Source organism: Streptomyces sp. NPDC053493 (genome assembly GCF_044544825.1).
GTDB lineage: Bacteria > Actinomycetota > Actinomycetes > Streptomycetales > Streptomycetaceae > Streptomyces.
The window spans coordinates 226,210-338,125 of the sequence record NZ_JBITXS010000005.1; the positions used below are offsets into that span (position 1 = coordinate 226,210).

Here is a 111,916-nt window from a genome sequence, read left to right on the forward strand (position 1 = left end):
CAGGCCGGCCTTGTGCCGCAGCGCGCGGTCGGGCCCGTCGCCGAGGACCGCGTGCTGGTGGCAGTGGGTCTGGCCGGTGACGGGGCCGCGGGATAGGCGGGCGAGGCGGGGCGGGTCCCAGTCGGGCGCCAGTTCGGCCAGGGCCTCGGCGAAGGTGCGTACGGAGCCGGCGAGGCGGGCGGCGCGCGGGTCGTCCGGCAGGAGTTCGGGCAGGTCGGAGCGGAGGGCGGCGGCGCAGGACGGTTCGAGGACGACGACCGGTCCCGTCACGTCCGCCATGACGTCGAGCGTCCGGCGCATCACCCGGCGCGCCGCGCCGAGCCGTCCCGTGGAGACGTAGGTGAGGCCGCAGCAGACCCGGCCGGGCGGGAGGGCGACGCCGAGGCCGGCGGCCTCCAGGACGAGGACGGCGGCGCGGCCGACCTCGGGTGCGAGGTGGTCGGTGAAGGTGTCGGGCCACAGGGTGAGCGCGGGCGGTCGGCTGGAGGCGCGTTCGCCGAACCAGGACACGAAGGACCGCTCGGCCACCTTCGGCAGGGCGCGCTGCGGTGCGACGCCGGCGAGCCGGTGCGCGAACGGCAGCCGCGTCGCGGCGTTCAGGGCCGGGCCGAAGTGGTCGAGCAGCCGGGGCAGTCCGCCCATGGTCCAGTGGGACCGCGGCCGGCGCCAGGCGCGCGTCGGGCCCGCGTAGTAGCCGTCGAGGAACTCGGCCTTGTACGCGGCCATGTCGACGCCCACCGGGCAGTCGCTGCGGCAGCCCTTGCACGACAGGCACAGGTCCAGGGCCTCGTGGACCTCCTCCGCGCGGTGCCCGCCGGTGACGATCTCGCCGAGCGCCATCTCGTGGAGCAGGCGGGCCCGGCCGCGCGTGGAGTGCTTCTCGTCGCCGGTCGCCCGGTAAGACGGGCACATCACGCCCGGGCCCGTACTCGGGCCTTCCACCCGGCACTTGGCGACGCCGACGCAGCGGGCCGCCGCGCGCCCGAGCTCCAGGACGGGCAGGACGGGCAGGTCGGGCAGGCCGGGCAGCGCGGAGCCGGCGGGCGCCTGGAAGCGCAGTCCGCTGTCCAGGGGTTCGGGCCGCACGAGCATGCCCGGGTTCAGGCCGCCGTCCGGGTCCCACAGGTCCTTGACCTCGCCGAACAGGCCGACGAGCTCCGTCCCGTACATCTTCGGCAGCAGTTCGGCCCGCGCCTTGCCGTCGCCGTGTTCGCCGGAGAGCGAGCCGCCGTGGGCGACGACGAGGTCGGCGACGGCCTCCGAGAACCGGCGGAAGTCGCCCACTCCCCTGCCCGTCCACAGGTCGAAGTCGATGCGGACGTGGACGCAGCCGTCGCCAAAGTGGCCGTACGGCGTGCCGCGCAGCCCGAACTCCTTCAGCAGCGAGCGGAATTCCCGCAGGTACGCGCCGAGCCGGCGGGGCGGCACGGCGCAGTCCTCCCAGCCCGGCCAGGCCTCGCCGCCGTCGGGCATCCGGGTCGCCGTGCCGGCCGCGTCCTCCCGGATCCGCCACAGGGCCCGCTGCCCGGCCGGGTTGGTGACCAGCAGGGAGTCCACCGCGTCCGCCGCCCGCACCAGGGCCTCGGCCGCGCCGGCGCCGTCGACCTCGACGAACAGCCAGGCCCCGCCGCGCGGCAGTCCCGCGGCGCCGCGCACCAGGTCGGCGGCCATGCCCTCGACGGTCAACGGGCGGTGCTCGAGGAGTCCGGCGGCCGCGTCGGCCGCCGCGCTCTCGTCGGCGTAGCCGAGGACGGTCAGGATGGGTTCCGCCGGGAGAGGAACCAATTCCACGACGGCCTGCGTGACCACGCCGAGCGTTCCCTCGCTGCCGCAGAAGGAGCGGGCCACGTCCGCGCCCCGCTCCGGCAGCAGCGCGTCGAGGGCGTAGCCGGAGATGCGGCGCGGCAGTCCGGCCGGGTAACCGGTACGGATCGGGGCGAGCCGGCCGGCCACCAGTTCCCGCAGCCCGGCGGGCGCGCCCTGCCAGTCCCGCCCGGGCCGCAGCCGCCGCCCGTCGTAGGTGACGACGTCCAGCTCCCGCACGTTGTCGGCGGTCGTGCCCCAGGCGACGGAGTGCGCGCCGCACGCGTTGTTGCCGATCATGCCGCCGAGGGTGCAGCGGCTGTGCGTGGACGGGTCGGGGCCGAAGGTGAGGCCGTACGGGCGGGCCGCCTCCCGCAGCCGGTCGAGGACGAGCCCGGGCTGGACGACCGCCGTGCGCGCCTCCGGATCGATGGCCACGAGCCCGCGCAGGTGACGTGTGAGGTCGAGCACGACACCCGTTCCGGTGGCCTGTCCGGCGATGGAGGTGCCGCCGCCGCGGGCGACGACCGGCACTCCGTACGTACGGCACACGGCCAGGGCGGCGGCCACGTCGTCGGCGTCGCGCGGGGCGACGACGCCGAGCGGGACGCGCCGGTAGTTGGAGGCGTCCATCGAGGTCAGGGCGCGGGCGGTGGTGGAGAAGTCGACGTCTCCGGCGACGGCGGCGCGCAGGGCGCCCGCCAGTTCCCCGGCAGGCCGGCCGGGCGCGCTCCCGGTCGCGCTCTCGTGTGATCCCACGACTACAGAATGTCTCACTCCGCGTCTCATCGGGCGGACATCCAGAGACCCGGTCTTCCGTGACCCGATACTCTCCGCTTCGTGGCCGATATCCAGATTCCCGCTGACATCAAGCCCGCCGATGGCCGTTTCGGCGCGGGCCCCTCCAAGGTGCGTACGGAGGCGCTGGACGCCCTGGCCGCCACCGGCACCTCTCTCCTCGGTACCTCTCACCGCCAGGCTCCGGTCAAGAACCTGGTCGGCGAGGTGCGTGCCGGCATCCGTGACCTGTTCTCGCTGCCCGAGGGCTACGAGGTGATCCTGGGCAACGGCGGATCGACCGCCTTCTGGGACGTCGCGACCCACGGTCTGATCGAGAACAAGTCGCAGCACCTCACCTTCGGCGAGTTCTCCTCGAAGTTCGCGAAGGCCGCGAAGCTGGCCCCGTGGCTGGCCGAGCCGACCGTGATCTCCGCCGACCCGGGCACCCACCCGGAGCCGGTGGCCGAGGCGGGCGTCGACGTCTACGCCTACACCCACAACGAGACCTCCACCGGTGTCGCCGCCCCGCTCAAGCGGGTCGCGGGCGCCGACGAGGGCGCGCTGGTCCTGGTCGACGCGACCTCGGGCGCCGGCGGTCTGCCGGTCGACATCACCGAGACGGACGTCTACTACTTCGCCCCGCAGAAGTCCTTCGCGGCCGACGGCGGCCTGTGGCTCGCGGCCTTCTCGCCGGCCGCGCTGGAGCGGGCGAAGAAGATCCACGAGTCGGGCCGGCACATCCCGGAGTTCTTCAGCCTGCCGACCGCGATCGACAACTCGCTGAAGAACCAGACGTACAACACCCCGGCGCTCGCCACGCTCTTCCTGCTCAACGAGCAGCTGAAGTGGATCAACGGCCAGGGCGGTCTCGACTGGGCGGTGGCCCGGACGAAGGAGTCGTCGCAGGCGCTGTACGGCTGGGCCGAGGAGTCCAAGTACGCGACGCCTTTCGTCACCGACCCGGCGAAGCGCTCGCAGGTCATCGGCACGATCGACTTCGCCGACGACATCGACGCGGCGGCGGTCGCGAAGGCGCTGCGCGCCAACGGCATCGTGGACACCGAGCCGTACCGCAAGCTGGGCCGCAACCAGCTGCGCATCGCGATGTTCCCGGCGGTCGACCCGGCGGACGTGCGCGCGCTGACGGCCTGCATCGACTACGTGATCGAGAAGCTCTGACCGTTGCCCTCAGGGTTTCTTTCCGCTCCGAAAGAAACTCCTGACACTGCGGACAGCGCGAAGGGCCCGGCCCCGGTCTTCCACCGGAGCCGGGCCCGCTCAGTCCTGGCGGCCGGCTCCTCGCCTCAGCCGACGGGCACCGAGGACGACGGCCGCGACACCCGCGAGGACCAGGGCGCCGAGGGTGGTGCTGCCGCCGCCCTGCGCGGGCTGCGGCGCGGCCGACGGGCTGCTCCCGCGGGGCCGTTCGCTCGGCGTGCCGTCCGACGGCGACCCGGTGTCCTGCCGGTCCACGCGCACCACCCGGCTTTTCTTCCCCTCCGAGCCGAACATGAAGGCCGAGCCGTCCGCCGTGTACGTCACGGATTCCGCCTGCCCCTGGAACGGCGCCCCGGCCGGCGTGCCGTCGTCGGCGAGGCGGCCGTCCTTCCACGCGTACTCCTTGGCCATGAGGTAGCCGCGCAGCACGAGCCGGTCACCGGCCGGCGAGAAGGCGCCGTCGGTGACCCAGGGAACGTCGTCGACGCGCCGGAAGACGTTCGTGCCGGAGGCGGTGAGCCGGGCCGGGCCCTCGTAGAGGCCGCCGCCGCTCTCCCGCTTGCTCGCGATGTAGACCCGGCCGGTCTTCGGATGGACCATCAGCGCCTCGGCGTTGCGCGCGCCGTCGGCGTACTTCACCTCGTACTGCGTGGCCCGGACGGTCTGGTCCTTCAGTTGCCTCGGCTCGGGAAAGCGGTAGATCCAGACGTGGTCCCAGGAGCCGTCGAGGTTGTCGCCGATGTCGCCGACGTAGATGTCGCCGTCCGGGCCGACGGCGATCGCCTCCATGTCGCGCGGTGTGCCGACGCCCTTCATGGTGAGGGTGGCGACCGTCCGGCCGGTGCGGGAGTCGACGCCGTAGACCAGCGGCGCGTCCTGGTCGTTGTGGGTCCAGTAGATCCCGGGATGCGCGCGGCTGGCGGCGAGGCCGCTGGACTCGGTGATCCGCGGGTCCTCGATGGTGAAGTCCCGGTCGGGAGCGCCGTCGTCGGCCCCGGCGGGAGCGGCGCAGGCCAGGACGAGGGCCGTGGCGGCGAGGGCCGTGGCGGCGAGGACACGCGGCGCAGCAGATCGCATGACCTCAAGCCTGCCACGGCCGCCGGTGCGGACCGCTGGTGTCGGGGATCACGTCGCCGCCCCGCTCCGGCGTCGGTGATGATGTCCCCCATGCGTTTTCTGTTCGTCGGCGACAGCATGACCATCGGACGCGCCGGCGACTTCACCTGGCGGTACCGGATGTGGCGGCACCTGGAGGCCGTGCTTCCGGGCGGGTACGAGATCGTCGGCCCGCGCACCGCGCTGTACGAGGCAGCGACGGACGCCGCGACCTCGGACGCGTACGCCGACCCTGCCTTCCCGGCCGCCGCCCGCCGCCATCTGGCCGGCTGGGGCGAGGGCTGGCTGCACATGGCGCCGCTCGTCGGCGGCACGGTGGCCGAGACCCGGGCCGACGTGCTGCTGATCTCGCTCGGCCTGATCGACCTGGGCTTCTACACCAACAGCGACCAGACGACGGAGAACGTCCGCGCCTTCCTGGCCGCCGCGCGCGCCGCGAACCCGCGCGTCCGGGCGGTGCTGCTGCCCGTCATCCCGAACGTGCGGGCCACCTATGACGCGCCGTTCGCCGCCGAGTGCGCCCGCTTCAACGAGCTGCTCGCGAAGACCGTCGCGGACCTGGACACGGCGTCCTCGCCGCTGCTCCTGGGCACGGTCCCGGAGTCGTACGACCTCGACGCGGACACCTACGACGGCACCCACCCGGGACCGACGGGCGAGCACAAGCTGGCGGCGGCCTTCGCGGACGCGATGCACCAGGCCTGGGGCCTCGGCGGCCCGTACGACGTCCGCTGAACCGCCTCCGCCGGGGCGCGGTGCTCTGCGCGACGCCCTACCAGGCGAAGGCCTCCGGTGCCGGGCCCGGGCCCGGGAAGATCTCGTCGAGGCCGGCGAGCAGCTCCTCGCCCAGCTCCAGGTCGAGGGCGCGCAGCGCGCCGGTCAGCTGCTCCGGCGTGCGCGGGCCGATGATCGGGCCCGTCACGCCCGGCCGGGTCAGCAGCCAGGCCAGCGCCGTCTCGCCCGGGTCGACGCCGTGCTTGTCGAGCAGGTCCTCGTACGCCTGGATCCGGGCCCGCTCCTTCGGGTCGGCGAGCCGCTCCGCGGTCCGGCCGCCGGCCCGGCGGCCGCCCTGCACCTCCTTGCGGATCACGCCGCCGAGCAGGCCGCCGCCCAGCGGGGACCACGGGATGACGCCGAGGCCGTACTCCTGGGCCGCCGGGATCACCTCCATCTCGGCGCGCCGCTCGAAGAGGTTGTAGTGGCACTGCTCGCTGACCAGGCCGACCATGCCGCGGCGGGCGGCGGTCTCGTTGGCCTGGGCGATCTTGTAGCCGGGGAAGTTGGACGAGCCGGCGTAGAGGATCTTGCCCTGCTGGATCAGCACGTCGACGGCCTGCCAGATCTCCTCGAACGGAGTCGAGCGGTCGACGTGGTGGAACTGGTAGACGTCGATGCGGTCCGTGCCGAGCCGCTTGAGGCTGCCCTCGACGGCCCGGCGGATGTTCAGCGCGGAGAGCTTGTCGTGGTTGGGCCAGGCCGGCGCGTCCTCGGCCATGTTCCCGTACATCTTGGTGGCCAGGACCACCTTGTCGCGGTGGGACGGGTCCTTGGCGAACCAGGAGCCGATGATCTCCTCGGTCCGGCCCTTGCCCGCGGTCTGGCCGTAGACGTTGGCGGTGTCGAAGAAGTTGAGGCCCGCGTCGAGCGCGGTGTCCATGATGGCGTGGCTGGTGGCCTCGTCCGTCTGCGGCCCGAAGTTCATGGTGCCGAGAACGAGCCGGCCGACCTTGAGTCCGGTGCGTCCGAGCTGTGTGTACTCCATGGGGAACAAGCCAACGCCTTCGAGTGGACTCGAAGCAAGGACCTTTCCGGGGGCCGGAGTTGAAAACCGGACGCGGGGCTGTGGCGGGGCCGGCGGGGCTCCAGGCCGCGAGGGGTCAGCCGGTCGGCCGGTCGAGGGTCAGCTCACCACCGACGCCACCGCGATGATCGCGAACATCAGGACGAGCACACCGGCCATGATCCGGTTACGGGTTTTCGGGTCCACGCTTCGAGGTTAACCCGCCCCGCCGAGCGGCCATGCCGCGACCGTCTCGTAACGCGGCTGCGCTCCCGGCGTCCCGCCGCCGGGCAGGTTGCTCCGTACGAGCGCCAGCTCACCGACCTGCCAGCGGCTGCCCTCGAAGGCGTCGAGCTCCTCGACGAACGGCCGCAGGTCGAGGTCGTGGGCGCGGGAGCGGGCGACGGTGAGGTGGGCCTGGTAGCGGCGGTGCTCGTCCATCGCCACGCCGGCCCGGCGGGCGGCCGCGTCGGCGCGCTCGGCGAGCAGCCGCATCTCGTCCAGGCCGCCCGCCGCGCCCGTCCACAGCACGGCCCGCCCGAAGTGCCCGCCGCCGTGCAGCCGCAGCGGGAACGGCTCGGTGCGGTGGGCGGCCCGGCCGAGCCGGACGCGCAGCTCCGGCAGCAGGCCCTCGTCGACCTCGCCCATGAACGCGAGCGTGAAGTGCCAGCCGGGCCGCGAGGTCCAGCGCAGCCGGCCGGCGCCGGGCAGCCGGGCGAGCCGGTCGACCACCCGGGCGAGCTCGGCGAGCTGCGCGGGCGGCGGGACGACGGCAGCGAAAAGCCTCATGAGTGCGAGTGTGGCAGGCACTAACCTCGGGCGGATGGATACCGGGATCAAGATCAGGCAGGCCGGCGCGGCGGACGTACCCGTCGTCCTCGGAATACTCGACAGCGCGGTCGTCTGGCTCAACGGCAAGGGCATCACCGCGCAGTGGGGCACCGACCCGTTCACGTCACGGCCGAAGACGGTGGAGCTGGTCGAGCAGGTCGTGACCGAGGGCTCGCCGTGGATCGCCGAGATCGACGGCGAGCCGGCCGGCACGCTCACCCTGACGCCGCAGCCGGGCACCTACGTGGCTCCCGCCGCCGAGCCCGAGCGCTACATCCGCTTCCTCGCGACCGACGCCCGCTTCCACGGCCGCGGCGTCGGCGCCGCCCTCCTCGCCCACGCGGCGGAGGAGACCCGCCGCCTGGACATCTCCCTGCTCCGCGTGGACTGCTTCGCGGGCAGCGAGGGCCGCCTGGTGGCCTACTACGAACGCCAGGGCTTCACCCGCACCGAAGCGTTCACGGTCGGCGACTGGCCGGGCCAGGTCCTGGAACGCCGGCTCTGACGCACCCGCCTGCGCGGCGCCCGGCATCAGCCGGGCCCCGGCGACCGAGAAGCCCGGCGGGCCGGCCTCCGAGGCCCCGGCCGCCCGCGCCGGGACGCCCCGTCACCGGACGAGTGAGCCGGGCGGGCCGGACGGGCGTCAGGCCACCGTCGCCAGGCTCGGGCGCGACCGCTCGGCCGGTACGAAGCGGACGCTCGGGTGGCCGTGGTGCCAGCCCAGCGCCACCCGCAGGCCGCCCACGCGCGCCAGGACCAGGCCGATCGCGGCGGCGGCCAGCAGCGAGACCAGGCCGCCCGTGGCGAAGCCGACGCGGGCGCCGAAGGTGTCCGTGACCCAGCCGAGCAGCGGCGCGCCGATCGGCGTGCCGCCGGCGAAGACCATCATGTAGAGGCTCATCACCCGGCCCCGCATGACCGGGTCCGTCGCCATCTGGACGGCCGAGTTGGCGCTGATGTTGACGGTCAGGCCGATCATGCCGATCGGTACGAGCAGCAGCGCGAACAGCCAGAACGACGGCGACAGCGCCGCCGCGATCTCCAGCACGCCGAAGACGCCCGCCGCGACCACCAGCATCCGCAGCCGCGTCGAGCCGCGGCGCGCCGCGAGCAGCGCGCCCACCAGGGAGCCGGCCGCCATCAGCGTGTTGAGCAGGCCGTACGTACCGGCGCCGACGTGGAAGATCTCGTCGGAGAAGGCGGTCAGCCAGATCGGGAAGTTGAACCCGAACGTGCCGATGAAGCCGACGAGCACGATCGGCCAGATCAGGTCCGGCCGCCCGGCGACGTACCGCAGGCCCTCGCGCAGCTGGCCCTTGCCGCGCGGGGCGCGCTCCACCTTGTGGAGCTCGCTCGTGCGCATCAGCAGCAGGCCGGTCAGGGGCGCGAGGAAGGACAGGCCGTTGATCAGGAACGCCCAGCCGCTGCCGATCGACGCGATCATGACGCCGGCGACGGCGGGGCCGACGAGCCGGGCGGACTGGAAGTTCGCCGAGTTCAGCGAGACGGCGTTGCGCAGCCGGTCGGGGCCGACCATCTCGGACACGAAGGACTGCCGGGCCGGGTTGTCGACCACGGTGACCATGCCGAGCAGGAAGGCGACCAGGTAGACGTGCCAGACCTGGACGGCGCCGGTGAGGGTCAGTACGGCGAGGCTCAGTCCGCACAGGCCGAGCGCGGCCTGGCTGACCAGCAGGATGTGCCGCTTCGGGTAGCGGTCGGCGATGACGCCGCCGTACAGGCCGAACAGCAGCATCGGCAGGAACTGGAGCGCCGTCGTGATGCCGACGGCGGCGGCCGAGCCGGTGAGGCTCAGGACCAGCCAGTCCTGGGTGATCCGGGCCATCCACGTACCGGTGTTGGAGACGATCGCTCCGGTGAAGAACAGCCGGTAGTTCCGGATCGCGAGCGAGGAGAAGGTCCCCTTGCCCGGGCGGGTCGTACGCGCCGCGGGCGTGACCGGCGTCGTACGGGAGTAGGTGTCGGGTTTATGGACGGGTGCGGAGTCTGCTCCGGGTCCCGTACTCAAAGTGCGTCGCCTCCTTGGCGCCTCGGGTCATAGGTGCGCGAGCTTCTCCAGGACCGGGGCAGCCGCGCGGAGCTTGGCCCATTCGTCCTCGTCCAGACCTTCGGCGAGGGTGGCGAGCCAGGCGTTCCGCTTGCGGCGGGACTCCTCGAGCATGGATTCGGCCTGCTCGGTCTGCCTCACCACCTTCTGCCGACGGTCGTCGGGATGTGGCTCCAGCCGGACCAGCCCCTTGGCTTCGAGCAGCGCGACGATGCGGGTCATCGACGGCGGCTGGACGTGCTCCTTGCGGGCCAGCTCACCGGGAGTGGCGGAGCCGCAGAGCGACAGGGTGCCCAGCACCGACATCTCGGTCGGGCTCAGCGATTCGTCGACGCGCTGGTGCTTCAGGCGCCGGCTCAGCCGCATGACGGAGCTGCGGAGTGCGTTCACGGCCGCGGCGTCGTCGGCGGTGCCGTGGGACAGGTCAGGCATGTTCTTAGCGTAACTCATTACTCTACCTAAAGACCAATCGAAAACACGCGGCCTGAATCTGTCACCCGAATGAGTGAGATGGCTTCGGAAAGTGACGCACCGGGCCCGCCGGTGGCGCGAACCTGACGGCATGGAATCGACCGTGCTCAGCCTGCGTATCGACGGAGAGCTGCTCGAACGGCTCCGCGGTCACGCCGCCAGAAGAGGAATGAGCGTCCAGGACTATGTCGTCCGGACGCTCATTCGGGAGGATTTCGACGAGCGGTTCAAGACCGCCGTCGACGAGACGGAGAAGTTCTACGGGCTCGACCCCGCCCGTACGACGTGACAGCTCCTCGTCGTACGAGGTGAGGCTGGGGCCAGGTGAGGCCTGGGGCCAGGTGAGGCCTGGGGCCGGCTACGTGAGGCCCAGCGCCGGCATCGCGTAGTAGAAGACGAAGACCGCCGACACCACGTACATGGCCACCGGGACCTCGCGGCCCCGGCCCGCCGCGAGCCGCAGCACGCTGAAGGCGATGAAGCCGATGCCGATGCCGTTGGTGATCGAGTAGGTGAAGGGCATCATCACCATGGCCAGGAAGGCCGGCACGGCGATGGTGAAGTCGCTCCAGTCGATCTCCTTGACCGACCCGGCCAGGATCAGGAAGCCCACCGCGAGCAGGGCGGGAGTCGCCGCCTGCGAGGGCACCATCGTGGCGAGCGGCGTGAGGAACAGCGCGACCGAGAACAGACCGCCGGTCACCACCGAGGCCAGGCCGGTGCGGGCACCCTCGCCGACACCGGCCGTGGACTCCACGAAGCAGGTGGTGGCGGAGGAGGACGTGGCGCCGCCGGAGGCGACGGCGAGGCCGTCGACCAGCAGGACCTTGTTGATGCCCGGGAAGTTGCCGTCCTTGTCCATCAGCTTGGCCTCGTCGCCGACACCGAGGATCGTGCCCATCGCGTCGAAGAAGCAGGACAGCAGCACGGTGAAGACGAACAGGACACCGGTCAGGACGCCGACCTTGTCGAAGCCGCCGAAGAGGCTGACCTTGCCGACCAGGCCGAAGTCGGGCGAGGCGACCGGGTTGCCCGGCCACTCCGGCGTCGTCAGGCCCCAGGACGGGACGGTGGCGACCGCGTTGATCACCATCGCGACGATCGTCATCACGACGATGGAGATGAGGATCGCGCCCGGCACCTTGCGGACGATCAGCGCGAGGGTGAGCAGGGTGCCCAGGATGAAGACGAGCACCGGCCAGCCGGTGAGGTGGCCGTCGCCGCCGAGCTGGAGCGGGACGGTGGTGTGGGCGGCGTCCGGGATGCGGGAGACGAAGCCGGAGTCCACCAGGCCGATGAGCATGATGAACAGGCCGATGCCGATCGCGATGCCCTTGCGCAGGCCGACCGGTACGGCGTTCATCACCCGCTCGCGCAGGCCCGTCGCGACCAGCAGCATCACGACCAGGCCCGCGAGCACGACCATGCCCATGGCGTCCGGCCAGGACATCTTGGGCGCGAGCTGGAGCGCGACGACCGTGTTGACGCCGAGGCCGGCGGCGAGCGCGATGGGCACGTTGCCGATGACGCCCATGAGGAGCGTCGAGAAGGCCGCGGTCAGCACGGTCGCGGTGACGAGCTGGCCGCCGTCGAGCTGGTGCCCGTACATGTCCTTGGCGCTGCCGAGGATGATCGGGTTCAGCACGATGATGTAGGCCATCGCGAAGAAGGTGGCGAAACCGCCGCGGATCTCGCGGGCGACGGTGGAGCCGCGCTCGGAGATCTTGAAGTAGCGGTCGAGGCCGGAGACGGGGCCCTGCGGGGCTTCCGGTTCCGGCGAGGTGGCCCTGGCGGTGGCCGTGGTGCTCATGGGGTTCCTCTGCGGAGGTACGGGGGTACGGAGGAGTACGAGGTACGAGATACGTCCCTTTTTGGCGGTTCATACAAAGGGAACCCGCCGGAGGCAAACCGTTTCAGTATGAACACATGAACGAGTGAGCGTCCATCTCCGCGCGTAGACCGTGCAGGGGCTCGAAAACCGGCCGCCTAGACTGTCGCCATGGCGAAGTGGACACCGAAGCACGAGGCACCCGAGCCCCTGGAGGGGCCCGTCGTCGCCACCATCACGGGCGGCACGATCCTCTGGTTCGTCCTGTTCCTCGTCCAGGTCCCCTTCTACTCCTGGTTCGACGACCGCGACCTGACCTGGTGGGTGTGGACCTGCCTGGCCGGCGCCGGGCTCGGCCTCATCGGCATCTGGTACGTGCGCAAGCGCGACGCGGCGATCAAGCGGCACGAGGCGGCCCGGGCCGCAGGCGCGGGACCGGCGCCGGAGTCCGACCGCACGTAAGCCCGCGGGTCCCTGCGCACCCGGGTCCCTGCGCACGTAGTCCCTGGGTCCCTCCGCACCCGGGGCCCGTCATGCCTGGGGACCATTCCGCTCCTCCCCCGGTCTGATCTTCGGACTTCTCGGCAGGTGAGCGGCCGAATCCCGCCGTAACGTCGAAAACATGACTCAGCGGGCGAAGATCGACACCGGCGGGAGCGAGGCCGGAGGCGGGGCCGGGGCCGGGGCGGGGGCCACCACCCACGGCGCGCCGGCCGTCGTGCACCACGTCGCCGGGCTCACCGCGGCCGAGGTCGCCGAGCGCGTCGCGCGCGGCGAGGTCAACGACGTACCCGTCCGCAGTTCCCGCTCCACCGCCGACATCGTCCGCGGCAACGTCTTCACCCGCTTCAACGCGATCATCGGCGTGCTGTGGCTGATCATGCTCTTCGTCGCGCCGATCCAGGACAGCCTCTTCGGCTTCGTGATCATCGCCAACACCGGCATCGGCATCATCCAGGAACTGCGCGCCAAGAAGACCCTCGACGGCCTCGCCGTCATCGGCGAGGCCAAACCCACCGTCCGGCGCGACGGCGTCACCGCCGAGATCTCCACCTCCGAGATCGTCCTCGGCGACCTGATCGAACTCGGCCCCGGCGACAAGGTCGTCGTCGACGGCGAGGTCGCCGAGGCCGACAGCCTGGAGGTCGACGAGTCGCTGCTCACCGGCGAGGCCGACCCGGTCGTGAAGAAGCCCGGCGACCGGATGATGTCGGGATCCTTCGTCGTCGCCGGCGGCGGCGCCTTCACCGCCACCAAGGTGGGACGCGAGGCCTACGCCGCCCAGCTCGCCGAGGAGGCGTCCCGCTTCACCCTCGTCCACTCCGAACTGCGCACCGGCATCTCCACCATCCTCAAGTACGTGACCTGGATGATGATCCCGACCGCCGTCGGCCTCGTCATCAGCCAGCTCGTCGTCAAGGACAACGACTTCAAGGAGTCCGTCGCCCGCACCGTCGGCGGCATCGTCCCGATGATCCCCGAGGGCCTCGTCCTGCTCACCTCCGTCGCCTTCGCGATCGGCGTCATCCGGCTCGGCCGCAAACAGTGCCTCGTGCAGGAACTCCCCGCCATCGAGGGCCTCGCCCGCGTCGACGTCGTCTGCCTCGACAAGACCGGCACGCTCACCGAGGGCGGCATGGACGTGACCGACCTGCGCCTGCTGAACGGCGCCGACGAGTCGTACGTACGGAAGGTCCTCGGCGCCCTCGGCGAGTCCGACCCGCGCCCCAACGCCTCCCTCCAGGCCGTCATCGACGCCTACCCGGACGCGGTGGACTGGCGCTGCACCGAGTCGCTGCCGTTCTCCTCCGCCCGCAAGTACAGCGGGGCCGCGTTCAGCGAGGGCGACGGCGAGAGCTCCTCCTGGCTGCTCGGCGCGCCCGACGTGCTGCTGCCGGCCGGCGACCCGTCCCTCGCCGAGGTCGACCGGCTCAACGAGCAGGGCCTGCGGGTCCTCCTCCTCGCCCGTACCGCCGACGCCCGCGAACTCGACTCGCCCGACGTGGCGAAGGACGCCCGCGCCACCGCCCTCGTCGTCCTCGAGCAGCGGCTGCGGCCCGACGCCGCCGACACCCTCGCCTACTTCGCCGACCAGAACGTCGCCGCCAAGGTCATCTCCGGCGACAACGCGGTCTCCGTCGGCGCCGTCGCCGGCAAGCTCGGCCTGCCCGGCGCCGAGAACACGCTCGACGCCCGCGCGCTGCCCGCCGAACGGGAGGAGATGGCGAAGGCCCTCGACGAGGGCTCCGTCTTCGGCCGGGTCACCCCGCAGCAGAAGCGCGACATGGTCGCCGCGCTCCAGCACCACGGCCACACCGTCGCCATGACCGGCGACGGCGTCAACGACGTGCTGGCGCTCAAGGACGCCGACATCGGCGTCTCGATGGGCTCCGGCTCCGAGGCCACCCGGGCCGTCGCCCAGATCGTCCTCCTCGACAACTCCTTCGCGACGCTGCCGTCGGTGGTCGCGGAGGGCCGCCGGGTCATCGGCAACATCACCCGCGTGGCGACGCTCTTCCTGACGAAGACGGTCTATTCGGTGCTGCTCGCCGTCCTGGTCGTCTGCACCCAGGTCGAGTACCCGTTCCTGCCGCGCCACCTGACCCTGCTGTCCACCCTCACCATCGGCGTGCCCGCCTTCTTCCTGGCCCTCGCGCCCAACCGCGAGCGCGCCAAGCCCCACTTCGTACGGCGCGTGATGCGGTACGCGATCCCGGCCGGCACCATCGCGGCGGCGGCCACCTTCGCGACCTACCTCCTCGCCCGCCACCACTACACCGGCCCCGGCGCCCTCGACGCCGAGACCAGCGCCGCGACCCTCACCCTCTTCCTCGTCTCCATGTGGGTCCTCGCGATCATCGCCCGCCCCTACACCTGGTGGCGCGTCGCCCTGGTCGCGGCCATGGGCGGCGCCTTCCTCCTGGTCCTGGTCGTGCCCTGGCTCCAGCACTTCTTCGCGCTGAAGCTGGTGGGCGTGACGATGCCCTGGACGGCCGTGGCGATCGCGGCGGCGGGCGCGGCGCTCCTGGAGGTGACCTGGCGCTGGGTGGGCCGCCGCTTCCCGACCTGACCGGTCACCTCGGTCCGTCAGGCCGTCGCCGCCTGTCTGCAGTCCGCGCACAAGGGCGTCGGATCCTCGCTGCGCATACCTCGCTCACACCCCTCGCAGCTCACCACCGGCAGCACCCTCGGTGGCCGGGTGGCGGCGGGCAGCGGCGGCGGGATCATCACGCGGAGCCGGTACGCGAGGAAGCGGGCCGGGTGGTGGATGGGTACGTGGTCGGGCGGAAGCGCTCCGGTGAGGGTCCGTGCGATCTGCTCCGGGCTCGCGTCGAGCGCGAGCCAGGCGTCGACGGCCGGCGCGAGTTCCCGCACGTCCCGCCAGGAGAGCAGGAGACGGGAATCGACGACACGCAGCCGGGCCAAGAGGTCGGCGGCGGGTCCGGAGGGCCGGGCGGGAGGAGGCGGGGGCGGGGGCGATGGCGCGGCCGCGGGTACGGCTGCGGGCTCTGGTGTGCGCGCGGGCCGTGGCTCGGGCTCGGGGTCCGGTTCGGGATCCGGCTCGGTATCCGGCTCGGGCCGGGGTGGCGGCGTGGGCACTCCGCTGCCGCAGCCGGGCATGTCGTAAAAGATCAACCGAGTCGCGAACCGCCCGCCCCCGAGTGACACCCTCCTGCGCTCCAGGTATCCGGCCGCGACGAGCTCGTTCAGCGCCCGCCGGATCGTGATCTCGCCCTCTCGGAAGCGGAGAGTCAGCCGCTTCACGCTGACGTCGGCGCCGTCGGGCAGCGACTGGATGTGCAGGGCGAGCCCCATCGCCACCGCGGACAAGGTCCGGTGCTGGGCGAGGTGATTCCCCACGATCGTGAAATGGTCCCGGTGCCGGTGCCGTACGCGGATCACTCCTGAGCGTGGCGCGTCGGCGGGAATCTCGAACGGAACGGGAGACGCGGACACGGCCGCGTTAGACTGCGGATCAGCCATCGGGAAGGTCTTCTCTTCCTGATCGGTAGGCCCTCGTCAGGATGCCAGTCCTGCCGGGGGCCGAGTTGCATATGCCGTTGTTGCGGCCGACCGTACCGCATTCATCCCCGTACCAAACACTCTGTCACTCGATCGTGTGATCCGCGGAGTTGGGGGACGGAGGGGGTGGGTTTGGCGGGTTCTCTCCCCGAGTCCTTTCCAGGGAGTCGAGCGACACCGGGCGGTGGCCGACCACGCCCCGGCGGCCACGTCGACCGGAGATCAGCTCAGGAAGGTCTTCCGCCATTCCAGCGGGGACATGGTCAACGCGGCCTCGGCCAAGGCCTGGGCGGAGGCGGTCTTGAGGCTGTTCAGGGACGTGTCGATCCAGTCCTGAACCAGGGTGTTGCCCTGGGACCGGTACTCCACGGCCTGAACCAGGCACTCCAGCTTGTCCGCGTCCCTCGCCACGATGGCCTCGGGCGACTCCTTGGCCTCGTACTCCTCGACGACCCGCTGCACGCCGTCCCTCACCGCGGGATGCGCGGCGGAGACCTGATCCGCCGTGACCGTCTGGTTCGCGGCGGCGTCGAGATACCGGCGGCCGATGTGCGGGATGTCTCCGATACGGGTCTCCTGCGTGTCATGGAACAGACACATCAAGGCCACCCTCGCGGGATCCACGCCTTCCATCATGGCGAGTACGGCACCGATGACGCCCACGCGGAACGAGTGCTCGGCGATCGACTCGGGGTTGTTGTTGCCGGTGAACCACCATCCGGTCCGCTTGGCGTTCTTGAGCACGCCCATCTCGAAGATGAACCCGGCCGTGCCTTGGGCGTTCGCCGTCTCGTCTGCCATGTGGTGACCTCCGGTGTCAGGTGCGATGCGAGAAAACGTAGTGCACGGTGCGGAGTTCGCGACGGGACCTTTCCGAGGTGCCGCCTGTGTCCAGCAGCCGCTCCGCACGCTCTGCCAGGGTGCGAGCCAGCACGGGCGATGCCTGGGGCAGCCATGGATGCGCGGTCAGCAGCGCCCACAGCGTGTGGACGTAGAGATCGACGTATCCAGGAGCATGGTGCATCCCGTACGTCAGCCCGCGCAGCAGCGTCACAGGCTCCCAGGCGGCGAGCTCGGGGTCCCGCATGAACTGGTCATCAGCCTGGGGAAGCCGCACGCCGCCGAGCCAGTACGCCCAGTAGTTCAGGTTGGCGGCCTCGGCCGCGTCGTCGTCGGCGAGTGACCGCTCGATGAAGTCCAGAAGCGGCTGCGGATCTCCCAGCCGGGCCAATGCCGTCGCAGTCGACCGGGCTTCCGTCCAGTGTTCCGACCATCCGCGCCGGGCGAGCACTCCCCGGCGGGAGTGCAGGGTGTGTGCCGTCCATGCGGCCGCTTCCGGGCCACGGTCGTACGAGGCGAGGTAGAGCGCCTGCCGGTGCAGGAGCGTGCCACCGCCCGATCTCCTCGCCGCTTCGGCGGTCTCCCTCAGATGCGCGAAGAAGAGCGCTCGGTCCGCCGCTCCCAGCAACGGCGCGGAGGCGACCGGACCGCGCCGGGATACGAGGACACGATCCGTCAGTGCCGGCGGCGTCACTCCGGTCAGGGCCCAGGCCAGCATGTGAGCCGTGTCGCGGGTGTGAACCCACGATGCGAGTGGATGCTGTCCGATGTCGTCCGGCGCCAGAGCGGCACCGATGATCTGGTCGGCATCCATCGCCGAGTCCAGCAACCCCACCACAGCCGGGTCCGCTCCCAGCGCGCCCAGCCTCCGGCGCAGCTGCAGGAGCGCCCCGGCCTTCATGTTCGCCAGCGGCCTGCGCCCTGACTCCCACCCCTGCAGTGTGCCGAGGTCCACGCCCAGGGACTCTGCCATCGACACCTGTGTGCACGGGATGCTCTCCCGCGCCAAGCGCAGTACCAAGCCCGCGACAGCCCCAGTGATCGTGCGTCCACGTGCGGGCGGTTTCGCCGCCATGACCAGCTCCCCGAGAGCGTTCCGTCTCCCAACACGTACTGCCAGTCAGTCCTACCGCGTCTGCGGCGACCGTACGTTCAAGATGCGAAAACGACCGGCTTCCCTCCGGGTTATGGGCCTTGCCCATCCCACGGGAGTGCCCCTTCAGGGAGGAGCAAGCGCATGAGCGCGTCCGATCAGCCGCCAGGCGCGCCGAGCAGAGCTCTTCGGATGCGTGCGGCCGATGGCTGGGAGAGGTTCATGCGCCGCGTGGAAGCACGGGAGGTGCCTCCGGTCGGTCCTGACGGCTACGAAGAGCACCCGTGGCTTCACCAGCGGGTCCGCGACACCGCCAGCAAGGGCGAGGGCGAACTGACGGCCGTCACGCACGAACTGCACACCGACGGGCGTCTGGTGCGCATCGCCCACATCCGTCCTGACAACGGCATCGAGTGGACGGCATCCCTGGACAACATCCGGCCGATTTAGTGAGTTCCTTCGACCTGGGACCGATCGGAGCACCATGCCCCGATCGCCACGGACCCCCGTCGGCGCCGACAGTCCGCGGGCCCGTGGGAAATGCCTCGACACCGGGCGCGGTGATCAGGGACGCTACGCGCGATGACCAGAATCGACGACATGCCGCCCGCGTGGGACGAGCGCACGCAGCTCACCACGTTCCTCGACTACGCACGTGACACCGCCCGCGCCAAGTGCGAGGGCGTCTCCGCGGAGAACGCCCGCAAGGCGCTGCTGCCCGGCTCACCGCTGATGACCATGAGCGGGCTGATCAACCACCTCCGCTGGGTCGAGTACTACTGGTTCCAGGTGGTCTTCCTCGGCGAGGAGGACCAGGGTCCCTGGACCGAGGAGGACCCGGACCGCGAGATGCGGATCGCCGTCGACTTCCCGCTGCCGCGGCTGCTCGACGAGTACGCGGAGCAGAGCGCCCGCTATCGCGAACTGGTCGCCGCCCGCGGACTGGACGAGCGGGCCGAGCGGCCGGTGCGCGACGGACGCCACGTCGACCTGCGCTGGATCCTGCTCCACCTCACCGAGGAGACGGCCCGTCACAACGGCCACCTGGACATCCTCCGCGAGATGCTCGACGGCACGACCGGCGACTAGGGCACGTGCCAGGCGTCGCGAGCCCGGCATGGTCGGCGAGACACCCCCTCTCAGCTCGACAGGAGTGGCGCCAGCGCCAACGCGCCGCCGGCCAGGACCAGAAGCAGTCCGCCTGCACCGCGGGCGTAGATCTTGAACAGCACGCGGCCCCACACCAGATCCGTGGAAGCCCACCCGGGTCTCTGCGGGTCGTAGGTGATCGGGGGCCGCGGTCCGCGGAACGTGCTGCGATGGTGGTGCTCGACGCCGTCGGCGTCGGTGTACTTGTACCAGGCGGCCCCGTCCTTCGCCCTGAAGTCGAGCCTGGCGACCACGGTGATCCCGCGTTTCCTCAGCGGGAGCTGGAGCCGTACGTCGTCCGCCACGAAGAGCAGCATGAGCAAGCCGCTGAACAGCGGGAACGCACCGACGATCACCACTATCACGTCCGACCCGCGCGTAACGCCTGTCCAGATCGCGTACCCGAGATACGTGAGAGCAGGGGCGCCGAGGACCGTCAGCAGCACGTAGTCCGTCAGCCTCCAGCCGTCCCGCGGCTGCTCCAGAGAGGTGACGGTGACCCGGGCACTTCCGCCCGGGTCCCGCTGCTCGGGCAGAGCGGCGGTGAGTGCGGTGACGAACGCGGTGGCGGCGGTCGCGTTGCCGCCGTCCACCCGATGCACAGCCCCGTCGGTCAGCACGATCTCGACCTCCCGCCCACCGGCGGTCCGGGCCTCCTGGACCACCGCGAACGGGATCTCGGTACGGGAGGCGCGGTTGACCGTCCGAATGCCGTCCGCGTCGAGCACCGTCTCGGCGCCGTCGCCGCGAAGTATCTGGGGAGAGACCATCCGTATGCGACCTCCTGGGTGTGACACGGCGTCATCCGCTGTTTTGCTTCCAGGGAAGCTATCGCGAGCGGAAGCTGCCGCGTCAGCCCTCCCGGGCGGCCCCGGACCCGCGGTCCAGGGCAGGCTCCGGGCCGCCACCGCCCTGGGGCTGTCCCCAGGGTGGAGGCGGGGGCAGGCTGTCGTGACGGGGCCGGGGGGCCGTTTCTAGGGTCGAGCGCATGACTCGTCATCACATCGTGGCGCTGACCGTCGCGTTCGCCGCCTGTACGGGATTAGCGGCCGCCGCGCCCGTACAGGCGCAGGCACCGGCCCACGCGCAGCCGAAGCAGCAGCCGAAGCAGACGCAGCCGAAGCCGGTGCGGTGGAAGAGCTGCGTCCTCGGGCCCGGGGACCGGCAGGGCCAGGAGCTGGAGGCCGCCGGGGCCCGGTGCGCCGACGTGGTCGTGCCGCTCGACTACCGGCGGCCCCACGGCCGCACCATCAAGATCGCGATCTCGCGCATCGCGGCCACCGACCGCAGGCACCGCGTCGGCGTGCTGCTGCTCAACGACGGCGGGCCGGGCGGCGCGACGCTCGGAAGCCCGCCGCGCGTGCGGGCGGCCCTGAAGGACGTCGCCGCGCGCTACGACATCATCGGCATGGACCCGCGGTTCGTCGGCCGCAGCAACCCGCTGGACTGCCGCTGGCCGGTCGGCAGCGGCATCCTGTCGGCGGGCACGAGCCGGGCCGCCTTCGACCGGCAGGTCGCCTTCCAGAAGGACCTGGCCGCCAAGTGCCGGACCAACGCCGGCGACCTGCTGCCGCACGCCAGCACCCGTAACACCGCCCGCGACATGGACGTCATCAGGGCCGCGCTCGGCGAGCGGAAGCTCCACTACCTCGGCGTCTCCTACGGCACCTACCTCGGCACCGTCTACACCCAGATGTTCCCCGGCCGCGCCGGCCGCGTCGTCCTCGACGGCGCCCTCGACCCGCGCGTCTACGGCCCCGGCATGCTCCCGCACCTCGTCGACGCCAACGAGCACGCGCTCGCCGACTGGGCGGCCTGGACCGCGGCCCGCCACGACACGTACGGCCTCGGCCGGACCGGCCCCGAGGTGGTCGCCGCCGTCACGGGCGTCGTCGAGGCCGCCGGCCGCGCCCCGCTGACCGTCGGCACCGGCGCGGACACCTTCCGGCTCGACGACACCCAGGTGCCGTTCGTGCTCTTCGGCGGCCTCGCCGACGACACCGACGCCTCACGGGCCGGCCTCGCCTCGGCGGTCGCCGCCCTCAAGGCGGCCGCCGACGGCCGGCCGCCGGCGCCCCTGCCCCCGGACTTCGTCCAGCTGCTCCGCTTCGCCTTCACCGACGCGGACACCGCCGCCGGCAGCGCCCAGATGGCCATCCTGTGCGCGGACGCCGCCGTGCCGCGCGACCCCGAGGTGTACTGGCGGGCCGTCGAGGCCGGCCGCGCCGCCCACCCCGTCCTCGGGCCCGCCCTGAACAACATCAACGCCTGCGCGTTCTGGGACGCGCCGCGCGAGCGGCCCACCCAGGTCCGCCACGACGTCCCCGCCATGATCGTCGCCGCGACCGGCGACCCGCGCACCGTGTACCCGGGCAGCGTCGCCCTGCACGACATGCTCCCCAGCTCCCGGATGGTCACGCTGCGCGGCGCCAACACCCACGGCCTGTACGGCTTCTACGGCAACGCCTGCGTCGACGACGCCGTCACCGCGTACCTCGGCAGCGGCCGCCTGCCGCGGACCGACCTGACCTGTGACAAGCAGCCCGCGGCCGGCCGGCAGGCGGCACGCTAGCCGCTCCGTCCGTCACCCGACGGCGGTCCCCTCCAGCTCCACCAGCTGGCCGGGGACCGCCAGCCGCGTCACCCCGAGCATCGTCGTCGCCGGCGCCACCCCGGCCGCGCCCAACCGCCCCGCCAGGACGCCGTAGTGCCGGAAGAGCAGATCGACGTCGGTCGTGTAGACGTTGAGCCGGACGAGGTTCGCGAGCGACATGCCGGCCTCGCCGAGCACCGCCTCCACGTTGTCGACGCTCAGCGCCAGCTGCGCCGCCATGTCGCCGTCGTGCAGCGGCCTGCCTTCGCCGCTCATCGCGGTCTGCCCCGAGAGGAACAGCGTCCGGGTGTGCCCGGAGACCACCTCGCCCTGGTTGAACCCCAACTCCACCGACCACGTCGACGGGTTGACCGCCGTTCGCCGCACTGTCACATCAGCTCCGTTCCGTTCGCCGGGACCGCTTGCCCCGCCCGCGGACGAGCCTTCCAACGAATCACGACACCCTTCGTCAGGTATTCCGTGGGTCCGTTAGCGTTCTCGCATGCGCGCCGACCGGCTGGTCTCCCTGGTGCTCCTGCTGCGCCGGCACGGCCGGCTGACGGCCGACACGCTGGCCCGTGAGCTGGAGGTGTCCACCCGCACCGTCCTGCGCGACATCGAGGCGCTGTCCGCGGCCGGCGTCCCGGTCTACGCCGAACGCGGCAGACACGGCGGTTTCGCGCTGCTGCCGGGCTTCCGGACCGAGCTCACCGGGCTCAGCCACGACGAGACCCTCGCCCTGCTGACCGCCGGATCAGGCCGCGGCGAGCAGGTGTTCGGCCTCGGCCCGGCCCTCGCCTCGGCCCTGCGCAAGGTCGTCGACGCCCTGCCCGAGACCCACCGGACCTCCGCCGACGACGCGGCCCGGCGGATCCTCGTCGACCCGGAGACCGACCTGCTCTCCCGCCGGCTGGTCGTCGACGAGGTGCCCGACAGCACCATGAGCGTGGTCCGGCGCGCGGTGCTCGCCGGACACAAGCTGCGCATCCGCTACGCGGCCACCGGCCAGGCGCCGGGGTGGCGCACGGTCGACCCGGTCGGCCTGGTCACCGTACGCGACCGGGGCTATCTGCTGGCCACACGAGCCGGCGCGGACCGCACCTACCGGCTGTCCCGGGTGTCGGCCGCCGAGGAACTCCCCGAACCGGCCGAGCGGCCCGGGCGGGTCGACCTGGACCGGATCTGGCGGGAACGCTCCGCGCGGTTCCTCTCCGGCGGCGACCACCTCACCGTGCTCGTACGGCTGGAGCCGGCGCGGCGCGAGGAACTGCTCGACACCGCGCTGGCCGTCCGCGCGGAGGAACCGGACGCGGACGGCCGGCTGCGCCTCGAGGTGACCTTCCAGGACGCGCGGCACGCCGAATGGGCGCTGTGGCAGCTCGGCACGGACGCCGAGGCCCTCGCCCCGCGCTCCCTGCGCACCGCCCTGCGCGACCGCGCCGCCGCCCTGGCCGCCCGCTACACGGACCCGGCTCCCGCCGCGGACCCGTCCCCGTCCTGAGCCCGTACGAAGGACCGCGCGGGCCCGGCTCCCGCCGCGGGCCCACCGCGGGCCCGCCCCGAGCCGGCGCCCGTACGGCGAACCGCACGAGCGCCGTGCCGCCCGCCCGTACGGCGAACCGCGCGAGCGCCGTGCCGTGCCGCGCCGCGCCGCGCCGGGTCAGTCGAACCAGCGGTCGCGGGCGAGTTCCGCCGTCCGTGACGGGTCCTCGAGCAGGGCCGCCACCTCGAAACGGCGCGGCCACTGACCCGCGGCCCAGGCCAGGCCCGCCGCGACGCCCTCCAGAGTGGCGGCGTGGATGACGCCGTCGGGAGTGCGGCGCCAGTCGAGCTCGACGCCGGCCGCCAGGAGTTCCTCGTGCTCGATGTACGTGGCGGGCGTCGCCGGACCGAGCAGCGCGGCCACCGCGGACGGCACCTCGTGCTCCTCGCCCACCGTCGTCACCTCGGCCTCGACCGCCTCGCTCAGGCGGCGCACCTGGAACAGCTCGGCCAGGTCCGCGGCCCGCGACGGTGCGACGGGCAGCAGCGGCAGGTCACCGGCGAGCGGCAGCAGGTCGGGCGCGTCGGCGACCAGCGCGTCGGCCGCGTCGACGACGACCAGCGCGCCGTCGACGACCGCGCGCAGCTCGTCGGGCAGCGTGACCTGCTCCGGGTCGAGATCGGCGAGAGCCGTGTACAGCGCGTGCAGCTGGGCGCCCGACACCTGACGGTCCGGGTCGGCGAGCCGGCCGAGGAGTTCGGCGGCCCCGCCCGGCTCGTCGAGCAGCGCGGCCACCGACGTCCGTACGCCGAGCGCCCGCAGCACCTGCTCGTCCTCGAAGCCGGTCGCGTCGGCGGAGTCGTACAGGCCGATGAGCAGCGGATCCGTGCCGGCCGCGCGCAGTCCGGCGGGGCGGCGGCCGTCCAGGACGGGATGGTCACGCAGCCACCAGGCGGTGTACGGCCGTACGGTCTCGGTCGTGCCGTCCGGCAGCAGCACCCGCACCGGCTGCGTCAGCGCGTCCCGCAGCGGCGGCTGCGCCAGCAGGGCCAGCGCCTGCGGCCAGGCGTCGTCGTCGACCAGGTCCAGGTCCCGTACGGCGACGATCTCGGTCGCCACCGGCGGCACCGGCGTCTCGGGCAGCCGGTCAAGGACGTCCTCGCACCACACGTCGACGGCGTCGAGCAGCCCGGCGTCGTCGGGCTCCGCGAAGTCGCCCTCGCGCGGCTCCAGTTCGTCCGGATCGAGGACCAGGTCGGTGGCCCGCACCAGCTGGAAGTTGGCCAGGACGCCGCAGGCGGCGAGCGGCTGCTCGCCCCAGCGCTCGGCGAACTCGGCGTCGACCAGGGCCAGCTCGCCCTCCCGCATCACCGACGCGAACGCCGAACCGGGCATCACGAGCTCCCCGGCCGGCGCCGGCTCCCCGTCCTCGTCGGGCAGCGCCAGCGCCCCGAGCCAGGGCTCGTCACCGGGAGCGAGCTCCGCGTCCCGTACGAGGGCGAGGACGGTCTCGGCGAGTTCCTCCGCGTCCGGCGTGTCGGCGTCCTCGTCCCAGATCTCGCCGGCGTCGAGCGACGCGGCGACCGCCGCCCGCACCTGCGGCGTGGTCAGTACCGCCCGCGGCGTCGCCGGCACGGCGCCCAGCTTCTCCAGGATCGGGTGGGCGGCGTCCGGGTGGGCGACCTTCAGTCCGAGCCGGGTGAGGTCGACGGGCGTGTGGGCCTGCGGCAGGAGGACCTGGCGCGGGCCGATGGTGGTGCGGACGGGAGCCGCGGGCGGCGCCGCCTCCTCCTCGGCCCCCGGCACCTCGTCCGCCGGCACCTCGTCCGCTCCGGCCATCACGGCGTCGACGGCCGGGGCCTCGGCCTCCGCGGACATCAGCGGCACCGGCAGGCCCGTCAGGCGGTCCGGGTCGACGCCCGCGAGCGAGTCGTACAGCCGCCACCACCACCGCGGCGAACGGTCCACGCCCGCCAGACGGTCGATCGCCTCCGTCAGCGGCAGCCGGCCCACACCGAGCGTCCGCAGCTCGGCCCGGCGCTCCAGGCCCGCCGGCAGCAGCGTCGGAAAGACCTCGGCCAGCACCGACACCGTCCCGGCGCCCGCGCCCTCCACCACCTCCGCCTCGATCGGCCGCAGCGCGGGCAGCTCCTCCGACGCGGTGGCCGGGGCCAGGAACGCGACCCGCGGCAGCCGGTCCAGGACGGCGGCGCGCAGCGCACCGTCGAGGACGCCCTTGCCGAGCGGGCCGGGCACCAGGTCCAGCGTGCCGGTGCTCACCGGCCGCCACTCGCCGAGCAGCTCGGCGTACGCCTCGCCCGCCCGGTCGACCAGGAAGTCCGTGAGCGGCCCGGGCGCCGGATGGCGGCGGGCGGTGTCGAGCGGGAACGACGCGATGAGCAGGGCGGGAATGCCGAGCGGCTCGTCGGTCGGCGTCGGCGCGTGCACGACGGGCGTGGTGCGCGGGTACTGCGGCGCGCCGTCCGCGTCGACCGGTACGGCCCAGGTGACCGACCAGTGCGGGCGCAGGCGCTCCTCGACCGGGCGGTCCTTCAGGAGCGCCGGGTCGAGCGGGCCGCCGTGGCTGACGGTCCGCCAGCGGCGGGCGCCGGGCGCGGGGTCCGCGGAGTCGGCGATGTGGACGTAGCCGTCCGCTTCGGTACGGGTGAGGGTGCGGACGCCCGCCTCGGTCTCCACGACCACCTCGGTCAGGCCGGGCAGCGTGAGGAGCAGCGCGTCGTCGACGGAGTCGAGCAGCCGTTCGGCCAGGTCGACGGCGGCGGAGTCCCGCAACGGCAGCACCACGACCGTGTCGTAGCCCTCGGGCGCGGTGCCCTCGGCGGGCAGCGGGAGCCGCAGCAGCGGTACGTGGCCGTCGCGGCGGCGCAGCTCGTCGCCGAGGCCCGGGCTGTGCCTGGCGGTCTCGGCGGCCAGCTCACGGGCCTCCGCGAGGGACCAGCGGACACCGCCGTGGCGGCCGAGGACGGCCGGCTCGTCGGAGACGGCGAGCACCGCGGCGAAACCGACGCCGAAGCGGCCGACGGCGCCGCCGTCGTGCTCGGTCCGCTTGGCCGAGGCCCGCAGCGTCGACAGGGACTCGACGCCGGCCGCGTCCAGCGGGGCGCCGGTGTTGGCGGCGGCGAGGACGGCCGGGCCGTCGGCGTCCGCCGGGTGCAGCGTGAGCCGGAAACGACCGGTGACGCCGGCGCGGCGGGCGGCGTCGGCGGCGTTCTGGGCGAGTTCGACGACGAGGCGGTCGCGGTAGCCGCCGAGGACCAGGTCCTCCTCGGCGTTGGCGTCCTCCCGGAAGCGGGCGGGACCCGCGCCCCAGGAGTCGAGCACGCCTCTGCGGAGCCGTGCGGTACCGAAGGGGTCGGCGCCGTCGGTCGACGTCCTGACGCTGACGCTCACGTCTGACTCCACTCTGCGGGACGGGGATCTGGCCGGGGCCCGAAGGTACCGCGCCGCGGGCGGCCCCCACCGCCGGGGCACGTCCCGCCACGATCCCGGGCCCCCGCCACCACGTGCGCCGCGCCTGCCGAAACGTCGCCCGCGCCCCGTGCGGGCCGCGCCTGCTTGCGCGGCGCCCCCGGCCCACCCCCGTGCGGGCCGCGCCCGCTTGCGCGGCGCCCCCGGCCCACCTCCGTGTGGGCATTCGTCCCGCTGGGGCGGGACGGGTGGGCACACGGGACGGCGCCCTTGCGGGCGCGTTCCGCACCTGCGCCTGAACCGGCACCCCACGGACGCCGCGCTCCGGGTGCGGGTCAGGGCCCGGAAGCCTAGGCCCGGCAAGGGGGGCCGTCCGTTGTGCCCACCCGTTCCGCCCCAGCGGAACGAATGCCCACAACGGAGGTGGCGACGGGCATGGGGCCGCGGGGGCCTAGGAGTGGCCCAGGTCTTCGGAGGTGGTGTCGGGTTCCGTCGTGGAGCCCGAATCCCTCGCCGGCCGCAGCGGAAACTCGTCCGCCGAGATCGAGTCCAGCACCGGCGGCGCCGGCCGCGGCGGCTTCGGCATGACCGCCGCCTCCGAGTGCCCGCCGCAGCCGTAGGACAGCGAGACGACCCGCCCGTCCGCCGGCGAGAACTCGTTGGCGCACACACCGAACGCCTGCTTCAGGGACCCGGCCAGCGGCACCAGGAACGCGCAGGACACGCAGCTCGCCGGCGCCGCCTGCGCCATCGGCGTCTTCGCCCCGAAGGCCTCGTCCCAGCGGTCCGCGGCCACGTGCAGCCCGTACCGCGACAGGACCCGTGCCCGCCGCATGCCGAGTTCCTCGGCGACCGCGGCGATCGCGCCGCGCGACGGCGTGCGGGAGGTGATCTCGGCGTCCTCGACGTCGAGGTGCTCCTCCATCTCCTCCGAGACGGCCGAGTTCGGCGGCGGCGCGTCCTCGCCGGAGTAGCCGGGCTCCAGGCGCAGGTCGTCCTGCTCGGTCGGCAGCAGGTCGCCCGGGCCCATGTCGCCCGGCCGCAGCCGTTCGCTCCACGGCACCCACTCGGGCGCGAGGAGCGCGTCGGGTCCGGGCAGCAGGACGGTTTCGTCGAGGGTGACGTTCTTGGCGCGGGAGGCCCGGGTGACGGTGACCGCCCACCGCCAGCCGCGGTAGCCGGGCTCCTTGCACTCGAAGAAGTGCGTGACGACCCGGTCGCCCTCGGCGACCGCCTCGACGTGCTCCCCGACGACGCCGGGCGCGGCCGCCTCGTCGGCCGCCTCCCTCGCGAGGTCTACCGCCTCGACGCACAGGCGGTCCGGGGTACGCGTGGCTCGCGGGGTACGCGGGGTACGGCTTCGCGTCGTCGCAGCACTCACAGGTCTCGCTTCTCTCCTACGCCGTCTCACGGGTGCGCCGGCCGAGGAGCGGGAGCGAAGTCCTGGGCGGTGGGCGGAGCGGACCAGAGGGCCGCATCGACGTCCACGCCCGACGGTTCTCGCGTGTCTCGGGCACACCTATCGTCATCCATTCTGCGGGATGCCGAAGAGGCGCGCGGCCGAGAACATCCGCCGGTGGCGCGCTACGCACGCTACCCCGTTCGCAGCGCTCAGCCCACCTGCGCGCCCCAAGTGGCCCGCATCGCGGACCGAGGAAAACCGAGGAACGGGGCCGAGGAACCGTAAACGGGCCCTTGTACGGGACCTTGTACCGGCCCGCGACGCGCCCGGGCACCGGGTCCGTACGGGCCGGGCGCCAGGCCGCGTACGAGCCGCGCCGGGCCCCGCCACCGGTTCGTACGGGGAAGCGTGGGGCACTATGACGGAGTGGCAGCCGCACGGTCTTCCGCACGATCCCACGATCCTGCCGGGCCGCTCAGCCGAGCGGGCCGGAAAGTCGGGCGCGCCCTGCACCTGCCGTTCACCGGCACGGCGCGGGGCATCAGGAAGGCCACGCACGCGCACGGGGCGGGTGAATCGGGGCTCGGGAAGCTGATCGAGCTGCACGCCGTCAACGGCGCCGGCGACGTCATGATCACCGTCGCGCTCGCCTCCACCGTCTTCTTCTCCGTGCCGACGGACGAGGCGCGCGGCCGGGTCGCGCTCTACCTCGCCGTCACCATGGCCCCCTTCGTCCTCCTCGCGCCGGTCATCGGGCCGCTCCTCGACCGGATCCCGCACGGCCGCCGCGCGGCGATGGCGGGCGCGATGCTGACCCGGGCGGTGCTCGCCGTCCTGATGTCCACCGCGGTCGCCACGGGCGGCCTGCAGCTCTATCCGGCGGCGCTCGGCGTCCTGGTGGCCTCGAAGGCGTACGGCGTGGTGCGCAGCGCCGTCGTACCGCGGCTCCTGCCACCGCACTTCTCGCTCGTGAAGGCGAACTCGCGGGTGACGCTCGCGGGCCTCGTCGCCACCGGCATCGCCGCGCCGATCGGCGCCGGGCTGCAGATGGTCGGCCCGGGCTGGCCGCTGTACGGGGCGTGCGCGCTGTTCCTGCTGGGCACGTTCTGGGCGCTGCGGATGCCGCCCAAGGTGGACTCGGCGAAGGGTGAGCGGCGGGCCCATCTGCTGACGCACGGCGAGAAGCGGCCGAGTCTGCGGACGGTGGGCCCGGCCGTGCTGCACGGCCTGCAGGCGAACGCCTCGCAGCGCATGCTGTCGGGTTTCCTGATCTTCTTCCTGGCGTTCCTGCTGCGGGTGCACCCGCTGTCGGGGCAGAGCGCGGCGGTGTCGCTCGGCATCGTGGGCGTGGCGGCGGGCGTCGGGAACGCCTGCGGGACGGCCGTCGGCTCGCTGCTGCGGGACCGGGGCCACGGTCCTGAAGTGATCATCGCCACGATGCTGTCGGTGGTGCTCGCCACCGCGGTCCTGACGGCGGTGTTCTTCGGCGGCCTGATGGTGGCGGTGCTCGGGGCGGTGGCGGGCCTGACGCAGGCCCTGTCGAAGCTGTCGCTCGACGCGCTGATCCAGCGCGACGTGCCGGAGGCGGTGCGGACGTCGGCGTTCGCCCGTTCGGAGACGGCGCTGCAGATGGCGTGGGTGGTGGGCGGCGCGATCGGCATCGCGCTGCCGCTGAACGGCACGCTGGGGATGTCGGTGGCGGCCGGGATCCTGGGCCTCGGCGCGCTGTTCTCGGTCCGCGGCCTGCTGGCGGCGGCCCGCCGTCAGCGGCGCCGTGGCCAGTCCTCGAAGGCCCGGCTGGCCTAGGCGGTGTCCTGCCGATCAGGCCGGACACCGCCTGGGGGGGTGTCCGGCCTGGCGGCCGGAGTGGCCGGGGCGGCTGGCCCGGGGCGGCCGGTGGCGGCGTGGGCGGCGTAGGGGGTGTGTAGGGCGGCACGCCGTACCCCCGCGTGGCGCGGGCGCGGAGGCCCGATAGCCTTCGGCCCATGACCGTTGCGTTCACCTCCCGCAAGCGCCGCCGGGCCGTCGTCGCCCTCGGGGCCGTCTCCGCCGGGCTCCTCGTCCTCTCCGCCTGCGACAAGCCGACGCCGCGCGCGACCGTGACGGTCGGGTCCGACTCGGTGAGCTCCGAGGCAGCCTGTTACAACGGCGGCGATGCGCTCGACCAGAAGCAGATCACCTCCTGCCTGAACAAGAAGGCGGAGAAGACCATCTCCGTCGACCCCTCCGACAAGGTCCGCTTCGGCGTGGACCCGGAGGTCGCCGACAACGGCTGGACGATCTTCCTCAACGGCCAGAACGCCGAGCCGGAGCCGTTCAAGAAGACCTACCGGTCCATCCCGGCCAGCGCGTTCTTCGCCAGCCAGACGGGCGAGTCGACCGACAAGACCACGGTCACGCTCGTCGAGACGAAGGACAAGGAAGTGAAGGGCATCTGGTCCTTCGAGCTGAAGAAGCAGTCCTGACCCGGATCCCCCGTGTCCTGGTCGTGACGGCCGTGGCGGCGGAGGCCGACTCCGTCGCCGCCGGCCTCGGCCAGGACGCTCCGGAAACCGGCTGGGGCGAGGTCCCGCTTCCCGGCGGCTTCGTCCTGCGCCGCCACGTCTCCGACCTGCGGGTCGTCGACGTCCTGGCCGCCGGCGTGGGCCCCGCGGCCGCCGCGACGGCCACGACCGCGGCCCTGACCGCCGCGACGGCCACGACCACGGCCCCGACCACCGCGGCCCTCCCCGCCGGCGCCGCGCGCCCCGTCCCGTACGACCTCGTCGTCTCCGCGGGCATCGCCGGCGGCTTCCCGCCGGGCGCGCCGCTCGGGGCGGTCGTCGTCGCCGACGCCGTCGTCGCGGCCGATCTCGGCGCCCAGACGCAGGACGGCTATCTGGCCGTGGAGGAGCTCGGATTCGGGCGCTCGGTGCACCGGCCCCGGGCCGGGCTCGTCGGTGCGGTCGCCGACGCGCTGGCGAAGGACGCCGTCCGGTACGCCGTGGGGCCGGTGCTCACCGTGTCGACCGTGACCGGGACCGCCGGACGGGCCGCCGAGCTGGCGGAACGTCATCCGGGCGCCGTCGCCGAGGCGATGGAGGGCTTCGGCGTGGCGGAGGCCGCCGCCGCGTTCGGCGTGCCCGTCGCCGAGATCCGCGCCGTCTCGAACGCCGTCGGCCCGCGCGACCGCGCCGCCTGGCGGATCGGCGACGCGCTGGCCGCGCTCCGGCAGGCCTTCCGGCTGCTCAGCCACACCGTCTTCGTGGACCTCGAGGGAATCCCGCAGTGAAACTGAAGATCGCCTACTCGCCCTGCCCCAACGACACCTTCGTCTTCGACGCCTGGGCCCACGGCCGCGTCCCCGGCGCCCCGCGCCTCGACGTGACCTTCGCCGACATCGACCTCACCAACGGGTGGGCCGAGCGCGGCGAGGGCGCGTACGACGTCCTGAAGGTCTCGTACGCGGTGCTGCCCTGGATCCTCGACGACTACGCCCTGCTGCCCTGTGGCGGCGCCCTGGGGCGCGGCTGCGGGCCGCTGGTGCTCAGCCGGGAGCCCGGTCTCGACCTGACCGGGAAGACGGTGGCGGTGCCGAGCGAGCGTTCGACGGCCTATCTGCTGTTCCGGCTGTGGGCGGCGGACACCGTCCCGGGCGGCGTCGGCGAGGTCGTCGTGCTGCCGTTCCACGAGATCATGCCGGCCGTGCGCGACGGCAAGGTCGACGCCGGGCTCGTCATCCACGAGGCCCGCTTCACCTACCAGGCGTACGGGCTGCACGCGCTCGCCGACATGGGCGAGCACTGGGAGCACACCACCGGCCTGCCCATCCCGCTCGGCGCGATCGTCGCCCGGCGCTCGCTGGGCGAGGACACGCTGCGGCTGCTCGCCGAGTCGGCGCGGACCTCGGTCCGGATGGCCTGGGACGACCCGACCGCCTCCCGGCCGTACGTACTCGAGCACGCGCAGGAGATGGACCCGAAGGTGGCCGACCAGCACATCGGTCTCTACGTCAACGAGTTCACCGCCGGGCTCGGCGAGACCGGCTACGCGGCGGTGCGCGGGCTGCTCACGCGCGCCGCGGCCGAGGGGCTCGTACCGCCCCTCGGCCCGGACGCGCTGAAGTTCCCGTAGTCACGTCCTCGCACCGTCCCCGGGCTCGGCCGGGGCGGGACGACCGGGGCGGGACGACCGGGGCGGGACGACCGGGGCGCGGCTAGACGTCGAGCTGGTCCGCGACCGCCCGCAGCAGGCCCGCGATCTTCTTGCCGTGCACCTTGTCGGGATACCGGCCGCGCTCCAGCATCGGCGTGATGTTCTCCAGGAGCGTGGTCAGGTCCTGCACGATGGACGCCAGTTCGTCGGGCTTACGGCGCTGTGCCGCGGCGACGGACGGCGTCGGGTCCAGGACCGTGACGGAAAGCGCCTGGTCACCGCGCTGGCCGGCGACCACACCGAACTCGACGCGCTGCCCCGGCTTGAGGGCGTCGACTCCGGCGGGGAGCACCGACGAGTGCACGAAGACGTCGCCGCCGTCATCGCGGGAGAGAAAGCCGAAGCCCTTCTCGCTGTTGAACCATTTGACCTTGCCGGTAGGCACGTCCGTCCTCGTCCTCGTACTCGATGGGTGCGCCGGGATCCCGGCTCCGTGTGCGGATTGATGTGATGAGAGAGATTAAACAGATACAGCGGGTCACCGACCCGCGGGCATCAAGGCTAATGGGCCACGGCCCGGTGACAAGACGTCGCCGGTCCGTTCCTCCGGCCTGGGAACTACCCTGGCCGAATGCGTAGTGAAACCCCCACGGCCCCGTCGGACGACAGCGCGCCGGGTGACGGCCTCGTCCGCGCCGGCGCGATCGTGTTCATCGTCGGCGCCGTCGCGACCCTGGTCACGGTCGCTCCGCTGTTCGTCGGCACCGACCCGTTCCCGACGGTCGCGTATCTGGTGTCGATGCTGATGGGCGTCGGCTTCCTGATCGCCGCCGCCGGCGTGCTGCGCTCGATCGCCGCCGGCCGCCGCCGCGCCCGCGCCGTCCAGGCGGCGACGGCTCAGCCCCGGTAGCCCTCCCACCAGGGGCGGAAGTCCGTCAGGTCGGCGAGGACGACGTCCGCGCCGGCCGCCCGCAGCTCTTCGGCACCGCACGGCCCGGTGGCCACCGCGACCGACAGCGCGCCGGCCGTCCTGGCGCCGCGCACGTCACCGGTGTGGTCGCCGACGTAGACGCCGGCGCCGTGCGCGCGCAGCGCCTCCGCCTTGCCCTCGGCCCACAGTCCGCCGATCACGGCGTCGGGCTCGATGCCCAGGTGGGCGAGGTGCAGCTTGGCGTGCGGCTCGTTCTTCGCGGTGACCACCAGGGTCCGGCCGCCCGCCTCACGAACGGCTTGAATCGCATCCCGCGCGCCGGGCAGCGGAAGGCTCGGCTCTATCGCGTACGACGGGTAGAGGGCGCGGTAGCGGGCCACCATCTCCACCACCTGCTCGGCCGGGAACCACTCGGCGATCTCGTGCTCCAGCGGCGGCCCGAGCCGGGAGACGGCCAGGTCGGCGTCGATCGGCACGCCGGTCTCGGCGGTCAGGGCGACGTAGGCGGCCCGGATGCCGGGCCGGGAGTCGATGAGCGTCATGTCGAGGTCGAAGCCGACGGTGGGCGCGCTGCGGGAAGTCATGCGGGCCATTGTGCCCGTGTGTGCGAAAACGGCTGCTGTCTACACTTAGCCAAGCCTTACCGAACCACGAACCACGAACCACGAGCCGAGGGCTGAAGGGCCGAGGGCCGTAGACCCCGCGACCGGGCGGTGGCCCGCGGACCGCGGACCGTGGCCCACGGCCCGTACCACCGATGGGTGTCCATGTCCGCCATACGTTCACGACGCGCCACGCGGCGCGTCGTCGCGACCACGGCGGCCGTCGTCGCCCTGCTCCTCGCGATCCTGCTCAGCCTCGCGGTCGGCGCCCGGGGCATCGCTCCCGCCACCGTGGCCGACGCGCTGCTGCACGGCGCCACGAGTCCCGACGCCGAGGTCGTGCGGCAGCTCCGGCTGCCCCGGACCCTGATCGGTCTCATGGTCGGCGCGGCGCTCGCCCTGGCCGGCACCGCCCTGCAGGGCATCACCCGCAACCCGATCGCCGATCCCGGCATCCTCGGCATCAGCCAGGGCGCGTCGACCGCCGTCGTCCTCGCCATCGCCTTCGCCGGCGTGCACGCGCTCAGCGGCTACGTCTGGTTCGCCTTCGCGGGCGCCGCGCTCGCCTCCGTCGCCGTCTACGCCGTCGCGTCCGGCGGGCGCGGCGGCGCCACGCCCGTGAAGCTCGCGCTCGGCGGCGCCGCGATCAACGCGCTGCTGCTGTCGGTGACGACCGGCGTCCTGACGACGAAGGCGTCGGCGCTCGACGAGTTCCGGTTCTGGCAGATCGGCTCGCTCGACGGGCGCGACACCCACGTCGTCGGCCAGATCTGGCCCTTCCTGCTGCTCGGCGCCCTGCTGGTGCTGTCCGTCGCCCGCGGGCTCGACGCGCTCGCGCTCGGCGAGGACGTCGCCAAGGGGCTCGGGCAGCGGGTGGCGACCGTGCGGATCGTGGGCGGCGCCGGCGCGACGGTGCTGACCGGCGCCGGTGTGGCGGCGGCCGGGCCGATCGCGTTCGTCGGCCTCGCGGTCCCGCACATCGCCCGCGCGGTCGTCGGCTCCGACCACCGGTGGGTGCTGCCGATGGCGGCGCTGATCGGGCCGGTGATGCTGCTGGTGTCGGACGTCGTCGGCCGGGTCCTGTTCCCGCCGGGCGAGGTGCCGGCGGGCGTGATGACGGCGCTGATCGGCGTGCCGTTCCTGGTGGCGCTGGTGCGGCGCAAGGCGGTGCCGGCATGAGCGCGAGCAACCTGCCCGTCGGCCCCACCCGTCCCACCAGTCCCACCCAGCCCACCCGCTCGGCCCGTCCCGTGCGGCCCGCCGGTTACGCGCTGGTGCGCGCCGGGCGCGTCTCCTTCCTGGTGCACCGGCGCACCGCCCTCGTCGTGGCGGGCCTCGTCCTGCTGCTTGCCGCGGCCGGCGTCGCGTACCTCTGCGTCGGCGAACGCTTCACCGCGCCCTCCGAGGTCCTGAAGGTCCTGCTCACCGACGAGCGCCTGCCCGCGCGCTACGCCGTCGAGGAGCTGCGGTGGCCGCGCCTGGTGACCGGGCTCGCGGCCGGCGCCGCGTTCGGCGTGGCGGGCGCGCTGATCCAGACCGTCGCCCGCAACCCGCTCGCCAGCCCCGACGTCATCGGCATCAGCCAGGGCGCGGGCGCGGTGACGGTCGCCGCGATGACCTTCGGGCTCGCCTCGTACACCGTCCTCCCCTACGTGTCGATCGCGGGCGGTCTGCTGGCCGCCGGGCTGGTGTACGCGTTCGCCTGGCGCGGCGGGCTGCACGCCACCCGCTTCGTGCTGATCGGCATCGGCTTCGCCGTCGCGCTGCGCTCGCTGACCCACCTGGTCATGACCAAGGGCGACTACCTCGTCGCCCAGCAGGCCCAGATCTGGATGACCGGCTCGCTCAACGGGCGCGGCTGGGAGGAGTCGCTGCCGCTGCGGGTGACGCTCCTCGCGCTGCTGCCGGCCGTGCTGTGGGCGGCCCGGGCGCAGCGGACGGTGTCGCTGGACGACGACACGGCGACCGCGCTCGGCGTACGGCTCGGACGGGTCCGGCTGGGGCTCGTGACGGTCGGCGTGGTGCTCGCCTCGGTCGCGACGGGCGTGGCCGGGCCGGTCGACTTCGTCGCGCTGCTCGCCCCGCAGATCGCCCGCCGCTGCACCCGCACCGCGCAGATCCCGCTGCTGTGCTCGGCGCTCGCGGGCGCGCTGATCGTGGTCCTCGCCGACCTGCTGGCCAGGCGGCTGTTCTCGCCCACCGAACTGCCGGTGGGCGTCCTGACGGCGGCGGTCGGCGCCCCGTACCTGATCTGGCTGATCATGCGCAGCCGCGGAGTGGGAGGTAGGTCGTGAACGGGCCGAGCAGGCTGGAGACCCGGGAGCTGACCCTCGCGTACGAGGAGCGGACCGTCGTCCACGAACTGGACCTGGCGATTCCGGACGGCAAGGTGACCGTGATCGTCGGCCCCAACGCGTGCGGCAAGTCGACCACGCTGCGGGCGCTGGGCCGGCTCCTCAGGCCACGGGGCGGCGCGGTCCTGCTCGACGGCGAGGAGCTGGCGCGGATCCCGACCCGGCGGATCGCCCGGTCGATCGGGCTGCTGCCGCAGACACCGGTGGCGCCGGAGGCCATCACGGTGGCCGACCTGGTGGCGCGGGGACGGCAGCCGCACCAGGCGTGGTGGAAGCAGTGGTCGGAGGAGGACGAGCGGGCCGTCGTCGACGCGATGGAACGCACGGACGTGACCGCGCTGGCCCACCGGTCGGTGGACGAGCTGTCCGGCGGGCAGCGCCAGCGGGTGTGGATCGCGATGGCGCTCGCCCAGGAGACCGAGCTGCTGCTCCTCGACGAGCCCACCACCTATCTGGACATCGCCCACCAGGTCGAGGTCCTGGACCTGGTCCGCCGGCTCAACCACGTGCGCGGCCGCACCGTGGTCGTCGTCCTCCACGACCTCAACCAGGCCACCCGTTACGCCGACCACCTCGTCGCCATGAAGGCCGGCCGGGTGGTGGCGGAGGGCCCGCCGGCCGAGGTCGTCACGGCCGATCTCGTACGGGAGGTCTTCGGCCTGGAGTCGGTCGTGGTCCCGGATCCGGTGACGGGCTCGCCGCTGGTGGTCCCGGGCGCGCCGTGGGCGGCGGACCGGGTCTGAGCGGGGCGGGCCTGAGCGGGCGCGGCGAGGGGCCGGGCCGGGCGAGGGGCCGGGCCGGCGGCGACGGCGGTGGCAGCGGCGGGCCGGCGGCGGTGGCAGCGGCGGGCCGGGTCTGAGCGGCGGGCTCAGGCGACCTTGAGGAGGAGCTTGCCGGTGCTGGTGCGGGAGCCCATCAGGCGGTGGGCCTCGGCCGCGTCGGCGAGGGCGAACTCGGCGGTGACGGGCAGCGTGACCGTGCCGTCCGCGACCTTGGCGAAGGCCTGCTCGGCGAGCGCGCGCAGGGCGTCGGGGCCGGTCTTCGCGAGCATGAGGACGGAGAAGCCGGAGACGGAGACGCCGGTCGGGTAGAGCTCCGGCTGGCCGACGTGCCAGGGCTCGGCGGAGCTGGCGTTGCCGAAGGAGACGAGGCGGCCGAAGACGGCGAGGGAGGCGAGCGAGGCCTTCAGGGTCTCGCCGCCGACCGGGTCGAGGACCAGGTCGACGCCGCGCCCGCCGGTCGCGGCGCGGACCGCCTTCTCCAGGGCCCGCGGGTCCCGCTCGAAGTCGCCGGTGAACAGCTCGTCGTAGCCGTGCCGGCGGGCGTGCTCGGCCTTGGCGGGCGAGGAGACCGTGCCGTACACCGCGCCCGCGCCGGCCGCCTTCGCGAGCCGGCCGACGACGGTGCCGACGCCGCCCGCGGCGCCGTGCACGAGGACGGTCTCGCCCGGCTGGAGCCGGCCGACCGCGTGGACGAGGGCCTGGGCGGTCGGCAGCACGGTGGGCAGGGTCGCGGCAGTGCGCAGGTCGATGCCGGCCGGGAGCGGGAAGACGGTCACCGCGTCGGCGACGGCCACCTCGGCGTAGCCGCCGCCACCGGTGAGGGCGGCCACCTCCTGGCCGACGACGAGGCCGGTGACGCCGGCGCCGACGGCCCGGATCCGGCCGGAGACCTCGAGGCCGGGCCGGAAGGGCAGGGCGGTGACGCGGTAGCCCTCGGTGCGGGCCTTCAGGTCGGCGAAGTTCACGCCCGCGTAGGCCACGTCGATGCTCACCTGGCCCGGGCCGGGTTCCGGGACCTCGGCCTCGACGGTCTTCAGGACCTCGGGACAGCCGTACTCCGCCAGTTCGATCGCGCGCATGCCGTACCTCTCGCTCGACTGTTCAATGAAAAGCGAACACTGGGCCTGACTGTATGATCTGGATCGAACACTCGGCAACCCCCGCACCACCAGGCGCTCCGGCCCGGGAGGACACGTGACCACCGCCAGCCATCGGGCCGCGCCCGAACACACCCACCCCGACGACGTTCCGGTCCTCACCGCCCTCGCCGCCCTCGCCGATCCCGTACGGCTCACGCTCGTCCGCGAACTCGCCGCGAGCGAGACCTGGTCGCGCGCCTGCGGCAGCTTCGACGTCCCCGTCGGCAAGGCGGCCCTCAGCCACCACTTCGCCGTCCTGCGCGCGGCCGGCCTCGTCGAACAGCGCGACCAGGGACCCAAACGGGTCAACCGCCTCCGCCGTACCGAATTCGACGCCCGCTTCCCCGGCCTGCTCGACCTGGTCCTGCGCGACGAGTCCCCGCAGACGACCTAGATCGTCTGCACGCCGGGCCCTAGACGCGGCGGGACCGCCACAGCAGGAACAGCGCCGAGGCGACCGCCGCGGCGCGCAGGGTCCAGGGCCAGGTGTCGGCGAGGGCCGCGCCCATGCCGGCGTCGCCCGTCGCGACCGGCGCGCCCCAGCGGCCTTCGACCCGGCCCCAGAGCCAGACGACACCGGCGGTGAAGGCGAGTCCGGGAATCGCGACCGCGGCCGCACGGCGTTCCCGGGAGAAATACGCGAGGAGCCAGCCCGCGGCGAGCGGCAGCACCGAGCCGAGTGCGGCGCCGACGAGGAGGAGCAGGGCGGAGACGAGGAGCAGCGGGCTGCCGAGGCGCAGCCGGCGCGGCGCCCGGCCGGCCTGTCCCCGCGCTCCTTCCGGCTCCGTTCCCGGACCTGGGGCCCTCGACTCCTCTTCCTCGCCCTCGCGCTCGCCCTTGCCCTCGTCCTCGTCCTCGTCCTCGTCGGCCGGTGGAGGCTTCAGCAGCTCCGGGATCTCCACGCCGCCGACGAAGCCCGGCACCCGGACCTCTCCGGCCTCCGCGGCGCCGGCGTCGTCCTGCCACCAGTCCGCGGTGCGCGGCTCGGGAACGGCCGGGCCCTTGGGCGGGGCCGGATCCGAGGACGGCGCCGGGGACGACTTCGGATACGGGTCCGACGACACGTCCGGGGACAGGCCCCGGCCCCGGGACGACGGGTGCTCCGGGGCCACGCGGGCGACGACGTCGTCCGGCGAACCCAGGTCGCCGAGGATGCCCGGCACCGCCTCGCCCTTCACCGCGCGCCGCCGTTCGATCTCGTCGCGCAGGCCCGAGACGAGCTCGCGGCGCTCGGCCGCCGGCACCTGCCGCTGCTGCGCCAGATCGCCGACCCGGCTCAGATAGTCGAAGACCAACCGGTCGTTCTCAGTCCCCACGGCACGACGTTAGCGCCTGCGCAGGGGCTAACGTGGTGCGGATGGGGATCGGTGAGCTCGACCGGGAGGCGCACGTGCCCGAAGGAAACGGCGTCGGCACGGCGCCGCGCACTCTCGCGGAGGCGCTCCGCGCCGGCGGCGACGAGGGGCTCGCCGCGCTGCTGCGCGCCCGTCCCGACCTGCTCTCGCCCGTCCCCGGCGACCTCACGCAGCTGGCCACCCGGGCCGGCACGCGCGGTTCGGTGGTCCGGGCACTCGAACGACTCGACCGCTTCACCCTCCAGACGGCCGAAGCGCTGGCCGTGGCCCCGGACCCCGCCCCGTATCCCGTCCTCCTCGGCCTGCTGACCGGCGAGAACGCGGATCCCGAGATCGAGGCCGCGCTGCCGCGCGCGGTCGCGGTGCTGCGCGCCCAGGCGCTGGTGTGGGGCGACGACGAGCGGCTGCGGCTCGTACGGACCGCGCGGGAACTGCTCGCGCCGTCGGCGCAGCACCCTTCGCCCACCGGGCTCGGTCCGACGGTCGCCGAGGCGACGGCCGGCATGTCGCCCGGCCGGCTCCAGGAGATCATCGCGGCGGCCGGGCTGCCCGCGACGCACGACCCGGTGTCGGCGGTGGCGGCCCTGACGGAGCTGTTCACGGACCGCGGGAGGATGGCGGCGCTGCTCGACACGGCGCCGCCCGAGGCGCTCGCGGTCCTGGACCGGCTGGTGTGGGGGCCGCCGTACGGGGAGGTGACGGCCGACCCGGCGCCGCCGGTGCGCTGGCTGCGCGACCGCGGGCTGCTGCTGCCGGTGTCGGCGCGGACGCTGGTGCTGCCCCGCGAGGCGGCCCTGCACCTGCGCGGCGGGCGGGCGCACCGGGCGCCGGAGCCGGTGGCGCCGGTGGTGTCGGCGGCCCGCGACTACCGTCCACAGGTGGTGGACAACGCGGCGGCCGGGCAGGCGTACACGGCGCTCGCGACGGTCGAGGAGCTGCTGAAGTCCTGGGACCAGGGCGGGCCGCAGGTGCTGCGGGCGGGCGGTCTGTCGGTACGCGACCTCAAGCGGACGGCCGTGGCGCTGGACGTGCCGGAGCCGACGGCCGCGTTCTGGCTTGAACTGGCGTACGGGGCGGGGCTGCTCGCCTCCGACGGCGAGGCGGACGAGCGGTACGCGCCGACGCCCGCCTACGACGACTGGCTCGACCTGCCGCCCGCGGAACGCTGGACCCGCCTCGCCACCGCCTGGCTGTCCGCGACCCGCACGCCCGGCCTGGTCGGCACCCAGGACACCAAGGGCCGCACCCTGGCCGCCCTCGGCCCCGGCCTCGACCGCGCGACGGCTCCCGAGGTCCGCCACCGCGTCCTCACCCTGCTCGCCACCCTCCCGCCGGGCGCCGCCGCCGACCGCGACGCGCTCCTGGCCCGCCTTCGCTGGGACCGCCCGCCCCGCGGCAGCGCGGCACCGGGCGAACGCGTCGTCCCGACGACGGCGGGAGGCCAGCCTGCCCAGGCCGCCCAGGCCGCCAAGGCCGCCCAGTCCGCCGGTGCTGATCCGGCAGGCGCGGGCGGCGCGGGGTCCACGGGCTCGGCGCGGGCCGCCGCGGGCGGTGCCGGGTCCGGCGGCGCGGGGTCCGCAGGCGCCGGGTCCGCGGGCGCCTGGTCCACGGGCTCGGCGCGGGGCGGCGTGGCCGCCGCGGGCGCCGGTGCCGGTGCGGGTGCCGGTGGGGCCGGCGGCGTGCACGCGCGGGTCGCCGCGGCCGCGGGGCCGCACACGGCCGCCGAACTGCGGGAGGCCCTCGCGCAGTGGACCCTCGACGAGGCCGAACTGCTCGGCGTCACCGGACGCGGAGCGCTCGCCTCGCCCGCACGGGCGCTGCTCAACCTGCCGCTCGCCGAGGCCGCCGCGGAAGGCTCCGCCGAGGAGCACCCGTGCGAACCCGCCGTCGCCGCCTCCCGGGCCGCGACGCTGCTCGCGCCGCTGCTGCCCGAGGCCGTCGACCACGTCCTGCTCCAGGCCGACCTGACCGCCGTCGCGCCCGGCCCGCTGCGGCGCCCGCTCGCCGACACGCTGTCCGTCCTCGCCGACGTGGAGTCGAAGGGCGGCGCGACCGTCTACCGCTTCACGCCCGCGTCCGTGCGCCGCGCCCTCGACGCCGGGCGCAGCGCGTCCGACCTGCACGACTTCCTGACCGCGCACTCCCGTACGCCCGTCCCGCAGCCGCTCGCCTATCTCATCGACGACGTGGCACGCAGGCACGGCCACCTGCGGGTCGGCGCCGCCTCCTCCTACGTCCGCTGCGACGACGACACCGTGCTCGGCGAGATCCTCGCCGACCGGCGCGCCGCCGCCCTGCGGCTGCGCCGCCTCGCGCCGACCGTGCTCGCCGCGCAGGCGGACCCGGCGTCCCTGCTCGAAGGACTGCGGGCGATGGGATACGCGCCGGCCGCCGAGTCCGCCGAGGGCGACGTCCTGATCACCCGCGCCGACGCCTACCGCACACCGCCCCGCACCGCCCCGGAACCCGTCCCGGAAGGCCCGCCCGCGCCCGACGCGACGCTGCTCGCGGCCGCGGTCAAGGCGATCCGGGCCGGCGACCGGGCGGCCACGGTGGTGCGCAAGGAACCCGCCGCGCCGCTGGCGGCCGGCGAACTCCCCCGCACCTCCGCCGCCGAGACGCTGGCCACCGTCCAGGCCGCCGCGCTCACCGGCTCGGCCGTCTGGATCGGCTACGTCAACGCCGACGGCGCGGCCAGCCAGCGGGTCATCGCCCCGGTCCGCGTCGAGGGCGGCTTCGTGACCGGCTACGACCACACGGCCGACGAGGTCCGCACGTACCCGCTGCACCGCATCACGGGCGTGGCGGAACTGGCGGACGAGGACGCCTAGGGCTGTCCCTGGGAATGTCCCCAGGCCCGGCCCGTGGGCTGTTCCCTAAGCCCGCGGGTTGACCAGCTTGCCCGGGTCGAGCTTCAGCGGGAACGGCGCCTCGACCGACGTCTCGTGGCCCGCCTCGGCCACGAGACGCTCGACGTAGCGACCGTCGCGCAGCTCCGAGACGACCAGCGCGGGAACGGGCTCCAGCTCCAGACGCCACAGGTGCTCGATGCCCGCCTCCGCGTAGTACGGCGGCTTCAGCAGCCGGTCGGTGCGGCGGCCGGACGACGAGGGCGAGACGATCTCGACGACGAGGAGAACGGCTTCGGCGTCATACGTGATCGGGTCCTCTGCGGCCGCGGCAGCCTCGACGACGACGATGTCGGGGATGAAGAGCCCGTCGGGCAGGATGAGGTTCACCGCCTCGAGCACCTCGGCCGGCGCTCCCGCTTCCTGGATGGTGCGGTCCAGCAGAGACGCCAGCCGAAGCGACGCCCGCTGGTGCTTGGTGCCCGGAGCCGGTGACATCATGAGCGCTTCCCCCATCAATTCCCTGCGCTGACCTCGGTCCTCCTCCAGAGCCAGTACCTGCTCTATCGTCCAGGGCCCGTAGTGCGGATCGTGCGCGACGCTCATCTCGCCACCTCCCTCTCGGCAGTCCGTTCCGTCCAGCATGGCAGACCCCACCGACATCGGACGGGCCTCAGAGCGCGAAGGTGGTGACCACCGCCGCGTGGTCCGAGGGCCAGTCGTTGGCGGCGACGTCCGGCCAGGGCGTCGGCGTGCCGACGACGAACGTGCGGGAGTCGAGGACGCGCAGGCCGCGGCCGTTGTGGAGGACGTAGTCGATGCGGTCCTGGGGCTCGGGGCGGCCGGAGTCGTCGTCCGGGTGGACGAGGTGGACCGGCGACCAGGTGTGGCCCGGGTCGCGGGCGGGATCCGGGTGGGCCTCGCGGTAGGAGTCGCGCAGGCCCGCGGCCTCGGCGGCCCGGGTCACCGGCCAGGGAACGTCGGGCCGGTCGAGGTGGGACGGCGCGTTGAAGTCGCCCACGAGGACGACCGGCCGCTCCTCCCGGCCGCCCGGCGCCTGCGCCTCCTTGGCGACGCGTCCGAGCGTGTCCCGCATCTGGGTGAGCCGGACTTCCTCGTGGGCGACCAGCTCGGCGGCCGGGAGTCCGTCGAAGGCCGCCTCGTAGGGGCCGTACGGGGTGTAGTGGAGGTGCACCGTCCACACGTCGACCTCGACCTCGCCGCCGCCGGCGCCGGAGCCCCCGCCCTCGCCGCCGCCGTCGCCGTCGAGTCGTACGCGGACGCCCGCCGCGCCGTAGAAGCCGACCTCCGGGTCGCCGAGGCGGGCCACGATCGGGTGGCGGCTGAGGATGCCGAGGTTCTCGCCGGCGTGGTGGTGGTGCCAGCCGAGCGCCTCGGCCAGTTCCCGGGTCGCCGTGCCGCCGGTCTCCTGGAGGCCCACGACGTCGGCGCCGGCGGCGCGGATCGCCGCCAGCTGCTTGGTCCGGTGGTCGTCGACCATGCCGCCGCCGAGCCACAGGTTCCAGCTCATCACCCGCAGCCGGCGCGCCGCCATCGCCCGCAGCCGGTCCGGGGTGACCTCGGTCAGGCCGGCGAGGACGGTGCGGCCGGGCGCCGGGTCGATCGGGGCGAGGGACGGAACGGCCAGCACCACGCAGCCCGCCGCCTCCGCCGAGGCGACACCGGTGGGCGTGTCCTCGACGGCCACGCACCGCGCGGGCTCGACGCCGAGCGCCCGGCAGGCGGCCAGGTACGGGTCGGGCTCGGGCTTGGTGCGCCCGGTGTCGTCCGCCGTGACCGACACGGTGAACTCCGGTGCGCCGAGCGCCCGGAGCGCGTCGAGCACGAGGTCGGCGACCGCACGCGGCGAGGCGGTGACGAGGGCGGTGGGCACGCGGTCACGCGCCAGTGCGTCGAGCAGACCGAGCGCCCCGGGCCGCGGTACGACACCGGCCCGGACGCGGTCCGTGAACTCCCGGTCCAGCGCGTCCGCGTACGCGTCGGCGGAGGCGGCAGGAGCGGCGGAGGCGGCACGGGCGTCGGCGGTGGCGCCGGAAGCGGCAGGGGCGCCGGCGGCGGAAGGGCCGGCCGCGGCGCCGCCCGCGGCCAGCCACGCCGCCGTGTGCTCGACCGGGCGGCCGAGGACGTCCGGCCGGTCGGCCTCGGTCAGCGGACGGCCCGCGACCTGCTCCACCGCCTCCCACCACAGGTGTTCGGTGTCGACGAGGGTGCCGTCCATGTCGAACAGGACGGCGTCGAGGCCCGGCACGGCGTCACGGCTGCCGCGGCGGGGGCGTTCGGTGCTCACGTTGCTCCTTGGTTCAGCGGGCGGCGACGAGGACCGGGCGCTCGCGCACGGTCACCGTCACAGCATCCCCGGCCGCCAGTGCGGCGGCCTCGTGCGTCGGCAGGTCCGCCTTGACCTCGGTGGCGTCGGCGAGGCGTACGGTCAGCCGGGTGGTCGCGCCGAGGAACGCCGTCGCGACGATCCGCGCCGAGCACGCGCCCTCGGACGAGACCTGGACGTCCTCGGGCCGTACGAGCACGTCGACGTCCTTCGTCGCGGAAGCCACGGAAGCCGCGCTCGTCGCGCTCGTGGCGGGCGGCTCGCCGTCCACGGGCAGGCGGCGGCCGAGGACCTCGACCGTGTCGCCGTCGAGGAGGCGGCCCGGGATCCGGCTCATCGTGCCGACGAACTCGGCCACGAAGGCGGTCGCGGGCCGCCCGTACAGCTCGGCCGGCGGCGCGCACTGCTCCAGGCGGCCGGCGCGCATGACGGCGACCCGGTCGGCCATGGACAGCGCCTCCTCCTGGTCGTGCGTCACGAAGAGCGTGGTGATGCCGAGTTCGCGCTGGATACGGCGGATCTCCTCGCGCAGCGTGAGCCGCACCTTGGCGTCGAGCGCCGACAGCGGCTCGTCGAGCAGCAGCACGCGCGGGCGCAGGGCCAGCGCGCGGGCGAGCGCGACGCGCTGCTGCTGGCCGCCGGAGAGCTGGTGCGGGAAGCGGCGGGCCTTGTCGCCGAGTCCGACGAGTTCGAGCAGCTCGGCCGCCCGCGCCGTACGTTCGGCCTTGCCGGTCTTGCGCATGCGCAGTCCGAAGGCCACGTTGTCGAGGGCGTCGAGGTGCGGGAAGAGGCTGTACGACTGGAAGACCATGCCCGCGTCGCGCCGGTGCGCGGGCACGCGCGTGACGTCCTGGCCGTCGACGAGCACGGCGCCGGAGTCGGGGTGCTCGAAGCCGGCGAGCATGCGCAGGGCGGTGGTCTTGCCGCAGCCGGACGGGCCGAGCAGCGCGAGCAGTTCGCCGGGTTCGACGGTCAGGTCGAGCCCGTCGAGGGCGGTGGTGGGACCGAACTGCCGTCGCAGGCCGCGGAATTCGACGGTCGCGGCGCCGGTGGCGGTGACGGCTCCCGCGGAGATGCGGGAGGAGGCGTCGGGCGTGGTGACGGTCATGGCTGTCCCTTGGCGGTACGGGCGGTACGGGCGGTAGAGGCGGTACGGCGGGCGGCGGGGGCGCGGCCGCCGGCCCCGGCGAGGGCCAGGAGCAGCACCCAGGTGACGAGGAGGCTGAGCACGGAGACCGCCACGGACAGCTGCGCCTGCGAGCCGCTGACGTTGACGATCCACACGGCGAACGGCCGGAAGCCGAGCAGCTGGGCGACCGTGAACTCGCCGAGGACCAGGGCCAGCGTGAGGAAGGCCGCGTTCATCAGGGCGCCGCGCAGGTTCGGCAGGACGGCCGTGACGAGCGCCCGCACCGGCCCGGCGCCGCAGCTGCGGGCGGCCTCGACGAGCGTGCGGACGTCGACGGCGCGCAGGCCGGCGTCGAGCGCCCGGTGGACGAAGGGCAGCGCCATCACCACGTACGCGAGGACGAGCACGACCGGGAAGTCCGGGTTCTGCAGCGCGACGAAGGTCTGGAAGAGCGGCGTACGGGCGAGGTGTTCCGGGCCCCACTTCAGGACGGTGCCGATGCCGGCGACGAACGCGATGGGCGGGACCACCAGCGGCAGCGAGCAGACCGTCTCGACGACGGGCCGCAGGCGCGGCGCGCCGAGCCGCAGCGCGACCATGGCGGGCACCATGAGCAGCAGCACGACGGCGATGGTGACGGCGGCGAGGGCGAGCGACAGCAGCAGGCTGGTGGTGAAGCCCTCGGTGGTGAGGATCCGCGTGTACGCGTCGAAGGTGAGGCCCTGGCCGGGCACGTCGACGGTGAAGACGACGGAGGCGGCGAGCGGCACCAGGAAGTAGAGCCCGGCGAGCCCGAGGACGAGCCGGCGCCAGAGCGTGGCCCGGCCGGCGGGCCCGACGCGGGCAGTGGGCCCGACGCGGCCGGCGGGCCCCACGCCGGTGGCGGGATCACCGCCGGTGGCGGAAGTGGCGCCAGCGGCGGAAGTGGTGCCGGCGGCGAGCGTCGTGCCGGTAGCGGGAGCGGCGCCGGCGGCGGAAGTGGCGCCGGTGGCGAGCGTCGTGCCGACGGCGGGGGTGTTCAGGCGAGCCATCGCGAACTCCGGCGTTGCAGGGGCAGATAGACGGCCATCACGAGCCCGGCGATGACGACCATGTCGACGCTGAGGGCGAGCGCCACGTTCTCCTGGCCGACGAGGACGTTGCCGGAGATGGCGTCGGAGATCTGCAGGGTGACGAGCGGGACGGCGCTGCCGACCATCGCGGCGGCGGTGGCGTACGCGGCGAAGGCGCTGCCGAAGAGCAGCACGAGCCCGCCGAGCAGGCTCGGCAGCAGCACGGGCAGGGCGACGTGCCGCCAGTACTGCAGGGTGGTGGCGCCGTTGTTGCGGGCGGCCTCGCGCCACTGGCCGCGCAGCCCGTCGAGGGCGGGCGTGATGGTCAGGACCATCAGCGGGACGAGGAAGTAGAGGTAGACGACGACCAGGCCCCAGAAGCTGTAGAGGTTCCAGCCGTGGTCGGCGAGGCCGAGGCGGCGGGTGAGGACGCCGGCGTTGCCGAGGGTGGCGACGAACGCGAAGGCGAGCGGGACGCCGCCGAAGTTGGCGAGCACGCCGGAGGCGGTGAGCACGGCCTCGCGCAGGGCGCGGGAACGGGAGGTGACGACGGCCTGGGCGAGCGGCAGCCCGAGGAGCGCGGCGAGGCCGGCGGCGGTCGCGGAGAGCTTGACGCTGCCGAGGAGGGCGGTGAGGTAGGCGCCCTGGAGGGAGGCGGTCAGGTTCTCCGTACCGTACGTGCCGGTGCCGGTGGCCGGGTCGTCGACGCTGAGGGCGCCGCCGAGCATGGCACCGGCGGGCACCCCGAAGGCGACGGCGACGAAGCCGAGCAGCGGCACGACGGCCACCCAGCCGGGCACCCGCCGCCACCGCGCGGGAGCGGCGGCGGCGGCGGCGCTCGAGGCGGCAGGGCTCGCGGCCCCGCCGGGCCGGGCCGCGGCCGAGGCCACCGCCCCGGCCGACGCCCCGGCTACCGCCCCGGCCGACGCCCCGGCCTCGACCTCGCCCGGCGTGGTCGTGGTCGTGGTCGTGGTCGTGGTCGTGGTCGTTTCGGGGCTCGTCATCCGGAGACGGCCTTGCCCCAGCCCTGCGCGAGGGTCGTCTTGGCCTTGGCCTGCTGGGCCTCGGTCGGGAAGGACGGGACGCCGGAGACGGCGGGCAGCTTGAGCGCGGCGTCCTTGTCGAGGGTGCCGGCCTTGTCCAGGGCGGGCATCAGGACGGGCCGGGCGAAGCCCTTGAGCCACAGGTTCTGGCCCTCGGCGCTGTACACGTACTCCTGCCAGAGGCGCGCGGCGGCCGGGTGCGGGGCGTCCTTGTTGACGGCCTGGGAGTAGTACTGCGCGTAGCGGCCGTCGGCCGGGACCGCGACCTTCCAGTCGAGGCCCTTGGACCGGAACTCCTCGGCGTAGCCGGCGTTGAGGTAGTCCCAGTCGATGCTGATGGGCGTCTCGCCCTTCTCGACGGTCGCGGGCGTGGACTCGACCGGCGTGTAGTTGCCGTTCTTCTTCAGCTCGGCGAAGAAGTCCAGGCCCGGCTGGATGTCGTCGAAGGAGCCGCCGTTCGCGAGCGCCGCCGCGTACACGCCGCCGAAGGCGGAGCCGGACTTGGTGGGGTTGCCGTTGAGCGCGACCTGGCCCTTGTACTCGGGCTTGAGGAGGTCCTTGAAGGTGGTCGGGCAGGTCTTGACGCGCTTGGCGTCGCAGCCGATGGAGACGTAACCGCCGTAGTCGTTGTACCAGCGGGCCTTCGGGTCCTTCTGGGCCTCGGGGATGTCGTTCCAGGCCGTGACCTCGTACGGGGCCAGGAGGCCCTGCTGGGCGGCGCTGAGGGCGAAGGAGCTGCCGAGGTCGAGGACGTCGGGGGCGCGGTCCTGGCCCTTGCGGGAGGTGACGGCGTTGATCTCGTCCTGGCTGGAGGCGTCCGGGTTCTCGACCTCGACCTTGATGCCGTACTTCTTCTGGAAGCCGTCGATGAGGGCGCCGTAGTTGGCCCAGTCGCGGGGCAGCGCGATGGCGTGGAGCGTGCCCTCCTTCTTGGCCGCGGCGACGAGGGCGTCCATGCCGCCGAGGTCGGCGGCGGAGGTCGCGGTGGCGGCGTTCTTGCCGTCGGGCGTGGTGGCGGCGTTCTCGGGGGCGGCGCCGCAGGCGGTCAGGGCGAGCGCGGCGACGAGGGCGAGAGAGCCGCCGAGGACGGCGTTTCTCGGGAGGGGCGCGGCGAGGGGCGCGGGGACGGACACGGCTGCTCCAGGGAAGTCGGGGGCGACTCGACTTGTCTGAACAAGTCGGCCCCAGTACGCCCGGCGACGATGACCTGAAGGTGAACGAGGAGGGAACGGATACCCGCTATTCCCTGCACATTGACGGCTGTTTTCGGCCACCTGCACCGTCGGCTACGCTGAATGGCCTGTGCACAGAAGGAGGGGGATCATGACCGCGCGCCACGAACAGATCGCCGACGAACTGCGCCAGGCGATCCGGCGCGGCGAGTACCCGGTCGGCGCCCGCCTGCCCGCCGAGACCGAGCTCGCCGCCCGCTACGGCGTCTCCCGCGGCACCGTCCGCCAGGCCGTCGCCGCCCTCACCGCCGAGGGCCTCATCGGCTCCCGTCAGGGCGCCCGCCGCGTCGTCCTGGCCGGCCGCCGCAGCCAGAGCTTCGCCGAGCTGCGCAGCTTCGCCCAGTGGGCCCAGGCGATGGGCCGCACCGCCACCGGCCACGTCATCACCCAGGAATACCGCCCCGCCACCGCCGAGGACGCCGCCCGCCTCCACCTGCCCCAGGGCACGCCCTGCCTCAACGTGCTGCGCCTGCGCGGCCTCGACGGTTCGCCCGTCCTGATCGAGCGCACGGTCTACGCCGACTGGATCTCTCCCGCAGTGGAGGCGATCGACGCCGACTGCGCCTCGGTCACCCAGCGTCTGTACGAGGACACGGGCCTGGTCTTCGCGCACGGCGAGCACGTCATCGACGCGGTCGCGGCCGGCGCCCGGGACGCCGCCCTCCTCGCGCTGCGCCGCACCAGCCCGCTCCTGCGCGTCCGCCGGGTGACCACGACCCACGACGGCCGCCCCGTCGAATGGTCCGACGACCGCTACCGCCCGGACGCGGTCAGCTTCACGGTCCACAACGCGATCGGCCACAACGCGCTCGTCCGTACGCCGGCCGACTGACCGGCCGAGCCGGCCCACCCACCTCCGCCCCGCCCGGATCCGGCCGCCGTCAGGCAGACTGGATGTTTGGCCGCGGGTCCGGGTCGGCCGCCCGCGCGGAAGGGATGCACCTACGTGAACGGTCCACTCATCGTCCAGAGCGACAAGACGCTCCTGCTGGAGGTCGACCACGAGCAGGCCGAGGCCTGCCGGCGGGCGATCGCGGCGTTCGCCGAGCTGGAGCGGGCGCCCGAGCACATCCACACCTACCGGGTCACGCCGCTCGGGCTGTGGAACGCGCGGGCGGCCGGGCACGACGCCGAGCAGGTCGTGGACGCGCTCGTGGAGTTCTCGCGGTACCCGGTGCCGCACGCGCTGCTCGTGGACGTCGCCGAGACGATGGCGCGCTACGGCCGGCTCACCCTGTCCAAGCACCCCACCCACGGTCTCGTGCTCACCACCACCGACCGGCCCGTCCTGGAGGAGATCCTCCGGTCGAAGAAGGTGCAGCCGCTGGTCGGAGAGCGGATCGACCCGGACACCGTGGCCGTCCATCCCTCCGAGCGCGGGCAGATCAAGCAGACGCTGCTCAAGCTGGGCTGGCCCGCCGAGGACCTGGCCGGCTACGTGGACGGCGAGGCACACCGGATCGACCTCGCCGAGGACGGCTGGGCCCTGCGTCCGTACCAGCAGCAGGCCGTCGAGGGCTTCTGGCACGGCGGCTCGGGCGTCGTGGTGCTGCCCTGCGGCGCGGGCAAGACGCTGGTCGGCGCCGGGGCGATGGCCAAGGCCAAGGCGACCACGCTGATCCTGGTCACGAACACGGTCTCGGCCCGGCAGTGGAAGCACGAGCTGGTGAAGCGCACCTCGCTGACCGAGGACGAGATCGGCGAGTACAGCGGCGCCCGCAAGGAGATCCGGCCGGTCACCATCGCCACGTACCAGGTGCTGACGACCCGGCGGAAGGGGATCTATCCCCACCTGGAGCTGTTCGACTCCCGCGACTGGGGCCTGATCGTCTACGACGAGGTGCACCTGCTGCCGGCGCCGGTGTTCAAGTTCACCGCCGACCTGCAGGCCCGTCGCCGCCTCGGGCTGACCGCGACGCTCGTACGCGAGGACGGCCGCGAGTCGGACGTGTTCTCGCTCATCGGGCCGAAGCGCTTCGACGCGCCGTGGAAGGAGATCGAGGCGCAGGGCTACATCGCGCCCGCCGACTGCGTGGAGGTGCGGGTCGACCTGACCGACTCGGAGCGGCTCGCGTACGCGACGGCCGAGGCGGAGGAGAAGTACCGCTTCTGCGCGACGACGGCGACGAAGCGGAAGGTGACCGAGGCGCTGGTGAAGAAGTTCGCCGGGCAGCAGATCCTCGTCATCGGCCAGTACATCGACCAGCTGGACGAGCTCGGCGAGCACCTGGACGCGCCGGTGATCAAGGGCGAGACGTCGAACGCGCAGCGCGAGAAGCTGTTCGACGCGTTCCGCAACGGCGAGATCAGCGTCCTCGTCGTCTCGAAGGTCGCGAACTTCTCGATCGACCTGCCCGAGGCGACGGTCGCGATCCAGGTGTCCGGCACCTTCGGCTCCCGGCAGGAGGAGGCGCAGCGGCTCGGCCGGGTGCTGCGGCCGAAGGCGGACGGGCACCAGGCGCACTTCTACTCGGTGGTCGCCCGCGACACCATCGACCAGGACTTCGCGGCGCACCGCCAGCGCTTCCTGGCCGAGCAGGGTTACGCGTACCGGATCGTCGACGCGAGCGAGCTGCTGGCGCCCTAGGCGCGGCAGGCCAGGCGTCCTACGCGCGGCCGGGCGCCCCCCGGCCTCGGGCGTCCTTACGCTGCGGTGTCGTGGAGGTGGCGGGGGCGGGGGTCGCGGACTCCCGCCTCCGCCGGGCCGTGGTCGCCGAGCAGGGTCACGCCGACGGCGGCCGAGCCGAAGGCGCGTATCGCGCGCAGGGCGAGGCCGAGGCGGCGGGAGCGCGGGAGGGTGGCGGCGGGCGCTGGGGTGAGGGTCGTCGCGGTCATGACTCCATCCTGCCGAATCGGACATACCGACCACATCGCTCTGGGGTCGGAATCCGGGTCCGCCCCGAGTCGGACCCTGTCCCCTACGGGTCGGGGCGCCGGGTAAATCCATTCGCCTCCCGACCCGGCCGCCGCTACACTCGCCAGCTTCCCCGCCTCCCGCTCGTGGAGCGCCGCCGTCCGGTCGGAAACCGGCGGCCACCTTGACGTGCCCGCGTACCCGACACGCGCCGGCGCGCCCGGCACGTACCGGCGCGCCCGGCACGTAAAGGCGTGCGCTTCAGGGCCCGCGTACCGACGTATCCGACGTACCCGACCCGGAGGCTTCACCGTGTCCGCAACGTCCCCCGTCTCCACGGACGACTCCCCGGACGACCCGCTCGCGCGCGAACGCGCCCACCTCGCCGCGTCCCGCGCCGCGCTGCGCGCGATGCGCGAGGACGTGGAGTCGCTCGACATCAAGGACGTCACCGCGAACTGGGTCAACGCCGTCGTCCTCACCCGCCAGATCGAGGACCGCGTCAAGGCGCTCGCGGACCTCGCCGACACCCCGCTGTTCTTCGGACGCCTCGACTACCTGCACACCACGCAGGAGGGCCAGCGCTTCTACATCGGCCGCCGGCACGTCCACGACGCCGACGGCGACCCGATGGTCATCGACTGGCGCGCCCCGGTCTCCCAGCCGTACTACCAGGCCTCCCGGCAGAACCCGCAGGACGTCGGGCTGCGCCGCCGCTTCGGCTACACGGGCGGCGACCTCACCGCGTACGAGGACGAGCACCTCTCCGACCCGTCCGAGCTGACCCGGACCAGCCGGCTGCTCCAGGCCGAGATCGAGCGGCCGCGCGTCGGCCCCATGCGCGACATCGTCGCGACCATCCAGCCCGAGCAGGACGAGATCGTCCGCTCCGGCCTGTCGGGCACGGTGTGCGTGCAGGGCGGCCCCGGCACCGGAAAGACGGCCGTGGGCCTGCACCGTGTCGCGTACCTCCTCTACGCGCACCGGGAGCGGCTCGCCCGTACCGGCACGCTGGTCATCGGGCCGAACCGTTCCTTCCTGCACTACATCGAGCAGGTGCTGCCCGCGCTCGGCGAGCTGGAGGTGCAGCAGGCGACCGTGGACGACCTGGTCGCGCACGTCGAGGTGCGCGGTACGGACGAGGCGGCGACCGCCGTCGTCAAGGGCGACGCCCGGATGGCGGAGGTGCTGCGGCGGGCGGTGTGGTCGCACGTGGCGATGCCCACCGAGCCGCTGATGGTGGTGCGCGGCTCGCGCCGCTGGCGGGTCCCGGCGTACGAGATCGAGGAGATCGTCCGGGAGCTGACCGACCGCGACATCCGTTACGGCGCGGCCCGCGAGGCCCTGCCGCAGCGCATCGCGCACGCGGTCCTGGTGCGGATGGAGCAGGCGGGCGAGGCGCCCGACGACCGGGTGCAGAACGCGGTCGCGCGCAACGCGGCGGTCAAGGCGGTCGTGAAGGAGTGCTGGCCCGCCGTCGATCCGGCCAAGCTGGTGCTCCGGCTGCTGAGCGAGCCCGAGTTCCTGGCCGAGCACGCGGCGGGCGTCCTCGACGAGGAGGAGCAGAAGCTGCTGCTGTGGGCGAAGCCGGCCCGCAGCGTGAAGACGGCGAAGTGGTCGGCGGCGGACGCCGTCCTCATCGACGAGGCCCGCGACCTGGTGGAGCGCACCCACTCGCTCGGCCATGTCGTCCTCGACGAGGCGCAGGACCTCTCGCCCATGCAGTACCGGGCGGTCGGCCGGCGCTGCTCGACGGGCTCGGCGACGGTCCTCGGCGACCTGGCGCAGGGCACCACGCCGTGGGCGACGCAGAGCTGGGCGCAGGCGCTCGGTCACCTGGGCAAGCCGGAGGCCGTGGTCGAGGAGCTGACGGCCGGCTTCCGCGTGCCGCGCGAGGTCATCGCGTACGCCTCGCGGCTGCTGCCGCACATGTCTCCGGGCCTGCGGGCGGTGGAGTCGGTGCGGGAGAACCCCGGCTCGCTGCTGATCCGGGCCTCGGCCTCGCCCTCCGCCCTGGACGAGGACGTGGTGGCGGCGTGCCGGGAGTCGCTGGCCCACGAGGGCTCGATCGGCCTGATCGCCGCCGACGCCCGGATCGCGCCGCTGGCGAAGGCGCTGGAGGCCGCCGGCCTGCCGTACCTCTCGCCGGGCGAGGAGACCACCGCCGAGTCCCGGCTGACCCTGGTCCCGGCCTCGCTCGCCAAGGGCCTGGAGTACGACTACGTGGTCCTGGACGAGCCGGCGGCCGTGGTCGACGGCGAACCGGACGAGCGGACGGGACTGCGCCGGCTGTACGTGGCGCTGACGCGTGCGGTCTCGGGCCTGACGGTCGTTCACGCGGCGCCCCTGCCGGAGCAGTTGGGCCCCTGACCGTGCCGTCTCAGTCACCGTGGCCGTACTCGGGCAGCGCCTGGGACCAGGACCGGTGGGCCACGTCCGCCAGGACCGGGTTCTTCCCGCGGTAGGAGTGCTCGGTCACGACGCCCCAGCACAGGGCCCAGCCGCGGCCGCGGGCCCAGGTGGCGTCGTCGACCCGGGCCGCCTCGCGGAAGAGGGGACGGGTCTCGGGCGTGAGGAGGGTCCAGGCGGGCATCATGTCGCAGGCGGGATCGCCCGCGCCGAGGGCGCCGAAGTCGATGACGGCGCTGAGGCGTCCGTCGCGGGTGAGCAGATTGCCGGGCAGCAGGTCGCCGTGGACCCAGACGGGCTCGCCGTCCCACCGCGGCAGCCGCAGCACCTCCTCCCAGGCGGCGGTCGCGGCCGCGCCGTCGAGCGTGCCGTCGGCCCCGAGGGCCCGCAGCGCTTCCGCCATGGCGCCGTCCTCCCAGGCGGTGACCGGCCCGCCCCGCGAGGACGCGGGCCCGCCGGTCGTGTCGACCGCGCGCAGAGCGGCACCGAAACGGCCCAACGCGACGGCGGTGTCGGCGAGATCGGCGACCGGCGCCGCGTAGGCGTCGGCGCCGTCCAGCCACGCGGCCACCGACCACGCCTGGTCGTAGCCCTCACCCGGCACGCCTTCCCCGACCGGCACCGGAACGTCCAGCGGCAGCCACGGCGCGAGCCGCGGCAGCCACCGCTGCTCCTTCTCGACCTGGCCCCGCGCCCACTCGGCCTTCGGCAGCCGCACGACCCACTCGTCTCCGAGCCGGAACATCGCGTTGTCCGTCCCCGCGGTCACCAACTGCCGCACGGGCAGCCCCGCCCACCGCGGAAACTGCGCGGCGACAAGCCGCCGCACCAGATCCTCGTCGGGCTGCACCGGGCCGCGCGCGGCCTGCGCGGTCGGCGACGACGACGGCGACGGCGACTGTGCCTCCGGCTGCGTCTGCATGCCGCGGAGGCTAACGGCGCCGCCGAGCCCCTCGCCACGCAATTCGGGTCACCTAGAGGGCGGGAGGCGGTTGGGGCGGGGCTAGCTTGGGTTCTGGGGGCGGGGGTTGTGGGTGTGCTTCTGGTGCGGCCGCCCTCTTCTCCGAGAGTCGTGCCTTCCGGCGCCGCGTCAAGGGCGCTCCCTTCGGTCGCGTCGCTGCGCGATGGCCTGCGGCCACCCTTGACCCGTCACCTCCAGACACGTGAAAACTCTCGGAGGGCGGCCGGGGGGGGCGGGGCCGGCGGGGGCGTGTCCTGCCTGCGGTGGCGTGCCGGGCTGCGGGCCGGTGGGTGGAGCGCGGCAGTGGAATGGGGTGCCCAATCCCGGCTAAGCGGCGGGCCGCCGTCGTGGGGCTGGGACTCATGCCCCGCTGGTCACTCCCGGTGGGTGGAGAGAAGGCGGACGCCCGGTGCGGTGCTAAGTGACACATCCCGGCCCGGGATGGGACGGGAGCGCACGGGTGTGACGACTGAGGCAGCCTCAGGCCCGCGCAGGGCGACTTCGCCCCGCGCGGGGACGGGAGCGCCCTCGTGTGACGACTGAGGCGGCCCGAATCCCTCCCGCAGCGGCCTCGCCCCGCCGCCTCGGTGCTAAGTGACACATCCCCACCCCGCGTGGGACGAGAGTGAACTCCTGTGACTCCAGAGGCGATCCGATCCGTGGGCGGGGCCGCGATGCCCCCCTTGGCACCGGCAATGACCAGCGGGGCATGAAGCCCCGCCCAACGACCGCCGCAAGTCGCTCAGCCGAGAATGGGCACCCCATTCCACGACCGCGCACCACCCACCGGCCCGCACCCCGCCACCCCGCCCCAGGCGCGACCCGGCCCCCGCCGGCCCCGCACCCCCGGCCGCCCTCCGAGTGTGAAAAGGCACCCGGAGACGGCCCGTCAAGGGTGAAGCGCAGCGACATCGCGAAGCGACGCGACCGAAGGGAGCGCCCTTGACGGGACGACGGAGGGGGCCACACTCGGAAACAGGGCGGCCACACCAGAAGCACACCCGAAACGTTCACAGAGCGGGCCCCGGACCCGCACCCTCCGAGCCCCCCAGCGCCTACCCGTCCACCGCCTCGCGCCAAGCGCGGACCGCGGATTCGGAGACCGGGGCCGTCCAGCCGTGGGGGCGGGCGGCGCCGCCGATGTGGAAGGCGGTGAGGCCGGCGGCGCGGAGGGTCGGGAGGTGGTCGAGGCGGAGGCCGCCGCCGACGAGGATCTGCGGCTCGTAGCCCGGTTCGCCGGCGCGGGCGGCCTCGGCGCGCAGCGTGCGCAGGCCGTCGTCGACACCGGTCGCCGCGCCCGCCGTGAGGTAGGTGTCGAGGCCCGGCAGGTCGGCGAGCTGCTTGCGCAGCGCGTCGCGGTCGGCGGCGCGGTCGATGGCGCGGTGGAAGGTCCACGGGCAGCCGTCGAGGACGGCCATCAGGCGCTCCACCGCCACCAGGTCCGCGTCGCCGTCCGCGGTGAGGAAGCCGAGGACGAAGGCGTCGGCTCCTGCTTCCCGCAGCTCCGAGGCCCGGCCCACCAGCGCGTCGATGTCGCCGGCGGCGAAGCCGTCCGTCAGCCGGAGCATCACGCGCAGCGGGATGTCGACCGCGGCGCGGATCGTCGCGAAGCCGGTCGTGGACGGTGTGAATCCGTCCGCCGCGATGTCGGTGACCAGCTCGAGGCGGTCCGCCCCACCGGCCTGGGCAGCGACCGCGTCCTCCTCGTCGAGGGCGATCACCTCCAGCACTGCACGGTTGCTCATTTAGCCCCATCCTCCAGGGATCACTCGCTACAGGTCTAGTCCAATGTCCAGACTAGCCGTGGGAGTGGCCTCCCGCATCGTGCGACGCCTCACCGGACGGCGCCGCCGTCCCGGCCGCCGTCCCCGCCGTCTCTCCTGCCCGCACGGTGAACGCCGCAGTCCGCACCTTTCCCTCGTGCTGGAAGTCCAGGAAGAGCCGGTACGTGCCCGGGCTCGGCGCCGTCGCGGTGAAGGAGACGTCCGGGCCCGGGCCGCCCTCGTTCGGGTGGACGTGGAGGTACGCGAGGTCGCCGGCGCGCAGGGCGACGAGATGTCCGTACGCGCCGAGGTACGGCTCCAGGTCGGTGACGGGCTTTCCGGCCTTCGTGACCGTGAGCCGCAGCTCACCCGCCTTGCCCGGGTCCAGCGTGCCGCCGAGCCGGACCTCGTAGCCGTCGACGTTCGCGGTCGGCGTCGCGGGCGGCATCGGCTTCGGCGCGTAGGCGCCGGGGACGGACAGGTCGGCGCCCAGCGTCACTCCCTTGGCGCCCTCGACGGCCGGCTTGAAGTCGGCGAAGGCCTTGTAGGCGCCGGCGGCCGGCAGGTCCGCGTCCACGCTCCAGGTGCCGTCGGCGGCCTTCACCGGGTGGAGGTGGCGGAAGACGGTGAGGTCGCGCGAGGCGACGATGAAGTGGAGTTCCTTGCCGTGTTCGGTGGTGAACGCGGTGACCTTCCGGCCGGCGGCGTCCTTGACGGCGAACTTCAGGGTGCTCCGGCCCGGGGCCGGCGTCGGCGTGTCGAGGGCGAGCGTGTAGCCGCCGTCGGAGATCTGCAGACCGCCGGCCGCGGGCGCGTTCGCCGCACCCTCGGTCCCGCCGCCGTGTCCGGCGTGGCCGTCCCCGCCCGCCTGCTCCTGCGCCGCCTCCGCGTGGCCGCCGTGCCGCGGCGCGGCCGGCTCGCCGATCGGGCCGACACCCTTGCCGACCCCGTACGCGGTCCCGAAGGTCGCGGCGAGCGCGGCGGCAAAGGCAGTGATCTTCACTCCGGTGTTCATGACTGCTCTCCCGTGCATGGGTGGCGTGGGTGACCCTTCCTTGCATTTCACCATACCCCCGGGGGGTATCAAGTCAAGTCGGGCCGACGCTTGCCAACGCATACCACCCAGGGGTATACATGAACGCATCACGATACCCCCCGAGGGTATCCGTAAGAGTGACACCGACGATGGAGGACGACATGGGTTCCTGCTGCACCCCCGACAACAGCTGCTCCACCAACGCCGCCGCCGACGCCACCACGGCCGTCGCCGTCGCCGACCGCACCACCACCGTCTACGCCGTCTCCGGCATGACCTGCGGCCACTGCAAGTCCGCCGTCACCCAGTCCGTCGGCGAGCTCGCCGGCGTCCTGTCCGTGGACGTCGACGTCGCCGCCGGCCGGGTGACCGTCACCACCGGCGGCGCGCCCGACGACGCCGCGATCGCCGCCGCCGTCGACGACGCCGGCTACGAGCTGACCGGCCGCGCCTGACCGGCGCTTCGGCGCCCACCGGCCGCCGGGGCTCGCCCACCACGCCCGGGCCCCGGCCCCCGCCCCGTAACGAACGAGGAGCAGACCTCATGACAACGACGACCCCCGGCACCGCCCAGGTCGAGCTCGCCATCGGCGGCATGACCTGCGCCTCGTGCGCGGCCCGTATCGAGAAGAAGCTCAACCGCATGGACGGCGTCGAGGCCACCGTCAACTACGCGACCGAGAAGGCGAAGGTCACCTTCGACGCCGACATCGCCGTCGCCGACCTCATCGCCACCGTCGAGGCCACCGGCTACACCGCCGCCGAGCCCGCCCCGCCGCAGAGCGAGACGCCGGGCGCCGACGGCCCCTCCGACGAGGAGCGGGCCGACGCCGAACTCCGGCCCCTCAGGCACCGGCTGGTCACCGCCGTCGCGCTCGCCGTGCCCGTCATCGCCATGGCGATGGTGCCGGCCCTGCAGATCGAGTACTGGCAGTGGCTGAGCCTCACGCTCGCCGCGCCGGTCGTCACCTACGCCGCCTGGCCCTTCCACCGCGCCGCCTGGACCAACGCCCGGCACGGCGCCGCCACCATGGACACGCTGATCTCGGTCGGCACCGTCGCCGCGTTCCTGTGGTCGCTGTGGGCACTGTTCTTCGGCACCGCCGGCACGCCCGGCATGACGCACCCCTTCGAGTTCACCATCGCCCGCACCGACGGCGCCGGGAACATCTATCTGGAGGCCGCGGCCGGCGTCACCGCCTTCATCCTGGCCGGCCGCTACTTCGAGGCCCGCTCCAAGCGCAAGGCCGGCGCCGCGCTCAAGGCGCTGATGCAGCTGGGCGCGAAGGAGGTGACCGTCCTCAGGAACGGCCGGGAGACCACCGTCCCGACCGCCGAACTCCAGGTCGGCATGCGCTTCCTGGTCCGCCCGGGCGAGAAGATCGCCACCGACGGCACCGTCGTCGAGGGCTCCTCCGCCGTCGACGCCTCGATGCTCACCGGCGAGTCGGTGCCCGTCGAGGTCGGCGTCGGCGACGCCGTCACCGGCGCCACCCTGAACGCCGGCGGCCGTCTGGTCGTCGAGGCCACCCGCGTCGGCGCCGACACCCAGCTCGCCCGCATGGCCAAGCTCGTCGAGGACGCCCAGAACGGCAAGGCCGCCGCCCAGCGCCTCGCCGACAAGATCTCCGCCGTCTTCGTGCCGGTCGTCATCGCGCTCTCGCTCGGCACCCTCGGCTTCTGGCTGGGTACGGGACAGGGCCTGACCTCCGCGTTCACCGCCGCCGTCGCCGTGCTGATCATCGCCTGCCCGTGCGCCCTCGGCCTCGCCACCCCGACCGCCCTCATGGTCGGCACCGGCCGCGGCGCCCAGCTCGGCATCCTCATCAAGGGCCCCGAGGTCCTGGAGACCACCCGCAAGGTCGACACCATCGTCCTGGACAAGACCGGCACCGTCACCACCGGCCGGATGACCCTGATCAAGGTCCACACCGCCGCCGGCACCGACGAGACCGACGTGCTGCGCCTGGCCGGCGCCCTGGAGCACTCCTCCGAGCACCCGATCGCCCAGGCCGTCGCCACCGGCGCCGCCGCCAAGGTCGGCACCCTGCCCACACCCGAGGACTTCACCAACGTGCCCGGCCTCGGCGTCCAGGGCGTCGTCGAGGGCCACGCCGTCCTCGTCGGCCGCGAGAAGCTGCTCGAGGAGTGGGCGATGGCCCTGCCCGACAGCCTCCGCTCGGCGAAGGAGGCCGCGGAGAAGGCCGGCAGGACCGCCATCGCGGTCGCCTGGGACGGCAAGGCCCGCGCGGTACTGGAGGTCGCCGACGCCGTCAAGGAGACCAGCGCCGAGGCGATCCGCCGCCTCAAGGGCCTCGGACTCACGCCGATCCTGCTCACCGGCGACAACAAGGCGGTCGCCGAGGCCGTCGCCGCCGAGGTCGGCATCGGCGAGGTCATCGCCGAGGTCATGCCGCAGGACAAGGTCGACGTCGTCAAGCGCCTTCAGGCCGAGGGCCGTTCGGTCGCCATGGTCGGCGACGGCGTCAACGACGCCGCCGCGCTCGCCCAGGCCGACCTCGGCCTCGCGATGGGCACCGGCACGGACGCGGCCATCGAGGCCGGCGACCTGACGCTCGTACGAGGAGACCTGCGGGCCGCGGCCGACGCGATCCGGCTCTCCCGCAAGACCCTCGGCACCATCCGCTCCAACCTCTTCTGGGCCTTCGCCTACAACGTGGCCGCGCTGCCGCTCGCCGCGGCCGGCCTACTCAACCCGATGATCGCCGGTGCCGCGATGGCCTTCTCCTCGGTCTTCGTGGTCGGCAACAGCCTCCGCCTGCGGGGCTTCCAGGCCGCCGACAAGTGACGCTGCCTTCAAGTGACGTGATGTGACGAGGAGGCCGCCGTGGCCGGTTACGTACAGCACAAGGAAGACATCATCAGACGCCTCAGGCGCATCGAGGGACAGGTCAGGGGCGTGCAGCGGATGGTCGACGAGGACGTCTACTGCATCGACGTCCTGACCCAGGTGTCCGCCGTCAACGCGGCGCTCCAGTCCTGCGCGGTGGCCCTCCTGGACGAGCACCTCAGCTGCTGCGTCACGGAGGCCATCGCGGCCGGCGGGGACCAGGCCAAGGTGAAGGTGGGCGAGGCCTCGAAGGCCATCGCCCGCCTCATCCGGACCTGAACCGGACCCCGTCCGGACCTGACGCGGTTCACGTCGGAACAAGTCAAGAGAGAGAGTCAACCGCCCTTGTGCGAAGGGCAGTCGGCGGTCAGTTTCACGCTCAGCCGAAGACACCGGCCGAGCACCTGACGGAGGAGCACCAGCTCCACCGAACCGGGCAGGCCGGGGCCGCAGACCTTCGCGCAGGGGCGGTTCGTCATCAGGTTCGCCATCAGGGTCGTCATCCCGCCATCGTACCCCCGGGGGGTATACCTGAGCGGGTGAGGCGGCCCGTACGATGAGCCGCCCGTGAGCGGGGAGGGGATGCACGTGCGCCGGCTGGGAGAGCTGGAGGCCGAGATCATGGACCGGCTGTGGGCCTGGCAGCGGCCCGCGACGGTCCGCGAGATCGTCGACGACATCAATCTGGGGCGCCGCGTCGCCTACACGACGGTGATGACCGTCGCCGACATACTCCACCGCAAGGGCTGGCTGCGCCGCGAGAAATCGGGCCGGGCCTGGCTGTACGAACCCGTCCGCAGCCGCGAGGAGTACACCGCCGGGCTCATGCAGGACGCGCTCGGCGACAGCCAGGACCGGCCCGCCGCGCTGCTGCGCTTCGTGGAGACCATCTCCGACGAGGACATGGCCGCCCTCGACGCCGCCCTGCGCACGGCCCGCCGCACCGCGGGCGCGGACCACGACCTGCCACCCGGCACCGCGGACCACGACCTGCCGCCCGGTACCGCGGACCACGACCTGCCGCCCGGTGCCGCGCGCCACGGCCTGCCGCCCGGTACCGCGGACCGCGGCCTGGCCCACGGCGCCGCGCTCGGCGCCGCGCGCCGCCTCGCCGGCGAGGGCGGCGAGAACCGGTGAACCACCACACCCTCCCGCCCCTCGGCCTCGTCCTCTGCACCGGCTTCCTCGTGCCCTGGCTCCTGGTGCGGGCCCGCTGGACCCAGCAGGTGCCCCGGCTCGCGCTCGCCGTCTGGGCGGCGAGCGGCGCGCTCTTCGCCGGCTGCGCCGCGCTGCTGCCGGCCCAGCTGATCCTGCCGAGCCCGACCGGCCACCGCGTCAGCGACGCCCTCTTCGCCCTCCAACTCCCACCCGCCGAACGCCTCTTGCGGCTCAGCGCACGCGAGTACACGGCCCTCGCCGTCGCCCTCGCCGTCCTCGCGGTGCCGGTCGCCGGTTTCGTACGGGCGCTGCTGCGGGCGCGCCACGAGCGGCGGCGGCACGCGGAGACCCTGCGGCTGGTCGGCCGTTACGACCCGGGGCTCGGCGCGACCGTCCTGGACCACGCGCGGCCCGCGGTCTACTGCCTGCCCGGCCGCTCGCGCCGCGTGGTGGTCTCCTCCGGCGCGCTCGCCACCCTCACCACTCCCCAGCTGGACGCGGCCCTCGCCCACGAGCGCGCGCACATCGCGGGGCGGCACCATCTGCTGGTGGCGGCGGCGGAGTCCTTCGCCGCGGTCTTCCCGCGCCTGCCGCTCGCCCGCCACGGCGGCACGGCGGTGCCGCTGCTGCTCGAGATGACGGCCGACGACCGGGCCCTGCGCCGGTGTTCGCGCGACGCGCTGGCCACCGCGCTCTACGCGCTCGCCTCGGGCCGGGCGCCGCGCGAGGCCTTCGGCGCGGGCGGCCCGTCGGCTGCCCTGCGGATGCGGCGGATCCTCACGCCGCACAGCGCGGGACATCCGGTCCTGCGCGGCATGCTGACGATCGCCGCGGCCGGTCTCGCGGCCGCTCCGCTGATCATCGCCTGCTGCTCGTTCCCGAATTAATACTAAGGGAATTCGTAGATTTGACATCGGTCACGCCCTCCTGAATTCCCCGCTATCGTGGGTATGTTGGCGTTCAGCTCGGCACGTCGAAGGGTACGAACCAATGCAGCTGGCGGACGTGCGGGCGGCGGAGGCCGCCGACGCGACGACGATATCCAGGCTGCTGGCGGAGTCCATTCGGGACAGCTACGCGGAAATACTCGGCGAAATCCCGACCCGGCGACTCGTCTCGACACAATGCGCACTTCCCCGTATCCGCGCGGAAATTGAAATTCCCGGCGGCGCACCGGGCTGGCTCGGCTGGCTGGTGGCCACCGGCGCGGACGGCGAACTGCTCGGCGCGGTCGCCGGCGGCGTGCCCGTACCGGGCGAGGGCGAGCTGTACGCGCTCGCCGTCGTGCCCGGCGCGCGCCGGAGCGGAGTCGGTACGGCGCTGCTCGCGGCGACCAGCGACCGGATGCGCGACTACGGCGCCACCGAGCAGCGCGTGACGCTGCCGGCCGCGCAGGATCCCTCGCTCCCCTTCTACGTGAAGAGCGGCTTCGCCCCGCTGGACGGCACCCGCCTCCACCGCGCCCTCTGACCGCGCCCGCCGGCCGCCCTTCCTCCCCCTTCACGTTCCCACCTCGCCTCCGCCACCACCCGTGGCAGACACACGCCATCGCGTGTTCACGCCCCCGGATCCGCTGGAATCCGCCCTCCGCCGCAGGTCAGGATGTGCACAGCGGCACGGCCCCGGCGGCACGGGAGCCCTGCCTCCGGACGGCACGGACCGAGCGAGTCCCTGGAGGAGCGATGCACACACAGAGCGGCACGTCCCTGCCGGTGGTGCCCGCGGCGCTCGCGGCGGTCCTGCCGTCCCGATACGAACCGCCCGCCCCCGGCGCCGGGATCCGGCTCTCGTCCGACACCCTTCCCGGACTCGAGACGGTCTCGCCCGCCGACGCGGACTCGGTCTGGCTCCACGACGCGCTCCTCGGCCCGCACAGCGCCGACATCGTCCGGTATCTCGGTCTCGCCCGGTCCACCGGCGGCCCCGTCCTCGATCTCGGCTCCGGCGCCGGACGGCTCGCCGTCCCCTTCGCCCGGCACGGCTTCGCCGTGGAGGCCGTGGACCGGGACGGCCCCGCCCTGGAGCGCCTCGAGACCTGGGCCCGGCGCATCGGTCCGCAGGTCGCCGGGCTGATCGTGACCACCCGGGCCGACCTGACCGAGCTGCGGCTGGACGGCGACTACCGGCTCGCGCTGCTCGCGGGCGCGATGGTCTCCGCCGTACCGCCGCAGGCGCGGCCCCGGCTGCTGCGCGAGATCGCCTCGCACCTGGGGGCGGGCGGAGCGCTCGCGCTCGACTACACCTCCCACCTGCTGCCGGGACTGGTCGCCGAGCCGCAGCGGACCTGGGCGTTCCAGGTGCCGCGGTTCGACGGAATCGACGAGTGGGTGGTGGCCCGGCAGGACTTCGACCTGCGCACGATGAGCGAGCGGATCACGTACTGCACGGCGCGGACCGGGAAGCTGTCGACCGAGCGGGTCGTGCTGACCACGGACAAGTGGATCGTGGACGGCGAGCACCTGGCGGCCGAGCTGCACGCGGCGGGCCTGTACATCGAGGGCCGGCGGCGCCACCGCATCGACGACCGGACGGAGAGCGTGCTCCTCGTCTGCCGCCCCGACGACTGAGCCCGGCCACCCCGGCGGCCTGAGGGACGGGACCCGGCGCCCGGGCCCCCCGGCGCCTGGCCGAGGACCGACTGACGACAGGGACGGCCAAGAGGTACGATGCCCACAAAGGTTTGGGCCGACCAGGTGGCGGGCGGAGAAGATGGCAGTCGTGGAAGACCTGACGGGCCGCGAGGCGGTGATCCAGCGCCTGCGCGACGTGGGCCTGCGCGTCACCGGTCCGCGCCTGGAGGTGCTCACGGTGCTCGCCGCCGGCGGCCATCTCGACGTCGAGGCGATCACGGCCACCGCCCGTGAGCGGCTCGGCACCCTCACCAGCCAGGCCGTGTACGAGATGCTGCGGCACTTCCAGGAGACGGGCCTGGTCAGCAAGTTCGACCGGCCCGGTCTGCCCGCCGTGTTCGAGATCTCCGGCCCCGCGCACCAGCACGCCCTGTGCCTGAACTGCGGCCGCGTGGAGAACGTGGCGGCGACCGCGCCCGCACCGCCCCGCGGCAGCCTGCCCGAGTGGGCGGTCAGCGACGCCGAGGTGGTCTTCAAGGGCCTGTGCCCCGACTGCCGCGACTGACGAAGACCGCTGCCCGGGGGCGCGTCCGGCCGCCGAACGGCCCGGCCCCCCAATGCACTTGAACACCGTGCGGTGCGTTCGAATCTGTGGCAGGGTCTAGCGGGGCGTTTCAACAGGATCCGCGCGATCCGAGGGGAGTCTGCTGCGCCGTGTCCAAAAACGCCGCCGGAGGGCGGACGGGAAGCGAGCAGGCCCTCGCCCTCTACCAGGAGTTACGCACCGCTCCCGGCGACACGTTCGACGACGTGGCACGGCGCCTCGACCTGACCGACGCCGAACGCGAGCGCTGCCGCGCCGAGCTCACCACGCTCGGCCTGATCGAGCCGCGGCCGGCCGGCGAGCTCCCGCCGGTCGTGGTCGCCCCGGACGTCGCACTGCTCCGGCTGCTCCAGCACGAGCGTGACCGGCTGGAGAGCCGTCTTGCCGAGACCGACCGGGCGCACACGGTGCTCGAGACACTGGCCGGACCGTTTCTGCGGGCCGGCATGGAGACCGGCTCCGAGGTCGAGGTCGAGATCGTCGACGACCCGGCCCGCATCCGCCGCGAGCTGGCCGACCTCACGACCACGGTGAAGGGCTCCGTCCACTCGATGCTGACCGGTTCGGTACGGCGCGAGGAGACGGCCCGGGAGCTGGACCGCGACCGCGAGCGGATCGCGCGCGGCGTACGGGTCCAGGCCATGTACAGCCACCGGGTCGGCCAGGTGCCGGAGATGGTGCAGCACCTGGCCGAGCGGACCGCGCTGGGCGTCGAGGTGCGGCTGTCTCCCGTGGTCCCGATGAACATGGTGCTCGCCGACGAGAACTTCGCGCTGCTCCCGACCGATCCGCGCGACCCGGAGTCGGCCGCGGTGCTGGCCCGCGGCCCCGGCCTGGTCCGCTCCTACCGGGCCCTGTACGAGTACTGCTGGCACGCGGCCACCCCGTACGGCCACGAGGACCCGGGCGGGCACGGCGGTGACGGGCTCACCGAACAGCAGCGGGCCGCGCTGCGGATGCTGGCGTCCGGCATCAAGGACGAGCAGGTGGCGCGGAACCTGGGCGTCTCGCTGCGCACGGTCAGCCGGCTGATCTCCGAGGTGATGCAGGAGCTGGGCGCGGCCAGCCGCTTCGAGGCGGGTGTGAAGGCCGCCCGGCTGGGCCTCCTCGACGGCGACGCCTTCGACCCGGCGCCGCAGTAGGGAGGCGGGGTTCCAGGTGCCCGGGGCCGCCCGGCTCGTGGCCGGCCGGCCGCCACGACCCGGCACGTAACCTGGCGACCGGGGACGACCGGACCATGAGGTGAAGGGGGGATGCTCGCGTGATCACGACGGGTGGCGTCACGGAGGAAGGCCGGACGGACGGTCTCGCGGAAGGCCTCGCGAAGGGCCTCGCGGAGGGCCTCGCGGAGGGCGCCGCGAAGGGCGTCGCGGCGGGCCTTTCGGACGGCCGGCTGGTGGCCCTCTACCAGGAGCTGCGCCGGCGCGGAGTGTCGAACTTCCCCGAGGTGGCCGGGTCGTTAGGCCTCTCGCCCGAGGAGTTCGAGCGATGTCGCACCGAGCTGGTCACCCTGGGCCTGATCGTCCCGACCACCAGCACGCACGCCACCAGCGTCGATCTGCGCGACGCCGCGTGGCGGCCGGACGAGGACGCGGTGGCCTCCGTGGACCCGGAGATCGCGCTGCTGCGCGTCCTGGACCAGGAGCGGGCCCGGCTGCGCGAGCACCTGGCCGAGGCCGATCAGGCGTACAGCACCCTGGAGACGCTGGCCGGCACGTTCCTGCGGCCCGGCTCACTGACCCGCTCCGAGATCGCGGTCGAGACGATCACCGACTACCGCCGGATCCAGCAGGCCCTCGAGGACATCATCGACGTCACGCAGGAGGCGTCCTGTTCGATGTACCCGACCGGCCCGGCCCGGCAGGTGCCGGAGCGGATCTTCGAGCGGGACCGCCGCAAGCTGGCCCACGGCGTGCGGGTCCGCGCCATCTACCGCAGCCAGGACGCCGTCCGCCCGGAGGCGGCGGAGGTCCTCAACCGCCGGGCCGAGCTGGGCGTGGAGGTCCGGATCGCGCCCGACCTGCCGATGACGATGGTCATCGTCGACGAGCAGTACGCGATCGTGCCGCTGCGCCCCGAGGCGCCGGGCGAGGGCGCGATCCTGGCCCGTGGGCCGCTGCTCGTCCGCTCCTTCCTGAGCCTGTACGAGCACTGCTGGCACACGGCCACGCCGTACGGGGACGACGTGGCGCCGGAGCGGGGCGGCGACGGCCTGTCGGAGCAGCAGCGGGCGGCGCTGCAGATGCTCGCGGCGGGCATGAAGGACGAGAAGATCGCCCGGAATCTGGGCGTCTCGCTGCGCACGGTGAGCCGGATGCTGTCCGAACTGATGCAGGAGCTGGGCGCGTCGAGCCGTTTCGAGGCGGGTGTGCGGGCGGTGCGGCTCGGCTGGCTGGACTGAAGACCGGGACATCGGCGGCACGGAAAGGCCCCGCAATCGTGGCAGGTCGATTGCGGGGCCTTTCCGTGTTCCGCTCCTCCGGATTCGCCTTCCGGAATCACTCGCCTTTCCGGTCCGCTTTCCGAATCCGCTCTTCCGTCGTGAAGGCGGGCCGCTCGGGCGTCAGTTGACGACCGGGGCGGGCGTGCCGACCGGGTGCGGCCAGTCGTCGGTGGCGCCGGCCCGCTGCTGCCCGGCGGGCGCCGGGTCGGGGCTGGTGGCGAGGGCGGCGCCGCCGGCGACGGCCAGACAGGCGACCAGGGCGACGGCGAATCGGCGGACGGCCTTGCGTATTCCGGAGTTCTGCTCGACGGACATGATTCCTCCAGGAGTTGGAATGTGAATTCCGCCTTCTGGGGGCCCGTGCCGCCGGGCGCTCCCTGAAGACATCTCTATTCTGACCGGCCGCCGGAAGCGGATCCATAGATATCCGGTGCGCGGACCCGCCATGGCGTGAGTGCGTCAATGCGCCGCCGCCGGAATGGAATTGAGGGATCCGGAGCGTCTCTAACCTTTGGTCGAACCAAAAGAGATGCTAGACTGGTGCGACGGCCTTCTCGTTCCTCCAGGAGAGAGGGGCCGCCGGGGCAGGGGCGTGCCGCCGCCCCTGCCCCACTTCCGTCCGCCGCGCCACCGCGTCCTCGTACACGTCGATCGTCCGCGTGGCGGAGGCCCGCCAGCTCATCTGCCCGGCATGCCGGACCGCCGCCTCGCCCATCGTCGCCCGCACCCGCGGGTTGCGGGCCAGCCACAGCAGCCTGCGCGCGTACGCCACCGGGTCGTGCCCGCGTACGAGCAGCCCGGACACGCCGTCCCACACCGCCGTCGGCAGCCCGCCGACCGCCGCGGCCAGGACCGGTGTCCCGCACGCCTGCGCCTCCAGCGCCACGAGCCCGAACGACTCCGAACGCGACGGCACCACCAGCACGTCCGCCGCCCGGTACCAGTCCGCGAGCCGCGCCTGCGGTACGGGAGGACCGGCCCTCAGCACGTCGGCCACGCCCAGCTCCGCCGCCAGCCGCCCCACCGCGCCCTCCCGGCTCGCGCCCGAGTGCCCGCCCACCACCGGCACGAGCAGCCGGCGTCGCAGGTCCGGCGCCATCCGCAGCAGCTCGGCGACCGCCCGCACCAGCACGTCGGGGCCCTTCAGCGGCTGGATCCGGCCCGCGTACAGCGGCACGAACGCGTCGGCCGGCAGCCCGAGCCGCGCCCGTGCCGCGGCCCGCCCGTCGCCGGGCGCGAAGGTCCGCAGGTCCACGCCGGGCCGCACGACGTCGACGCGCGCCGCCTCCGCCCCGTACAGGGTGCGCAGCGCCGCCGCCTCGTCGGCCGTGTTGGCGATCAGCCGGTCGGCCTCGGCCACCACCTGGTGCTCGCCGCGGATCCGCAGCTCGGGCTCGGGTGTGTCGCCGTCGGCGAGGTGGGCGTTCTTGACCAGGGCGAGGGTGTGCGCGGTGTGCACCAGCGGTACGCCCCACCCGAAGGAGGCGATCCGCCCGGCCTGGCCCGAGAGCCAGTAGTGCGAGTGGACCAGGTCGTAGCCGCGTTCCTCCTTCAGCAGGGCCAGCGAGAACGGCAGCACCAGGTCCGGCATGGCCTCCTTGGGCAGGGCGCGGCGCGGCCCGGCGGGCAGGTGGCGGACCCGGACACCGGGCTCCAGGTCGACGAGTCGGGGCAGGCCCTCACCACGGCAGCGGGTGAAGAGGTCGACCTCGACGCCCTGCTCGGCGAGGGCGCGGGACAGCTCGACCATGTAGACGTTCATCCCGCCGGCGTCCCCGGTTCCGGGCTGGTGGAGCGGGGAGGTGTGGACGCTGAGCATGGCGACGCGCAGGGACACGTGGGGCTCCTGAGGAGTGGAGGGCCACGTGTTCCCGCGCGTCGCGCGCACGGTCACGCGGCCGAGGGACGGACGAAATGCGGGACGGACGACATACAGAAGTACGGGACGGAGGACGTACGGGACGGACGCCGTACGGGACTGCTCAGCGGCTCAGAAGCCGAACACCGGCCCCGAGGGCGGGGCCAGCCGCGTCCCCGGCAGCGGTGCGATCAGGGCCGACCAGTCGACCGCCCGGCCCGGCTCCACCTGGAGCGCGGCCGCCAGCCGGTCCGCGCCCTCCGGCATCACCGGCCGCGCCCACGCCGAGAGCGCCGAGGCGACCGCCAACTGCGCGGCCAGCGCGGGAAGGTGGCGGCAGGAGGTGCTGGGCCGGCAGCGTTCGTGGGCGTTGACGTAGCCGAAGTCGGCGACCGAGCGGACCATCTCGTCGAGCACGGCCACCGCCCGGCGCGGGTCGAAGGCGTCGGGGCCGTACGCCTCGCGCAGGTCGTCCACGCCCCGGTGCAGCCGGCGTTCCAGGACCGGCCAGCCGGTGCCGCCGGGCAGCGCCTGCGGGGCGAGCCCGTCGCACTCCTCCCGGACGGCCGCGAAGAGCCGCCCGAGCCAGGCGTTCCAGTTCTCGTCGAGCTCCAGGCGGGCGGCGGCGAGCCGGTCGCGGTGGAAGACGGTGCGGCGGCCGGTGGGCCGGGCCTGGAGGACATGGCGGCGCAGGCTGTCGGAGCCGTACTCGGTGAGCAGGTCGAGCGCCCACACGTTGCCTTCGCGGACGCCCTCCTCGACCACGTACGACTCGTTGACGTTGAACTCCTGCGGCAGCTTGACGTCCTGCGCGAGCAGCAGCACCGGCAGCAGCACGGCGTGGCAGAAGGCGTGCCCGAAGCCGCAGAAGTGGATGGCGCGGGCGGGCAGCGGGCCGTTGGTGTCGTAGCCGAACAGGTGCATCGCCGCGGCCTCGAAGCAGGCGTCGATGCGGTGCTCCGGGAAGCCCTCGACGGGCACGGCGAGGCCCCACTCGGCCGGGTGCCCGACGGCGATGTCCGGCAGTCCGTCCTCCACCAGCGACTCGCACAGCGCGGCCAGCCGCGGCGGCAGGTCGACGAGCGCCCAGTAGTCGGAGAGTTGGTCGCGGAACGGCTCCAGAGGCACGTAGAGTCGCCGGCAGCGCCTGGCGAGCGCGGGCGTGTCGCACAGCGAGCAGCGCGGCGAGAGCAGGTCGCCGCCGTCGTTGGGCCGGGCGCACTCGTGGCACATGCCGCCGTCGCTCGCCGCGCCGCAGTGCGGGCAGCCGCCGGTGACGTGCGCGCCGTACAGCCAGCGCTCGCACGGCTCGCAGTACGGCAGGAGGCGGGTGCGCGGGGCGATGACGCCCTGCGCGTACAGGCGGCTGAAGAGGTCCCGCACCCAGCGCCCGTAGCCGCGGTCCTCGCGCGGCCTGACGATGTGGTCGAACTCGACTCCCGAGCGCAGCCAGTCGGCGGTGATCGCGGCGCGGTAGCCCTCGGCGACCTCCTCCGGCTTGCGGTGGTGCCGCAGCGCCCGGACCTCGACGGAGCTGGCGTGGTCGGCGGTTCCGGTGGTGAAGCGGACGGGTTCGCCCTCGGCGCGCAGGAAGCGGCTGAGGACGTCGGCCGCCACGTACGGTCCTGCGAGGTGGCCGATGTGGAGTTCGCCGTGGGTGGCCGGCGGAGTCGCGGTGATCCAGACGGGGGTGCTCATGAGACCTCCTGAGCGTCAGCGAGGTTCGAATCAGCGGGTTCGAATCAGCGGGGTTCGAAGTGGAAGGAGCGGATGAAGCAGTCACGGGGCTGCTCGACGGCGTAGACGATGCACTCGAACAGCGCCTGGGTGGTCAGCTTCTCGTCGGGCGCTATCCCGTCCGGGTTCGAGCCGTCCCATTCCGCGAACCGCGGATCGGAGGTGGAGAAGTCCGGCGGGTAGAGCGAGAACACCCGCACGCCGGAGGGCCGCAGCCGCCGGGACAGGATGTCGGCGAAGCCGGCCTGCGCGCTCTTCGCCGTCCAGAACGCCTCGTGCGCGGCGGACGCGGTGGCGGCGGAGGCGCCCTCGGCGTCGCGCACGGCCACCATGTTGACGATGTCGGGGCGCAGGGAGGCGCGCAGCAGCGGCAGGAAGTGCTTCACCATCAGGACGGTGCCGCCGGCCGTCGACTCGATCGTCTCGACGATCTGGTCGTCGCTGGCCGCCTCCAGGTCCATGCCGTCGAGCCAGCGGGCGCCGTTGTTCACGAGCAGGTCGACCCGGTCGGTGCGCTCGCCCACGCGGGCCGCGAACTCGCGGATCTCGGCGGGCCGGCTGAGGTCGCAGCCGAAGGCGTGGATGCGGTCGCGGGCGGAGCCCATGACCTCGGTGCGGGTGCGTTCGGCGGCCTCGACGGTGCGGGCGGAGACGTACACCTCGGCGCCGAGATGGGCGAATCCGACGGCGAGCGCGCGGCCGAAGTAGCGGGACGCGCCGGTCACGACGACACGCAGATTCTCGAATTTCATGTGCGTCTGCTCTCCCCACGGATGCGGCGCGAATGCGGCGCGGATACCGGTTGCCGGTCGCCCTTCAGCGTGGCAGAGGAGCCCGGCCGGCCGCCCGGCCGCGCGGGTGCGCGTTCACGCCGTTGCGTGGATACGCCAGGGCAGGTGGAGCCGGTCCAGGACGTGGGCGCGCTTGTGGTGGACGCGGACGCGGCCGGCGGCGACGGACACGGTGACGGGGCCGCCGGGCGTGAGGATGCGGGTGACCGGGCCCGGCACGACGGTCCCGTCGATCGCCCCGGCGGCGGCGAGCGCGGCGGCGCCGGTGAGGGCGAGGCGCGGGTGCCAGCCGCCGACGGTGAGCGCGCGGACGGACAGGCCGTCGGGCGTGGGCCGGAAGACGGCGATCTTGGGGAGCGGCGAGTGGGGCGGGTGGCCGAGGAGGCGCCCGGCGTGCGCGCGGATCTCCAGCAGCCGTGGCCGGAGCCGGTGCTCCGGTACGCGTACGTGCCGGGCGTCGACGAGCACGTACGGGTTGCCGTAGCGCACGAGGGACACCGGCACGCCGTCGACGAGGTCCGCCGGGCGGCCGGTGGGCAGGGTGCCGGGCGCGTCGGGCGGCCGAAGGAAGTCGAGGTCGTACGCGCCGGGGCGGGGCACGCAGCGGACGGTGTCGCCGGTGGTGAGGGCGCGGACGGTGACGGGCCGGGCGGGGCCGGCGGCCGCGACGACGCAGGCCAGCAGCGAGTGGCCGCAGCCGGTGCGGAAGTCGAAGCGGCCGGCGGGCAGCGCCTGCACGAACCGGTAGTCGAGGTCGGCGCCGGTGCGGCGCGAAGGCCCGTACAGGGCGATCTTGTTGATGCCGGCGTACGGCGTCGCGCGCAGCGCCCCGCGCAGCGCGGCCAGCTCGGCCGGCGCACCCAGCGCGAGCTGCTCGCCGCGCACGACGAGCGTGGGCCCCGGCGCGTCCTCCGCCCGCACGACCGCCACCTCCACCCGCGGCATGGCCTGCGGGCGCGGCGCGTCCTGTTCCCGCGCCGTCGCCTGGGCGCCCCGCGCGTGCTCCGCCTGCGCGCCCGGCGTCGCCTGCGCGCCCGGCGTCGCCTGCGGGCGCGGTGGCGGTGAGGGGCGCCGTGGGAGGTCAGGCGGCGCAGCCGGCGGGGATGCGCATGCCCTGGACCACGTCCGTCCACAGCTCATGCACCGCCACCCCCCACAACGCCAGCGCGATCCGCCCGTTCGGCCGCTCCAGGTGCCGCGCCAGCAGCTTGTTCACCCGGTCCGCCCTGAGCTTGCCGCCGAGCACGAGCCGGGCCGGCGACAGCAGTTCGCGGACCGTGTCGAGGAGCGGCCCGCCGGGCGCCAGCATCGCCGCGACCGGCAGCGTGAAGGGCTGCTTGGGCCGGTTCAGGACGGCGCCCGGCAGCAGTTCCGCGCCCGCCTCGTACAGCGCGCGCTTGCCGTGCCGCGCCCGCGCGGGCAGTGACCGCGCGTGGGTGACGACGGACGGCTGGCAGAAGGGCATCCGGGCCTCGACGGCCCACGCCATCGACAGGTGGTCCACGCGCCGCAGGTGGTAGGCGGGCAGCCGCCAGCGCGTCTCGAAGGCGCTCATCGCGGTGGCCCGGTCGGTCCCGGCCGCCTCCGCCGAGCGCAGTTCCTGGGCGATCCGGTCGGCGGCCGAGCCCTGGTCGGCGACGAACGCCGCGTACGAGGAGGTGTACAGGTGCTCGCGCAGCAGCCGCGGCGCCGCCGACAGCGCGTCGGCGTAGGCGCCGGCCCAGTCGGCGCCGTCCGGCGCGCCGAGCGCGGCCCGCATCCGGTCGTATCCGCCGAAGAGTTCGTCCGCGCCGTCGCCGGTGAGGGCGACGGTGAAGCCGTTCTCGCGGACGGCGCGGAAGAGCGCGTACGTGGAGAGGGCGATCGGGTCGGCGTTGGGCTGCCCGAGGTGCCGCACGGTCCTCGTCAGGAGGGACGGGATCTCGTCCGGGTCGACGGTGACCTCGTGGTGCACGGTCCGGGCCCGGCGCGCGACGGAACGGGCGTGGGCGGCCTCCGAGTCGGGCCATGTGCCGCGGTAGGTGAGGTGGAAGGTGTGCAGCGGCGGCGCGTCGGTCTCGCGGGCGTGCTCGGCGGCGAGCGCGGTGACGAGCCCGGAGTCCAGCCCGCCGCTGGTGATCGCGCAGACCGGCGCGTCGGCGGTGGCGAGCCGCCGCACCTCGTGCCGCAGCACGTCCTGCGTGTCGCCGACGGGCCGCGCCCGGTGCGGCGTCCGGCGCCGTACGACGGGCGTGCGCCCGGCCCGTACGACCGCGGTGGCGCCGGGCGGCAGCACGTCGATCCCGGCGAGCGCGGTGTGCGCGGAGTAGGAGGTGCGGGTGGCGAGGACGGTGTCGAGCGAGTCCTCGCGCGGCGCGATCCGTACGCCGTCGAAGGCGAGCAGCGCCGGGATCTCGGAGGCGAAACGGGTGGAGCCGTCGCGCGGGTCGTGGTGCAGGTGGATCGGCTTCATGCCCATGTCGTCGACGGCGAGGACGAGTCGGCCGGTGCCGGGCCGCAGGTCGAGGACGGCGACGGCGAACATGCCGTCGAGGTGTTCGGCGAAGGCCGGCCCGTACTCGGCGTAGAGCGCGGGCAGCAGGGTGCCGTCGCAGCGGTCGGGGAAGCGGTGGCCGCGGGCGGCGAGGCGGCGGCGCAGCTCGGCGTGGTTGTAGATCTCGCCGTTGAGGACGGCGAGGACGGCGGGCAGGTGCGGCAGCCGGTAGGGCTGCCGGCCGCCGCACGGGTCGGTGACGGCGAGCCGGTCGCAGCCGAGCGACCAACCCGGTCCGCTGAGCACCTGGTGCTCGTCGGGTCCGCCGTGCCGCTGGCGGGCCGAGACCGCCGCGAGTTCGGCCGGGTCGGGACGGTCCGCGCCCGCGGCGAAGGAGCCGAGGATCCTGCACATGCCGGTCGCCTCCGGATCTCGATACCCGCCACCTCTTCACATGTGGCAGCCAATGATTTGAATCTACCAACTTTTTGGGTGGCGCGTAAGTGCCATGTCGGGTTCACGCCACCGCCCGGCCTTGCGACGCCCGCGCCGCGCCAAGAGGCTGGCCCCATGGAGGACTTCGCGATCGACCCGACCGTCCGCAGCGCTCCGGACTCCCTGCTGGTGGTGGCCGCCCACCCGGACGACATCGAGTTCTGCGTGAGTGGCACCGTCATGCAGTGGATCGAGCGCGGCACCCGCGTCACGTACTGCATCGTCACGGACGGCGGCGCCGGCGGTTACGACCCGATGCTCCCCCGCCAGGCCATGGCGGACCTGCGCCGCGCCGAGCAGGTCCACTCCGCGAAGCTCAGCGGCGTCGCCGACGTCCGCTTCCTCGGCTATCCCGACGGCTTCGTGGAACCGAGCGTCGAGCTGCGCCGCGACCTGTGCCGGGTCATACGGGAGGTCCGCCCGCAGCGCTGCATCATCCCGTCACCCGAGATCAACTGGGCCCGCGTCGCCGACCTCCACCCCGACCACCGGGCCGTCGGCGACGCCTGCCTGCGCGCGGTCTATCCCGAGGCCCGCAACCCCTTCGCCTATCCCGAACTGCTGAAGGACGAGGGCCTGGAGCCGTGGATCGTCCACGAGCTGTGGCTGATGACCGGGCCGACGCCGAACCAGTACGTGGACGTCACCCCGGTCTTCGACCGCAAGGTCGAGGCCCTGCGCATCCACACCTCCCAGACCGCGCACTTCGACGACCTGGCGGGCCTGCTGCGGAGGTGGCTGAGCGAGCACGCGACGGCGGCCGGACTGCCCGCGGGACGGATGGCGGAGGCCTTCCAGATCGTCCACATCGACTGACCCGAGCAGGCCGGGACGGGACGGGACGGACCGGCCGGGACGGCACCTCGGCACTCGCGCTCCGCCCGATGCTCCGCCCCTCCGCAGTGGAGCATCCGGCGAGCACGAGCGCGAGTGCGGGCGCCGAGCACCGAAAGGATAGCCGCACTATCTTTTGCTCCAAGAGCGGTTTCCGGCCATGCGTTCCGTGACCGGGCGGCGGACGGCACGTTCTCAGGACATGCGAAAGATCATCTCCACCACCGCCCTGCTGGCCGCGGCCCTCTCCGCCACCGCCACGCCCGCCTTCGCCGACAACGACAGCAACTTCGGCGGCGGCGTCAACGCCGCCAACAACTGGAACTTCACCGCCGCCGCCGTCTGCCTCGCCGAGGTGGCCGTCGTACCCGTCGCGGGCGACTGGGTCGGCGACCACGTCAACAACTGCTCCAACGGCAACGTCATCGACCACTCCGGCCGGCCCTAGCGCCGCAGCTCGCACCACACCGTCTTGCCGTACGGCCCCTGCTCCACGCCCCACCGGGCCGCCACCGCCTCCACCAGCGCGAGCCCCCGCCCCGACTCGGCCCCGGCGGGGGCCTCCCGCAACACCGGCCAGACCCGCGGATCCGGGTCCGTCACCGCCACCCGCAGCCGGCCCGCCTGCGCCACCGCGACCCGCACGGTGACCGGCGTGCCCTCGCCGACGTGCCGGATGACGTTCGTCAGCAACTCGCTGACACAGAGCCGCACATCGTCGCCCTCCACCATCCGCCGCACCTCCGCCACCGCCTTCGGCCACGCCAGCAGCTCCACGGCGATCGGCAACGTCACCCGCCCGCCGCCTTCCGCAGCACCTCGGCCAACTGGCGTGCGGTCGCCACGTTGCAGTGGCCGAGCGCGACGAGCGGCGGTCTTCCGGAGGACCCGGCCAGGGTGACCGGATCCACCCCGAGCGACGGCAGCGTGATGCCGTGAGCTGCGAGAGCGGTGCGCAGTGCGGTGACGTCGGCGCGGATGTCCTCGGCCATGTCGGGACCACCTTTCGTTGCGTGCCGTGACGAACCCCTCACACGCTGCCGCGCCTCGCCCTACGGTGGAAGCGTTTCCCGCTCCACGAAGCAAGGTGCGAAAGGCGGTCAACGGTGGCTGCGCGCAAGGAGATCGACGGGTCGGCGAGCGTCCCGCAGTTCTACGGGAAGGAACTCCGCTTCAAGAGGGAGGAGGCGGGCCTGACGCTGGAGAGACTGGTGGGAGGCAGTTTCTACGGCCCCACCTATCTGAGCGAGATCGAGCACGGCAAGCGGCGCATGCCGCTGGACCTCGCGCAGCACGTCGACCGGGTGCTCGGGACGGACGGCTTCTTCCAGCGCAGGTGCGAGGACGTCCGCAAGGCGAAACAGGGCGCGCATGCGGCGTACTTCGCGGCGATCGCGGAAGCGGAGAAGCGCGCGCTGACGATCGAGGAGTGGTGCAACGTCCTCATCCCGGGCCTGCTCCAGACCGCCGCGTACGCGAAGGCCGTCATCCACTCCACTCACCCGAGAGACACCGCCGAGGAGGTCCTGGCGAAGATCGAGGCCCGGCTGAAGCGGGCGGAGCTCTTCGAGAACCCGAAGAAGCCGGAGTACTGGGTGATCCTGCACGAATCGCTGGTGCGCAACTCCACGATTCCGGCCGTGGAAATGGCCGAGCAGCTCGACCACATCGCCGCCCTCGTACGGCGGCGTCGCGTCGCCGTGCAGATCCTGCCGTGGGACGGCCCGACGCGACCCTTCATGCAGTTGCCGCTGCTGTTCATGGAGTTCGCGGACGCCCCTCCGCTCATGTACACGGAGGGGCCGTATCACGGTCAAACCGTCGACGATCCAAGCCTCGTGAAGCAGTACCGCAAGGCTTACGATCAGCTCAGGGCCGCCGCCTTGCCGCCGGAGGCGTCCCTCGCCCTGCTCGAAGAAGCGGCTGAGGACTACCGACATGGCCAGCAACGCCCTTGATCTGACCGCCGCCGTCTGGCGCAAGAGCAGCTACAGCAACGGCGACGGTGGCAACTGCGTCGAAGTGGCCGAAGGGTACGCCCACTGGCGCAAGAGCAGTTACAGCAACGGTGACGGCGGCGACTGCGTCGAGGTCGCGGACGACGTGGCCGGGCTCGTGCCCGTCCGGGACTCCAAGCGGCCCGACGGGCCCGTGGTCGTCGTCACGGCCGCCGCGTGGGCGCCGTTCGTCGCGGCGGTCAAGGCGAACGGCTGAACCCTCGTCGCAGACGGCGCCGGTCAGCGGTCCGGGGCGGCCGTCCGGCTACGTTGAGCGGATGGCGACGGTGCTGGTGGCAGGAGCCACGGGAAATGTCGGTTCGCAGGTCGTCGCGGAGCTGCGCGACCGTGGCGCGGCCGTGCGGGCGTTCGTACGGGATCCGGAGCGGGCGGCCGCCGTGCTCGGCGCGGAGGTCGACGTGGCGCAGGGAGACCTGGCGGACCCGGCGTCGGTGCGGCGGGCGCTCGACGGTGTCGAGCGGCTGTTCCTCGTATGCCCGAACGATCCCCGGCAGGTCGACTTCGGGAAGAACGCCGTCGACGCGGCAGCCGAGGCCGGGGTCCGGCAGGTGGTCTTCCTGTCCACGATCGGGGCCGAGGCCGGTTCACCGACGGTGTTCTTCGACCAGCACGGGCGCATCGAGGAGCATCTGCGGGATTCCACGGTCCCGGGTGTGGTGCTGCGCGCCAGTCATCTGATGTCGAATCTGCTCGGGTCGGCCGCGACCGTCAAGGAGGCCGGCCGCTTCTTCCTGCCGGCCGGCGACGCGCGGATCGCGATGGTCGATCCCCGGGACGTCGGCGCGGCCGCCGCCTCCGTTCTGACGACGGCCGGGCACGACGGGCGGACGTACGTCCTGACCGGCCCGGAGGCGATCACCTACGCCGACGTCGCCCGGCAGCTGTCGGCGGTGTTGGGCCGCGCGGTCGAGTACGTGCCCGTGCCGGACGAGGCGGCCGTGGCGGGGCTGCGGCAGGCGGGCCTGTCGTCGTGGCTGGCGACGCAGATCGTGGCCACGTTCGGGGCGCTGCGCGAGGGCGTGAACGCGACGGCCAACGACACCGTGCGGGAGCTGACCGGCCGTGAGCCGCGGGCGGTGGAGGACTTCGTCCGCCGCGCGGCTCCGCTGCTGGGCGGCGCGTAGGCGAAGCCCCAGGCCGTCGGCGGATCCTGGGGCTTCGTTCCTGCGGGAGCCGTCAGCGGTTGAGGACTTCCTCGATCTTGGCGGCCACGTGCTGGGCCTGGAGGTCGCGGCCCTTCTCGTTGGGGTGGGCGTACCACGGGATCTTCTGGCCGAGGAGTTCGAGCTTGGACTCCTCCAGCAGGCCGCCGATACCCCGGTCGGCGCCGTCACACGCCGTGTTGGTGCCGGTCCGGCCGTAGAGGTCCACGTAGTCGGCGCCGTCATCCGCGGCGACCTTCTTCATGGTGTCGTTCAGCCGCTTCTGCACCTGGTCCAGGATCGGCAGCGCGTCCTGGGAGATGTCGGCGAAGGGCAGTTCCGTCTGGCCGGGTGCCGCCGTCAGGCACTTGGTGGTGTCCTGGGGCACGAGCCTGGGATAGCCGACCAGGACGCGGTCGGCGTCCGGGGAGAAGTAGCTCATGCGCAGGAGCATGTTCTCCAGTTCTCCTTCGACACGCTCGAACTGGTAGTCCAGCCACTCCTTGCCGTCTCCCGACGTGAAGAAGTCCTGACACTCGCCCGCCGGCTTGTCAGGGTCCACCGGCTCTCCGGGCATCAAGGAGGGCTCGCGGAGCTTGGTGGAGCACTGCTTGATGATGCTGGTGAAGCCCAGTGTGTTGCCGCCCATGCTGCCCACGACCAGCTGGGTGTCGTCCTTGAGCGCCTCCTGCTGCGGCGGGAGCGTTCCGGCGCCGAAGGGAAGCTGCTGGCTCTCCCAGAAGTGGTGGACGAGCGCGGCTCCGCAGGACACGTCCGACTGGACGTCGAGCGTGATGTTCCTGTCCTTGAGGCGCCGGGCGGCGACGGCGGGATAGTTCTCCGTGGCCTGGAAACACCAGCCCCTCTCGCTGTCCATGTTGTTCACGGGAGCGATGCCGAAGTTGGCGGTGTAGGAGTCGCCGAAGAAGACGGTCGGCACCGGGTCGGTGGGCGCCGCGGCGGCGCCTCCCACCGGGACGGCGAGGGCCAGGCAGCTGCCGAGCGCGAGGGTGGCGGCGGCGAGCCGCCGTGCCCGGGGAGTGGTCGTCGTCTGACGCGTGGCCGAAGACATGGGTGCGCCCTTTCGGGAGTGGGGGGTGACGCTCCGCATTCAGACATAAACGGAGCGTCACATTCCAGTAACCCTGAGGCGCGTCCGGGCGATTTGGCCGAAGCCCACCAGGTCAGTGGCTCGGATCGCTCGACGGCCGGCGGGCCTGGTTGGCCTCGCGGGTGACCGCCCAGGCGTCCGCGACCGGACCGAGGTGGGCGAGCTTGTCGGGATTGGTCACCGAGCGGATGGTCTGGATCCGCCCGTCGAGGACGTCGAGCACCATGGCGGTGAGGATCCTGCCGTCCCGGTCACGGAAGACCGCGCCCGGCTGGCCGTTCACCTCGCCCGGCTCCCAGCTGACGTCGATCCGGGCGAGCCGCGGGAAGTACGAGGCGAACAGCCGGGACACGTTGTCGACACCCATCAGCGCGCGGGCCAGCTGCGGCGTCTTGCCGCCGCTGTCGGCGGTCAGCGCCACGTCCGCGGCGAGGAGTTCGCGCAGCCCGTCGACGTCACCGGCCCGGAGCGCGGCGAAGAACCGCTCCGCGAGTTCGTCGCGCTCCTGCCGGTCCGCCTCGAAGCGCGGCCGGCCCGCGTCCATGTGGCGGCGGGCGCGCACCGCGAGCTGGCGGCACGCCGCCTCCGAACGCCCCACCGCCGTGGCGATCTCGGGAAAGCCGAAGGCGAACACCTCGCGCAGCACGAACACCGCGCGCTCCAGCGGGCTCAGCCGCTCCAGGAGGAGCAGGGCGGCCATCGACAGCGAGTCGGCCAGCTCCGCCGATCGCTCCGGATCCTCGTACGGGTCGTTCAGCAGCGGTTCCGGGAACCACGGGCCGACATAGGCCTCCCGGCGGACCCGGGCGGACTTCAGGACGTCGATCGAGATCCGCGTCACCACGGAGGCCAGGTACGCCTTGTCCGAGTCGGGCTCCACCGCGGAGGTCTCCCAGCGCAGCCAGGTCTCCTGGACCGCGTCCTCGGCCTCGGTCACGCTGCCGAGGATCCGGTACGCGATCGAGAACAGCAGCGGCCGCAGTTCCTCGAACCGCTCCGTCCGTCCCGTCTCTTCGGTCCGTTCCGTCCGTCCCATGTCGGCTCCTTTCACGAGGTCACCAGGCGATCGGGCCGAGGCGGTCCTCGAAGGTGCCGGTCGGCCCGTCGGCGTCGAGCAGCGCGAGCCGCAGGATCGAGTCCGTGCCCTCGGTGACCGTCAGCGTGCCGGTGTGGTGGTTCATGTCGGTGGCGGCGAAGGTGCGGTTGGCGACCTCGCCGGGCGTGGCGACGTTGAACTTGATGTCCGGGAGCGCCTGGGCGTAGCGGACGGTGATCATGTTCAGCGCGGCCTTCGACGAGCTGTAGGCGAGCTCGTGCATCTTCGAGACGGGCTGCTCGGGATCGGTCACGACCGAGAAGGCGCCGCCGCCGCTGGACACCATCACCACGCGCGGGTTCTCCGCCGCGCGCAGCAGCGGCAGGAACGCCTGCGTCACCCTGACCGGCCCGTACACGTTCGTGTCGTAGACGGAATGGATCTCGTCGGCGGTCGCCTCCGCCGGCGGGACCGCGTGGCCGGGCGCGCCCGCGTTGTTGACCAGGACGTCCAGGTGGCCGGTGTGCTGCCGCACGAGCCGGACGGCGTCCGCGACCGAGGCGTCGGAGGTCACGTCCAGCGGGACCATGACCACGTCCACGCCGTCGGCGGCCAGCTTGTCGGCGGCCGCGCGGCCGCGGCCCTCGTCACGCGAGCCGAGGAAGACCGTCCAGCCCAGCGCGCCGAGCCGCCGCGCCGTCTCGAGCCCGAGGCCCTTGTTGGCGCCGGTGACCAGCGCCGTGTTCCGGTCGGTGTTCCGGTCGGTGTTCCGGCCGGTGTTCCGGTCGGTGTTCCGGTCCATGTTCTGCCGCGTGTTCTGTTCCGTGTTCGTCATGCCCCCTGAGACGAGGTAGCTCTCCCGGCTGTGACACGCACACCCACCCTGTGACCCACGTCACCAGGGAACGAGGTTCGCGCCGTGGGCGATCCACTCCGCGAAGCCCACCGGCCGGCCGTGGAGCTGCAGCGGCAGGATCCGGTCGCAGGTGGCGCGGCCGTCGAACCACATCTCACCGCGGTGCGGGCCGGTGACGACCAGGAGCGTCGAGAAGCCGCAGCCGCCCTCCTGGAGGAAGACGACGCCGGCCGTCTTCCGTTCCTGGAGCACTCCGTACTCGGCGTCCCACGCCTCCCAGGCCGCCGCGTCCTCGCGCGGCGGCTCCCGCTCGTCCAGCTCCTCCTCGTACGCGGCGTACGCGTCGGGGTGCGGGAACGGCTCGGCGAGCAGGTCGTAGTTGGTGTCCCGGTCGCAGGCCCAGCCCCAGCCCTGCTCGCCCCGCCGGAGCCGGTTGATCCGGCCGCCGGCGCCGGCCCGCAGCAGGTGGTCGCGGTACTCGTCGGGAAAGGTGATGCCCAACTGCGCTTCGGCCTCGCGGACTTCGTCCAGCGACAGCGGCGGCGGCGCCGGATCCGCGTACGTCTGCCAGGCCTGCCGGCCGAGCGGGTCGAAACGGTGACCCCGCTCCAGCCGCCGGCACTCCGCGATCCAGTCCTCCCCCATGATCCGGAGCCTAGCCCACCAGCGGCGGGCCCATCTCGATGCTGTCGCCGCAGACTTGGGGGTCCAGAGGGCGGCCCTTGGCGTCGGTGAGCTCGGAGGGGGTGCCGTAGTCGGGCGGCACGGGATGCGGCGGCGACACGTAGACGGAGGCGTGGGAGTCGGCCGGCATGAAGCAGGTGCCGGGCGAGGACTCGTACGGGTCGTAGAAGACCGGGTACGCGGCCGTACGGCCCGGGTCGAGGACGTGGCGGGGCGGCGCGGCGGCGGTGCCCTTTGGCTTCGAGCTCGCGCCCTGCGCCTTGCCGACGTGGATGTCGAGCTGCGGGTAGCCGTCGAGGACGCACGGGCGGGTGCCGGTGTTGGTGGCGCTGAGCACGGCCGCCGGGCCGACCTCCCGGCCCTGCCCGTCCTGCCCGTCCTGCCCGCCGGTCGCGTCCGCCGTCGTACGGACCAGCCGCCAGCGCGCCTGCTCGTGCCGCAGCCCGCGACGCCCGCGGACCCGTCCCCGGCGCCGAGGCCCTGGCAGGCGACCGCTCCCAGGAGCACCGCCAGGCCCAGCGCGACGGCCGTCACCGTCCCGCGTACCTTCACGGCCTTCGCATTCCGCCCGGCCTTCGTGTTCCGCCCGGCCTTCGTGACCTTCATGACGTCCCACCCCCGCGGAGCAAGATGGCGCCGGCGCCGGACGGGTTGCCCGGTCCTCGCGCCTGACTCACTCCTGGGAGTGGAGCGTCGCCGTCCAGTAGGCGCAGTACGGGCCCGCCGTCGGCCGGTCGCCCGGCGCCGACCCCAAAGCTGTCGCCCAGGATCCGACGGACGGAGTGGTCACCCATGCCCCTGCAATCCCCATGGCGCCGTCTCGCGCGCGCGAGCGCGACAGGCTTCGCGAGCCTGGCGCTCGTCCTGGGCCTGCCCGCGGTCGCGACGGCCGCGCCCGGCGACCTGGACACCACCTTCGACGGCGACGGCAAGGTCGTCACGGACGTGGGCGGCTTCTCCAGCGTCTCGGGCATGGCCGTACAGCCCGACGGCAAGATCGTGACGGCCGGCTACGGCTTCACGCTCGAGACCTCCGGCGACTTCACGCTGGTGCGCTACAACACCGACGGAAGCCTGGACCCGACCTTCGGCGGCGACGGCATCGTCACCACCGACTTCGAGCAGACCAACGACGAGGCCCGGGGCCTGGCCCTGCAGCCCGACGGCAAGATCGTCGTGGTCGGCGGCTCCACCAACTGGGGAGGCACCGGCACCTGGGCCGCGGCCCGCTACCTGCCCAACGGCGACCTCGACACCTCCTTCGGCGCGGACGGCACCGGCAAGGCGGTCGTGGACATCGACGTCGACGCCATCGAGACCGCCCTGGCGGTGGCGGTGCAGCCCGACGGCAAGATCGTCCTCGGCGGCGAGAGCATCGGCAACTGGTCGCTGGCGCGCCTCGACTCCGCCGGCATCCTGGACACGACGTTCGGCGGCGGCGACGGCATCGTGACGACCGACTTCGGGGCCGGCTGCTGCAACGCCGTCACCGACCTCGCCCTCCAGTCCGACGGCAAGATCGTCGCCGCCGGATACAGCCCCGGCAGCTTCACCGTCGTCCGCTACACCGCCTCCGGCGACCCGGACACCGGCTTCGACGGCGACGGACGCGTCACCACCGGCTTCGGCACCGGCCCCGTGGGCGTGGTGCTGCAGGCGGACGGCCGGATCGTCATCGCCGGCACCGACGGCAACGCCTTCGGCCTCGTCCGCTTCACCACCACCGGCGCCCTCGACCCGACCTTCGACGGCGACGGGCGCGTGACCACCTCCTTCGGCCCGCCGGCGGAAGCCGGCGCCATGGACCTGGCCCTCCAGGCCGACGGCCGGCTCGTCGCGGCCGGACACTACGCCGGCGACTTCGCCCTCGCCCGCTACAACACCAACGGCAGCCTCGACCCGGACTTCGGCGGCGGCGACGGGCGCGTCACCACCGACTTCGGCGGGCCCGACGACCAGGCCGCCCAGGTGCTGCTCCAGGCCGACGGCAAGATCGTCGCCGGCGGCCTCGCCGGCACCGCGTCGAGCGACAACTCCGACCGCGGCCTCGCCCGCTACCTCGGCGGCGGCGGGAGCCTGCCGCCGCCTCCGCCCTCCGCCGACGTGTCGGTGGCCAAGGGCGGCCCCACGGCGCTCAGCATCGGCGACACCGGCACGTACACCGTGGTGGTCAGGAACAACAGCACCACGACCGCCGCGACGAGCGTCCAACTGACCGACACCTTCACCGGCCCGGCCGCCACCGTCCTGTCCGCGTCCACCAACCGCGGCAGCTGCGCCGTCAGCGCCGGCCGGGTGACCTGCGCGATCGGCACGCTCACCACCGCCGGTACCGCCGGCGCCACCGCGACCGTGACGATCACCGCGGAGCCCTCGCGCACCGGCACCCTCTCCGACACCGCGACCGTCACCGCCGCCGAGACCGACCCGGTGACCGGCAACAACACCGCGACCCGCACCACCGCCGTCAACAACAACCGCGGCTGCACGCTCATCGGCACCAGCGGCAACGACACGCTCACCGGCACCTCCAACGCCGACGTGATCTGCGCCCTCAGCGGCCACGACGTCGTCAACGCGGGCAACGGCAACGACACCGTCCACGCCGGACCCGGCGACGACCGGATCGACGGCGGCTACCAGAACGACACGCTCATCGGCGGGCCCGGCAACGACTCGGTCTTCGGCAACTACGGCGACGACAGCCTCAACACCGTCGACGGCGTGGCCGGCAACGACACCGCGAACGGCGGCTTCGGCACCGACACGTGCACCACGGACAGCGGCGACACCCGGCTCAGCTGCCCCTGACCGGTGCGGGCCCGGTACGGACCGGAGCCGTACCACCGTCCCGTACGGAATACGATCGAGGCCGTTGACCGCTGACCCCAGCGGACACAGCACCATCACGCGAAGGAGATTCCTCATGGCGCAGGTCGCGCTCAAGGGCAACCCCGTAACGGTCGACGGCACCCTGCCCGCCACGGGCAGCCAGGCTCCCGAGTTCACCCTGGTCGGCGAGGGCCTCGCGGACAAGACGCTCAAGGACTTCGCGGGCAAGCGCAAGGTCCTCAACATCTTCCCGAGCGTCGACACCCCCACCTGCGCCTCCTCGGTGCGCGCCTTCAACGCCAAGGCCGCCGACCTGGAGAACACCGTGGTGCTCTGCATCTCGGCCGACCTGCCCTTCGCCCAGGCCCGCTTCTGCGGCGCGGAGGGCCTGGAGAACGTCCAGAACCTCTCCACCCTGCGCGGCCGTGACTTCCACACCGACTACGGCGTGGCGATCGCCGACGGCCCGCTGGCCGGCCTGACCGCCCGCGCCGTCGTCGTCCTCGACGAGAACGACAAGGTCCTCCACACGGAGCTCGTCAACGAGATCGCCGAGGAGCCGAACTACGAGGCCGCGCTCTCCGCGCTGAAGTAGTCCCGGCGCCGCGCACGCCCGTGCGCGCACCCGCACCCGAGGCCCGCCCGGCGCACCCGCGCCCGGCGGGCCTCAGCCGTACGCGTCCGGACGCGGCCCGTACGCGGGGAGATGCGCACCGCGGGCCCAACACAACGGCCGCGGCGGCCAGTTGGCGCGTACGATCGGATCATGCGCAACAGCAGCCGCGGCAGTCGCACCTCCCGCCTCTCCCTCTGGTCGAAGGACTCGTTCCTGTCGATCGGGTCCGTCGGGTCCTTCATGTCCATCGGGTCGGTCGGGTCCGCGTTCTCGATCGGGTCGGTCGGGTCCTTCTTCAGCGTCGGGTCGCTGCTCTCGGCGCGGTCGCTCCTGGCCGTGATGTCCTGGCGGTCCACGAAGGCCGTCATGAGCTCCCGCAGCGGGCGACCGGGGCCACCGACAGCACGTCCGTGACCGGGATCTCGACCGTGCGGCCGTCGACCGTCAGGGCCAGGGCGCCGCTGCCACGGACGAGTTCGCCGCACCACGTGCCCGAGGCCGTGGTCACCTCGACCGCCGCCGCCGCGGCCGTGCCCCCGTCGTCCCGGCGGAGGACGCCTCGTCGGCGGGCCACCAGGCGCTCGTGGCGGCGAGGGCCGTCAGGAGGACCGTGGCGAAGGTCAGCACGAGGCCGGTGCGCAGCCGGCGGGCGGCACGCGCCGGGTCGTCGAGGCCGCCGTCCGGGCCGCCGGAGTGCGGCCAGGCGGTGCGGCCGACGAGGTAGACGGCGAGGCAGGCCAGGAGGAGGGCGAGCAGGACGAGCACGCCCGCCGCCACCTCGACCGCCTCGGGAGCCGAGGAGCCGCCGGACCCGCCGGCCTTCAGCGCGCCGCACAGCCCGACGAAACCCAGCGCCGCCAGCTGGAGCGTCAGCCAGCCACGGGCCGAGGCCTGCACCGCCGCCGCTCTCGCCTCACCGCCGGCACCACCGCCACCGCCACCCACACCGCCGACACCGCCGACACCGCCACCGTCGCTCATGGCCGCAAGGATGCCGAGGCCGGGGCCCGGGAGGCGGACTGCCACGCCGACGTACGCTCGCGGAGCACGGGCGGCGGGCGCAGACTGAAGAGGTAGCGCGGCCGTCAGTCAGTCAGGGGTGCCCTGGAGGATGGTCATGGGCGGCACGGCGGTGGAGACCCTGCGCGAGGCGCTACGAGGCCGGGTGATCGGCCCCGAGGACGCGGACTACGACGAGGCGCGGTCGATCTACAACGCGATGATCGACCGGAGGCCCGCCGCGATCGCGCGGTGCGCGGACACGACGGACGTACGGGCGGCGCTCGGCTACGCCCGGGAGAGCGGCATGGACCTGGCGGTGCGCGGCGGCGGCCACAGCGGCGGCGGCCTGTGCATGATCGACGGCGCGCTGGTGGTGGACCTGTCGGACCTGCGGTGGGTACGGGTGGATCCCGCGTCCCGCACCGCCCAGGTGGGCGGCGGCAGCCAGCTCGGCGACCTCGACCACGAGGCGTACGGCTTCGGGCTCGCGACTCCGGCCGGGATCATGTCGACGACCGGCGTCGGCGGGCTGACGCTGGGCGGCGGGCACGGGCATCTGACCCGCGCCTACGGGCTGACGATCGACAGTCTGCTCGCGGCGGACGTGGTCCTCGCGGACGGCTCGGTCGTGACGGCGTCGGCGGACGAACACCCGGAGCTGTTCTGGGCGTTGCGCGGCGGCGGCGGCAATTTCGGAGTGGTGACCTCCTTCACCTTCGCGCTGCACCCGGTCAGCACGGTCGGGCTCGCCGTCACCCTGTGGGAGCCCGAGCACATCGGCGAGGTCCTGCGCTGGTACCGGGAGTTCCTGCCCGCGGCGGACCACGACCTCAACGGCTTCTTCGCCACGCTGGTGGTGGCGCCCGAGGCGCCGTTCCCGGAGGAGCTGCACCACCGGAAGATGTGCGGCGTGGTGTGGTGCCACACGGGCGCGACGGACGAGGAGAGCCTCGCGAAGGCGTTCGTGCCGGTCGCCGACCCGGCGCCGCCCGCCTTCCACTTCGCGACGCCCGTCCCGTACCCGGCCCTGCAGTCGATGTTCGACGGGCTGATCCCGAAGGGACTCCAGTGGTACTGGCGCGGGGACTTCTTCGACCGGATCACGGACGACGCCATCGACGTGCACGGCACCTTCCTGGACAACATCCCGACCGAGCTGTCGACGATGCACCTCTACCCGGTCGACGGCGCGGCCCACGCCCCGGGCCCCATGGACACGGCCTGGGCCTACCGGGACGCTGTGTGGTCCGGCGTCATCGGCGGCATCAGCCCCGAGCCGTCCGAGGCGGGCGCGATCCGCGACTGGGCGGTGGGCTACTGGGACGCCCTGCACCCGCACTCGATGGGCGGCGCGTACGTCAACTTCATCGGCGCGGACGAGGGCGCCGAACGCGTCCGGGCCACCTACCGCGGGCACTACGACCGGCTGGCCGAGGTGAAGCGCACGTACGACCCGGACAACGTCTTCCACCACAACCAGAACATCACCCCGGCGAACGGCTAGGGAGAGCCGGGGAGGTCCCGAAGGGTGCCCTCGGCCGGGTCCTCGAAGGGCCAGGCGATCTCCATGCGGTTGTCGGGGTGGTCCGGCGTGCCCGTCCAGCGGAGGTAGGTCAGCCGGACCGGGCCGGCGAAGGCGAAGCCGTGCCGGGTGACCCACTCGGCGACCGCGTCGTAGGCGGTGAGGATCTCCGGGAAGCGGGCGGACTCCCCCGCGACCTCCGTGCGGGCCAGGCCGCCCGCCGGGAGATCGCGCACGTACGTGCCCTCCGGAAGGTCGTCGCCGGGCTGGGCCCCGTCGGCCCAGAACGGCAGGCAGGCCTCCACCTGCGTCGCGTTCTCCTCGTCGCACACGCCGTGGAAGCGGACGAAGGCCGGGCCGGTGAAGGCGAGCGGGCCGGCGCCCGCGAGCTCGTACAGCTCCTGGAAGGCGGTACGGAGGAAGGCTTCGAGGCCGGTGCCGTCCACGGTCGCGGCGCGGACCAGGACGCGTTCGGCCTCGCCCTCGCGGATGGTGATCGGATGCTTCACATCTGCTCCTTCGCCGAGCCGGGTCAACAGGCTGTGGACGACGGAACGCTGGACCTCGAGGCGTCGCTCGGCGGCCCTCAGGCGAGCGTGCAGCGCGGGCCCCAGCTCCGACTCCGCCGTGACCAGGCGGCGTACTTCCTCGACCGGGATGTCGAGCTGCCGCAGGGCCCGGATCAGCTGCGCCGTGCGGACCTGGTCGCGCCGGAACCAGCGGTAGCCGCTGACCGGGTCGACATGGGCCGGGACGAGCACACCGGCGGCGTCGTAGTGCCGCAGGGCCGTGATCGTCAGACCGCTGGCCTGCGCGAACTGCCCGATCGGCAGCAGGCTCTTCCTGTCCGTCGTTTCCGTCGTTTCCGTCGTTTCCACGGAAGGAACTGTGGTGTCTCGGGTGACCCGAGAGTCAAGCGCCGGCCGGCGGGACCGGAGTGAGGAGCGTGGTGCCGTCGTCGCTCGCGGAGGCGACGAGGCTGCCGTCGGGGCTGAAGGCGACGGCGTTGACGCCTTCGTCCTGGCGGGCGAAGGAGAAGCTCTTCGGGTTGAGGGTCTCCGGGTCCCACAGCAGGGTCTTCCCGTCGGCCAGAGCGCCCGCCACGGTCTTTCCGTCCGGGCTGAAGGACACGTCGTACGGGGCGGCGCTCACGTCGTCGTCGAAGGGCTCGCGGGTCCGGGTGGCCAGGTCCCACAGGTCGAGGGTGCGGGGCGTGGCGGCGGCCAGCTTCCTGCCGTCGGGCGAGAAGGAGAGCCCGCCCAGGCGGTTGCCGGCAGCGGGATCCGGCTTGAGCAGCGTGACGGGCGTGCTGCCGGGCGCGAGCGCGGTGACGGCGAGCCCGACGTCGTACGAGCCGATGGCCAGGGTCCTGCCGTCGGGAGCGAACTCGAGCGCGCTGACCCCCACGTCGCGTATCCCCGGCAGGATCGTGGTCAGCTCGCCCTTGCGGGCGTTCCACAGGCAGACCTCGGTCGCGCCCCAGCCGCCGGCGGCGAGGACGCCGTCGCGGCTGAAGGCGACACAGCTGATGTTCGCGGGGCCCGGGTTGCGCAGCTCGTTCACCTTCTCGTGGGTGGCGACGGACCACAGGCGGCTGACCCGCTCGTACTGGGCCGTGGCGAGGAGACCGCCGTCGGGGCTGAAGGCGAGGTCGAGCACGGCGCCGCTGCCGGCGGGCAGGGCGGCGACGAGCTCGCCGGTGGCGGTGTCCCACAACCGGGCCTTGCCGTCGCGACCGCCGGTGGCGAGGAGTCTCCCGTCGGGGCTGAAGGCCACGGCGGTGACCTGGACGCCCTCGGTCGTGAGGGTGAGGGTCTTCCTGGTGTCGTCGCCTCCCGCGCGGGAGAGGTAGAGCGGGGTGCCGATCGCGGCGGCGACGCCGAGCGCCCCGGCGGCGCCCCAGCCGAGCACGGCCCGCCGGCTCGGACCCCTGCGGACGGGCGGGGCGGGTGACGCGTGCGGCGCGGGTGGCGCCGGAGGCACTGGAGGCGAGGCTGCCGCGTGCGGCGCGGGTGGCGCCGGAGGCGCGGGCCGGCGGGGCTGGGTGGTGAGGGCCGCGAAGAGCCGCCGGCCGGCGGGTCCCGGTTCCGTCTTCTCCTCCCGTACGGTCAAGGTCCGCGGCTCGGGTGCCTTCAGCGTCCTCATCCGCTCCGCCGCCTCCCGCGCGTCCGGGCGCAGCGCCGGTTCCTTGGCGAGGAGCGCGGGCAGGACGTCCGCGAGCGGGCCCGCGGCGGCCGGCGGCGGCGGGTCCTGGGTGAGGACGGCGGCGATGACCGCGGTCAGCGTCGGGCCGTCGAAGGGCGGGCGGCCCTCGACCGCCGCGTACAGCGTCGCGCCCAGCGCCCACACGTCGGCCGGTGCCTCGACCGCGCGGCCCTCCAGCTGCTCCGGCGGCATGAACTGCGGCGTGCCGATGACGGTGTGGGTGCCGGTCAGCCGCTGGGTGGTGTCGAGGAGGCGGGCGATGCCGAAGTCGGTGACGACGGGGCGGCCGTCGGCGGTGAGCAGCACGTTGTCGGGCTTCAGGTCGCGGTGCACGACGCCGGCGGCGTGCGCGTGCGCGAGCGCGTCGGCGAGCCGCGCGCCGAGCTCCGCGGCACGGCGCCAGGCCAGTGGGCCCTCGCGGGCGACGAGCCCGCCGAGGGAGGGCCCGCCGACGAACTCCATGACGATCCAGGGCGCGCCGTCCTGCTCGACCACGTCGTGCACCGTCACGATCCCGGGATGCCGCAGCCGGGCCGCGGCCTCGGCCTCGCGGCGGGTGCGAGCGGTCAACTCGGCGTGCAGCTCGGGCGGTACGGCCTGCGCGAGGAACTCCTTGACGGCGACCTCCCGCTTGAGGACCTCGTCCCGCGCCCGCCACACCCGTCCCATCCCGCCGCGCCCGACGGCCTCCACCAGCCGGTAACGCCCGCCGACCAGCCGCCCGACAGCCCCCGCCATCACGATCCCCCTCGTCCGGTGGGCGGCAGGATACCGACGGTATCCAGGCCACGCGTCAGGCTTTCAGCGCTCCGACCCGCCCTTGATATACTCGGACGCGTCGGATATATACCCCTGGAGGGCGGCGCCATGTCCAAGACACTGGTCGACATCGACGACGAGATGCTCGCCTTCGCCCAGCGCCAGCTCGGTACCAAGACCAAGCGCGACACGATCAACCGGGCGTTGACCATAGCGGCGGCGGTCACCGCGGAGGATCGCGCGCGGGCTCTCCAGTGGCTCCAGGACAACGCCGAGGACTTCCTCGACTTCGGCTTCCTGGAGGAGCAGGAGCGCTCCGGCCGATGAACTACCTCGCCGACACCTCGGCGGTCTGGCGCCTGCTGCGCCGGCAGGTCGGTGCGCCCTGGCCGGATCGCGTGGCGCGAGGCCAGGTCTCCCTCTGCCCGCCGGTGGAAGCCGAACTGATGGCAGGACTGCGCTCCGACCGCGACTACGAGCCGTTCTTCACCATGCTGAGCCGGACGTTCGGCTGGGTGCCCGCGCTGGACGACCCGTGGCCGGAGATCATCGCCGTACAACGCGATCTGGCCAGGATCGGCCACCACCGCGGGCCGTCACCCGTCGACATCCTGATCGCCCTGACGGCACGGCAGCACCGGTTGGTGCTCATCCACGTGGACGACGACTTCGGCGCCGTCGCCAAGGTCCGCCCGGACATCGCCATGCAGCGGCTCGACACCGTCTGACGCCTACCGCACCAGACGCACCGCGAACACCGCGATCAGCGCGCACGAGACCAGGGCCGTCGCCAGGCGGCCCCGGGGGCCCGTCAGGGCGCGGCCGAGGAGGCTGCCGCCGGTGGCGAGGAGGAGCTGCCAGGAGGCGGAGGCGAGCAGGGCGGCCAGGACGAAGGCGACGCGCTCGGCCGTGGTGGCCGGGGCGCCGGGGCCCGTCGCGAGGACGAGGGCGGCGAAGTAGAGCACCGTCATCGGATTGAGGATCGTGATGCCCAGGAACGCCACGTACGCGCGGCCCGGGCCCAGGGCCGCCGTGCCGTCGTCGCGCGAGGCGAGCGAGCCGGCACGGTAGGCGCGGACGGCGAGGACGGCGCCCCGCACGGCGAGGACCGCCAGGACGACGGCCGAGACGAGGCGCAGCGGCCCCGTCACCGGGGCGAGCAGCGGCACGAGCGCCGAGCCGCCCGCGACCGCGACCAGGGCGTAGAGCCCGTCCGCCGTGGCGACACCGAGCGCCGCGCCCGCACCCGTACGCCATCCGGTGCGCGCGGTGACCGCCACCAGATAGGCGCCGACCGCGCCGACCGGGATCGCGATGCCGTAGCCGGCCATCAGGCCGGCCACCGCCGCGCCGATCACGCGACGGCGGGGATCGCGCCTCCGTGGGAGCCGGGCTGTCGCTGGTAGGCGGCGCCGTCCTTGGTACGGGCGAGCTGCCCGCCGATCACCAGATAGCGGCGCAGCGCCGGGAAGTCCTCGTGCACGGTCTTCAGGGCCTCGTTGACCTCGCGCTCGGAGTACACGCGGGCGGGCTCGAAGAGGGTGGCGGCGAGGTGGTCGAGCAGCGCGGCCCGGCGGGCCGCCCTGCGCGGGATCGCCTTGAGCCGCCCGTCGGCGGCGAAGAGGTCTGCGGTCATGCGGTGCAGCGTGACCCGCCGGGCGGCCCCGCCGCAAGGAAATAACGCGGGCCCGGCCACCCGGCGCGGGACGCTCCGCGCGCGGCCTACCTGCCCAGCCGGTAGCGGATCTTCTTCACCAGTTCCTTCAGGTCCGGCGCCCGCAGCAGGCTGTAGTGGTCGGCGTCCAGCTCCACGACCGTCGGCGGCCGGGCCGACCAGCCGGCCGTGGACTCCAGGAAGGAGTAGTCGTCGCCGCGCGCCTTGAAGACCGTGACCGGGCAGGCCACCGCGCGCTCGGTCAGCTCCCGGAAGGTGTAGGTGAAGTCGAAGGTCTTCTCGACGATCGCGACGATCCGCGCGACCAGATCCGGTTCGAGCGCCGGGAAGCGCTCCGTCACGTAGGCCGCGAACGACTCCGCGTCCTTCGCCGGGACGTCGGCGAGCGCGCCCGCGAAGACCGACCACAGGATCTGCGTGAAGGCCGGGTTGTCGTAGCCGGCGCCGCCCGCCGCCGACCGGGCACGCACCTTCGGCGAGCCCGGGGCGATCAGGAACAGGTGCTCCACCTGCTCGCCCGCCGCCTCCAGCAGATGCGCGGACTCGAAGGCGACGCGGGCGCCGAAGGAGTAGCCCCACAGGGTGTACGGGCCGGCGGGCTGGCGCCCGCGGATGGCGGCCACGTCGGCCGCGGCCATCTCGCGGATGGTGTCGTACGGCGTCTCGCCGCGGTTGATGCCGTACGCCTGCACGCCGTAGAACGGCCGGTCGATGCCGGCCTCCTCCGCCAGGAAGCGCAGGTTCATGGTGTAGCCGCCGAGGCCCGGCCAGCAGTAGACGGGCGACTGCGCGCCGCCGGCGTGCAGCCGGACCAGACGGGAGGCGGGCGCCGCCGCGGCGCCGTCCAGGCGGTGCGCGAGCTTCTCGATGCTCGGGCACTCGAAGAGGACCTGTAGCGGCAGCGTGGCCTCGCCGCCGAACTCACGGTTGATCCGGCCGATCAGCGCCACCGCGATGAGCGAGTTGCCGCCCGACTCGAAGAAGTCGTCCCGCACGGAGACCGCCTCGACCTCCTCGTACTTCAGCGCCGCCGCCCAGATCTCCGCGAGCCGCGCCTCGGTGCGGGTGCGCGGCGGGACGTGCGGGCGGCCGTGCAGGCCGGCGTTGACGACGGCCAGCTCGCCGAGCGCCCGGGTGTCGACCTTGCCGTTCGCCGACAGCGGCAGCCGGTCCAGGACCACCACCCGGTTCGGGATCATGTAGTCCGGCAGATACCGGACGAGGTCGTCGCGGATCATCTCCGCGGGCCCCTTCATGTGGACCGTGTCCTCGTACATGCCCTCGCTGAGCCGCTGTTCCTCGCTGACCCGGCCGCCGACGAAGAAGTACGAGGGCCCGGTGGGCCGTCCGGCCGCGCCCAGGACCTCGTCCATGCGGCGGGCGGCCGGCAGCGGATGGCCGCTCGCCGAGCTGTAGCCGGACGACATGAAGCCGAGGCCGTGGTCGCCGAGCTGGAGCCGCTGCAGGGCGCGGCCGAGGTCGATGTACGCGCGCCAGGTCTCGGCGGTGCGGCTGATCACCGTGATCCCGAACGAGGCCCGCTCGTACACCGCCTGGTTGATCGCGATGACGTGCTTCTTCTCCACGAGGGTGTGGGAGACCTGGATCAACGTGCCGTCCTCGTACGCGTACTGACCGGCCGGCAGGTCCGCGACCCGGCCCGGGTGCGCCTGCACGTACAGGTCCACCTCCGGGTCCGCGGCCGACTCCTCGTCGTACGGGACGAGTTCGAAGACACCGAGCTCCGCGGCCTCGTCGCCGGCCCGCACCGGCCGGATGCCCAGGCCGAGCCCCGGCAGGACCTCCTCGAACAGGCCGACCATGTGACCGGCCTCGATCTCCAGGACCTCGCGGATGTTGTTCCGGTAGACCGGCTCGATCGCCTCCCGCTTGCCGCGGAAGCGGAAGCGGACGCACGGCTCCCCGCCCTCCGCGCCGCCCGGCTCCATCAGATGCAGCTGGTGGTGGACCGGGTGGTAGTAGTACGTGCCGGGCTCCAGGCCCGCGACGCCGCGCACCTCCACGTACAGCTGCGTCGCGTACAGCGCGCCCGGCGAGGCGTAACCGTACTTCGGCAGCAGCCGCTCCTCGCTCGGGAACCGGCCGAACCAGCGCAGGATCCCGCCCAGGTCGGCGGCGGTCAGGCTGCCGACCGCGCGCGAGCCGATGCCCTCGGGGCGGCGGGCGAGCGCGGCGAGCACATCGGCGCGGGTGACCGGGCCGCCGTCGTAGAAGCGGTAGGTCTTGCGGGCGAAGACGGTCCGGCGCATCCGCCCGTCCGGCGTGCGGCCGGGCAGCTCGACCACCCGGCGGCCGGCGAGCGCGGCGGCGTCGAGCGTGCCCGCGTCGGAGAGCTGCGCCTTCACCTGGAGCTTGGACTCCTTGGACTGGTGGTGGGCGCCGTGGTTGCCCTGGTCCATCAGGGCGGCTTCCTTCGGCGACAGCTCGACGCAGGCGACGAGGTTCTGGAAGCCGGTGCGCGGCTCGTTCTTGACGATGACGGCGGCGTTCTTGACCCAGTCGTGGTTCTCGACGGCGAGCGCGATCTCGTCCAGCTCGACACGGAAGCCGCGCAGCTTGATCTGGTTGTCGGCGCGGCCCGCGAACTGCACGGTGCCGTCGGCGTTCAGCGTGGCGAGGTCGCCGGTGCGGTAGAGCCGCTCGCCGGACTCGGTGACGACGAAACGTTCCGCCGTGAGCTCGGGCCGATCCAGGTACCCCCGCGCCACCTGGACCCCACCGATGCACAGCTCGCCGTCGCGTATGTGGAAGGCCGTCTCGTACGCCGGTCTTCCGATCGGTATCGCGGCCGGCGCGCCGGCGGCGGCGACCGCGGCCCGGTCGACGGTGTGCGACGAGGCGTTGATGGTGCACTCGGTGGGGCCGTACAGATTGACGAGGTCGGCGTCCGGCAGCTCGCCCAGCACCTGCACGGCCAGCCGCCGGGACAGGACCTCGCCACCGGAGAAGACCCGGCACAGGCTGGTGCAGGAGCCGAGGCGCTCCGTGTCCACCAGGGCCTGCAGGAGCGTCGGCACACACTGCAGCATCGTCGCGCCGTGCCGCCGCACCGTGTCGATCAGACCCTCCGGGTCCCGGTACACACCGGGCGGCCCCATCGCGACGCGCGCGCCGACGGCCGGGGCGAGGATCTCCCACTGGGCCGCGTCGAACGACATCGGCGTCTTCTGCACGACCGTCTGGCCCGGACCGAGACCGTGCTCGGAGGCCATCCACCGCATCTGCGCCACGATCGAACGGTGCTCGACCATGACGCCCTTGGGCCTGCCGGTCGAACCGGACGTGTAGATGACGTACGCGAGCTGGTGCGGGTCCAGTCCGCGGGTGCGGGCGCCTGGGCCGGGTGCGCTCGGCGCGTCCTGGAGGGTGACGACGGTGGTGCCGGGCGGGGCGAGTTCGGTGACCCGGGCGCGGAAGTGCTCCTGGGTGACGACGACGCGGGCGCCGCTGTCCTCGAGCATGTAGCGCAGCCGCTCCTCCGGATACTCCGGCGACAAGGGCACGTACGCCCCGCCGGACAGCACGACGCCCCAGGTGCCGGTCATCAGCTCCGGCGACGGCTCGACATGCACGCCGACGCGGTCGTCGGCACCGACGCCGAGGGCGCGGAGGTGCGCGGCGAGACGGGATGCGCGGTCGTACAGCGCGCGGAAGGTGAGGGTGGTGTCGCCGTCGACGTCGCCGTCGGCGAACACGACGGCGGGGTGGTGGGGGCGGGCGTCGGCCTGGGCGCGGAGCAGTTGGTCGAGCGTGGGCATGGGCTTCCCTTCGATCTGCGGGCCCCGCGGGTGCGGCGGGCCGTACGGCGGCGGGCGGGCGCCTGTTGCGCGGGGCGCGGCTGGACCGCCGTCCGCCCGTTGTGGACACCCACCCCACCCGCGCGGTTCCCCGGCCCGGCGCCCGTCGCCCCCTCGTTGTGGGCCGCGCCCGCCGGTGCGGTGCCCTTCGCCGCCCACCGCGTTGTGGGCCTGCGCCCCGCCGTTGTGGGCATTCGTTCCGCTGGGGCGGAACGGGTGGGCACAACGGACGGCGCCCTTTGCCGGGCCTAGGCTCCCGCGCCTGGACCCGCACCCGGAGTGCGACGCACTGGTGGTGCGGGTTCAGGCGCAGGTGCGGAACGCGCCCGCAAGGGCGCCGTCCCGTGTGCCCACCCGTCCCGCCCCAGCGGGACGAATGCCCACACGGGGGGTGGATCGGGGGCGCCGCGCAAGCGGGCGCGGGCCGCACGGGCGCACGGGCGCGAGGCGGGGGTCAGCGGTAGATGAGGAGTTCTTGTTCGGTGGCGCCGGTGAGTTCGTAGCGGGTCCGCACCAACGGCCGCCCCGCATAGATCCGGATCAACGTCGCCGCCTCCCCCCGAAACCGCGCCGGCGGCCTCCCGTCGACCGGGTTGCCGAGGGCGACCTCGGCGCCGCGGTCGGCGAGGACGCCCACGAGGCGCGGGGTCTCGCGCTTGCGGCTGGTGACGGAGAGCAGCGGCAGGGCCAGGTCGAGCGCGGCGCCGCAGTAGGCGCCGGGCTCGCCGAGGGCCTCGCGTACGTCACCGGCGTGCACCCATTCGCCGAGGGCGACCGCGTCGAGCCGGCCGTCCTCCCGCTCCGCGATGACCGGTCCGGCCTCGGTGAGGCCGCGCTCCAGTTCGTCGAGGATCCGGCCGAGCGGCCAGTCCTCGCGTTCGGCGACGTCGCAGGCGTTGGCCTCGGGCAGGAAGACGCCTTCCTCCAGCCGGTCCTCCACGATCCGGACGAGCGCCGCGCCGCAGTGGGCGAGGACCTGCCGGACCGTCCAGCCGGGACAGGCCGTACGCAGCTCGTACGCCTCTTCCGGGGTGCGCCGCAGCAGCGGCATCAGCAGGTCCCGTTCGGTCGTCAGGAGCCGGTCCGGCAGCCACGGGTCGCGCATGTCGTCGGTCGGGACGGTGTCGGTACACATCAGTAGCGGTAGTGGTCCGGCTTGTACGGGCCCTCGACCGGCACGCCGATGTACGCGGCCTGCTCCTCGCGCAGGGTGGTGAGCTTGACGCCCAGCGCGTCGAGGTGGAGGCGGGCGACCTTCTCGTCCAGGTGCTTGGGCAGGGTGTGGACGCCCACCGGATACTCCCCGGTCTTCGTGAACAGCTCGATCTGGGCGAGCGTCTGGTCGGCGAAGGAGTTCGACATCACGAAGGACGGGTGTCCGGTCGCGTTGCCGAGGTTGAGCAGGCGGCCCTCGGAGAGGACGATGACGACCTTGCCGTCGGGGAAGGTCCAGGTGTGGACCTGCGGCTTGACCTCGTCCTTCACGATCCCGGGAATCCGCGCGAGACCCGCCATGTCGATCTCGTTGTCGAAGTGGCCGATGTTGCCGACGATCGCCTGGTGCTTCATGCGGGCGATGTCGGACGCCATGATGATGTCCTTGTTGCCGGTCGTCGTGATGAAGATGTCGGCCGTCTCGACCACGTCGTCCAGGGTCACCACCTGGTAGCCGTCCATGGCGGCCTGGAGCGCGCAGATCGGGTCGATCTCGGTGACGACGACCCGCGCGCCCTGCCCGCGCAGCGACTCCGCCGAGCCCTTGCCGACGTCGCCGTAACCGCAGACGACGGCGGTCTTGCCGCCGATCAGGACGTCCGTCGCCCGGTTGATGCCGTCGATGAGCGAGTGCCGGCAGCCGTACTTGTTGTCGAACTTCGACTTCGTCACGGCGTCGTTCACGTTGATCGCCGGGAAGAGGAGGGAGCCCTCGCGGTGCATCTCGTAGAGACGGTGGACACCGGTCGTGGTCTCCTCCGTCACACCGCGGACGCCGGCCGCGATCGCCGCCCAGTCGAGCGCGCTCGTCTCCAGCAGCCTTCGCACGACGGCGAGTTCCTCGTTCGTCGCCTCCGGCAGTTCGCCGGTCTTCTGGTACTCCACGCCCAGGTGGACCAGCATCGTCGCGTCGCCGCCGTCGTCGAGGATCATGTTGGGGCCGTCGGCGCCGGGCCAGGTCAGGGCCTGCTCGGTGCACCACCAGTACTCCTCCAGCGTCTCGCCCTTCCAGGCGAAGACGGGGATGCCGGCGGCGGCGATCGCGGCGGCCGCGTGGTCCTGCGTCGAGTAGATGTTGCAGGAGACCCAGCGGACCTCGGCGCCGAGGGCGACGAGCGTCTCGATGAGGACGGCGGTCTGCACGGTCATGTGCAGCGAGCCGGTGATCCGGGCGCCGGCCAGCGGCTGGGCGGCGGCGTACTCACGGCGGATCGCCATCAGGCCCGGCATCTCGTGCTCGGCGAGCGTGATCTCCTTGCGGCCGAACTCCGCGAGACCGATGTCGGCGACCTTGTGGTCGGTGAAGTCAGACATGAACAACGCTCCTCGTGCTACTGATCGTTCGGTGGATTTCCAGGGCCGCCGTGGACTTGTTGAGCGTGATGTAGTGCAGGCCGGGCGCGCCTTCGGCGAGCAGGCGCAGGCCCATGGCCGTCGCGTGCTCGACGCCGATCCGGTAGGCGGCGGCCGGGTCGTCCTTGGCCGCCTCCAGGCGGTGGGCCAGGTCCTCGGGGAAGGCCGCGTCCGACAGCTCGGCGAAGCGGCGGATCTGCCGTACGTCGGTGGCGGGCATGATCTCCGGGATGATCGGGGTGTCGCAGCCGGCGGCCGCGACCCGGTCGCGCAGCCGCAGGTAGTCCTCCGGATCGAAGAACATCTGCGTGATCGCGTAGTCCGCGCCGGCCCGGCACTTGGCGACGAAGTGCGCGAGGTCGCTCGCCGCGTCCGGCGACCTCGGGTGGCCCTCGGGGAAGGCGGCCACACCGATCCGGAAGTCGCCCAGCGAGCGCACCAGCTCGACGAGTTCGTACGCGTACGTGAAGCCGCGCGGGTGCGGTGACCAGGCGCCGCGCGGATCGCCCGGCGGGTCACCGCGCAGGACGAGGACGTCCCGTACGCCGGCGTCCGCGTAGGCGCCGATGATCGCCCGCAGCTCGGCGACCGAGTGGCCGACGGCGGTCAGGTGCGCGACCGGCCGCAGCGTCGTCTCCGTCACGATCCGCTTGGTCACGTCGACGGTCCGGTCGCGGGAGGAGCCGCCGGCGCCGTACGTGACGGAGACGAAGTCCGGCTTCAGCGCCTCCACCCGCCGGATGGCGTCCCAGAGCGCCTGCTCGCCCTTGTCGGTCTTCGGCGGGAAGAACTCGAAGGAGTAGGTGGCGGTCACGGGCGTCTGCCTCCGGCGTTGAAGTAGGTCGCCTCGGGGTGGTGGACGACGAAGGCGTCGGTGGACTGCTCGGGATGCAGCTGGTACTCCTCCGAGAGCTGGACGCCGATGCGTTCCGGCCGCAGGAGTTCGGCGATCTTGGCGCGGTCCTCCAGGTCGGGGCAGGCCGGGTAGCCGAGCGAGTAGCGGCAGCCCTGGTACTCGGTGCGCAGCATGCCTTCCAGGCCGGCCGGGTCGGCGGCGGCGATGCCCCATGCGGCGCGGACGCGGGTGTGCCAGTACTCGGCCAGCGCTTCCGCCAACTGCACGGACAGGCCGTGCAGTTCGAGATAGTCGCGGTAGGAGTCGGCGGCGAAGAGCCGGGCCGTCTCCTGGCCGATCTTGGATCCGACGGTGACGATCTGCAGGGCGACGACGTCGATCTCGCCGGAGTCCTCGGGGCGGAAGTAGTCGGCCAGGCAGAGGCGGCGGCCCCGCTGCTGGCGGGGGAAGGAGAACCGGGTCCGCTCGCCTCCGTCCTCGTCCAGGACGATCAGGTCGTCGCCCTTGGACACACACGGGAAGTAGCCATACACGACGGCGGCTTCCAGCAGCTGGTCGGTCTGGAGCCGGTCCAGCCAGCCCCGCAGCCGCGGCCGGCCCTCCGACTCGATGGTCTCCTTGTCCTTCAGGCCCCACTGGCCCTTGAACAGCGCCGTCTCGTCCAGCCAGGACGCGTACTCGGCCAGCTGAACGCCCTTGACCACCTTCGTCCCGAGAAACGGCGGCTCGGGTACGGCGTTGTCGACGGCCACGTCGGAACGGCCGGCCGGCTCCGGCTCCCGCACCTCCACGACCGCCTCCGCCTGCCGCCGGGGCACCCGCCGCTGCTTGAGCTCGGGCAGGGCCGCGCCCGGCACGCCCCGCTTGACGGCCATGAGGGCGTCCATCAGACGCAGGCCCTCGAAGGCGTCGCGGGCGTAACGGACCTCGCCCTGGTAGAGCTCGTGGAGGTCCTGCTCGACGTAGGCCCGGGTGAGGGCGGCGCCGCCGAGGATCACCGGGAACCGCTCCGCCAGGCCGCGGCCGTTCAGCTCCTCCAGGTTCTCCTTCATGATCACGGTCGACTTCACCAGGAGACCGGACATGCCGATCACGTCGGCGGCGTGCTCCTCGGCGGCTTCCAGGATCGCCGACACCGGCTGCTTGATGCCGATGTTCACCACGTTGTAGCCGTTGTTGGACAGGATGATGTCGACCAGGTTCTTGCCGATGTCATGCACGTCGCCGCGGACGGTGGCGAGGACGATCGTCCCCTTGCCCTCCGCGTCCGACTTCTCCATGTGTGGCTCCAGATGGGCCACCGCGGTCTTCATGACCTCGGCGGACTGGAGCACGAACGGCAACTGCATCCGGCCGGAGCCGAACAGCTCACCGACCACCTTCATGCCGTCGAGCAGCGTGTTGTTGACGATGTCGAGAGCGGGGGTGGTCGTGAGCGCCTCGTCGAGGTCCGCCTCCAGACCGTTCTTCTCGCCGTCGACGATCCGTCGCTTGAGCCGCTCCTCCAGCGGTAGCGCCAGCAGCTCCTCCGCCTTCCCCGCCTTCAGGGACTTCGCCGTCGCGCCCTCGAAGAGTTCGAGCAGCCGCTGCAACGGGTCGTAGCCGTCCCGCCGGCGGTCGTAGATCAGGTCGAGCGCGACCTCGACCTGCTCCGGCTCCAGCCGGGCGATCGGCAGGATCTTCGACGCGTGCACGATCGCCGAGTCCAGCCCGGCCTTCACGCACTCGTCCAGGAACACCGAGTTCAGCACGATCCGCGCCGCCGGATTGAGGCCGAAGGAGATGTTGGACAGGCCCAACGTCGTCTGCACGTCCGGATGGCGGCGCTTCAGCTCGCGGATCGCCTCGATCGTGGCGACGCCGTCCTTCCGCGACTCCTCCTGACCGGTGCAGATGGTGAACGTGAGGGTGTCGATCAGGATGTCGGACTCCCTGATGCCCCAGTTCCCCGTCAGGTCGGCGATCAGCCGCTCGGCGATCTCGACCTTCTTCTCCGCCGTCCGCGCCTGCCCCTCCTCGTCGATGGTCAGCGCCATCAGCGCCGCGCCGTGCTCCCGCGCCAGCGCCGTGACCTGCGCGAACCGCGACTCGGGTCCGTCGCCGTCCTCGTAGTTGACCGAGTTGAGGACCGCCCGGCCGCCCAGCTTCTCCAGGCCCGCCCGCAGGACGTCCACCTCGGTGGAGTCCAGCACGATCGGCAGCGTCGACGCGGTCGCGAAGCGGCCGGCGAGTTCCGCCATGTCGGCGGCGCCGTCCCGGCCCACGTAGTCCACGCACAGGTCGAGCAGGTGCGCGCCCTCGCGGATCTGCTCGCGGGCCATCTCCACGCAGTCGTCCCAGCGGCCCTCCAGCATCGCCTCCCGGAACTTCCTCGAACCGTTGGCGTTCGTCCGCTCGCCGATCGCGAGATAGGAGCTGTCCTGCCGGAACGGCACATGGCTGTAGAGCGACGAGGCGCCCGGCTCGACGGCCGGTGTCCGCGCGGGCACGGCCGCGCCCCGCACCCGCTCGACGATCTGCCGCAGGTGTTCCGGAGTCGTACCGCAGCAGCCGCCGACCAGCGCGGGGCCGTAGTCGCGGACGAACGCCTCCTGGGCGTCGGCGAGCTCGGCCGGCGACAGCGGGTAGTGCGCGCCGTCGGAGGTGAGCACCGGCAGGCCCGCGTTGGGCATGACGGAGATCGGGACACGGGCGTGCCGGGAGAGGTGGCGCAGGTGCTCGGCCATCTCGGCCGGGCCGGTGGCACAGTTCAGGCCGATCATGTCGATGCCGAGCGGCTCGAGCGCGGTCAGCGCGGCACCGATCTCGGAGCCGAGCAGCATCGTGCCGGTCGTCTCGACCGTGACCTGCACGATCAGCGGCAGGTCGAGCCCGCACCAGTCGAGCGCCCGGCGGGCGCCGATGACGGCCGCCTTCGTCTGGAGCAGGTCCTGCGAGGTCTCGATCAGCAGGGCGTCGGCGCCGCCGCGTACCAGGCCCTCGGCGTTCTGCTGGTAGGCGTCGCGCAGCGGCTCGTACGTGACGTGGCCGAGGGTCGGCAGCTTGGTGCCGGGGCCCATGGAGCCGAGCACCCAGCGGGGCCGGCCGTCGGCGGCCGTGTGGGCGTCGGCGGTGGTGCGGGCGATCCGGGCGCCGGCCTCGGACAGCTCGTAGACGCGGTCCTCGATGCCGTACTCGGCGAGCGCGGCCAGATTGGCGCCGAAGGTGTTGGTCTCGACGCAGTCGACGCCGGCCGCGAAGTAGGCGTCGTGGACGGAGGCGACGATGTCGGGCCGGGTGAGGTTGAGGATCTCGTTGCAGCCCTCCAGGCCCGTGAAGTCGTCCAGGGTCGGATCGGCGGCCTGGAGCATGGTGCCCATGGCGCCGTCGGCGACCACGACCCGGGTGGCGAACTCCTCTCTCAGGGAGCGCCGCGCAGTGCTCATGACAGTCCCCTCATGACAGCTCCCTCACGACAGTCCCCTCAGGTGGGTCAGCAGCTCGGCCGTGCAGCCGACGCCGTACGTCGTCCTGATCCGGTCCAGGAGCGGCTCCCGGTGCAGCCGGTACTCCTGTGTCCCCACGTAGTCGAGGACGGTCGCGGCGACCGCGCAGCCCAGCTGGGCCGCGCACCGCTCCGGCACGCCCCACAGCGTCGCGGCGAGGAAGCCGGCCCGGAAGGCGTCGCCGACGCCGGTCGGGTCGACCACGGCGGCGACGGGCACGGCCGGCACCGCCAGCGGGGCCCGGCCCTCGCCGCGGATACGTACGCCGGCCTCGCCGTGGGTGGTGATCCAGGCGCCGACGCGGCGCAGCACGTCGGCCTCGGCCCAGCCGGTCTTCTCCAGGAGCAGGGCCGTCTCGTACTCGTTGGTGAACAGGAAGCGGGCCCCGTCCACCAGTTCCCGCACCTGGCCGCCGTCGAGCCGCGCCAGCTGCTGCGACGGGTCGGCGGCGAAGGGGATACCGAGGGCTCGGCAGGTGCGGGAGTGCCGGAGCATCGCCTCGGGGTCGTCCGGGGAGACCAGGACGAGTTCCAGCCGCCCGGTGCGGGCGACGACCTGCCGCAGGTCGATCTCGCGGGCCTCGGCCATCGCTCCGGCGTAGAAGGTGGCGATCTGGTTCTGCGCCCGGTCGGTGGTACACACGAACCGGGCGGTGTGGAGCGACTCGCTGACGTGCACCGAGTCGGTGTCCACACCGTGGTCCTTGAGCCAGATCCGGTACGGCTCGAAGTCGGCGCCGACCGCGCCCACGAGGACGGGCCGCAGGCCGAGCACACCGAGTCCGAAGGCGATGTTCGCTGCCACTCCGCCGCGCCTGACCTCCAGGTTGTCGGCGAGGAACGACAGGGAGACCCGGTCGAGCCGGTCGGCGATCAACTGCTCGCTGAACCAGCCGGGGAAGGTCATCAGATGGTCGGTCGCGATGGATCCGGTGACAGCGATGCGCACGCCCTACACCTCTCCCGTCCGGCGCGCAGCCGTCTTCAGCCGCTCCACCCGGTCGGTGCGCTCCCAGGTGAACTCCGGCAGTTCGCGGCCGAAGTGGCCGTAGGCGGCGGTCTTCGCGTAGACCGGACGCTTGAGGTCCAGGTCGCGGATGATCGCGGCGGGCCGCAGGTCGAAGACCTCCGACACGGCTTCCTGGATCCGCTCGTCCGGCAGCGTGCCCGTGCCGAAGGTCTCGACGAAGAGACCGACCGGCTCGGCCTTGCCGATCGCGTAGGCGACCTGCACCTCGCAGCGCCTCGCCAGCCCGGCCGCGACGACGTTCTTGGCGACCCAGCGCATCGCGTAGGCGGCCGAACGGTCCACCTTCGACGGGTCCTTGCCGGAGAACGCGCCGCCGCCGTGCCGCGCCATGCCGCCGTAGGTGTCGATGATGATCTTCCGGCCGGTCAGGCCGGCGTCGCCCATCGGGCCGCCGATCTCGAAGCGACCCGTCGGGTTGACGAGCAGCCGGTAGCCGTCGGACTCCAGCGTCACGCCCTCCTCGACCAGCTCCTTCAGGACGTGCTCGACCACGTACTCACGGATGTCGGGCGTCAGCAGGCCCTCGACGGAGATGTCGGCGGCGTGCTGCGAGGACACGACGACCGTGTCGAGCCGGACCGGCCTGTCGCCGTCGTACTCGATGGTGACCTGCGTCTTCCCGTCCGGCCGCAGATACGGCAGCGTGCCGTCCTTGCGGACCTCGGTCAGCCGGCGCGACAGCCGGTGCGCGAGCGCGATCGGCAGCGGCATCAGTTCGGCGGTGTCGTCACAGGCGTAGCCGAACATCAGGCCCTGGTCGCCCGCGCCCTGCGCCGCCAGCTCGTCGCCGGTGCCCTCGACCCGCGACTCGTAGGCCGTGTCGACGCCCTGCGCGATGTCCGGCGACTGCGCGCCGATGGACACCGACACCCCGCAGGAGGCGCCGTCGAAGCCCTTCGCGGAGGAGTCGTAACCGATGTCGAGGACCGCGTCGCGCACCAGCTGCGCGATCGGCGCGTACGCGGAGGTCGTGACCTCGCCGGCCACGTGCACCTGGCCGGTGGTGATCAGGGTCTCCACGGCGACCCGGGAATGCGGGTCCTGGGCGAGCAGCGCGTCGAGGATCGTGTCGCTGATCCGGTCGGCGATCTTGTCGGGATGGCCCTCGGTGACCGACTCCGAGGTGAACAGGCGCCGGCTCATGCCTGGCCCACCTCCACCGAGGCCGTGGCGAAGAAGTGCTGCTCGATGGCGCCGAGGGTCCGGATGGAGTCGACCTCCAGGGTCTCCATCTGGATCGCGGTGCCGCTCTCCTGCTCCAGCAGGAAGACGAACTCGACGAAGGACAGCGAGTCGATGAGCCGGTTCTCGATGAGGTCCAGGTCGGGCGCGATGTCGTCGCGCTCCGGGTGACGCTCGAGGATCCAGTTCTTCACCGTCTGCAGGCCGTCGGCCATGGTGGTTCTCCTTGTCAGCTGTTCGATGAGGGAGGGGTGGGGGCGATGATCGGCGCGGCGACCGCGACCGCGTAGTCCACGTCGTGGCTGATGGACACGGTGATCTCGGAGATGCCGGACTCCTGGGCCATCTCGGCCGCGGGTCCGCGCAGCTCCACGAGCGGCCAGCCGCCCTCGGAGCGCCGTACGACGATGTCGGGCCAGGGCAGGAACCTGCCGCGGACGCGTAACGTCTTGAACGCCGCTTCCTTCGCCGCGATCCGGCCGCACAGGCTCAGCACGTCGAGCCCGTCGGCGGTGCGGCAGTCGGCGAGTTCGCCGGGGGTGAGCATCCGCTCGAAGAACGTCTCCCCGTACTGCGTGAGGAGCCTGCGGACACGGTTGACGGACACGATGTCCATGCCGAGGTTCGCCCAGCCCAGGCCGCCCGCCGGCGGGGCGACGGGACGGGCCGGCACGTCAGATCACCGGCCCGGCCGTGCGACTCGCATCGGCCCGCAGGCGGGCGTTCGCGTCGAGGACCGCCTGGTGCGCGGACTCCCAGCTGCCGTGGCGGCGGGTGAGCGCCGACAGCCAGCGCTCGAGCCCGAAGGCGACACAGCTGGTGAAGGCGGGTCCGCCGGTCGACTCCAGGGTGATGTCGCAGCGGTCGCCGAAGAAGTTCCGGTGCGTGTTGACCGAGGCGATCGCCAGGTCCTCGTACAGGAACTCGTGCTTCACCGGAGTGAGCCGCTGGAGCACGGCCTTCGAGCCGCCCTTGTCGAAGAACGGGTCGCAGGCGGCCTCCTTGCGCAGCGGCAGGTCGAGTGCCGCGGCGAAGGCCTGGACACGGGCGGTGAAGGCGGCCAGATGGTGCTCGGCGTGCTCGCGCCCGCCGATGGCCACGATCTCGCGCATGCGGAAGCCGAGCTGGCGCCGCATGCCCTCGTAGTGCGTCTCCTTGCGGAAGCACCAGGAGCAGACGGTCACCAGCGTGTCGTCGGCGACCTGGGTGCCCTGGTGGGTGAGGTAGACGGCGTAGCAGGACGCCGAGGGCAGTCCGAGCTCGGCGGGCTGGAGCGCGTCGGTCGGAAAGCGGCCGGTGTCGGTGGCGAAGGGCGCGGTCGCGCGGCGCTCCAGGTCGAGCGGGGCGGCGACGACGGCCTGGTGCGGGAAGTTGTCGTAGTAGTCGAGCCGGGCCAGGTCGGCGGCCGGCAGCAGCGGCGGCATGGTCATCGGGCGGGCGCCCGCGGCCGTGCCCCAGCCCTCGAACGTGTCGTCGAGGAGCCGCAGCAGGCGGGTCGCCTCGGGGCCGAGCGTCGGCAGGCCCCTGGTCTCCCCGACGGTCTCGGGGCTCGTCAAGGTCATGGTCGGTGCACCTCTCGGTGGGGAGGTTCCAGTGGGCTCAGACGACGGGAAGCGTGTCGTCGGAGAAGATCCCGGTCTTGAGGAAGAAGGCCAGCGGCTTGCGGATGGCCTTGCGCTCGTGCGGGCGGCGGCGCTCGTCGGCGACGAGCGCGTTGCGCAGCGCCAGCGGGTCGGGGATGCCGGCGTCGCGGTAGACGTGCGGGTTGTAGAGCGAGTTGATGCTGTAGACGACGTAGCGCTTGAGATAGGCCTCGACCTCGCGCACCCGCTCGGCGCTGACGGCCTGGCACATCCGCTGGTGGAGCAGGGAGACCAGCTCGCGGCCGAAGGCGATGTGGCGGGACTCGTCCTGGTGGTGGATGCGGTTGACCTCGCGGATGGTGTGGCAGAGCGAGGCGTCCTTCGCCATCCGGGAGTTGTAGTGGTCGACCAGCTCCTCGAAGAACAGGATGCGGGTGAAGACCAGGAAGTTCTCGACCTCGGGCTCCCAGGCGGCGTCGGCACGCATGGCGGTGGAGCCGTAGATCTTGTTTCCGTAGCGGCGGCAGAACTCGGAGAAGAACCACATGTGTTCGTTCTCCTCGCCGATGAAGTGGTGGAAGAAGTCCGAGGGGACCTCGAAGCCGGGCATGTGGATGCGGCCGACGACCTCGATGAGGAGTTCGCGGATGCCGTGCACATTGAGGCTGTAGAAGTTGACGGACTCCCACTTCGACAGGCGCTGAAGCGTTTCCTCACCGAGGGTGTCGAAGTGCTCGGTGCCGTAGACGGTGAGCAGCTCCGGCGTCATCCAGTACCGGTTCTCCTCCAGCTTCTCGGGCCACTGGAAGGTCTGGTACGGGTTGTAGTAGTCCTCGACCGAGCGCTCGCTGAGGCGCTCCAGGACCTCCATGAACCGGTCGGTGACGGGCAGCGGGGCGGCGACGCCCATGATCTCGCTCCTTCGGAGTGGGTTACGGGCGGACGTGAGGCGCGGACCTCGTGACGGGCGGACTTCGTGAGGCGCGGACCTCGTGACGGGCGGACCTCGTTACGGACGGACCTCGTAGACCGCGTTGACCGGGGTCTCGGTGGCGCGCCGCCAGCGGGTGAAGCCGGCTTCCTCGGCGATGGCGCGGAAGGCCTTCTCACCGGAGTGGTTGCCGAGCGCGTGCGGGCCGCGCTGGGCGACGGCGACCGGCAGGCACATCACGGCGGACAGGGCCATGAACATGCGGGCGGCGGGCGTCTGGGTGTCGACGTCGGCGGGCGAGACGTTCGACTCGACGAGCATCCAGGTGCCGTCCGCGTCGAGCGACTTGTGGACGTGCTGGGCGGCGGCGACCGGGTCGCCCATGTCGTGCAGCGCGTTGAAGAAGCACACCAGGTCGTAGCCGCTGCCCGGGTAGTCGTCGGCGGAGGCGACCTCGAAGACGACCCGGTCGGACAGGCCGGCCTCCTCGGCGAGCTGCCGGGCGAGGGAGACGGCCTCCTCGGAGTAGTCGAAGCCGTGGACCGTGGCGTTCGGGAAGGCCTTCGCGATGAGCAGCGTGGTGTGGCCGACGCCGCAGCCGACGTCGGCGACGGTGCCGCCGGCGGCCAGCTTGTCGGTGACCCCGTGCAGGGCGGGCAGCCAGTCCGGGACGAGCTTGTGCTCGTACGTGGGCTGGAAGAAGGAGCCCATGCCGGTGTCGAGGGCCGCGTCGTGCTCGGCCCAGCCGACGCCGTCGCCGGTCCTGTACGCCTCGACGAGCAGGTCCTCGGTGGCGTACAGGGCCTTGAGCGCGGTGAAGAAGCCGGCGGCGTAGGTGACGGCCGTCGGGTCGGCGAGCACCTCGACGTGGTCGGCGGGCAGCGCGTACGTGAGGGAGCTCGGGTGCCGCTCCACGTAGCCGGCCGACAGCTGGGCGTGCAGCCACTCCTCGACGTACCGCTCGTGGGTGCCGGTCTTCGCGGCGAGCTGGGGGGCGGTGAGCGGGCCGTTCTCGGCGAGGGCCTTGTAGAGGCCGAGACGCTCGCCGAGGGCGACGGTCAGGCCGCGCACGGCGGCACCGGCGTCGGAGATGACTCTCTGGTGGAAGTCGTGGGCGCTCATGCCGCCGCCTCCTGGCTGTGGGTGGGCAGGTCGCAGGTGAAGAGGAAGGAGCGGGGCACGCGCGGGACGGAGCGCGGCGGGACCGGGTAGGGCCAGCGGTCGAAGTCGGCGCCCGGCTCACCCGGCTGCCTGACCTCGCGTACGGTCCAGCCGCACGCGTCGAGCAGCGCCTCGGGCTCCTCGGTGCCGAAGAGCCACGGGTTGCCGTCCTCCTTCAGCGCGTTGAGGAAGGGGCGGGACAGCGGGTTCTCCAGGGCGGCCTTGGAGATGACGTCGCCGAGCAGCACGGAGCCGGGCGCCGCGTGCGCGGAGAGCGTCGAGATGAGCGTCCGTACGGCCTGCTCGGGCAGGAAGAACAGCAGGCCCTCGACGACCCACAGGACGGGCTCGTCGCTCTTCCATCCGGCCTCCTTCAGCGGGCCGGTCCAGTCCTGGGTGAGGTCGACCGGGACGGTGATCCGGGTGCGGCCGGCGGGCGCGGGCTCGTCCGCGAGCATCTCGGCCTTGGCGGCGAGCAGGGCCGGGCGGTCGAGCTCGTAGACGGTGACGCCGTCGGGCCAGGGCAGCCGGAAGAACCGGGTGTCCATGCCGGCGGCGAGGAAGACCACCTGGCGGATGCCGCGCTCCTCCACCGCCTTGACGACGGCGCGGTCCAGGTAGGTGGTGCGGATGGCGAGGAACGGGACGGTGCCGGCGCCGGCGTAGCGATCGAGCAGTTCGAAGCCGATCCGGTCGGCGACGGTGCGCGCGTAGGGATCGGCGAACAGCCGGTCCTCGCGCTCGGTCTCCAGGGCGCGCGCGGCGGCGGTCCACTGGGCGGTGCGGGATACGGCCTCCACAGGAGGTCCCCCTTCGTGAATGGGTGAGAGAGATTCGGACGGCCGTGCTCAGGGCCTGGACGACGGACGGTCGTCAGGCGCTCATGGCCGCCGCGACAGCGGTCTTCTCCGCCCGGGTGCCGCTGGTGCAGCACCCGGCGGGGTCCTCGGCCGCGGGCATCGACGACGGACGGCCGGCCTCGGAACCGGCGGGACGGCGCCGGAAGATGCTGTGCAGGATCATGCTGAACACGGCCGTCCCGTCGGCGGCCACCAGCGTGCACCGCGGCTTGACGGTGCCGGTGGCGGGGTTGAACGGCGACGGGGTGGCGCCGAGGATCTCGACGCGGGCCGTGAGGACGTCGCCGGGACGGACGGGACGCACGTAACGGACCTCGTCGATGCCGGGCGAGCCCATACAGGCGCTGTAGGCGAGCAGCCCGTCGACGTAGCGGCGCATGAACATCGCCTGGGTGTGGAAGCCGCTGGCGATCAGGCCGCCGAACGGCGAGTCCTCGGCGAGCTCCGGGTCCGTGTGGAAGGGCTGCGGGTCGAAGCGCTTTCCGAACTCCAGCACCTCCTCCGCCGTGACGGTGACCGTCCCCAGTTCGTGGACGTCACCGGGCCGGAAGTCCTCGAAGTAGCGCATCGCGCGTCCCCCTTGACCTAGGAGTGGTCTTTCCCTGGCATTCCCTGGCATCACCCAATCTACGAATCGCTCATTTATTTTGTCAACCCAAAAGAAGCCCCGACAGGCCTCAGTCCAGGGCCTGTTCGAGGTCGGCCCACAGGTCCTCGACGGCCTCGATGCCGACCGACATCCGCACCAGGCCGGGCGCGATCCCGGCCGCGGCCAGCGCGTCCGCGTCCAGTTCGCGATGGGAGGTGGACGCGGGATGGGTGACCAGGGACTCCACCCCGCCGAGCGACAGCGCCAGCCGGGCGACCCGCACGCGCTCGACGAAGGCCCGGCCGGCCTCCCGCCCGCCCGCGAGCTCGAAGGACAGCAGCCCGCCGCCGCCCGACAGCACCTTGCGGGCCGTCGCGTACGAGGGATGGCCCGGCAGCATCGGATAGTGGACGGCCCTGACGTCACCGCCGGCCTCCGCCCTGGCCGCCAGCCGCTCGGCGAGCACCACGGCGTTCAGGCAGTGCTCGCGCATCCGCAGCGGCAGCGTGGGAATCCCGCGCAGCGTCAGCCAGGCCGCGAACGGGTCGGCGCAGGCGCCCAGTTCGACCGTGCGCGGCCACACGGTCCGGCGCAGCGCGTCGTCGGCGAAGACGGCGGCGCCGCCGAGGACGTCGGAGTGACCGGACAGGTACTTGGTGGTGGAGTGCACGACCACGTCCGCGCCCAGCTCGATCGGCCGGCA

General features: G+C 73.2%; 106 protein-coding genes and 1 pseudogene (2 of these 107 running past the window's edge). 43 read left to right on the plus strand and 64 right to left on the minus strand.

From position 1 onward, the window contains the following. Nucleotides 1-2,592: the 5' portion of an FAD-binding and (Fe-S)-binding domain-containing protein gene (locus tag ACIGO8_RS17270; protein ID WP_399730628.1), read on the minus strand. Its footprint begins 240 nt before the window's first position; 2,592 of the gene's 2,832 nt are visible here — the first part of the coding sequence; its start codon is at nt 2,590-2,592; its stop codon lies beyond the left edge, outside the window. Nucleotides 2,593-2,643: 51 nt separating this feature from the next. On the opposite strand from ACIGO8_RS17270, the gene serC reads away from it, so the two are divergent. After that, on the plus strand, nt 2,644-3,762 hold the full coding sequence (serC, locus tag ACIGO8_RS17275; RefSeq protein ID WP_399730631.1) for a phosphoserine transaminase: 1,119 nt from the start codon (nt 2,644-2,646) through the stop codon (nt 3,760-3,762). 99 nt (nt 3,763-3,861) lie between these two features. Here serC and ACIGO8_RS17280 read toward each other — a convergent pair whose 3' ends face one another. Further along, nucleotides 3,862-4,878, minus strand: a complete 1,017-nt coding sequence (locus ACIGO8_RS17280; RefSeq protein ID WP_399730634.1) for a WD40 repeat domain-containing protein — start codon at nt 4,876-4,878, stop codon at nt 3,862-3,864. Between the two features lie 90 nt (nt 4,879-4,968). Between ACIGO8_RS17280 and ACIGO8_RS17285 the strand changes: the two genes are divergently transcribed. Continuing rightward, nucleotides 4,969-5,652, plus strand: coding sequence for a GDSL-type esterase/lipase family protein (locus tag ACIGO8_RS17285; protein WP_399730637.1), 684 nt, complete (start codon nt 4,969-4,971; stop codon nt 5,650-5,652). Between the two features lie 37 nt (nt 5,653-5,689). Here ACIGO8_RS17285 and ACIGO8_RS17290 read toward each other — a convergent pair whose 3' ends face one another. Together ACIGO8_RS17290 and thpR are read right to left on the minus strand one after the other, a co-directional pair. Beyond that, nucleotides 5,690-6,679, minus strand: coding sequence for an aldo/keto reductase (locus ACIGO8_RS17290; protein ID WP_399730640.1), 990 nt, complete (start codon nt 6,677-6,679; stop codon nt 5,690-5,692). Nucleotides 6,680-6,913: 234 nt separating this feature from the next. Further along, the gene (gene thpR / locus ACIGO8_RS17295; protein ID WP_399730643.1) at nt 6,914-7,486 is read right to left on the minus strand and encodes an RNA 2',3'-cyclic phosphodiesterase; all 573 of its coding nucleotides are present in this window, start codon (nt 7,484-7,486) and stop codon (nt 6,914-6,916) included. 34 nt (nt 7,487-7,520) lie between these two features. Here thpR and ACIGO8_RS17300 point away from each other — a divergent pair, with 34 nt between their 5' ends. Then, the gene (locus tag ACIGO8_RS17300; protein WP_399730645.1) at nt 7,521-8,033 is read left to right on the plus strand and encodes a GNAT family N-acetyltransferase; all 513 of its coding nucleotides are present in this window, start codon (nt 7,521-7,523) and stop codon (nt 8,031-8,033) included. A gap of 138 nt (nt 8,034-8,171) precedes the next feature. On the opposite strand, the gene ACIGO8_RS17305 is transcribed toward ACIGO8_RS17300, so the two are convergent. Next, complete coding sequence (locus ACIGO8_RS17305; protein ID WP_399730648.1) at nt 8,172-9,557, minus strand: MFS transporter; 1,386 nt, start codon at nt 9,555-9,557, stop codon at nt 8,172-8,174. Nucleotides 9,558-9,584: 27 nt separating this feature from the next. Further along, nucleotides 9,585-10,028, minus strand: coding sequence for a MarR family winged helix-turn-helix transcriptional regulator (locus tag ACIGO8_RS17310; RefSeq protein ID WP_399730651.1), 444 nt, complete (start codon nt 10,026-10,028; stop codon nt 9,585-9,587). Between the two features lie 130 nt (nt 10,029-10,158). Between ACIGO8_RS17310 and ACIGO8_RS17315 the strand changes: the two genes are divergently transcribed. After that, on the plus strand, nt 10,159-10,356 hold the full coding sequence (locus ACIGO8_RS17315) for a ribbon-helix-helix protein, CopG family (protein ID WP_399730654.1): 198 nt from the start codon (nt 10,159-10,161) through the stop codon (nt 10,354-10,356). 69 nt (nt 10,357-10,425) lie between these two features. Here ACIGO8_RS17315 and ACIGO8_RS17320 read toward each other — a convergent pair whose 3' ends face one another. Further along, nucleotides 10,426-11,877, minus strand: coding sequence for an NCS2 family permease (locus tag ACIGO8_RS17320; RefSeq protein WP_399730657.1), 1,452 nt, complete (start codon nt 11,875-11,877; stop codon nt 10,426-10,428). 189 nt (nt 11,878-12,066) lie between these two features. Here ACIGO8_RS17320 and ACIGO8_RS17325 point away from each other — a divergent pair, with 189 nt between their 5' ends. Together ACIGO8_RS17325 and ACIGO8_RS17330 are read left to right on the plus strand one after the other, a co-directional pair. Beyond that, nucleotides 12,067-12,357: a DUF2530 domain-containing protein gene (locus ACIGO8_RS17325; RefSeq protein WP_399730660.1), complete on the plus strand. Its 291-nt coding sequence runs from the start codon at nt 12,067-12,069 to the stop codon at nt 12,355-12,357. 160 nt (nt 12,358-12,517) lie between these two features. Further along, nucleotides 12,518-14,965: an HAD-IC family P-type ATPase gene (locus tag ACIGO8_RS17330; RefSeq protein WP_399730663.1), complete on the plus strand. Its 2,448-nt coding sequence runs from the start codon at nt 12,518-12,520 to the stop codon at nt 14,963-14,965. 17 nt (nt 14,966-14,982) lie between these two features. Here ACIGO8_RS17330 and ACIGO8_RS17335 read toward each other — a convergent pair whose 3' ends face one another. The 3 genes from ACIGO8_RS17335 to ACIGO8_RS17345 form a co-directional block, all read right to left on the minus strand. Then, nucleotides 14,983-15,756 carry a hypothetical protein gene (locus ACIGO8_RS17335; RefSeq protein WP_399730666.1) on the minus strand — a complete coding sequence of 258 codons (774 nt, stop codon included), beginning with the start codon at nt 15,754-15,756 and terminating at the stop codon, nt 14,983-14,985. Nucleotides 15,757-16,140: 384 nt separating this feature from the next. After that, entirely contained in the window at nt 16,141-16,719 is a 579-nt protein-coding gene (locus ACIGO8_RS17340; RefSeq protein ID WP_399730669.1) for an HD family hydrolase, read from the minus strand. A gap of 16 nt (nt 16,720-16,735) precedes the next feature. Beyond that, nucleotides 16,736-17,731 (minus strand): XRE family transcriptional regulator, encoded by a 996-nt coding sequence (locus tag ACIGO8_RS17345; RefSeq protein WP_399730671.1) that lies wholly within the window; start codon nt 17,729-17,731, stop codon nt 16,736-16,738. Nucleotides 17,732-17,995: 264 nt separating this feature from the next. Here ACIGO8_RS17345 and ACIGO8_RS17350 point away from each other — a divergent pair, with 264 nt between their 5' ends. Next, the gene (locus ACIGO8_RS17350; protein WP_399730674.1) at nt 17,996-18,301 is read left to right on the plus strand and encodes a hypothetical protein; all 306 of its coding nucleotides are present in this window, start codon (nt 17,996-17,998) and stop codon (nt 18,299-18,301) included. A 132-nt stretch (nt 18,302-18,433) separates the two neighbouring features. Further along, nucleotides 18,434-18,940 (plus strand): DinB family protein, encoded by a 507-nt coding sequence (locus ACIGO8_RS17355; RefSeq protein WP_399730676.1) that lies wholly within the window; start codon nt 18,434-18,436, stop codon nt 18,938-18,940. A gap of 50 nt (nt 18,941-18,990) precedes the next feature. On the opposite strand, the gene ACIGO8_RS17360 is transcribed toward ACIGO8_RS17355, so the two are convergent. Next, nucleotides 18,991-19,770: a hypothetical protein gene (locus ACIGO8_RS17360; RefSeq protein ID WP_399730679.1), complete on the minus strand. Its 780-nt coding sequence runs from the start codon at nt 19,768-19,770 to the stop codon at nt 18,991-18,993. Nucleotides 19,771-19,988: 218 nt separating this feature from the next. On the opposite strand from ACIGO8_RS17360, the gene ACIGO8_RS17365 reads away from it, so the two are divergent. Beyond that, nucleotides 19,989-21,572, plus strand: coding sequence for an alpha/beta hydrolase (locus ACIGO8_RS17365; protein ID WP_399730681.1), 1,584 nt, complete (start codon nt 19,989-19,991; stop codon nt 21,570-21,572). 12 nt (nt 21,573-21,584) lie between these two features. Here the strand turns inward: ACIGO8_RS17365 and ACIGO8_RS17370 are convergent, their stop codons facing one another. Next, nucleotides 21,585-21,980: a RidA family protein gene (locus tag ACIGO8_RS17370; RefSeq protein ID WP_399731297.1), complete on the minus strand. Its 396-nt coding sequence runs from the start codon at nt 21,978-21,980 to the stop codon at nt 21,585-21,587. 115 nt (nt 21,981-22,095) lie between these two features. Between ACIGO8_RS17370 and ACIGO8_RS17375 the strand changes: the two genes are divergently transcribed. Beyond that, a complete protein-coding gene (locus ACIGO8_RS17375) occupies nt 22,096-23,094 on the plus strand; it encodes a helix-turn-helix transcriptional regulator (protein ID WP_399730684.1) in 999 nt (332 codons plus the stop codon). 159 nt (nt 23,095-23,253) lie between these two features. On the opposite strand, the gene ACIGO8_RS17380 is transcribed toward ACIGO8_RS17375, so the two are convergent. Together ACIGO8_RS17380 and ACIGO8_RS17385 are read right to left on the minus strand one after the other, a co-directional pair. After that, a complete protein-coding gene (locus tag ACIGO8_RS17380) occupies nt 23,254-26,487 on the minus strand; it encodes a sacsin N-terminal ATP-binding-like domain-containing protein (RefSeq protein WP_399730687.1) in 3,234 nt (1,077 codons plus the stop codon). Between the two features lie 469 nt (nt 26,488-26,956). After that, nucleotides 26,957-27,886, minus strand: coding sequence for a DUF3027 domain-containing protein (locus tag ACIGO8_RS17385; protein WP_399730690.1), 930 nt, complete (start codon nt 27,884-27,886; stop codon nt 26,957-26,959). A gap of 447 nt (nt 27,887-28,333) precedes the next feature. On the opposite strand from ACIGO8_RS17385, the gene ACIGO8_RS17390 reads away from it, so the two are divergent. From ACIGO8_RS17390 to ACIGO8_RS17405, 4 genes are all read left to right on the plus strand, one after another. Then, nucleotides 28,334-29,713, plus strand: a complete 1,380-nt coding sequence (locus tag ACIGO8_RS17390; protein ID WP_399730692.1) for an MFS transporter — start codon at nt 28,334-28,336, stop codon at nt 29,711-29,713. 179 nt (nt 29,714-29,892) lie between these two features. After that, nucleotides 29,893-30,372: a DUF2771 domain-containing protein gene (locus ACIGO8_RS17395; protein WP_399730696.1), complete on the plus strand. Its 480-nt coding sequence runs from the start codon at nt 29,893-29,895 to the stop codon at nt 30,370-30,372. Between the two features lie 23 nt (nt 30,373-30,395). After that, complete coding sequence (locus ACIGO8_RS17400) at nt 30,396-31,178, plus strand: futalosine hydrolase (RefSeq protein WP_399730698.1); 783 nt, start codon at nt 30,396-30,398, stop codon at nt 31,176-31,178. Then, a complete protein-coding gene (locus ACIGO8_RS17405; RefSeq protein WP_399730700.1) occupies nt 31,175-32,020 on the plus strand; it encodes a 1,4-dihydroxy-6-naphthoate synthase in 846 nt (281 codons plus the stop codon). The genes ACIGO8_RS17400 and ACIGO8_RS17405 overlap by 4 nt, the downstream gene beginning before the upstream one ends. 82 nt (nt 32,021-32,102) lie before the next feature. On the opposite strand, the gene ACIGO8_RS17410 is transcribed toward ACIGO8_RS17405, so the two are convergent. Continuing rightward, complete coding sequence (locus tag ACIGO8_RS17410; RefSeq protein ID WP_031073201.1) at nt 32,103-32,486, minus strand: cold-shock protein; 384 nt, start codon at nt 32,484-32,486, stop codon at nt 32,103-32,105. A 186-nt stretch (nt 32,487-32,672) separates the two neighbouring features. Here ACIGO8_RS17410 and ACIGO8_RS17415 point away from each other — a divergent pair, with 186 nt between their 5' ends. Beyond that, nucleotides 32,673-32,951 carry a hypothetical protein gene (locus tag ACIGO8_RS17415; protein ID WP_399730703.1) on the plus strand — a complete coding sequence of 93 codons (279 nt, stop codon included), beginning with the start codon at nt 32,673-32,675 and terminating at the stop codon, nt 32,949-32,951. Here the strand turns inward: ACIGO8_RS17415 and ACIGO8_RS17420 are convergent. Next, complete coding sequence (locus ACIGO8_RS17420; protein WP_399730706.1) at nt 32,939-33,556, minus strand: HAD family hydrolase; 618 nt, start codon at nt 33,554-33,556, stop codon at nt 32,939-32,941. The genes ACIGO8_RS17415 and ACIGO8_RS17420 overlap by 13 nt on opposite strands. Before the next feature lie 183 nt (nt 33,557-33,739). On the opposite strand from ACIGO8_RS17420, the gene ACIGO8_RS17425 reads away from it, so the two are divergent. From ACIGO8_RS17425 to ACIGO8_RS17435, 3 genes are read left to right on the plus strand one after another with little or no spacing between them, the layout of a single operon-like run. Continuing rightward, nucleotides 33,740-34,753: a FecCD family ABC transporter permease gene (locus ACIGO8_RS17425; protein WP_399730709.1), complete on the plus strand. Its 1,014-nt coding sequence runs from the start codon at nt 33,740-33,742 to the stop codon at nt 34,751-34,753. After that, the gene (locus ACIGO8_RS17430) at nt 34,750-35,868 is read left to right on the plus strand and encodes a FecCD family ABC transporter permease (RefSeq protein WP_399730712.1); all 1,119 of its coding nucleotides are present in this window, start codon (nt 34,750-34,752) and stop codon (nt 35,866-35,868) included. The genes ACIGO8_RS17425 and ACIGO8_RS17430 overlap by 4 nt, the downstream gene beginning before the upstream one ends. Next, nucleotides 35,865-36,671, plus strand: coding sequence for an ABC transporter ATP-binding protein (locus tag ACIGO8_RS17435; RefSeq protein ID WP_399730714.1), 807 nt, complete (start codon nt 35,865-35,867; stop codon nt 36,669-36,671). Before ACIGO8_RS17430 ends, ACIGO8_RS17435 begins: the two co-directional genes overlap by 4 nt. Before the next feature lie 125 nt (nt 36,672-36,796). Here the strand turns inward: ACIGO8_RS17435 and ACIGO8_RS17440 are convergent, their stop codons facing one another. Continuing rightward, nucleotides 36,797-37,789: a zinc-binding alcohol dehydrogenase family protein gene (locus ACIGO8_RS17440; protein WP_399730717.1), complete on the minus strand. Its 993-nt coding sequence runs from the start codon at nt 37,787-37,789 to the stop codon at nt 36,797-36,799. Nucleotides 37,790-37,904: 115 nt separating this feature from the next. Here ACIGO8_RS17440 and ACIGO8_RS17445 point away from each other — a divergent pair, with 115 nt between their 5' ends. After that, on the plus strand, nt 37,905-38,243 hold the full coding sequence (locus ACIGO8_RS17445) for an ArsR/SmtB family transcription factor (protein WP_399730719.1): 339 nt from the start codon (nt 37,905-37,907) through the stop codon (nt 38,241-38,243). 19 nt (nt 38,244-38,262) lie between these two features. On the opposite strand, the gene ACIGO8_RS17450 is transcribed toward ACIGO8_RS17445, so the two are convergent. After that, nucleotides 38,263-39,165 (minus strand): hypothetical protein, encoded by a 903-nt coding sequence (locus ACIGO8_RS17450; protein ID WP_399730722.1) that lies wholly within the window; start codon nt 39,163-39,165, stop codon nt 38,263-38,265. A 41-nt stretch (nt 39,166-39,206) separates the two neighbouring features. On the opposite strand from ACIGO8_RS17450, the gene ACIGO8_RS17455 reads away from it, so the two are divergent. Beyond that, nucleotides 39,207-42,035, plus strand: a complete 2,829-nt coding sequence (locus ACIGO8_RS17455; RefSeq protein ID WP_399730725.1) for a helicase-associated domain-containing protein — start codon at nt 39,207-39,209, stop codon at nt 42,033-42,035. Between the two features lie 45 nt (nt 42,036-42,080). Here ACIGO8_RS17455 and ACIGO8_RS17460 read toward each other — a convergent pair whose 3' ends face one another. From ACIGO8_RS17460 to ACIGO8_RS17485, 6 genes are all read right to left on the minus strand, one after another. Continuing rightward, nucleotides 42,081-42,659: a Uma2 family endonuclease gene (locus tag ACIGO8_RS17460; RefSeq protein ID WP_399730727.1), complete on the minus strand. Its 579-nt coding sequence runs from the start codon at nt 42,657-42,659 to the stop codon at nt 42,081-42,083. 67 nt (nt 42,660-42,726) lie between these two features. Further along, complete coding sequence (locus ACIGO8_RS17465) at nt 42,727-44,361, minus strand: HAD-IA family hydrolase (protein ID WP_399730730.1); 1,635 nt, start codon at nt 44,359-44,361, stop codon at nt 42,727-42,729. Nucleotides 44,362-44,374: 13 nt separating this feature from the next. Then, nucleotides 44,375-45,508 carry an ABC transporter ATP-binding protein gene (locus ACIGO8_RS17470; protein WP_399730733.1) on the minus strand — a complete coding sequence of 378 codons (1,134 nt, stop codon included), beginning with the start codon at nt 45,506-45,508 and terminating at the stop codon, nt 44,375-44,377. Further along, on the minus strand, nt 45,505-46,404 hold the full coding sequence (locus tag ACIGO8_RS17475) for an ABC transporter permease (protein ID WP_399731300.1): 900 nt from the start codon (nt 46,402-46,404) through the stop codon (nt 45,505-45,507). Before ACIGO8_RS17475 ends, ACIGO8_RS17470 begins: the two co-directional genes overlap by 4 nt. A 143-nt stretch (nt 46,405-46,547) precedes the next feature. After that, nucleotides 46,548-47,585 (minus strand): ABC transporter permease, encoded by a 1,038-nt coding sequence (locus ACIGO8_RS17480; protein ID WP_399730736.1) that lies wholly within the window; start codon nt 47,583-47,585, stop codon nt 46,548-46,550. After that, a complete protein-coding gene (locus ACIGO8_RS17485) occupies nt 47,582-48,757 on the minus strand; it encodes an ABC transporter substrate-binding protein (protein WP_399730739.1) in 1,176 nt (391 codons plus the stop codon). Before ACIGO8_RS17485 ends, ACIGO8_RS17480 begins: the two co-directional genes overlap by 4 nt. A gap of 190 nt (nt 48,758-48,947) precedes the next feature. Between ACIGO8_RS17485 and ACIGO8_RS17490 the strand changes: the two genes are divergently transcribed. Next, the gene (locus ACIGO8_RS17490; protein ID WP_399730742.1) at nt 48,948-49,688 is read left to right on the plus strand and encodes a GntR family transcriptional regulator; all 741 of its coding nucleotides are present in this window, start codon (nt 48,948-48,950) and stop codon (nt 49,686-49,688) included. 114 nt (nt 49,689-49,802) lie between these two features. Then, nucleotides 49,803-51,443, plus strand: a complete 1,641-nt coding sequence (locus ACIGO8_RS17495) for a DNA repair helicase XPB (RefSeq protein ID WP_399730744.1) — start codon at nt 49,803-49,805, stop codon at nt 51,441-51,443. Between the two features lie 56 nt (nt 51,444-51,499). On the opposite strand, the gene ACIGO8_RS17500 is transcribed toward ACIGO8_RS17495, so the two are convergent. Then, on the minus strand, nt 51,500-51,691 hold the full coding sequence (locus tag ACIGO8_RS17500) for a hypothetical protein (protein WP_399730748.1): 192 nt from the start codon (nt 51,689-51,691) through the stop codon (nt 51,500-51,502). Between the two features lie 331 nt (nt 51,692-52,022). Here ACIGO8_RS17500 and ACIGO8_RS17505 point away from each other — a divergent pair, with 331 nt between their 5' ends. Further along, nucleotides 52,023-54,080 carry a HelD family protein gene (locus tag ACIGO8_RS17505; protein ID WP_399730750.1) on the plus strand — a complete coding sequence of 686 codons (2,058 nt, stop codon included), beginning with the start codon at nt 52,023-52,025 and terminating at the stop codon, nt 54,078-54,080. Between the two features lie 10 nt (nt 54,081-54,090). Here ACIGO8_RS17505 and ACIGO8_RS17510 read toward each other — a convergent pair whose 3' ends face one another. The 3 genes from ACIGO8_RS17510 to ACIGO8_RS17520 all read right to left on the minus strand — a co-directional run bounded on the left by ACIGO8_RS17510 (nt 54,091) and on the right by ACIGO8_RS17520 (nt 57,858). Then, entirely contained in the window at nt 54,091-55,041 is a 951-nt protein-coding gene (locus ACIGO8_RS17510) for an aminoglycoside phosphotransferase family protein (RefSeq protein WP_399730752.1), read from the minus strand. Nucleotides 55,042-56,135: 1,094 nt separating this feature from the next. Next, the gene (locus ACIGO8_RS17515) at nt 56,136-56,825 is read right to left on the minus strand and encodes a copper homeostasis protein CutC (protein ID WP_399730754.1); all 690 of its coding nucleotides are present in this window, start codon (nt 56,823-56,825) and stop codon (nt 56,136-56,138) included. 52 nt (nt 56,826-56,877) lie between these two features. Further along, complete coding sequence (locus ACIGO8_RS17520) at nt 56,878-57,858, minus strand: hypothetical protein (RefSeq protein WP_399730756.1); 981 nt, start codon at nt 57,856-57,858, stop codon at nt 56,878-56,880. A gap of 182 nt (nt 57,859-58,040) precedes the next feature. Between ACIGO8_RS17520 and ACIGO8_RS17525 the strand changes: the two genes are divergently transcribed. The 3 genes from ACIGO8_RS17525 to ACIGO8_RS17535 all read left to right on the plus strand — a co-directional run bounded on the left by ACIGO8_RS17525 (nt 58,041) and on the right by ACIGO8_RS17535 (nt 61,009). Further along, nucleotides 58,041-58,334, plus strand: coding sequence for a heavy-metal-associated domain-containing protein (locus ACIGO8_RS17525; RefSeq protein ID WP_399730758.1), 294 nt, complete (start codon nt 58,041-58,043; stop codon nt 58,332-58,334). Between the two features lie 89 nt (nt 58,335-58,423). Next, a complete protein-coding gene (locus tag ACIGO8_RS17530; protein WP_399730760.1) occupies nt 58,424-60,688 on the plus strand; it encodes a heavy metal translocating P-type ATPase in 2,265 nt (754 codons plus the stop codon). Between the two features lie 39 nt (nt 60,689-60,727). Continuing rightward, nucleotides 60,728-61,009 carry a metal-sensitive transcriptional regulator gene (locus tag ACIGO8_RS17535; RefSeq protein WP_399730763.1) on the plus strand — a complete coding sequence of 94 codons (282 nt, stop codon included), beginning with the start codon at nt 60,728-60,730 and terminating at the stop codon, nt 61,007-61,009. A gap of 56 nt (nt 61,010-61,065) precedes the next feature. Here ACIGO8_RS17535 and ACIGO8_RS17540 read toward each other — a convergent pair whose 3' ends face one another. Continuing rightward, complete coding sequence (locus ACIGO8_RS17540) at nt 61,066-61,233, minus strand: hypothetical protein (protein WP_399730765.1); 168 nt, start codon at nt 61,231-61,233, stop codon at nt 61,066-61,068. 85 nt (nt 61,234-61,318) lie between these two features. On the opposite strand from ACIGO8_RS17540, the pseudogene ACIGO8_RS17545 reads away from it, so the two are divergent. The 7 genes and pseudogenes from ACIGO8_RS17545 to ACIGO8_RS17575 all read left to right on the plus strand — a co-directional run. Beyond that, nucleotides 61,319-61,672 (plus strand): annotated as a pseudogene (locus ACIGO8_RS17545) (BlaI/MecI/CopY family transcriptional regulator); the annotation flags it as partial. Nucleotides 61,673-61,863: 191 nt separating this feature from the next. Further along, nucleotides 61,864-62,775: a M56 family metallopeptidase gene (locus ACIGO8_RS17550; protein ID WP_399730767.1), complete on the plus strand. Its 912-nt coding sequence runs from the start codon at nt 61,864-61,866 to the stop codon at nt 62,773-62,775. A 103-nt stretch (nt 62,776-62,878) separates the two neighbouring features. After that, on the plus strand, nt 62,879-63,358 hold the full coding sequence (locus ACIGO8_RS17555) for a GNAT family N-acetyltransferase (RefSeq protein ID WP_399730769.1): 480 nt from the start codon (nt 62,879-62,881) through the stop codon (nt 63,356-63,358). Nucleotides 63,359-63,570: 212 nt separating this feature from the next. Continuing rightward, the gene (locus tag ACIGO8_RS17560; protein ID WP_399730771.1) at nt 63,571-64,455 is read left to right on the plus strand and encodes an SAM-dependent methyltransferase; all 885 of its coding nucleotides are present in this window, start codon (nt 63,571-63,573) and stop codon (nt 64,453-64,455) included. A gap of 142 nt (nt 64,456-64,597) precedes the next feature. After that, complete coding sequence (locus tag ACIGO8_RS17565; protein ID WP_399730774.1) at nt 64,598-65,023, plus strand: Fur family transcriptional regulator; 426 nt, start codon at nt 64,598-64,600, stop codon at nt 65,021-65,023. Nucleotides 65,024-65,172: 149 nt separating this feature from the next. Next, on the plus strand, nt 65,173-66,204 hold the full coding sequence (locus ACIGO8_RS17570) for a LuxR C-terminal-related transcriptional regulator (RefSeq protein WP_399730776.1): 1,032 nt from the start codon (nt 65,173-65,175) through the stop codon (nt 66,202-66,204). Between the two features lie 119 nt (nt 66,205-66,323). Continuing rightward, the gene (locus tag ACIGO8_RS17575; RefSeq protein ID WP_399730779.1) at nt 66,324-67,463 is read left to right on the plus strand and encodes a LuxR C-terminal-related transcriptional regulator; all 1,140 of its coding nucleotides are present in this window, start codon (nt 66,324-66,326) and stop codon (nt 67,461-67,463) included. Nucleotides 67,464-67,625: 162 nt separating this feature from the next. On the opposite strand, the gene ACIGO8_RS17580 is transcribed toward ACIGO8_RS17575, so the two are convergent. The 6 genes from ACIGO8_RS17580 to asnB form a co-directional block, all read right to left on the minus strand. Continuing rightward, on the minus strand, nt 67,626-67,820 hold the full coding sequence (locus tag ACIGO8_RS17580; RefSeq protein ID WP_399730781.1) for a hypothetical protein: 195 nt from the start codon (nt 67,818-67,820) through the stop codon (nt 67,626-67,628). A gap of 217 nt (nt 67,821-68,037) precedes the next feature. Further along, complete coding sequence (gene mshA / locus ACIGO8_RS17585) at nt 68,038-69,324, minus strand: D-inositol-3-phosphate glycosyltransferase (protein WP_399731304.1); 1,287 nt, start codon at nt 69,322-69,324, stop codon at nt 68,038-68,040. 171 nt (nt 69,325-69,495) lie between these two features. Continuing rightward, nucleotides 69,496-71,061, minus strand: a complete 1,566-nt coding sequence (locus ACIGO8_RS17590; RefSeq protein WP_399730784.1) for a class I tRNA ligase family protein — start codon at nt 71,059-71,061, stop codon at nt 69,496-69,498. Between the two features lie 44 nt (nt 71,062-71,105). Next, nucleotides 71,106-71,852, minus strand: coding sequence for an SDR family oxidoreductase (locus ACIGO8_RS17595; protein WP_399730786.1), 747 nt, complete (start codon nt 71,850-71,852; stop codon nt 71,106-71,108). A 114-nt stretch (nt 71,853-71,966) separates the two neighbouring features. Continuing rightward, on the minus strand, nt 71,967-72,812 hold the full coding sequence (locus ACIGO8_RS17600) for a hypothetical protein (protein WP_399730789.1): 846 nt from the start codon (nt 72,810-72,812) through the stop codon (nt 71,967-71,969). Between the two features lie 160 nt (nt 72,813-72,972). Continuing rightward, entirely contained in the window at nt 72,973-74,778 is a 1,806-nt protein-coding gene (gene asnB, locus ACIGO8_RS17605) for an asparagine synthase (glutamine-hydrolyzing) (RefSeq protein ID WP_399730792.1), read from the minus strand. 156 nt (nt 74,779-74,934) lie between these two features. On the opposite strand from asnB, the gene ACIGO8_RS17610 reads away from it, so the two are divergent. Both ACIGO8_RS17610 and ACIGO8_RS17615 read left to right on the plus strand, forming a co-directional pair. Further along, entirely contained in the window at nt 74,935-75,675 is a 741-nt protein-coding gene (locus tag ACIGO8_RS17610; RefSeq protein ID WP_399730795.1) for a PIG-L deacetylase family protein, read from the plus strand. A gap of 220 nt (nt 75,676-75,895) precedes the next feature. Then, nucleotides 75,896-76,141 carry a hypothetical protein gene (locus ACIGO8_RS17615; RefSeq protein ID WP_399730798.1) on the plus strand — a complete coding sequence of 82 codons (246 nt, stop codon included), beginning with the start codon at nt 75,896-75,898 and terminating at the stop codon, nt 76,139-76,141. Here the strand turns inward: ACIGO8_RS17615 and ACIGO8_RS17620 are convergent. Next, complete coding sequence (locus ACIGO8_RS17620; protein ID WP_399730800.1) at nt 76,138-76,488, minus strand: ATP-binding protein; 351 nt, start codon at nt 76,486-76,488, stop codon at nt 76,138-76,140. The genes ACIGO8_RS17615 and ACIGO8_RS17620 overlap by 4 nt on opposite strands. Beyond that, on the minus strand, nt 76,485-76,685 hold the full coding sequence (locus ACIGO8_RS17625; protein ID WP_399730803.1) for a hypothetical protein: 201 nt from the start codon (nt 76,683-76,685) through the stop codon (nt 76,485-76,487). The genes ACIGO8_RS17620 and ACIGO8_RS17625 overlap by 4 nt, the downstream gene beginning before the upstream one ends. Before the next feature lie 114 nt (nt 76,686-76,799). On the opposite strand from ACIGO8_RS17625, the gene ACIGO8_RS17630 reads away from it, so the two are divergent. The 3 genes from ACIGO8_RS17630 to ACIGO8_RS17640 all read left to right on the plus strand — a co-directional run bounded on the left by ACIGO8_RS17630 (nt 76,800) and on the right by ACIGO8_RS17640 (nt 78,835). Further along, nucleotides 76,800-77,651, plus strand: coding sequence for a helix-turn-helix domain-containing protein (locus ACIGO8_RS17630; RefSeq protein WP_399730805.1), 852 nt, complete (start codon nt 76,800-76,802; stop codon nt 77,649-77,651). Further along, entirely contained in the window at nt 77,632-77,907 is a 276-nt protein-coding gene (locus tag ACIGO8_RS17635) for a DUF397 domain-containing protein (protein ID WP_399730808.1), read from the plus strand. Before ACIGO8_RS17630 ends, ACIGO8_RS17635 begins: the two co-directional genes overlap by 20 nt. Before the next feature lie 61 nt (nt 77,908-77,968). Continuing rightward, entirely contained in the window at nt 77,969-78,835 is an 867-nt protein-coding gene (locus ACIGO8_RS17640; RefSeq protein ID WP_399730810.1) for an SDR family oxidoreductase, read from the plus strand. A 52-nt stretch (nt 78,836-78,887) separates the two neighbouring features. On the opposite strand, the gene ACIGO8_RS17645 is transcribed toward ACIGO8_RS17640, so the two are convergent. From ACIGO8_RS17645 to ACIGO8_RS17665, 5 genes are all read right to left on the minus strand, one after another. Beyond that, a complete protein-coding gene (locus ACIGO8_RS17645) occupies nt 78,888-79,925 on the minus strand; it encodes an SGNH/GDSL hydrolase family protein (RefSeq protein WP_399730813.1) in 1,038 nt (345 codons plus the stop codon). Between the two features lie 112 nt (nt 79,926-80,037). After that, nucleotides 80,038-81,000 carry an RNA polymerase sigma-70 factor gene (locus ACIGO8_RS17650; RefSeq protein ID WP_399730816.1) on the minus strand — a complete coding sequence of 321 codons (963 nt, stop codon included), beginning with the start codon at nt 80,998-81,000 and terminating at the stop codon, nt 80,038-80,040. 19 nt (nt 81,001-81,019) lie between these two features. Beyond that, nucleotides 81,020-81,802, minus strand: a complete 783-nt coding sequence (locus ACIGO8_RS17655; protein WP_399731306.1) for an SDR family oxidoreductase — start codon at nt 81,800-81,802, stop codon at nt 81,020-81,022. Between the two features lie 93 nt (nt 81,803-81,895). Further along, the gene (locus tag ACIGO8_RS17660; protein WP_399730820.1) at nt 81,896-82,501 is read right to left on the minus strand and encodes an SMI1/KNR4 family protein; all 606 of its coding nucleotides are present in this window, start codon (nt 82,499-82,501) and stop codon (nt 81,896-81,898) included. Between the two features lie 10 nt (nt 82,502-82,511). Then, nucleotides 82,512-82,877: a DUF4232 domain-containing protein gene (locus tag ACIGO8_RS17665; protein WP_399730823.1), complete on the minus strand. Its 366-nt coding sequence runs from the start codon at nt 82,875-82,877 to the stop codon at nt 82,512-82,514. Between the two features lie 455 nt (nt 82,878-83,332). On the opposite strand from ACIGO8_RS17665, the gene ACIGO8_RS17670 reads away from it, so the two are divergent. Then, nucleotides 83,333-85,351 carry a calcium-binding protein gene (locus tag ACIGO8_RS17670; protein WP_399730826.1) on the plus strand — a complete coding sequence of 673 codons (2,019 nt, stop codon included), beginning with the start codon at nt 83,333-83,335 and terminating at the stop codon, nt 85,349-85,351. A gap of 115 nt (nt 85,352-85,466) precedes the next feature. Then, on the plus strand, nt 85,467-85,967 hold the full coding sequence (tpx, locus tag ACIGO8_RS17675) for a thiol peroxidase (protein WP_399730829.1): 501 nt from the start codon (nt 85,467-85,469) through the stop codon (nt 85,965-85,967). Here tpx and ACIGO8_RS17680 read toward each other — a convergent pair. From ACIGO8_RS17680 to ACIGO8_RS17690, 3 genes are read right to left on the minus strand one after another with little or no spacing between them, the layout of a single operon-like run. Continuing rightward, on the minus strand, nt 85,937-86,356 hold the full coding sequence (locus tag ACIGO8_RS17680; protein WP_399730832.1) for a hypothetical protein: 420 nt from the start codon (nt 86,354-86,356) through the stop codon (nt 85,937-85,939). The two genes, tpx and ACIGO8_RS17680, sit on opposite strands and share 31 nt — an antisense overlap. Then, nucleotides 86,353-86,496 carry a hypothetical protein gene (locus ACIGO8_RS17685; protein WP_399730835.1) on the minus strand — a complete coding sequence of 48 codons (144 nt, stop codon included), beginning with the start codon at nt 86,494-86,496 and terminating at the stop codon, nt 86,353-86,355. The genes ACIGO8_RS17680 and ACIGO8_RS17685 overlap by 4 nt, the downstream gene beginning before the upstream one ends. Then, nucleotides 86,493-86,969, minus strand: coding sequence for a hypothetical protein (locus ACIGO8_RS17690; protein ID WP_399730838.1), 477 nt, complete (start codon nt 86,967-86,969; stop codon nt 86,493-86,495). The genes ACIGO8_RS17685 and ACIGO8_RS17690 overlap by 4 nt, the downstream gene beginning before the upstream one ends. Nucleotides 86,970-87,105: 136 nt before the next feature. Here ACIGO8_RS17690 and ACIGO8_RS17695 point away from each other — a divergent pair, with 136 nt between their 5' ends. Next, a complete protein-coding gene (locus ACIGO8_RS17695; protein ID WP_399730841.1) occupies nt 87,106-88,494 on the plus strand; it encodes an FAD-binding oxidoreductase in 1,389 nt (462 codons plus the stop codon). On the opposite strand, the gene ACIGO8_RS17700 is transcribed toward ACIGO8_RS17695, so the two are convergent. Both ACIGO8_RS17700 and ACIGO8_RS17705 read right to left on the minus strand, forming a co-directional pair. Further along, a complete protein-coding gene (locus ACIGO8_RS17700; RefSeq protein ID WP_399730844.1) occupies nt 88,491-89,390 on the minus strand; it encodes a MerR family transcriptional regulator in 900 nt (299 codons plus the stop codon). The genes ACIGO8_RS17695 and ACIGO8_RS17700 overlap by 4 nt on opposite strands. Before the next feature lie 34 nt (nt 89,391-89,424). Continuing rightward, nucleotides 89,425-91,455 carry a WD40 repeat domain-containing serine/threonine protein kinase gene (locus ACIGO8_RS17705; protein ID WP_399730847.1) on the minus strand — a complete coding sequence of 677 codons (2,031 nt, stop codon included), beginning with the start codon at nt 91,453-91,455 and terminating at the stop codon, nt 89,425-89,427. A gap of 129 nt (nt 91,456-91,584) precedes the next feature. Between ACIGO8_RS17705 and ACIGO8_RS17710 the strand changes: the two genes are divergently transcribed. Both ACIGO8_RS17710 and ACIGO8_RS17715 read left to right on the plus strand, forming a co-directional pair. Then, complete coding sequence (locus tag ACIGO8_RS17710) at nt 91,585-91,803, plus strand: type II toxin-antitoxin system VapB family antitoxin (protein WP_399730850.1); 219 nt, start codon at nt 91,585-91,587, stop codon at nt 91,801-91,803. Next, nucleotides 91,800-92,204, plus strand: a complete 405-nt coding sequence (locus ACIGO8_RS17715) for a PIN domain-containing protein (protein ID WP_399730853.1) — start codon at nt 91,800-91,802, stop codon at nt 92,202-92,204. The genes ACIGO8_RS17710 and ACIGO8_RS17715 overlap by 4 nt, the downstream gene beginning before the upstream one ends. A gap of 3 nt (nt 92,205-92,207) precedes the next feature. Here the strand turns inward: ACIGO8_RS17715 and ACIGO8_RS17720 are convergent, their stop codons facing one another. The 17 genes from ACIGO8_RS17720 to ACIGO8_RS17800 form a co-directional block, all read right to left on the minus strand. Next, a complete protein-coding gene (locus ACIGO8_RS17720) occupies nt 92,208-92,834 on the minus strand; it encodes a LysE/ArgO family amino acid transporter (protein WP_399730856.1) in 627 nt (208 codons plus the stop codon). Beyond that, nucleotides 92,831-93,112, minus strand: a complete 282-nt coding sequence (locus ACIGO8_RS17725; protein WP_399730859.1) for a DUF2087 domain-containing protein — start codon at nt 93,110-93,112, stop codon at nt 92,831-92,833. The genes ACIGO8_RS17720 and ACIGO8_RS17725 overlap by 4 nt, the downstream gene beginning before the upstream one ends. An 86-nt stretch (nt 93,113-93,198) precedes the next feature. Next, nucleotides 93,199-96,930 carry an amino acid adenylation domain-containing protein gene (locus ACIGO8_RS17730; protein ID WP_399730861.1) on the minus strand — a complete coding sequence of 1,244 codons (3,732 nt, stop codon included), beginning with the start codon at nt 96,928-96,930 and terminating at the stop codon, nt 93,199-93,201. Nucleotides 96,931-97,423: 493 nt separating this feature from the next. Continuing rightward, nucleotides 97,424-98,104: a maleylpyruvate isomerase family mycothiol-dependent enzyme gene (locus ACIGO8_RS17735; protein WP_399730863.1), complete on the minus strand. Its 681-nt coding sequence runs from the start codon at nt 98,102-98,104 to the stop codon at nt 97,424-97,426. Next, nucleotides 98,104-99,498 (minus strand): adenosylhomocysteinase, encoded by a 1,395-nt coding sequence (gene ahcY, locus ACIGO8_RS17740; RefSeq protein ID WP_399730866.1) that lies wholly within the window; start codon nt 99,496-99,498, stop codon nt 98,104-98,106. Before ahcY ends, ACIGO8_RS17735 begins: the two co-directional genes overlap by 1 nt. Beyond that, on the minus strand, nt 99,491-100,351 hold the full coding sequence (gene metF, locus ACIGO8_RS17745) for a methylenetetrahydrofolate reductase [NAD(P)H] (RefSeq protein WP_399730868.1): 861 nt from the start codon (nt 100,349-100,351) through the stop codon (nt 99,491-99,493). The genes ahcY and metF overlap by 8 nt, the downstream gene beginning before the upstream one ends. Beyond that, nucleotides 100,348-103,818: a methionine synthase gene (gene metH / locus ACIGO8_RS17750; RefSeq protein WP_399730871.1), complete on the minus strand. Its 3,471-nt coding sequence runs from the start codon at nt 103,816-103,818 to the stop codon at nt 100,348-100,350. The genes metF and metH overlap by 4 nt, the downstream gene beginning before the upstream one ends. A gap of 24 nt (nt 103,819-103,842) precedes the next feature. Continuing rightward, a complete protein-coding gene (locus ACIGO8_RS17755) occupies nt 103,843-104,826 on the minus strand; it encodes a carbohydrate kinase family protein (protein WP_399730873.1) in 984 nt (327 codons plus the stop codon). A gap of 3 nt (nt 104,827-104,829) precedes the next feature. Next, nucleotides 104,830-106,050, minus strand: coding sequence for a methionine adenosyltransferase (gene metK, locus ACIGO8_RS17760; protein ID WP_399730876.1), 1,221 nt, complete (start codon nt 106,048-106,050; stop codon nt 104,830-104,832). Beyond that, the gene (locus tag ACIGO8_RS17765; protein WP_399730879.1) at nt 106,047-106,304 is read right to left on the minus strand and encodes a phosphopantetheine-binding protein; all 258 of its coding nucleotides are present in this window, start codon (nt 106,302-106,304) and stop codon (nt 106,047-106,049) included. The genes metK and ACIGO8_RS17765 overlap by 4 nt, the downstream gene beginning before the upstream one ends. 14 nt (nt 106,305-106,318) lie before the next feature. Next, nucleotides 106,319-106,762 (minus strand): holo-ACP synthase, encoded by a 444-nt coding sequence (acpS, locus tag ACIGO8_RS17770; protein ID WP_399730881.1) that lies wholly within the window; start codon nt 106,760-106,762, stop codon nt 106,319-106,321. Between the two features lies 1 nt (nt 106,763). After that, nucleotides 106,764-107,651, minus strand: coding sequence for a hypothetical protein (locus ACIGO8_RS17775; protein WP_399730884.1), 888 nt, complete (start codon nt 107,649-107,651; stop codon nt 106,764-106,766). A gap of 37 nt (nt 107,652-107,688) precedes the next feature. Next, nucleotides 107,689-108,582 carry a diiron oxygenase gene (locus tag ACIGO8_RS17780; RefSeq protein WP_399730887.1) on the minus strand — a complete coding sequence of 298 codons (894 nt, stop codon included), beginning with the start codon at nt 108,580-108,582 and terminating at the stop codon, nt 107,689-107,691. Between the two features lie 99 nt (nt 108,583-108,681). After that, the gene (locus ACIGO8_RS17785; protein ID WP_399730890.1) at nt 108,682-109,725 is read right to left on the minus strand and encodes a class I SAM-dependent methyltransferase; all 1,044 of its coding nucleotides are present in this window, start codon (nt 109,723-109,725) and stop codon (nt 108,682-108,684) included. After that, nucleotides 109,722-110,564 carry a class I SAM-dependent methyltransferase gene (locus tag ACIGO8_RS17790; protein ID WP_399730893.1) on the minus strand — a complete coding sequence of 281 codons (843 nt, stop codon included), beginning with the start codon at nt 110,562-110,564 and terminating at the stop codon, nt 109,722-109,724. Before ACIGO8_RS17790 ends, ACIGO8_RS17785 begins: the two co-directional genes overlap by 4 nt. Nucleotides 110,565-110,637: 73 nt before the next feature. Next, nucleotides 110,638-111,192 carry a MaoC family dehydratase gene (locus tag ACIGO8_RS17795; protein WP_399730895.1) on the minus strand — a complete coding sequence of 185 codons (555 nt, stop codon included), beginning with the start codon at nt 111,190-111,192 and terminating at the stop codon, nt 110,638-110,640. Nucleotides 111,193-111,301: 109 nt separating this feature from the next. Next, nucleotides 111,302-111,916, minus strand: partial view of a trans-sulfuration enzyme family protein gene (locus ACIGO8_RS17800; protein ID WP_399730897.1) — the 3' portion only. 567 nt of this gene lie beyond the right edge of the window; only the last 615 of its 1,182 coding nucleotides appear in the window; its start codon lies off the right edge, out of view; its stop codon occupies nt 111,302-111,304.

Excerpts from the sequence above, each read along its gene's own strand:
- ACIGO8_RS17280 (WP_399730634.1), bottom strand. The coding sequence starts at position 4,878 with ATGCGATCTGCTGCGCCGCGTGTCCTCGCCGCCACGGCCCTCGCCGCC.
- ACIGO8_RS17285 (WP_399730637.1), top strand. The coding sequence starts at position 4,969 with ATGCGTTTTCTGTTCGTCGGCGACAGCATGACCATCGGACGCGCCGGC.
- ACIGO8_RS17290 (WP_399730640.1), bottom strand. The coding sequence starts at position 6,679 with ATGGAGTACACACAGCTCGGACGCACCGGACTCAAGGTCGGCCGGCTC.
- thpR (WP_399730643.1), bottom strand. The coding sequence starts at position 7,486 with ATGAGGCTTTTCGCTGCCGTCGTCCCGCCGCCCGCGCAGCTCGCCGAG.
- ACIGO8_RS17300 (WP_399730645.1), top strand. The coding sequence starts at position 7,521 with ATGGATACCGGGATCAAGATCAGGCAGGCCGGCGCGGCGGACGTACCC.
- ACIGO8_RS17310 (WP_399730651.1), bottom strand. The coding sequence starts at position 10,028 with ATGCCTGACCTGTCCCACGGCACCGCCGACGACGCCGCGGCCGTGAAC.
- ACIGO8_RS17315 (WP_399730654.1), top strand. The coding sequence starts at position 10,159 with ATGGAATCGACCGTGCTCAGCCTGCGTATCGACGGAGAGCTGCTCGAA.
- ACIGO8_RS17320 (WP_399730657.1), bottom strand. The coding sequence starts at position 11,877 with ATGAGCACCACGGCCACCGCCAGGGCCACCTCGCCGGAACCGGAAGCC.
- ACIGO8_RS17325 (WP_399730660.1), top strand. The coding sequence starts at position 12,067 with ATGGCGAAGTGGACACCGAAGCACGAGGCACCCGAGCCCCTGGAGGGG.
- ACIGO8_RS17330 (WP_399730663.1), top strand. The coding sequence starts at position 12,518 with ATGACTCAGCGGGCGAAGATCGACACCGGCGGGAGCGAGGCCGGAGGC.
- ACIGO8_RS17340 (WP_399730669.1), bottom strand. The coding sequence starts at position 16,719 with ATGGCAGACGAGACGGCGAACGCCCAAGGCACGGCCGGGTTCATCTTC.
- ACIGO8_RS17345 (WP_399730671.1), bottom strand. The coding sequence starts at position 17,731 with ATGGCAGAGTCCCTGGGCGTGGACCTCGGCACACTGCAGGGGTGGGAG.
- ACIGO8_RS17350 (WP_399730674.1), top strand. The coding sequence starts at position 17,996 with ATGAGCGCGTCCGATCAGCCGCCAGGCGCGCCGAGCAGAGCTCTTCGG.
- ACIGO8_RS17355 (WP_399730676.1), top strand. The coding sequence starts at position 18,434 with ATGACCAGAATCGACGACATGCCGCCCGCGTGGGACGAGCGCACGCAG.
- ACIGO8_RS17360 (WP_399730679.1), bottom strand. The coding sequence starts at position 19,770 with ATGGTCTCTCCCCAGATACTTCGCGGCGACGGCGCCGAGACGGTGCTC.
- ACIGO8_RS17365 (WP_399730681.1), top strand. The coding sequence starts at position 19,989 with ATGACTCGTCATCACATCGTGGCGCTGACCGTCGCGTTCGCCGCCTGT.
- ACIGO8_RS17375 (WP_399730684.1), top strand. The coding sequence starts at position 22,096 with ATGCGCGCCGACCGGCTGGTCTCCCTGGTGCTCCTGCTGCGCCGGCAC.
- ACIGO8_RS17395 (WP_399730696.1), top strand. The coding sequence starts at position 29,893 with ATGACCGTTGCGTTCACCTCCCGCAAGCGCCGCCGGGCCGTCGTCGCC.
- ACIGO8_RS17415 (WP_399730703.1), top strand. The coding sequence starts at position 32,673 with ATGCGTAGTGAAACCCCCACGGCCCCGTCGGACGACAGCGCGCCGGGT.
- ACIGO8_RS17420 (WP_399730706.1), bottom strand. The coding sequence starts at position 33,556 with ATGACTTCCCGCAGCGCGCCCACCGTCGGCTTCGACCTCGACATGACG.
- ACIGO8_RS17425 (WP_399730709.1), top strand. The coding sequence starts at position 33,740 with ATGTCCGCCATACGTTCACGACGCGCCACGCGGCGCGTCGTCGCGACC.
- ACIGO8_RS17430 (WP_399730712.1), top strand. The coding sequence starts at position 34,750 with ATGAGCGCGAGCAACCTGCCCGTCGGCCCCACCCGTCCCACCAGTCCC.
- ACIGO8_RS17440 (WP_399730717.1), bottom strand. The coding sequence starts at position 37,789 with ATGCGCGCGATCGAACTGGCGGAGTACGGCTGTCCCGAGGTCCTGAAG.
- ACIGO8_RS17455 (WP_399730725.1), top strand. The coding sequence starts at position 39,207 with ATGGGGATCGGTGAGCTCGACCGGGAGGCGCACGTGCCCGAAGGAAAC.
- ACIGO8_RS17460 (WP_399730727.1), bottom strand. The coding sequence starts at position 42,659 with ATGAGCGTCGCGCACGATCCGCACTACGGGCCCTGGACGATAGAGCAG.
- ACIGO8_RS17470 (WP_399730733.1), bottom strand. The coding sequence starts at position 45,508 with ATGACCGTCACCACGCCCGACGCCTCCTCCCGCATCTCCGCGGGAGCC.
- ACIGO8_RS17480 (WP_399730736.1), bottom strand. The coding sequence starts at position 47,585 with ATGACGAGCCCCGAAACGACCACGACCACGACCACGACCACGACCACG.
- ACIGO8_RS17490 (WP_399730742.1), top strand. The coding sequence starts at position 48,948 with ATGACCGCGCGCCACGAACAGATCGCCGACGAACTGCGCCAGGCGATC.
- ACIGO8_RS17500 (WP_399730748.1), bottom strand. The coding sequence starts at position 51,691 with ATGACCGCGACGACCCTCACCCCAGCGCCCGCCGCCACCCTCCCGCGC.
- ACIGO8_RS17510 (WP_399730752.1), bottom strand. The coding sequence starts at position 55,041 with ATGCAGACGCAGCCGGAGGCACAGTCGCCGTCGCCGTCGTCGTCGCCG.
- ACIGO8_RS17515 (WP_399730754.1), bottom strand. The coding sequence starts at position 56,825 with ATGAGCAACCGTGCAGTGCTGGAGGTGATCGCCCTCGACGAGGAGGAC.
- ACIGO8_RS17520 (WP_399730756.1), bottom strand. The coding sequence starts at position 57,858 with ATGAACACCGGAGTGAAGATCACTGCCTTTGCCGCCGCGCTCGCCGCG.
- ACIGO8_RS17525 (WP_399730758.1), top strand. The coding sequence starts at position 58,041 with ATGGGTTCCTGCTGCACCCCCGACAACAGCTGCTCCACCAACGCCGCC.
- ACIGO8_RS17530 (WP_399730760.1), top strand. The coding sequence starts at position 58,424 with ATGACAACGACGACCCCCGGCACCGCCCAGGTCGAGCTCGCCATCGGC.
- ACIGO8_RS17540 (WP_399730765.1), bottom strand. The coding sequence starts at position 61,233 with ATGACGACCCTGATGGCGAACCTGATGACGAACCGCCCCTGCGCGAAG.
- ACIGO8_RS17555 (WP_399730769.1), top strand. The coding sequence starts at position 62,879 with ATGCAGCTGGCGGACGTGCGGGCGGCGGAGGCCGCCGACGCGACGACG.
- ACIGO8_RS17560 (WP_399730771.1), top strand. The coding sequence starts at position 63,571 with ATGCACACACAGAGCGGCACGTCCCTGCCGGTGGTGCCCGCGGCGCTC.
- ACIGO8_RS17565 (WP_399730774.1), top strand. The coding sequence starts at position 64,598 with ATGGCAGTCGTGGAAGACCTGACGGGCCGCGAGGCGGTGATCCAGCGC.
- ACIGO8_RS17580 (WP_399730781.1), bottom strand. The coding sequence starts at position 67,820 with ATGTCCGTCGAGCAGAACTCCGGAATACGCAAGGCCGTCCGCCGATTC.
- mshA (WP_399731304.1), bottom strand. The coding sequence starts at position 69,324 with ATGCTCAGCGTCCACACCTCCCCGCTCCACCAGCCCGGAACCGGGGAC.
- ACIGO8_RS17590 (WP_399730784.1), bottom strand. The coding sequence starts at position 71,061 with ATGAGCACCCCCGTCTGGATCACCGCGACTCCGCCGGCCACCCACGGC.
- ACIGO8_RS17595 (WP_399730786.1), bottom strand. The coding sequence starts at position 71,852 with ATGAAATTCGAGAATCTGCGTGTCGTCGTGACCGGCGCGTCCCGCTAC.
- asnB (WP_399730792.1), bottom strand. The coding sequence starts at position 74,778 with ATGTGCAGGATCCTCGGCTCCTTCGCCGCGGGCGCGGACCGTCCCGAC.
- ACIGO8_RS17610 (WP_399730795.1), top strand. The coding sequence starts at position 74,935 with ATGGAGGACTTCGCGATCGACCCGACCGTCCGCAGCGCTCCGGACTCC.
- ACIGO8_RS17615 (WP_399730798.1), top strand. The coding sequence starts at position 75,896 with ATGCGAAAGATCATCTCCACCACCGCCCTGCTGGCCGCGGCCCTCTCC.
- ACIGO8_RS17625 (WP_399730803.1), bottom strand. The coding sequence starts at position 76,685 with ATGGCCGAGGACATCCGCGCCGACGTCACCGCACTGCGCACCGCTCTC.
- ACIGO8_RS17635 (WP_399730808.1), top strand. The coding sequence starts at position 77,632 with ATGGCCAGCAACGCCCTTGATCTGACCGCCGCCGTCTGGCGCAAGAGC.
- ACIGO8_RS17640 (WP_399730810.1), top strand. The coding sequence starts at position 77,969 with ATGGCGACGGTGCTGGTGGCAGGAGCCACGGGAAATGTCGGTTCGCAG.
- ACIGO8_RS17645 (WP_399730813.1), bottom strand. The coding sequence starts at position 79,925 with ATGTCTTCGGCCACGCGTCAGACGACGACCACTCCCCGGGCACGGCGG.
- ACIGO8_RS17650 (WP_399730816.1), bottom strand. The coding sequence starts at position 81,000 with ATGGGACGGACGGAACGGACCGAAGAGACGGGACGGACGGAGCGGTTC.
- ACIGO8_RS17655 (WP_399731306.1), bottom strand. The coding sequence starts at position 81,802 with ATGGACCGGAACACCGACCGGAACACCGGCCGGAACACCGACCGGAAC.
- ACIGO8_RS17660 (WP_399730820.1), bottom strand. The coding sequence starts at position 82,501 with ATGGGGGAGGACTGGATCGCGGAGTGCCGGCGGCTGGAGCGGGGTCAC.
- ACIGO8_RS17670 (WP_399730826.1), top strand. The coding sequence starts at position 83,333 with ATGCCCCTGCAATCCCCATGGCGCCGTCTCGCGCGCGCGAGCGCGACA.
- tpx (WP_399730829.1), top strand. The coding sequence starts at position 85,467 with ATGGCGCAGGTCGCGCTCAAGGGCAACCCCGTAACGGTCGACGGCACC.
- ACIGO8_RS17680 (WP_399730832.1), bottom strand. The coding sequence starts at position 86,356 with ATGACGGCCTTCGTGGACCGCCAGGACATCACGGCCAGGAGCGACCGC.
- ACIGO8_RS17690 (WP_399730838.1), bottom strand. The coding sequence starts at position 86,969 with ATGAGCGACGGTGGCGGTGTCGGCGGTGTCGGCGGTGTGGGTGGCGGT.
- ACIGO8_RS17695 (WP_399730841.1), top strand. The coding sequence starts at position 87,106 with ATGGGCGGCACGGCGGTGGAGACCCTGCGCGAGGCGCTACGAGGCCGG.
- ACIGO8_RS17705 (WP_399730847.1), bottom strand. The coding sequence starts at position 91,455 with ATGGCGGGGGCTGTCGGGCGGCTGGTCGGCGGGCGTTACCGGCTGGTG.
- ACIGO8_RS17710 (WP_399730850.1), top strand. The coding sequence starts at position 91,585 with ATGTCCAAGACACTGGTCGACATCGACGACGAGATGCTCGCCTTCGCC.
- ACIGO8_RS17715 (WP_399730853.1), top strand. The coding sequence starts at position 91,800 with ATGAACTACCTCGCCGACACCTCGGCGGTCTGGCGCCTGCTGCGCCGG.
- ACIGO8_RS17725 (WP_399730859.1), bottom strand. The coding sequence starts at position 93,112 with ATGACCGCAGACCTCTTCGCCGCCGACGGGCGGCTCAAGGCGATCCCG.
- ACIGO8_RS17730 (WP_399730861.1), bottom strand. The coding sequence starts at position 96,930 with ATGCCCACGCTCGACCAACTGCTCCGCGCCCAGGCCGACGCCCGCCCC.
- ACIGO8_RS17735 (WP_399730863.1), bottom strand. The coding sequence starts at position 98,104 with ATGTGTACCGACACCGTCCCGACCGACGACATGCGCGACCCGTGGCTG.
- ahcY (WP_399730866.1), bottom strand. The coding sequence starts at position 99,498 with ATGTCTGACTTCACCGACCACAAGGTCGCCGACATCGGTCTCGCGGAG.
- metH (WP_399730871.1), bottom strand. The coding sequence starts at position 103,818 with ATGAGCACTGCGCGGCGCTCCCTGAGAGAGGAGTTCGCCACCCGGGTC.
- metK (WP_399730876.1), bottom strand. The coding sequence starts at position 106,050 with ATGAGCCGGCGCCTGTTCACCTCGGAGTCGGTCACCGAGGGCCATCCC.
- ACIGO8_RS17765 (WP_399730879.1), bottom strand. The coding sequence starts at position 106,304 with ATGGCCGACGGCCTGCAGACGGTGAAGAACTGGATCCTCGAGCGTCAC.
- ACIGO8_RS17775 (WP_399730884.1), bottom strand. The coding sequence starts at position 107,651 with ATGACCTTGACGAGCCCCGAGACCGTCGGGGAGACCAGGGGCCTGCCG.
- ACIGO8_RS17780 (WP_399730887.1), bottom strand. The coding sequence starts at position 108,582 with ATGGGCGTCGCCGCCCCGCTGCCCGTCACCGACCGGTTCATGGAGGTC.
- ACIGO8_RS17785 (WP_399730890.1), bottom strand. The coding sequence starts at position 109,725 with ATGAGCGCCCACGACTTCCACCAGAGAGTCATCTCCGACGCCGGTGCC.
- ACIGO8_RS17795 (WP_399730895.1), bottom strand. The coding sequence starts at position 111,192 with ATGCGCTACTTCGAGGACTTCCGGCCCGGTGACGTCCACGAACTGGGG.